This is a genomic window from Pseudomonas vanderleydeniana (genome assembly GCF_014268755.2).
Lineage (GTDB): Bacteria > Pseudomonadota > Gammaproteobacteria > Pseudomonadales > Pseudomonadaceae > Aquipseudomonas > Aquipseudomonas vanderleydeniana.
This window is the reverse complement of record NZ_CP077093.1, coordinates 2,062,433-2,177,775: the sequence shown is the minus strand read 5'-3', so window position 1 is coordinate 2,177,775 and position 115,343 is coordinate 2,062,433. Positions and strand designations below refer to the sequence as shown.

107 protein-coding genes and 2 pseudogenes (2 of these 109 running past the window's edge) are annotated in these 115,343 nt (G+C 60.9%); 49 read left to right on the top strand and 60 right to left on the bottom strand.

The window, feature by feature from the left end:
- The 3 genes and pseudogenes from HU752_RS09865 to HU752_RS09855 form a co-directional block, all read left to right on the top strand.
- Positions 1-30 carry the 3' portion of an O-antigen polymerase gene (locus HU752_RS09865; RefSeq protein WP_186677238.1) on the top strand. Its footprint begins 1,413 nt before the window's first position, so only the last 30 of its 1,443 coding nucleotides appear in the window; its start codon lies beyond the left edge, outside the window; it ends in the stop codon at positions 28-30.
- Between the two features lie 209 nt (positions 31-239).
- The gene (tnpB, locus tag HU752_RS09860; RefSeq protein ID WP_186677240.1) at positions 240-524 is read left to right on the top strand and encodes an IS66 family insertion sequence element accessory protein TnpB; all 285 of its coding nucleotides are present in this window, start codon (positions 240-242) and stop codon (positions 522-524) included.
- A 9-nt stretch (positions 525-533) separates the two neighbouring features.
- Positions 534-806 (top strand): annotated as a pseudogene (locus tag HU752_RS09855) (integrase core domain-containing protein); the annotation flags it as partial.
- A gap of 122 nt (positions 807-928) precedes the next feature.
- Here HU752_RS09855 and HU752_RS09850 read toward each other — a convergent pair.
- From HU752_RS09850 to mtnA, 24 genes and pseudogenes are all read right to left on the bottom strand, one after another.
- On the bottom strand, positions 929-2,104 hold the full coding sequence (locus HU752_RS09850) for a DegT/DnrJ/EryC1/StrS family aminotransferase (protein ID WP_186677242.1): 1,176 nt from the start codon (positions 2,102-2,104) through the stop codon (positions 929-931).
- Between the two features lie 50 nt (positions 2,105-2,154).
- Complete coding sequence (locus tag HU752_RS09845; protein ID WP_186677243.1) at positions 2,155-2,775, bottom strand: acetyltransferase; 621 nt, start codon at positions 2,773-2,775, stop codon at positions 2,155-2,157.
- The gene (locus tag HU752_RS09840; protein ID WP_186677245.1) at positions 2,772-3,368 is read right to left on the bottom strand and encodes a sugar transferase; all 597 of its coding nucleotides are present in this window, start codon (positions 3,366-3,368) and stop codon (positions 2,772-2,774) included. The genes HU752_RS09845 and HU752_RS09840 overlap by 4 nt, the downstream gene beginning before the upstream one ends.
- Complete coding sequence (locus HU752_RS09835; protein WP_186677247.1) at positions 3,368-4,582, bottom strand: glycosyltransferase family 4 protein; 1,215 nt, start codon at positions 4,580-4,582, stop codon at positions 3,368-3,370. The genes HU752_RS09840 and HU752_RS09835 overlap by 1 nt, the downstream gene beginning before the upstream one ends.
- A 2-nt stretch (positions 4,583-4,584) precedes the next feature.
- A complete protein-coding gene (locus HU752_RS09830) occupies positions 4,585-6,414 on the bottom strand; it encodes a heparinase II/III family protein (protein WP_186677249.1) in 1,830 nt (609 codons plus the stop codon).
- Positions 6,411-8,555: a bi-domain-containing oxidoreductase gene (locus tag HU752_RS09825; RefSeq protein ID WP_186677251.1), complete on the bottom strand. Its 2,145-nt coding sequence runs from the start codon at positions 8,553-8,555 to the stop codon at positions 6,411-6,413. The genes HU752_RS09830 and HU752_RS09825 overlap by 4 nt, the downstream gene beginning before the upstream one ends.
- Before the next feature lie 11 nt (positions 8,556-8,566).
- Positions 8,567-9,304: a glycosyltransferase family protein gene (locus tag HU752_RS09820; protein WP_225920114.1), complete on the bottom strand. Its 738-nt coding sequence runs from the start codon at positions 9,302-9,304 to the stop codon at positions 8,567-8,569.
- Positions 9,305-9,446: 142 nt separating this feature from the next.
- Positions 9,447-10,226, bottom strand: coding sequence for an AglZ/HisF2 family acetamidino modification protein (locus tag HU752_RS09815; protein ID WP_186677255.1), 780 nt, complete (start codon positions 10,224-10,226; stop codon positions 9,447-9,449).
- Positions 10,226-10,834, bottom strand: coding sequence for an imidazole glycerol phosphate synthase subunit HisH (gene hisH, locus HU752_RS09810; RefSeq protein WP_186677258.1), 609 nt, complete (start codon positions 10,832-10,834; stop codon positions 10,226-10,228). The genes HU752_RS09815 and hisH overlap by 1 nt, the downstream gene beginning before the upstream one ends.
- Positions 10,831-11,970, bottom strand: a complete 1,140-nt coding sequence (locus HU752_RS09805) for an N-acetyl sugar amidotransferase (RefSeq protein WP_186677264.1) — start codon at positions 11,968-11,970, stop codon at positions 10,831-10,833. The genes hisH and HU752_RS09805 overlap by 4 nt, the downstream gene beginning before the upstream one ends.
- A gap of 67 nt (positions 11,971-12,037) precedes the next feature.
- Entirely contained in the window at positions 12,038-13,309 is a 1,272-nt protein-coding gene (locus HU752_RS09800; protein ID WP_186677270.1) for an oligosaccharide flippase family protein, read from the bottom strand.
- Between the two features lie 69 nt (positions 13,310-13,378).
- Positions 13,379-14,641, bottom strand: a complete 1,263-nt coding sequence (gene wecC / locus HU752_RS09795) for a UDP-N-acetyl-D-mannosamine dehydrogenase (protein ID WP_186677272.1) — start codon at positions 14,639-14,641, stop codon at positions 13,379-13,381.
- A gap of 47 nt (positions 14,642-14,688) precedes the next feature.
- On the bottom strand, positions 14,689-15,819 hold the full coding sequence (gene wecB, locus HU752_RS09790; protein ID WP_186677274.1) for a non-hydrolyzing UDP-N-acetylglucosamine 2-epimerase: 1,131 nt from the start codon (positions 15,817-15,819) through the stop codon (positions 14,689-14,691).
- 483 nt (positions 15,820-16,302) lie between these two features.
- Entirely contained in the window at positions 16,303-17,157 is an 855-nt protein-coding gene (locus HU752_RS09785) for a Wzz/FepE/Etk N-terminal domain-containing protein (protein ID WP_186677277.1), read from the bottom strand.
- Between the two features lie 107 nt (positions 17,158-17,264).
- Positions 17,265-17,552: an integration host factor subunit beta gene (gene ihfB, locus HU752_RS09780; RefSeq protein WP_017906414.1), complete on the bottom strand. Its 288-nt coding sequence runs from the start codon at positions 17,550-17,552 to the stop codon at positions 17,265-17,267.
- Positions 17,553-17,674: 122 nt separating this feature from the next.
- Positions 17,675-17,965, bottom strand: coding sequence for a hypothetical protein (locus HU752_RS09775; RefSeq protein ID WP_186677279.1), 291 nt, complete (start codon positions 17,963-17,965; stop codon positions 17,675-17,677).
- A 193-nt stretch (positions 17,966-18,158) separates the two neighbouring features.
- On the bottom strand, positions 18,159-19,844 hold the full coding sequence (gene rpsA / locus HU752_RS09770; protein ID WP_010449734.1) for a 30S ribosomal protein S1: 1,686 nt from the start codon (positions 19,842-19,844) through the stop codon (positions 18,159-18,161).
- A gap of 119 nt (positions 19,845-19,963) precedes the next feature.
- Positions 19,964-20,653, bottom strand: coding sequence for a (d)CMP kinase (cmk, locus tag HU752_RS09765; protein WP_017906411.1), 690 nt, complete (start codon positions 20,651-20,653; stop codon positions 19,964-19,966).
- A 20-nt stretch (positions 20,654-20,673) separates the two neighbouring features.
- A pseudogene (locus HU752_RS09760) lies at positions 20,674-21,573 on the bottom strand (prephenate dehydrogenase/arogenate dehydrogenase family protein); the annotation flags it as partial.
- A gap of 28 nt (positions 21,574-21,601) precedes the next feature.
- Positions 21,602-22,714, bottom strand: coding sequence for a histidinol-phosphate transaminase (gene hisC / locus HU752_RS09755; protein ID WP_186677282.1), 1,113 nt, complete (start codon positions 22,712-22,714; stop codon positions 21,602-21,604).
- Positions 22,715-22,724: 10 nt separating this feature from the next.
- On the bottom strand, positions 22,725-23,819 hold the full coding sequence (gene pheA, locus HU752_RS09750; protein ID WP_186677285.1) for a prephenate dehydratase: 1,095 nt from the start codon (positions 23,817-23,819) through the stop codon (positions 22,725-22,727).
- Positions 23,819-24,904 carry a 3-phosphoserine/phosphohydroxythreonine transaminase gene (gene serC, locus HU752_RS09745; RefSeq protein ID WP_186677288.1) on the bottom strand — a complete coding sequence of 362 codons (1,086 nt, stop codon included), beginning with the start codon at positions 24,902-24,904 and terminating at the stop codon, positions 23,819-23,821. Before serC ends, pheA begins: the two co-directional genes overlap by 1 nt.
- A 201-nt stretch (positions 24,905-25,105) precedes the next feature.
- Entirely contained in the window at positions 25,106-27,904 is a 2,799-nt protein-coding gene (gene gyrA / locus HU752_RS09740; protein WP_186677291.1) for a DNA gyrase subunit A, read from the bottom strand.
- 325 nt (positions 27,905-28,229) lie between these two features.
- Positions 28,230-29,306 (bottom strand): S-methyl-5-thioribose-1-phosphate isomerase, encoded by a 1,077-nt coding sequence (mtnA, locus tag HU752_RS09735; protein WP_186677293.1) that lies wholly within the window; start codon positions 29,304-29,306, stop codon positions 28,230-28,232.
- Between the two features lie 114 nt (positions 29,307-29,420).
- Between mtnA and HU752_RS09730 the strand changes: the two genes are divergently transcribed.
- From HU752_RS09730 to HU752_RS09710, 5 genes are all read left to right on the top strand, one after another.
- Positions 29,421-30,752, top strand: a complete 1,332-nt coding sequence (locus HU752_RS09730; protein WP_186677295.1) for a TRZ/ATZ family hydrolase — start codon at positions 29,421-29,423, stop codon at positions 30,750-30,752.
- A gap of 64 nt (positions 30,753-30,816) precedes the next feature.
- Positions 30,817-31,515, top strand: coding sequence for a bifunctional 2-polyprenyl-6-hydroxyphenol methylase/3-demethylubiquinol 3-O-methyltransferase UbiG (ubiG, locus tag HU752_RS09725; protein ID WP_186677297.1), 699 nt, complete (start codon positions 30,817-30,819; stop codon positions 31,513-31,515).
- Between the two features lie 3 nt (positions 31,516-31,518).
- Entirely contained in the window at positions 31,519-32,190 is a 672-nt protein-coding gene (gene mupP / locus HU752_RS09720) for an N-acetylmuramic acid 6-phosphate phosphatase MupP (RefSeq protein ID WP_186677299.1), read from the top strand.
- A 124-nt stretch (positions 32,191-32,314) separates the two neighbouring features.
- Positions 32,315-33,055, top strand: a complete 741-nt coding sequence (locus HU752_RS09715) for a YciK family oxidoreductase (protein ID WP_186677301.1) — start codon at positions 32,315-32,317, stop codon at positions 33,053-33,055.
- Between the two features lie 364 nt (positions 33,056-33,419).
- Complete coding sequence (locus tag HU752_RS09710; RefSeq protein ID WP_186677303.1) at positions 33,420-34,346, top strand: GGDEF domain-containing protein; 927 nt, start codon at positions 33,420-33,422, stop codon at positions 34,344-34,346.
- A gap of 45 nt (positions 34,347-34,391) precedes the next feature.
- Here HU752_RS09710 and HU752_RS09705 read toward each other — a convergent pair whose 3' ends face one another.
- The 7 genes from HU752_RS09705 to HU752_RS09675 form a co-directional block, all read right to left on the bottom strand.
- Positions 34,392-35,147 carry an iron-containing redox enzyme family protein gene (locus HU752_RS09705; RefSeq protein ID WP_189656476.1) on the bottom strand — a complete coding sequence of 252 codons (756 nt, stop codon included), beginning with the start codon at positions 35,145-35,147 and terminating at the stop codon, positions 34,392-34,394.
- An 84-nt stretch (positions 35,148-35,231) separates the two neighbouring features.
- A complete protein-coding gene (locus HU752_RS09700; RefSeq protein ID WP_186677309.1) occupies positions 35,232-37,691 on the bottom strand; it encodes an EAL domain-containing protein in 2,460 nt (819 codons plus the stop codon).
- A gap of 211 nt (positions 37,692-37,902) precedes the next feature.
- A complete protein-coding gene (locus tag HU752_RS09695) occupies positions 37,903-39,702 on the bottom strand; it encodes an ABC transporter ATP-binding protein (protein WP_186677312.1) in 1,800 nt (599 codons plus the stop codon).
- On the bottom strand, positions 39,695-40,297 hold the full coding sequence (locus HU752_RS09690; RefSeq protein ID WP_186678054.1) for a DsbA family protein: 603 nt from the start codon (positions 40,295-40,297) through the stop codon (positions 39,695-39,697). Before HU752_RS09690 ends, HU752_RS09695 begins: the two co-directional genes overlap by 8 nt.
- Positions 40,298-40,333: 36 nt before the next feature.
- On the bottom strand, positions 40,334-41,272 hold the full coding sequence (gene trhO, locus HU752_RS09685; RefSeq protein ID WP_186677314.1) for an oxygen-dependent tRNA uridine(34) hydroxylase TrhO: 939 nt from the start codon (positions 41,270-41,272) through the stop codon (positions 40,334-40,336).
- A 101-nt stretch (positions 41,273-41,373) separates the two neighbouring features.
- A complete protein-coding gene (locus tag HU752_RS09680; RefSeq protein WP_186677316.1) occupies positions 41,374-41,670 on the bottom strand; it encodes a BolA family protein in 297 nt (98 codons plus the stop codon).
- A 12-nt stretch (positions 41,671-41,682) separates the two neighbouring features.
- Positions 41,683-42,204: a DUF2059 domain-containing protein gene (locus tag HU752_RS09675; protein WP_186677318.1), complete on the bottom strand. Its 522-nt coding sequence runs from the start codon at positions 42,202-42,204 to the stop codon at positions 41,683-41,685.
- A gap of 196 nt (positions 42,205-42,400) precedes the next feature.
- On the opposite strand from HU752_RS09675, the gene HU752_RS09670 reads away from it, so the two are divergent.
- Positions 42,401-43,795, top strand: coding sequence for a class II fumarate hydratase (locus HU752_RS09670; RefSeq protein ID WP_186677319.1), 1,395 nt, complete (start codon positions 42,401-42,403; stop codon positions 43,793-43,795).
- A gap of 194 nt (positions 43,796-43,989) precedes the next feature.
- On the opposite strand, the gene HU752_RS09665 is transcribed toward HU752_RS09670, so the two are convergent.
- Positions 43,990-44,943 (bottom strand): DMT family transporter, encoded by a 954-nt coding sequence (locus tag HU752_RS09665; RefSeq protein WP_186677321.1) that lies wholly within the window; start codon positions 44,941-44,943, stop codon positions 43,990-43,992.
- Positions 44,944-45,154: 211 nt separating this feature from the next.
- On the opposite strand from HU752_RS09665, the gene HU752_RS09660 reads away from it, so the two are divergent.
- On the top strand, positions 45,155-45,358 hold the full coding sequence (locus HU752_RS09660; protein ID WP_186677323.1) for a DUF6316 family protein: 204 nt from the start codon (positions 45,155-45,157) through the stop codon (positions 45,356-45,358).
- Positions 45,359-45,393: 35 nt separating this feature from the next.
- Here HU752_RS09660 and HU752_RS09655 read toward each other — a convergent pair whose 3' ends face one another.
- The gene (locus HU752_RS09655) at positions 45,394-46,578 is read right to left on the bottom strand and encodes a thiolase family protein (protein WP_186677326.1); all 1,185 of its coding nucleotides are present in this window, start codon (positions 46,576-46,578) and stop codon (positions 45,394-45,396) included.
- 101 nt (positions 46,579-46,679) lie between these two features.
- Positions 46,680-48,209, bottom strand: coding sequence for a polyphosphate:AMP phosphotransferase (gene pap, locus HU752_RS09650; protein ID WP_186677329.1), 1,530 nt, complete (start codon positions 48,207-48,209; stop codon positions 46,680-46,682).
- 139 nt (positions 48,210-48,348) lie between these two features.
- Here pap and mnmC point away from each other — a divergent pair, with 139 nt between their 5' ends.
- On the top strand, positions 48,349-50,343 hold the full coding sequence (mnmC, locus tag HU752_RS09645; protein WP_186677332.1) for a bifunctional tRNA (5-methylaminomethyl-2-thiouridine)(34)-methyltransferase MnmC2/FAD-dependent 5-carboxymethylaminomethyl-2-thiouridine(34) oxidoreductase MnmC1: 1,995 nt from the start codon (positions 48,349-48,351) through the stop codon (positions 50,341-50,343).
- Here the strand turns inward: mnmC and HU752_RS09640 are convergent, their stop codons facing one another.
- On the bottom strand, positions 50,344-55,188 hold the full coding sequence (locus tag HU752_RS09640; protein WP_225920113.1) for an NEL-type E3 ubiquitin ligase domain-containing protein: 4,845 nt from the start codon (positions 55,186-55,188) through the stop codon (positions 50,344-50,346).
- A 274-nt stretch (positions 55,189-55,462) separates the two neighbouring features.
- On the opposite strand from HU752_RS09640, the gene HU752_RS09635 reads away from it, so the two are divergent.
- The 4 genes from HU752_RS09635 (at position 55,463) to HU752_RS09620 (ending at position 60,639) form a co-directional block, all read left to right on the top strand.
- Positions 55,463-57,235 (top strand): N-acetylglutaminylglutamine amidotransferase, encoded by a 1,773-nt coding sequence (locus tag HU752_RS09635; RefSeq protein WP_186677335.1) that lies wholly within the window; start codon positions 55,463-55,465, stop codon positions 57,233-57,235.
- 4 nt (positions 57,236-57,239) lie between these two features.
- Positions 57,240-58,985: an N-acetylglutaminylglutamine synthetase gene (ngg, locus tag HU752_RS09630; protein WP_186677337.1), complete on the top strand. Its 1,746-nt coding sequence runs from the start codon at positions 57,240-57,242 to the stop codon at positions 58,983-58,985.
- Between the two features lie 146 nt (positions 58,986-59,131).
- The gene (locus tag HU752_RS09625; RefSeq protein WP_186677340.1) at positions 59,132-60,325 is read left to right on the top strand and encodes an osmoprotectant NAGGN system M42 family peptidase; all 1,194 of its coding nucleotides are present in this window, start codon (positions 59,132-59,134) and stop codon (positions 60,323-60,325) included.
- A gap of 86 nt (positions 60,326-60,411) precedes the next feature.
- A complete protein-coding gene (locus HU752_RS09620) occupies positions 60,412-60,639 on the top strand; it encodes a YheU family protein (protein WP_186677341.1) in 228 nt (75 codons plus the stop codon).
- 10 nt (positions 60,640-60,649) lie between these two features.
- On the opposite strand, the gene csrA is transcribed toward HU752_RS09620, so the two are convergent.
- A complete protein-coding gene (gene csrA / locus HU752_RS09615) occupies positions 60,650-60,847 on the bottom strand; it encodes a carbon storage regulator CsrA (RefSeq protein ID WP_186677343.1) in 198 nt (65 codons plus the stop codon).
- Between the two features lie 184 nt (positions 60,848-61,031).
- On the bottom strand, positions 61,032-61,847 hold the full coding sequence (locus HU752_RS09610; RefSeq protein ID WP_186677345.1) for an SDR family oxidoreductase: 816 nt from the start codon (positions 61,845-61,847) through the stop codon (positions 61,032-61,034).
- A gap of 320 nt (positions 61,848-62,167) precedes the next feature.
- On the opposite strand from HU752_RS09610, the gene HU752_RS09605 reads away from it, so the two are divergent.
- The gene (locus tag HU752_RS09605) at positions 62,168-62,320 is read left to right on the top strand and encodes a DUF3309 family protein (protein WP_186677347.1); all 153 of its coding nucleotides are present in this window, start codon (positions 62,168-62,170) and stop codon (positions 62,318-62,320) included.
- A 95-nt stretch (positions 62,321-62,415) separates the two neighbouring features.
- Here the strand turns inward: HU752_RS09605 and HU752_RS09600 are convergent, their stop codons facing one another.
- The 5 genes from HU752_RS09600 to HU752_RS09580 form a co-directional block, all read right to left on the bottom strand.
- Complete coding sequence (locus HU752_RS09600) at positions 62,416-64,497, bottom strand: LTA synthase family protein (protein WP_186677349.1); 2,082 nt, start codon at positions 64,495-64,497, stop codon at positions 62,416-62,418.
- Between the two features lie 344 nt (positions 64,498-64,841).
- A complete protein-coding gene (locus HU752_RS09595; RefSeq protein WP_186677351.1) occupies positions 64,842-65,033 on the bottom strand; it encodes a PLDc N-terminal domain-containing protein in 192 nt (63 codons plus the stop codon).
- A 74-nt stretch (positions 65,034-65,107) separates the two neighbouring features.
- Positions 65,108-65,638, bottom strand: coding sequence for a hypothetical protein (locus HU752_RS09590; protein ID WP_186677354.1), 531 nt, complete (start codon positions 65,636-65,638; stop codon positions 65,108-65,110).
- Positions 65,639-65,731: 93 nt separating this feature from the next.
- The gene (locus HU752_RS09585) at positions 65,732-66,250 is read right to left on the bottom strand and encodes an ankyrin repeat domain-containing protein (RefSeq protein WP_186677356.1); all 519 of its coding nucleotides are present in this window, start codon (positions 66,248-66,250) and stop codon (positions 65,732-65,734) included.
- A gap of 107 nt (positions 66,251-66,357) precedes the next feature.
- Entirely contained in the window at positions 66,358-68,196 is a 1,839-nt protein-coding gene (locus HU752_RS09580; protein WP_186677359.1) for a long-chain-acyl-CoA synthetase, read from the bottom strand.
- 379 nt (positions 68,197-68,575) lie between these two features.
- On the opposite strand from HU752_RS09580, the gene HU752_RS09575 reads away from it, so the two are divergent.
- Positions 68,576-68,848 carry a DUF3509 domain-containing protein gene (locus HU752_RS09575; RefSeq protein WP_186677362.1) on the top strand — a complete coding sequence of 91 codons (273 nt, stop codon included), beginning with the start codon at positions 68,576-68,578 and terminating at the stop codon, positions 68,846-68,848.
- A gap of 9 nt (positions 68,849-68,857) precedes the next feature.
- Here HU752_RS09575 and HU752_RS32095 read toward each other — a convergent pair whose 3' ends face one another.
- The 4 genes from HU752_RS32095 to aroC form a co-directional block, all read right to left on the bottom strand.
- Positions 68,858-69,208, bottom strand: a complete 351-nt coding sequence (locus tag HU752_RS32095; RefSeq protein WP_186677366.1) for a response regulator transcription factor — start codon at positions 69,206-69,208, stop codon at positions 68,858-68,860.
- Positions 69,209-69,434: 226 nt separating this feature from the next.
- Complete coding sequence (locus tag HU752_RS09565) at positions 69,435-69,977, bottom strand: acireductone dioxygenase (protein WP_186677368.1); 543 nt, start codon at positions 69,975-69,977, stop codon at positions 69,435-69,437.
- A 25-nt stretch (positions 69,978-70,002) separates the two neighbouring features.
- A complete protein-coding gene (locus HU752_RS09560) occupies positions 70,003-71,157 on the bottom strand; it encodes an MFS transporter (protein WP_186677371.1) in 1,155 nt (384 codons plus the stop codon).
- The gene (gene aroC, locus HU752_RS09555; protein WP_186677384.1) at positions 71,157-72,248 is read right to left on the bottom strand and encodes a chorismate synthase; all 1,092 of its coding nucleotides are present in this window, start codon (positions 72,246-72,248) and stop codon (positions 71,157-71,159) included. The genes HU752_RS09560 and aroC overlap by 1 nt, the downstream gene beginning before the upstream one ends.
- Before the next feature lie 127 nt (positions 72,249-72,375).
- Between aroC and HU752_RS09550 the strand changes: the two genes are divergently transcribed.
- Complete coding sequence (locus tag HU752_RS09550; RefSeq protein WP_186677386.1) at positions 72,376-73,332, top strand: alpha/beta hydrolase; 957 nt, start codon at positions 72,376-72,378, stop codon at positions 73,330-73,332.
- Between the two features lie 99 nt (positions 73,333-73,431).
- On the top strand, positions 73,432-74,223 hold the full coding sequence (locus HU752_RS09545; RefSeq protein WP_186677389.1) for a hypothetical protein: 792 nt from the start codon (positions 73,432-73,434) through the stop codon (positions 74,221-74,223).
- 237 nt (positions 74,224-74,460) lie between these two features.
- Here HU752_RS09545 and prmB read toward each other — a convergent pair whose 3' ends face one another.
- Positions 74,461-75,369, bottom strand: a complete 909-nt coding sequence (prmB, locus tag HU752_RS09540; RefSeq protein ID WP_186677392.1) for a 50S ribosomal protein L3 N(5)-glutamine methyltransferase — start codon at positions 75,367-75,369, stop codon at positions 74,461-74,463.
- 218 nt (positions 75,370-75,587) lie between these two features.
- Here prmB and HU752_RS09535 point away from each other — a divergent pair, with 218 nt between their 5' ends.
- The 5 genes from HU752_RS09535 to HU752_RS09515 all read left to right on the top strand — a co-directional run bounded on the left by HU752_RS09535 (position 75,588) and on the right by HU752_RS09515 (position 78,365).
- Complete coding sequence (locus tag HU752_RS09535) at positions 75,588-76,178, top strand: cysteine hydrolase family protein (RefSeq protein ID WP_186677395.1); 591 nt, start codon at positions 75,588-75,590, stop codon at positions 76,176-76,178.
- A gap of 132 nt (positions 76,179-76,310) precedes the next feature.
- Positions 76,311-76,634 (top strand): hypothetical protein, encoded by a 324-nt coding sequence (locus tag HU752_RS09530; RefSeq protein WP_017906360.1) that lies wholly within the window; start codon positions 76,311-76,313, stop codon positions 76,632-76,634.
- 76 nt (positions 76,635-76,710) lie between these two features.
- The gene (locus tag HU752_RS09525; protein WP_186677398.1) at positions 76,711-77,268 is read left to right on the top strand and encodes a Smr/MutS family protein; all 558 of its coding nucleotides are present in this window, start codon (positions 76,711-76,713) and stop codon (positions 77,266-77,268) included.
- Between the two features lie 78 nt (positions 77,269-77,346).
- Positions 77,347-77,892 (top strand): GTP cyclohydrolase I FolE, encoded by a 546-nt coding sequence (folE, locus tag HU752_RS09520; RefSeq protein WP_010449813.1) that lies wholly within the window; start codon positions 77,347-77,349, stop codon positions 77,890-77,892.
- A 101-nt stretch (positions 77,893-77,993) separates the two neighbouring features.
- Positions 77,994-78,365 (top strand): glutathione S-transferase N-terminal domain-containing protein, encoded by a 372-nt coding sequence (locus HU752_RS09515; protein ID WP_186677401.1) that lies wholly within the window; start codon positions 77,994-77,996, stop codon positions 78,363-78,365.
- Positions 78,366-78,413: 48 nt separating this feature from the next.
- Here HU752_RS09515 and HU752_RS09510 read toward each other — a convergent pair whose 3' ends face one another.
- Both HU752_RS09510 and HU752_RS09505 read right to left on the bottom strand, forming a co-directional pair.
- On the bottom strand, positions 78,414-79,016 hold the full coding sequence (locus tag HU752_RS09510) for a glutathione S-transferase family protein (protein WP_186677403.1): 603 nt from the start codon (positions 79,014-79,016) through the stop codon (positions 78,414-78,416).
- Between the two features lie 11 nt (positions 79,017-79,027).
- Positions 79,028-80,194 (bottom strand): aminotransferase-like domain-containing protein, encoded by a 1,167-nt coding sequence (locus tag HU752_RS09505; protein ID WP_186677405.1) that lies wholly within the window; start codon positions 80,192-80,194, stop codon positions 79,028-79,030.
- A gap of 83 nt (positions 80,195-80,277) precedes the next feature.
- On the opposite strand from HU752_RS09505, the gene HU752_RS09500 reads away from it, so the two are divergent.
- The 3 genes from HU752_RS09500 (at position 80,278) to HU752_RS09490 (ending at position 83,118) form a co-directional block, all read left to right on the top strand.
- Positions 80,278-80,718, top strand: coding sequence for a MarR family winged helix-turn-helix transcriptional regulator (locus HU752_RS09500; protein WP_186677410.1), 441 nt, complete (start codon positions 80,278-80,280; stop codon positions 80,716-80,718).
- A gap of 346 nt (positions 80,719-81,064) precedes the next feature.
- Positions 81,065-82,414 carry an NCS2 family permease gene (locus HU752_RS09495; protein WP_186677412.1) on the top strand — a complete coding sequence of 450 codons (1,350 nt, stop codon included), beginning with the start codon at positions 81,065-81,067 and terminating at the stop codon, positions 82,412-82,414.
- Positions 82,415-82,491: 77 nt separating this feature from the next.
- The gene (locus HU752_RS09490; RefSeq protein WP_186677414.1) at positions 82,492-83,118 is read left to right on the top strand and encodes a LysE family translocator; all 627 of its coding nucleotides are present in this window, start codon (positions 82,492-82,494) and stop codon (positions 83,116-83,118) included.
- 127 nt (positions 83,119-83,245) lie between these two features.
- Here the strand turns inward: HU752_RS09490 and uraH are convergent, their stop codons facing one another.
- Positions 83,246-83,599, bottom strand: coding sequence for a hydroxyisourate hydrolase (uraH, locus tag HU752_RS09485; RefSeq protein WP_186677417.1), 354 nt, complete (start codon positions 83,597-83,599; stop codon positions 83,246-83,248).
- Between the two features lie 408 nt (positions 83,600-84,007).
- Between uraH and puuE the strand changes: the two genes are divergently transcribed.
- From puuE to HU752_RS09415, 14 genes are all read left to right on the top strand, one after another.
- The gene (gene puuE, locus HU752_RS09480) at positions 84,008-84,934 is read left to right on the top strand and encodes an allantoinase PuuE (RefSeq protein ID WP_186677429.1); all 927 of its coding nucleotides are present in this window, start codon (positions 84,008-84,010) and stop codon (positions 84,932-84,934) included.
- The gene (gene uraD, locus HU752_RS09475) at positions 84,931-85,446 is read left to right on the top strand and encodes a 2-oxo-4-hydroxy-4-carboxy-5-ureidoimidazoline decarboxylase (protein WP_186677440.1); all 516 of its coding nucleotides are present in this window, start codon (positions 84,931-84,933) and stop codon (positions 85,444-85,446) included. Before puuE ends, uraD begins: the two co-directional genes overlap by 4 nt.
- A 78-nt stretch (positions 85,447-85,524) precedes the next feature.
- Entirely contained in the window at positions 85,525-86,520 is a 996-nt protein-coding gene (gene alc / locus HU752_RS09470; protein ID WP_186677445.1) for an allantoicase, read from the top strand.
- A 157-nt stretch (positions 86,521-86,677) separates the two neighbouring features.
- Complete coding sequence (locus HU752_RS09465; RefSeq protein ID WP_017906347.1) at positions 86,678-87,190, top strand: ureidoglycolate lyase; 513 nt, start codon at positions 86,678-86,680, stop codon at positions 87,188-87,190.
- A gap of 185 nt (positions 87,191-87,375) precedes the next feature.
- On the top strand, positions 87,376-88,686 hold the full coding sequence (locus HU752_RS09460; protein WP_186677448.1) for a urate hydroxylase PuuD: 1,311 nt from the start codon (positions 87,376-87,378) through the stop codon (positions 88,684-88,686).
- 231 nt (positions 88,687-88,917) lie between these two features.
- The gene (locus tag HU752_RS09455; protein ID WP_186677451.1) at positions 88,918-90,273 is read left to right on the top strand and encodes a nucleobase:cation symporter-2 family protein; all 1,356 of its coding nucleotides are present in this window, start codon (positions 88,918-88,920) and stop codon (positions 90,271-90,273) included.
- Positions 90,274-90,449: 176 nt separating this feature from the next.
- Complete coding sequence (locus HU752_RS09450) at positions 90,450-91,235, top strand: outer membrane protein OmpK (RefSeq protein ID WP_186677454.1); 786 nt, start codon at positions 90,450-90,452, stop codon at positions 91,233-91,235.
- A 158-nt stretch (positions 91,236-91,393) separates the two neighbouring features.
- Entirely contained in the window at positions 91,394-92,179 is a 786-nt protein-coding gene (locus HU752_RS09445; protein ID WP_186677457.1) for an outer membrane protein OmpK, read from the top strand.
- 273 nt (positions 92,180-92,452) lie between these two features.
- On the top strand, positions 92,453-93,706 hold the full coding sequence (locus HU752_RS09440) for an OprD family porin (protein WP_186677460.1): 1,254 nt from the start codon (positions 92,453-92,455) through the stop codon (positions 93,704-93,706).
- Between the two features lie 201 nt (positions 93,707-93,907).
- A complete protein-coding gene (locus tag HU752_RS09435) occupies positions 93,908-94,732 on the top strand; it encodes an NAD-dependent epimerase/dehydratase family protein (protein WP_186677463.1) in 825 nt (274 codons plus the stop codon).
- A 184-nt stretch (positions 94,733-94,916) separates the two neighbouring features.
- A complete protein-coding gene (locus tag HU752_RS09430) occupies positions 94,917-95,888 on the top strand; it encodes a TRAP transporter substrate-binding protein (protein ID WP_186677465.1) in 972 nt (323 codons plus the stop codon).
- A gap of 73 nt (positions 95,889-95,961) precedes the next feature.
- Positions 95,962-96,489, top strand: a complete 528-nt coding sequence (locus tag HU752_RS09425) for a TRAP transporter small permease (protein WP_186677467.1) — start codon at positions 95,962-95,964, stop codon at positions 96,487-96,489.
- Positions 96,490-97,770, top strand: a complete 1,281-nt coding sequence (locus tag HU752_RS09420; protein ID WP_186677469.1) for a TRAP transporter large permease — start codon at positions 96,490-96,492, stop codon at positions 97,768-97,770.
- A 135-nt stretch (positions 97,771-97,905) separates the two neighbouring features.
- Positions 97,906-98,514 carry a TetR/AcrR family transcriptional regulator gene (locus HU752_RS09415; RefSeq protein WP_186677471.1) on the top strand — a complete coding sequence of 203 codons (609 nt, stop codon included), beginning with the start codon at positions 97,906-97,908 and terminating at the stop codon, positions 98,512-98,514.
- A 222-nt stretch (positions 98,515-98,736) separates the two neighbouring features.
- Here the strand turns inward: HU752_RS09415 and HU752_RS09410 are convergent, their stop codons facing one another.
- Positions 98,737-99,177, bottom strand: a complete 441-nt coding sequence (locus HU752_RS09410; protein WP_186677473.1) for a GlcG/HbpS family heme-binding protein — start codon at positions 99,175-99,177, stop codon at positions 98,737-98,739.
- A gap of 263 nt (positions 99,178-99,440) precedes the next feature.
- Between HU752_RS09410 and gcl the strand changes: the two genes are divergently transcribed.
- From gcl to HU752_RS09370, 8 genes are all read left to right on the top strand, one after another.
- Positions 99,441-101,216: a glyoxylate carboligase gene (gcl, locus tag HU752_RS09405; protein WP_186677476.1), complete on the top strand. Its 1,776-nt coding sequence runs from the start codon at positions 99,441-99,443 to the stop codon at positions 101,214-101,216.
- Positions 101,217-101,402: 186 nt separating this feature from the next.
- Entirely contained in the window at positions 101,403-102,185 is a 783-nt protein-coding gene (gene hyi / locus HU752_RS09400; protein WP_186677486.1) for a hydroxypyruvate isomerase, read from the top strand.
- A gap of 42 nt (positions 102,186-102,227) precedes the next feature.
- Positions 102,228-103,118 carry a 2-hydroxy-3-oxopropionate reductase gene (locus HU752_RS09395; protein WP_186677495.1) on the top strand — a complete coding sequence of 297 codons (891 nt, stop codon included), beginning with the start codon at positions 102,228-102,230 and terminating at the stop codon, positions 103,116-103,118.
- 179 nt (positions 103,119-103,297) lie between these two features.
- On the top strand, positions 103,298-104,608 hold the full coding sequence (locus tag HU752_RS09390; RefSeq protein ID WP_186677497.1) for a glycerate kinase type-2 family protein: 1,311 nt from the start codon (positions 103,298-103,300) through the stop codon (positions 104,606-104,608).
- Entirely contained in the window at positions 104,598-106,013 is a 1,416-nt protein-coding gene (gene pyk, locus HU752_RS09385; protein WP_186677499.1) for a pyruvate kinase, read from the top strand. Before HU752_RS09390 ends, pyk begins: the two co-directional genes overlap by 11 nt.
- 132 nt (positions 106,014-106,145) lie before the next feature.
- A complete protein-coding gene (locus HU752_RS09380; RefSeq protein WP_186677501.1) occupies positions 106,146-106,997 on the top strand; it encodes an urea transporter in 852 nt (283 codons plus the stop codon).
- A 135-nt stretch (positions 106,998-107,132) separates the two neighbouring features.
- On the top strand, positions 107,133-107,957 hold the full coding sequence (locus tag HU752_RS09375; protein ID WP_186677503.1) for an ion transporter: 825 nt from the start codon (positions 107,133-107,135) through the stop codon (positions 107,955-107,957).
- 91 nt (positions 107,958-108,048) lie between these two features.
- Positions 108,049-109,044 carry a sulfate ABC transporter substrate-binding protein gene (locus tag HU752_RS09370; protein ID WP_017906327.1) on the top strand — a complete coding sequence of 332 codons (996 nt, stop codon included), beginning with the start codon at positions 108,049-108,051 and terminating at the stop codon, positions 109,042-109,044.
- A 227-nt stretch (positions 109,045-109,271) separates the two neighbouring features.
- Here HU752_RS09370 and HU752_RS09365 read toward each other — a convergent pair whose 3' ends face one another.
- The 9 genes in view from HU752_RS09365 to ccmB are tightly spaced (at most 44 nt apart) and all read right to left on the bottom strand, a layout consistent with a single transcriptional unit that may run on beyond the window.
- Entirely contained in the window at positions 109,272-109,664 is a 393-nt protein-coding gene (locus HU752_RS09365; protein ID WP_186677505.1) for a hypothetical protein, read from the bottom strand.
- Positions 109,665-109,674: 10 nt separating this feature from the next.
- Entirely contained in the window at positions 109,675-110,889 is a 1,215-nt protein-coding gene (ccmI, locus tag HU752_RS09360) for a c-type cytochrome biogenesis protein CcmI (protein ID WP_186677515.1), read from the bottom strand.
- Positions 110,886-111,356: a cytochrome c-type biogenesis protein gene (locus HU752_RS09355; RefSeq protein WP_186677517.1), complete on the bottom strand. Its 471-nt coding sequence runs from the start codon at positions 111,354-111,356 to the stop codon at positions 110,886-110,888. The genes ccmI and HU752_RS09355 overlap by 4 nt, the downstream gene beginning before the upstream one ends.
- Positions 111,353-111,889 carry a DsbE family thiol:disulfide interchange protein gene (locus HU752_RS09350; RefSeq protein WP_186677519.1) on the bottom strand — a complete coding sequence of 179 codons (537 nt, stop codon included), beginning with the start codon at positions 111,887-111,889 and terminating at the stop codon, positions 111,353-111,355. The genes HU752_RS09355 and HU752_RS09350 overlap by 4 nt, the downstream gene beginning before the upstream one ends.
- Positions 111,886-113,859, bottom strand: coding sequence for a heme lyase CcmF/NrfE family subunit (locus HU752_RS09345; RefSeq protein ID WP_186677521.1), 1,974 nt, complete (start codon positions 113,857-113,859; stop codon positions 111,886-111,888). Before HU752_RS09345 ends, HU752_RS09350 begins: the two co-directional genes overlap by 4 nt.
- A gap of 2 nt (positions 113,860-113,861) precedes the next feature.
- Entirely contained in the window at positions 113,862-114,317 is a 456-nt protein-coding gene (ccmE, locus tag HU752_RS09340; RefSeq protein ID WP_054064092.1) for a cytochrome c maturation protein CcmE, read from the bottom strand.
- Entirely contained in the window at positions 114,314-114,490 is a 177-nt protein-coding gene (gene ccmD, locus HU752_RS09335; RefSeq protein ID WP_186677524.1) for a heme exporter protein CcmD, read from the bottom strand. The genes ccmE and ccmD overlap by 4 nt, the downstream gene beginning before the upstream one ends.
- The gene (locus HU752_RS09330; RefSeq protein WP_186677526.1) at positions 114,487-115,245 is read right to left on the bottom strand and encodes a heme ABC transporter permease; all 759 of its coding nucleotides are present in this window, start codon (positions 115,243-115,245) and stop codon (positions 114,487-114,489) included. Before HU752_RS09330 ends, ccmD begins: the two co-directional genes overlap by 4 nt.
- Positions 115,246-115,289: 44 nt before the next feature.
- Positions 115,290-115,343, bottom strand: the 3' end of a protein-coding gene (gene ccmB, locus HU752_RS09325) for a heme exporter protein CcmB (RefSeq protein WP_186677528.1). Its footprint extends 615 nt past the window's final position; only the last 54 of its 669 coding nucleotides appear in the window; its start codon lies off the right edge, out of view; it ends in the stop codon at positions 115,290-115,292.

The following is a 115,343-nucleotide window of genomic DNA, read 5'->3' as shown; positions in this document are numbered from 1 at the left end:
ATCTCGAAAGATGACCGCATGAGTGACTGAGAAGAGCGGTCTGTGGATTAACCCAGACCTCATCAGCTATAAGTACGGAAAGCCAGATGTGAAATATTATAAATACAATACCAATCGCGAATGGTTTGATTAACGTAAGCGATCCACCGCCCTCACATTCAAACCAAGAATCTGAGGCGTGATGCTGGGCTCCCGAATAGTTTCCGGAGCCTTTGCCATGATGCGCCCCAACGCCGGCGTTGAAAAGTGCACCTCTCTACCCCAAGCCCGTGGACTTCCGAAAATCCATCGATGGCCTGGCTGCACTGGTCGAATTGGATATCAAAGTCGCCGTGTTCGATCCTGTGTTGTTCGTCTTCCTCAACAAGGCGCGTAACCGGATCAAGGTGTTGTATTGGGAGCGCAACGGTTTCTGCCTTTGGCTCAAGCGCCTCGAAGCCAAACGTTTCAAAACCACGCACGAACTTACCTACGACGTTATCGTGCTGACGGTTCAGGAACTCCACTGGCTACTTGACACTTAGAAGGGCGTCAGAGGCTCGCAATATCTATCGATTCCTTACAGCGAACGGCTGGGAGAAGCGGGTATTGAGCCGTCAGTTGGCAATACCGGTGACAGCTACGACAACGGACTGGCAGAGACCATCAATGGCCTTTACAAGACCGAGCTGATTCACAAACGAGGGTCATGGAAAAGTTTTGAAAGCTTGGAATGGGAAACGCTGAAATGGGTGACTTGGTTCAACCATCAGCGCCTGCTGGAGCCGATTGGAAATAGGCCGCCGGCTGAGTTTGAGGCACTATACGAACAGAGTCAGACAACAAGCCCAATGCAGCCTGACTCAAACAAAACAGCCTCCGCGATACCCGGGGTGGTTCATGGAGCGGCTACGATTAACTACGGCCTATCTTGGGCTTTTGTTCCCATCTACAGACTCGCCAACTCCATGACACTTGTTAACACTGCACAGGTTTTTTCAATTTCAGAGTCAGTCAAGGTGGGATGAACTAAAAACATCAGGCTTGTTTCGCCAAGAGTCCTTGCACATTCCATAGGTTTTTTAGGACGCCAACCTGTACCATCAAAAGCCTTCTCCAAGTACACTTCAGAGCACGAACCTGTAAAACAAGGAACCCCCCTCTCAGCAATCTCTAACAAAACCCGATCACGACTCCAGCCTTCTTTGAGTTGTTCTGGTTTCAGAAACACATAACATTTATAGGCAGCATGCAAATACTCTTGAGGTACCTTGGGGACTCGGAGCGCGGTGAGTTTGGAAGCACATCCCCATATCCTGCTCGCATGAGCGAGTCGCGTCTCAGTCCAGCCCTTCATTTTTCTTAATTGGATACGCCCGATTGCTGCCTGAATTTCCAGCATGCGCCAGTTGGTCCCGAAACTTTCATGAAGCCAACGAAAACCCGGGGGATGCTCGCGTTCATACACGGCCTCCCAGCTTTTACCATGATCTTTGAATGACCACATGCTAGACCACAAGCTACGGTCATTAGTAGTAACCATTCCACCCTCACCGCCGGTGGTCATGATCTTATCTTGACAAAAAGACCAAGCCCCAACGTGCCCGATTGAACCTACCGCACGCCCCTTATAACGTGCACCATGAGCCTGCGCACAATCTTCTATAACCTTAAGATTATGCTTGGCAGCCAAAGCCATGATCGGATCCATATCACATGGCCAACCAGCCAAGTGAACGCAAATAATTCCACGTGTTCGCGAAGAGAGCACTGCCTCAATGGTTTCAGCAGTTACATTTTGCGACTCAACATCAACATCAGCAAAAATCGGAACGGCGCCTGCATTGACAATACTGGAAACGGAAGCCAGAAAGGTGCGAGACGTTACAATAACTTCATCTCCAGTACCAATATGCAATGCCTTTAGCGCGAGATCCAAAGCAACGGTGCCATTTGCCACCGCTACGGCATAGTTCGTACCAACCCAGAGCGAAAACTCTCGCTCAAACTCTCGGCATTCTTGCCCTGTCCAATAGTTAACCTTGTTGGACAAAAGGACATTACGAATTGCATCTCCCTCTTCAATAGAAAAAGAAGGCCAGGGAGAAAACGATGAATTCAACACAAACAACACCCCGCGCTATAAGAAAAGCCATAACCACTTATAATAATATTTCATTTCAGCTTACGAGCTGGCACACCAACAAAAGTAAGATTATCAGGAATATCACTTATTACAGCAGCGCCTGCACCGACAATCACGTTAGAGCCTATATGAAGTGATTGACGTACGGCAGCTCCTACTCCCACCCAGGTAAGATCACCTACCACCACACCTCCAGCAAGCCTTGCACCTGGACTGATATGAACATATTCGCCAAGTTGACAGTCATGATCAACACTGCAGCCAGAATTAATAATTGCTCCGACTCCGATACTTGCGCCAACGTTGACAATTGCACCGGCAAAAACAACAGATCCTTTACCAAGCGTAGCATAACGACTAAAACTGCATTGTGGGTGCTTCAGGCTGATGAGCTCTGCCCCCGCAAGCTCCAGCTCAATAATTTTTTTTTGTCGAATTGAGTTATTACCAATAGCAACGAGAACACCGTCATACTTTTCAACAGAGGCAAGCAGAGCCTCACCATCACCGATAACTTCCCATGCTCCAGTCACGGTGATCTCAGGCCAGCCATCATCATAAAAATCGACCTGTGTCCAACCGCAACACTCAGCAGTGTCAGCTACTACTTTACCGTGCCCACTGGCACCAAGAACCGCCAATTTCTTCATCGCTTACTACCGGTAAACTTGGTAATGGTTACCTCGCCTGCAGCATTTATGTCATTACGGGCCAAAACCTTTCTCACTGTTTGGAGGATTATTCTGAGGTCAAGCAAAATAGACCTATTATCCACATACCAAATATCAAATTTAAATTTTTCATCCCAACTGATCGCATTCCTGCCATTTATTTGTGCCCAACCCGTCACTCCCGGACGAACGTCATGGCGTCGGCTTTGCTCAGCACTGTAAAGCGGTAAGTACTCCATCAGCAAGGGTCGTGGACCGACCAGGCTCATATCTCCCTTGAGCACGTTCCAGAGCTCTGGTAATTCGTCAAGACTACTGGAACGCAAGAACCGGCCAAACGGTGTCATGCGCTCAACATCAGGAAGCGGATTTCCCTCGGCATCGCAGGCGTCACGCATGGTGCGAAACTTGACCATCTGAAAGGGTCTTGCATGCATACCAGGACGGACCTGACGAAACAATATCGGAGAGCCCAGTTTCCGGCGAATGAGCCAAGCGACTATCAGCATGACAGGAGACAGCAGTAGCAGGGCGGACGCCGCGACAAGTATATCCATTATCCGCTTGATCATTACGCTACGCCCTCCAACCAATCGACAAACTGATCCGCAAGCTTACGGCGGTCAAACTCTCTCGCAGCTAACGCCTGTCCTTTCAGGCCTTTGGCTGCCAGCGCTGGACGATCATCAGCAGCTTGCTCAAGCGCATCAGCAAAGGCCTCCGGGCTATCCGGATCGACAACATATCCACAATCCTCTTGGACGATCATCTCTGCGAGCCATCCCGGGTAATTGTTTAGTACTGGAAGGCCAGATGCGATGTAGTCAAAAAACTTGTTCGGCGAAGTACCGAAGTAGAACGCCGGCACATTGGCCAGCACTTGGAGCCCCAGATCAGCAGAAGCCATCAAGCCGGAAAGACGCTCCTTGTCAACAGGCTCATGAAAAATCACATTGCTGATACCTTGCTCATTTGCACGCCTCTGTAAGGCGGGTTTAAGCTTGCCCTGACCAATCAGCACCAGGCGAATGTCATCACGATCACGCCGCTTCAACTCAGCAGCAGCATCCAGCACCGCGTCCAGCTGATTGGCCTGCCCGTGGGTGCCGGCAAAGATCGCCATCAAATGCTCAGGCAGCACGCCGTTCGGTCGCCAGCCGCAAACCGGCACATCAAAGATATCCAGATCGCAACCATTGGGCACCATTGCAATTCGCTCACGGGGCACGCCCCGACGGGCAATCCCCTCGACGATTCCAGGAGACAAACCTATCAGTCGGTGAGCTGAGCGATAGCTGATCCATTCAAGAATGGACATGGCACCCAATATCAGGGGATTACGGATGACTCCCATTGCCTTGGGTAGCTCAGGCCAGAGATCGCGAACCTCGAAAACAAATGGCTTGCATCTCAAGTAGCGTGCAAACACACCAGGGATACCGGCAGTCAGTGGAGTCGTGGTGGCAAATACAACATCGTATCGCTCGGTCAACGCTAGCCTGACACTTCGAAAAGCAAACTTCAGAAAACTGATAGCTCGCGTCAGAAAGCCATCGCTATTGGAGTAAGCCAGATTGAACTCTATGATATCGATACCTTCTACACGCCCTCTGCGTAGCCCATTGAGAAAAGGGGTATCGACACCGGTTTTACCTCCACCATAACTACCGCAGACCATCGTAACCTGATGCCCTCTGGCGATCAGCCGGCGAGCCATTTCATACGAACGAATACCAGTTGCACCTTTAGGGGTGGAAAAATGTTGATGAAAATAAAGAACTCGCATTTCTACCAATAGTACTCCGTGGTCAGTACACCTGCAGTATCGACTTCAACTTCCAATACTGGCACTTCGTTTTTCTCTAGATAGTGGAGCGACTGCCATCCCTGAACTAACTCAAATCGCAAAAACCTCATGCTGCCATTGACCGATAACCGCTGCTTTCCGTCCGTAATCGACTCTCCCTGGACGACCCACTCACCTGGCTGCAAGCGCCAGCGTAAAACAGCTGTTTTGATAAACCCAGAAAGCTCGTCTGTAATAGTCAGATGGTTGTCATTCACTGCAACATGACGCCGATGGGTCGCTCCTCGAGCATCGGTATAGGAAGCACCACATTCCTGCGACTGAACCTGTGATTTCAATGGTTCGACTGCAGAAGTGCGCAGCCAGTCCCCAAACAAAAACCGACTAAGCCTGGGCATCTGATCACGGCCGTCGAACTGCACGGTGTTATGACTAGCCGTCCCAGGAAAATAGCTAAGCCATCGAACAGCGGTATTGTAGCTGTATGACCCAGCATCTCCCAACAAGCACGCACCGTCACGCCACAAATCGAGATGCAACGCATCGGCCTGACTTGGGCGAAAACGAAAACGCGGATAGCGCAACAAAACGAAGCAGCGCCCTTGCTTGAGCACTGCATAGCCGCCATCGTCGAACAGCCGACTATCCGGAGTTGAAGCAACCTCTTCAGGAATGTCCACATTAAGCCAATGCAACGGCAAATCCCACTCGCCTGTTCCAGAATAAGCACGCTCACCGGAAAAGAGCACCGTGGCAAGCTGAACAGAGGGGCGGAAATCACGATAAGCCGTATCAGTCAGAGGCAATAACCTGGCACCATCATTGGCACCGATATTGGGAGCGTCACCAGTTGAACTATTAACCATTGTGGCCAGCCATCGGGAAGCTGCCTGTGCGCGATGAAGAAATGCACTGGAGAATGGAACAAGCCCGTGCTTGAGGCGCCAAACTTCAGCCATGGACAGAGTATCGAGTAAGACACGGTGGTAGTTGATCGAGTACTGACTGAAGCTACCGTCATTTTCGATTAGACGGGCTACACGGTTCTCCAGCCACTTGCGCCCCAGACGTTGCCAGCGTAGCCCCGCACGGACACCACAATTGGCTAGCCAACTCCCCCCTACAAAAAGCGCAGCAGCCTCTGAAGTACCATGGTTGTTGTCCTGCGCCATGGCATAGCCTAGCGTAGGCTCAATACGCTTCAGATGCAGCTCGACCAAATCTTGTACACCTTGCAGAGGCAACCTGGCCTGATCAAGCAAAAGAGCCGCCATGGCCAAGTGCAAGACACGAATTGAGGCCTCCTGACCACACTTCCAGTTTGGCCCCCGATACGGCGGATTTTCAGCGCACCAGTCTTGCAACCACATATTCAGGCGGCAGATCACTGAAGAATCTGTACTGCAAGCTCTTTGGGCATAGGCAAGAACCCAATCGAAACGCGACGCCTCCCAAACGCATTTGATATCCCCCACCGCAACATCGAAGTCGGGAATTCTCCACCACTCCAGCTCGGCACCTGGTAACTTGACACCATTGAGGGGGTTGATGTGCCAACTCGGAGGCTCCTCCGAGATCGGACATGGCCAACGCCCAAAATAATGGAGTTCGGTATTCCACTGCGCCGAATAAGGCAACCCCTTACGCTCCACCAGCGATTCACGAAAAAAAGGCGCCGATGCAGTGCTCGAAATTAGCCTGCGTACGGGATTCAGACCTGTCTTGACCCCGATGCGGTATGATAGGACCCGCGCCAGATTGGCAATACCCAACTGACGAGCCGTCCGTATCTTGATCAATAAAGCCTTCATTGATCGCGTAGAATCCGTGCGACTTCCATGGTAACCCGAGCCACCTCGAAAATCTCTTGCGCGGGAATAGGTGTAAGGCCACCATTTTCTACTGCCGCTAGAAACGCGGCAACGCATTCATTTTGGCCTTTGTTTTGCTTCCACAGATTTAATTTACTGAAACCCGGCCAGCCGAAGCCCTTCAACTTGCGAAAGTTATCCAACTGGAGCACTCGGCCAGCCGCAAATACCTCCACCCTTTCCTTTGGAAAGCTTGAAGCACCATTGGCAAAGTAGTGAATGGTACCAAAGGATCCATCCTCGAAGCCCAGAGTAATGGAAGCCTTGTCTTCAACAACGGCCACAGCGTCACAGTCACCCATACGTTGTGCCTGGATAGAAGTGATTTTGCTACCCGCCAGGAAGCGCATGAGATCAATGAAATGACACGCCTCGCCAATAATGCGCCCTCCTCCAGTAAGCGGGTCCTGCGTCCAGTGGTTAGCCGGTATGGCACCCGCATTCATGGTCATGATAAACGACTTCGGCTCCTTTACTGCTGACAGCAAAGTCTTCATTTTTTGAATCTGCGGCGAAAAGCGGCGGTTGAACCCCACCATTAGATGCAGCTTCAACCCATTGGAATGAGCTTTGCCATAGGCCTCCTCGACGACCCTAAGCTCAGCTGGCTGGATCGCCAACGGTTTCTCGACAAACACATGCTTACCCGCCACTAAAGCCTGCTCAACGAAGCGCGCATGACTGTCATGACGAGTAACAATCACTACCGTGTTGATTGTAGGCTCATCAAGCATCACTGCAACATCCGTTGACGCCTCGACGAAGCCAGCCTTGCTGCCATGAATGACGCCGTTTAAACCGCCTGCGGTAACGATCGTGTGAAACTGGGCACCTGCTGCTTTGAATGCAGGAATAAGAATTCGTGAAGCATAGTTTCCGGCACCAATGAAGCCAACAACCGGCTTGCTTGAACTGAAACTCAACGCACGAGAATCATCAAGCACAACACGTGTAATATGCCGCTCGGCATCATTCGATTCATATTGTAAAACGATGCCGAGAGCAGACTTGTCATCGGTCAATAATTGATAGGCATCGACAGCATCTTCAAAAGCAAAGCGGTGTGTAACCAGCGACGCTACATTCAACTGACCGCTACTCATCATGTCGAGTACGGCTTCAAAATTTCGTTGCTCGGTCCAACGTACGAAACCTATCGGGTAATCATTACCCTGGTCCTCGTAGGCTGGGTCATAACGACCAGGACCATAAGAACAAGAGACCTGAAAGCTCAATTCTTTCTCGTAAAAATCTGCACGATTGAGCTCTAACCCCGTCACACCGACCAGAATGATACGAGCACGCTTGCGTGACATCCTTGCTGCCTGAGTAACCGGGTCACTGGACTTGGTTGAGGCAGTAATAATCACCCCATCGACCCCCTGACCTCGGCTGAAAGCCATGCCAGCAGCGACTGGGTCTTCGCCTTTACCAGGATTGCAAACGCTGGCACCGAATTGACGGGCAAGCATCAGCTTCGAATCATCAAAATCAACAGCCAACACACGGCAACCATGGGCTCTGAGCAACTGCACAGCCAACAAGCCGATAAGCCCGGCTCCGATGACAACGAAAGTTTCTCCAAGCGTCGGCTGCGCAAGGCGAATACCCTGCAGGCCGATACTGGCCACAACGGTGAACGAAGCAGAAATATCATCGACATTATCAGGAATCAGCGCACAGAGATTCCTGGGAACTTTGACCACATCAGCGTGAGCACCATTAGAAACAACTCTTTCGCCTAACTTGAAGCCAGTGACGCCTGCCCCAATCTCGTTCACAACACCAACATTGCAGTAACCCAGAGGAAGAGGCTGTGCCAGCTTCGACTGAACAGCCTCGATAGTCGTGGCCAAACCATCAGTCTGGACCTTTTCCAGCACCATTCTTACCTTTTCGGGTTGTTGCCGCGCCTTCTCCAGATACGAAGCCTTACCGAAGCCCACTAACATGCGCTCGGTACCTGCAGAAATCAGGGATACTCGCGTATTAATAATGAGGTTGCCGGGAGAGGCCTCAGGTGCAGGAGCCTGCGTCACCGTAGTCTTACCCTTTGCCATATCCTGCAGAATCTGTTTCATATTATCCACCATCAAGAATGATAAGTATCAACAATATATCTAAGTGACTTCACATGCTCTCTGGCTATAAAGTCGAGCTTCTCGCGAGAAGTCGAACCATGATCAGAGTCGATAATGACAACGCTCGGCTGATATTGAACTTTTAATCCAGCAATCCGACATTGCTCCGCGACAAAATCTTCCTCCCCAAACAAAAATTGAGGATAATCAATTGAACCACCGGCAAAAAAATAACTCTTCGTAAACAAAATAAATGATCCGTGCGGAGAATAAAAAAACTCACCAGGCAATCGGGAGCCGACTGCACTTTTAACCTTAAGATCAGAAAATTTTCTATATATTTTGAAAAGCCATAATCTTTTAAAAATAAAAATATTCTTCAACAGGGAGTAGCGAGTTGGCCTAAACAAAGTCTTCGGATTCAGGTCTCCTCCACGACTTGCAGAAATTATCGCAGGAGCAATGATACCAACCTTTTCATGAACAACTTCTATTTGAAACTTCAGCATCTCAAAAAAATCAAGACGCACACTCAGATCCACATTAGATATTGCAACACAATCGTAACCTTGCAAATCACCTAGCTTCTCAGCACCTATTTTAAATCCAGGAAAATACCCCACGTTTTCAGATTTAACGTATACACTACTTAATTCAAGCTGAGCAATATCATCAAGCACCTGCTGATCAGCTGACCGAGTCGAGTTATCGACAACGACCAATGTCAACTGCACACCTGTCGACTGCATCAACGAATCCCGAAGAGACAATACAAACTTAAACAAATCGTTGTATGCATTATAACACACACACACTATTGCTACTTTCATGAAATTTCAACCACTGCGCAAGTTCTCATTTCAATCGATTCAGTAAAATAATCGAATACTATTACGATGAGAGATATTTCTCCAATAGCGCATCTCGCTCAACAAAAGTCGGATAATTTATCAAAACCGCCTTGTATACACCCTTAAATAAAAAAAGGCTGCCAGCTGCAGCCCCCACCACACCAAACCTTCTAATCAAACTACCAACATCATCAATAGTTCCGGCGCCACCCAAGACTGTCAACGGAACCGTGACATCAGGATAAATTTTCTCTATCACATCAAAATTATAACCTTTCATCACTCCATCATAGTCAATGGAGTTAACCACAATCTCTCCAACACCTTGGCGCTGAAGTTCTTTACACATATCCAGCAGGCACTTGCCCGTATTTTTCCTCCCGTTGTTTATCCAGACATCATAACGCCCACTCAGCAAGCGTTTTTTTACATCTAGAACGACTACAACACTTTGACTGCCAATTTCATCTGCAATCTGTCGTATCAAATCTGGATTTTGGACGGCGGCAGAACTTATAGCGATTTTTTCGACTCCGAGACCAATGATTTTTCTGGCCTGCTCCACGCTAGAGATCCCACCACCATAACAAAATGGCATACGACACTCCATTGCCATCTTCTTTATAAGCGCATAATCAGGCTCTCGGCCGGCAACCGAAGCATCGATATCGAGAACAACTAGTTCATCAACCTCTTTTTCATTGAAGATCTTTACCGCGTTTAGCGGATCACCGATATATTTTGAATCCTTAAATTTAACGGTTTTCACTAAGCCTTTGTCTCGAACCAACAGACACGGAATTACTCTAGGCCGTAACATTAAGACAGCTCCGAAAAATTTTTCAAAAGGTCCATACCAAAATGATGGCTTTTTTCTGGATGAAACTGAACTCCGTAGACAGCTCCAACATTAACAGCACAGGTAAATTCAGCACCATACAACGAGGTTGCCAGAGCGTGCTCAGGATGAATACACTCAAAATAATAAGAGTGAAGAAAATAATATCTTGGTAATTCTGATATATCTCTGAAAAGCCCTGATGCACGATTAGGAGTAATATCATTCCACCCCATATGAGGCAGCCTCCCAACAGTTGAGATATCAAACTTTCTGACTATTCCTGGCACCCAGCCCAACCCAGGAAGCTCACCTTCATCACTGGAATTTGCCAGCATCTGCATACCCACACATATGCCAAGTACGGGAATATTCCGAGCCATTACCAACTCATCAAGGTGCCCGCGCATTCCCGAGCGTTGAAGACTTTTCATCGCGTGATCAAAAGATCCCACACCAGGTAGGATCAGCCTACGTGATCCCGCTAACTGCTGAGCTGAGGTTGCCACACGGCATTCGATATTTAGCCGCTTATACAGATTAACAAACGACAAAATATTACCAACACCATAATCGACAATGGTAATCATCTTTTGACCGCCCTCTCCATACCCAACATCTGCATGGCTTTCGCACCAAGGTCAAATAAATAACGCTGCGACTTATAATCACGGTACGACTTGTTTGGTAGTTCCATCAACACCTTTAGCTCTTCTACCGACATATCAAGTTTATTCGCAATATATTCGAAATCTTGCTCAATAGTTTCAGGATCGTAGGATGGTTCCTGCAATTTCTCCAGAGCTTCGTTACGAGTCATTTGCCCAGTGAGGATCAAGCTAGAATATTGAACCTTACGAGTGTCATAGCCAAATTTTGTGGGCAGCCAGTAGCCTTCATAAAATTTAGTGAATCGCGACTCATCATGCTTTCGTGGATATGATTTCCAACCGTACTCCCTCGATAAGATTTCAACCGCTTCCGAGCGAATATATGGCACATAATTCAAAGGCTTAACCACTTTCACCCCCTTAAGGAAGCGCAAATAGACCTTATGAAACCAGATACTGCTTAATGGATAGTCTACCAATGGCCGCTCGCCAAATTTATTGTGGATATCCTTAAGCTGCCACATATCTGTACCATAATACATCCACTCCAATGGATTACGGACACATTCAGTCGAGTAATTTCCGCCATTAAGGATATACTTAATACCATGTTTATTGGCAAAATGATAAAGCGTTGCAATAAATGCATGATCCTGAGGAATATCAATATGAGGCACGGAAGCCTTGAAGAATGCACGCTGGAAGTCCTTCATCTCCTCCCAGTTTATAACTTCCGTATACAGATCAAGCCCCAGCTTCTCCACAATAACTTCAATATTATGAACTGCTAATTGGGAGTTCCATCCACCGTCAACATGAAACACCAACGGGCGCAAACCAAATTCCCTGACAGCGATATGCAGCAAGTACGAACTATCCAACCCGCCACTCATGCCCATTATGCAGTCAAATGGTTTCCCTTTACTCTTGGCCTTAATATCCTCGAAAACGCCAACCAGCCGCTGACGCCCCTCCGGACCAGTGTCCCAGTGCGGCTGCACATCGCGATAATAGCCATTACAATGGTCGCACACCCCATTTTCGTCGAAAACAATATTTTCATCAGTCGTATCCATTACACAATTACTACAGACTTGATAAGTTCTTTTACTCATACCGACTCCGAAACCCAAACTTTAAATATACACATATTTTAAAAATTACGAACCACTGACAACCAGCTCAGGATTTCACCGACCTACCACCCCATGACTGCAAGTATTTCTTTAAAATCAAGCAAAACAGAATTATTTCACCCATTACAAAGCTGACAACTGCGCCATAAACCTCATAATAATTCGCCAACACCACACATGCTGTGACCGTGACACAACCAGTCAGAATAAGACTACTTGCAAAATATCTTCTCGCCCCTAAATTATTTAGGCCCGCTGTTCCAAGCATAAAATTAGCGACACCAAAAAATACCCCGACAACCATAACTAAAAACATATGAGCCATAAGCTGCTTCTCTGGATATGAGGCAATAAAACTAATATCATCTTCAAAAAACCACCAAACCAACAGAAACGTCACCAACGCCAATAGAAGCGCCAACAGCTGAACCCAGGTCAGCCTCATAATCTTAAAAAAAACCACCATATCCGGTGTTTTTTTTTCACCAAGAACCTTAATAGATCTAGTATAGAAAAATTGATTAAGCGGACGAATCAACGCCTGAAACGCCTTAATAAATTTCTCAACTACCGAATAGGCACTCAGGGCTATCGGATTTATAGACAACAGATTTAAAATCAGAAGATTTGAATCCCGAAACAATACAACCGATGCATTGCCAAAAAATATTTCCTTACCATCTAACAAGCACTGCAATAGACGCCCAAAAGTAACCGCTCGATACTCTAAACCAAGAATAATCTTCAAGTAGATAGCAGACGCTATGCCACCAATCAGATAACACCCCCCGACGATCAACGGCAACATATATATCGGCATTTCCGGCTTAGATAGTAGAAAAACCCCGATAAGGCAGACCAAGCGGCTAAGCAATGTAAATACTGCCACCGGCATATTACTTTCAATTGCCTGATAAAAGTAAGTCGACTGAAAAATATAGGCTAACGGCACCAGCATCCAGGCCAACAGTGCCAAAAAAAACTGAACCTGCAAAAAAATCCCCGCAACCAAGACAACTAGCAAACATACTGACCAAATAATCATGCGTGAGAAAAACACTTCACAATATATATCAGATGCCGCAACCACACCGCCACTAGAGCATGCATTGACCACTCGAGAAATTCCATTCACCTCAAAACTATAGAGAACAACCGTCAATATAATCAGTGAAATTGCCTCCGAAACAGCAAGACTCGCGTACTTCTCGGCTCCAAACAAGTGCAACATGTAAGGAAAAATGAATATAGGCAAGACTGCATTAGACCCCTGAATACAGGCCAAAGATGCAATGTTTTTTAAATCTTTACGCAACAATCTTGCCTCTCAAATCACTTAACATGCCTATATTCATGCACAGCTTCGCTCTTTCCAACTTCTACTAACTCAACCCCATATCCCTCGCGTGTCGATCATCTTAACTTGCCCAAGACGCGCTTTATCTATTCCCTTAAAGACTTTGTGATCAACCAATAGCAGAACAATATTTGCTCGCTCCAAGGCAAAATCTATCGACTCGAGCTCAACTCGTTTATCTAGGGATTCCGGCAATTCTAATATATTAGGCTCAACAGCGATTAATCGCCCTGGACACTCACGCGCGATACGCTGCGTGATTTCTAGTGCTGGGCTTTCACGCAGATCATCGATATCAGGCTTAAACGCCAAACCAAAGGCAGCTATCGTGACCTCCTTGGCGCTCTTCTCCGGATTGGACAGAAGATAATCGGCGACAAGGAGTTTAACCTTATTGATGACCCACTCTGGTTTCGAATCGTTGACTTCCCGTGCACAGCGAATCAAACGAGCGTGCTCAGGAGTCTTGCTCACAATGAACCAGGGATCCACAGCAATACAATGACCACCAACACCTGGACCAGGCTGAAGCACGCTGACTCGCGGGTGGCGATTGGCAAGACGAATCAACTCCCAGACACTGATATCCAACTTATCGCAGATGATAGACAGCTCATTTGCGAAAGCGATGTTCACGTCCCGGAAACTATTTTCCGTCAGTTTACACATTTCTGCAGTGCGTGCATTTGTAATTATGCATTCTCCAAGTACAAACAACTTATACAACGCTGCCGCTCGCTCGGAGCACTTCGTGGTCAGACCACCAATCACACGATCATTTTGCACCAGCTCTTGCAATACATGGCCTGGCAATACACGTTCTGGACAGTATGCAATTCGGATATCGGATTTTTCACCAAGCTCCTGCGGAAAACTCAAATCAGGGCGAATTTCTGCGAGCCACTTGGCCATTTGCTCAGTAGCACCGACAGGTGAAGTTGATTCAAGAATAACCAGATCTCCCACCTTCAATACCGGAGCTATCGCTCGACAGGCAGACTCAATATAGGACAAGTCCGGCTCATACCCATCTTTGAAAGGCGTCGGCACAGCAATCAGAAATGCATCTGCAGGTTCAGGAACCAAAGTTGCGCGTAAAAAGCCTTCTGTCACAGCAGCATGAACAACAATGTCCAAATCGGGTTCTACAATGTGGATACGTCCCTGATTGATGATATCTACAGCACTACCATTCACATCCACGCCGATCACTTTGATTTTTCTTGACGCAAAAACGGCGGCAGTAGGCAGACCAATGTATCCTAACCCCACAACTGAAACTGAATTAAACATCTCGACCACCTCAAACCGAATAAACTACCAATTACACTTAGATCACTTTATTTTTTATAAGCCGCCAGCACCTCGATAATTCGCTGACTCGCACGCCCGTCACCATAGGGATTATGAGCAAAGCTCATTTTTTCATAAGCCTCTGGCTCAGTTAGTAGCAATTTCAAATTGTCGAAAATAGCTTGCCTTTCAGTTCCAACGAGCCTAACAGTGCCAGCTGCCACCGCTTCCGGGCGTTCAGTAGTTTCACGCATTACCAACACAGGTTTCCCAAGCGAAGGTGCTTCTTCCTGAATGCCACCCGAGTCAGTCAGAATAATCATTGAGCGGCTCATTAGATAAACAAATGGCAGATAGTCCAAGGGTTCAATCAGATGGATATTCTTAATACCAGAAAGCAGCCGATTGATAGGTTCCCTGACATTCGGATTAAGGTGAACGGGGTATACAATTTCTACTTCAGGAAACTCGTGAGCTGTATCAACCAAAGCCTGACAGATACGCTCAAATCCACCGCCAAAACTCTCTCGACGATGCCCGGTAACTAGAACAAGCTGCTTCGTCATGTCGATAAATGAGAATTGCTCATCTAGCTCAGCCTTCAGAGGCTGAGAAGTAGTGAGTTTTTCGACAACCTTGAGCAGAGCGTCGATCACCGTATTACCTGTAATGTGAACGCAGCGCGGATCAATGTTTTCCTTGAGCAGGTTAATTTGTGAGGTTTGCGTCGGAGCAAAATGCAGTGATGCCAAGGCACCTGTCACCTTTCGGTTACCCTCCTCCGGCCAGGGAGAGTAGATATTTCCAGTCCTGAGGCCCGCCTCAACGTGCGCCACAGGTATCTGATGGTAATAAGACGCCAGAGTTGCCACACAGGTTGTTGTGGTATCCCCGTGGACAAGTACGATATCAGGTTTAAACTCGGCAAACACAGCGCTCAACCCTTGCATGATCGAAGAGCTCAGCCCGTTGAGATCCTGCCCTGGCCGCATCACGTTCAAATCAAAGTCCGGTATCAAATCAAATAGATCCAACACCTGGTCAAGCATTTCTCTATGTTGAGCCGTCACGCACACTTTCGACTCGAAACGGCCATCCTCGGCAAGTGCCAACGCAAGTGGCGCCATCTTGATTGCTTCGGGCCTAGTTCCAAAAACAGAAAGTACTTTAAGCGACATTTTTTAACCGTTTTAAATAGGGTTCAATTGACTCGGATAATCATTAACAATACAGATTGGGACTAGCTTGCATTCCGTCTCCGCGCATCCACACATAGCAGAAAGCGGCGCTAAAAAACCACTACAAAGGCCACCATGCGCGCCTTATCATCAAAGCACCTAGAGAGCCCAGACACCAACCAGAAACCCAAGATCTTGTCAAGATAAATCGTACAATGTATTCGTAATCACAACATAACCCCAAAATTTGACATATGGATGCATTGTACCCGGAATACCCCAAACAGCACAAAACGCCTGCATGAGCTCATCTAGCCCCCAAACACATGCTTGGAATCAGCGCAAGCAAGCCCATGAAAGGATAAGGCAATGGAGCCTGCTTCCAATTTTAAAACAGCCCTATATAGCAAAGACAAGAATCAAGCAAGTAAAATCACTGAAAATTATCAAAAGCAAGGCATCGACACTATATATGGATTACGATCAACGCACTCCAGATCGCCCAGCAATAGCATGAACACCCACCGCCAGACAGCAACCAAATATCAAGCCAAAGAAAGCCCCAAAAAATAAAATTAATACTCTATTGGGCCCAACAAATCGTCCTTGAGAGGGAATTTCACCTTCTATTCTATAAACAGCTACTTTTGATCCATCAATTTTTGCATTTTTGTAGAACTGATAATATCGCTGCAACTCAATACTAGCAGCACTATTATCACCGGGTATGCGTGCGCCACCATCTGCGGAATTCTTCTCGACCACTGGCAGACTCAACAAAGCAGCCATAGCATCACGAACCTGGTCAAGCTCATGCTGAGCTCCCGCAATCATCTCTCGTCGGGCAAGATCGCCAACAAATTTCATGTATGCACTTGCATGCTCGGCCACCAAATCTGGATCTGCCCCACGAACCAAAATTGTGTAACGCCCGTCAGCATCCGCAACTGCAGGCACGTAGATGTTTATCCTATCACTCAGAACAGTACGTTTCTGAGAGTTCGCATTTGCACTCTTCATTGCATTCCAAGCAGATTGAAAATCGCGTAAAACCTCTGCAGAATGAAGCCCAACGACAAAAGCTTTATAAACTAGCCTCACTTCATAGCTTTTTAAACCACTAACACCCAGCCGACCATAATTAAGATCGGCGACATCTCGAACCGAAGGAGGCACTACACCAAACTTAACTTCATATATCTCCGGAAGCCTCTTTGCATAATATGCAGAAATAGACGAGAATAATATAAAAACCGGCAGAACCAACCACCATCTTTTAATTATAACAACCACCAAATTAGCGAACCCCATCTCCTCAAAATATCCTGCACGGCTCATCTATTTCGTCCAATAAAAGTCAAAAAACAAAAACGACGAAAGCCGCATATCACGGCTTGCACTCTTAAGATTTGTGTAATATGAAAGACTGGCTTACCGCACCTGTATCACTCATCCTCCTCATTGACCCGATCCCGCAGCTCCTTCCCCGGCTTGAAATGCGGCACAAATTTACCATCCAGGCTCACCGACTGACCGGTCTTCGGGTTACGCCCCACCCTTGGCGCACGGTAATGCAGGGAAAAGCTACCGAATCCACGAATCTCGATCCGATCTCCGGTCGCCAGGCACTGGGACATCTGCTCGAGCATGGTCTTGATGGCCAGCTCCACATCCTTGGACGAGAGCAGGCCCTGATGGGTGACAATTCGTTCGATCAACTCCGACTTCGTCATATTTTTCCCTTCTTTTTCAAGCAGCTAGGAAAAGCATTTCGAAGGTTGTAGCACGGCTGGATGGTTTTGAACAGCCCACCCATTGACTTATCTGCATACAAGATGCGTCGAGGCTCAAGGGCTTATTGTGGCTGGTTGCAGATAACCAGCATGGTTCGGGTAACGGAGCCCGCCGGGTTCCAGCCAAACAGATAATTGTCGTCATCATCCTTGGCGTCACTGGATTTGGTAACGACCTTGTAGCCCTGAGCCTTGCACTCCCGAGCCGCACGCTTGTAGCACTTTTCCCAGCCGGAACCGAGCCCTGAACAATCGATCTCGATACCACTCACCCCATGCCTGACGTGAGTCTTGGCATTGGTGGCGCACCCGGCAAGCAATGCCAAGAGGATTACAGCCATGAGCTTGCTCATTCACTTCCTTATCAAGGCAACACCCTGAGAAAAGCCTCTGACAACGAACAACGACCGCCTCAGACAGCTACATCTTTACACTTCCAAATATGACAGCTGCAAGGCCAATTTTGTTTCGCTACTGATACAGGCAAATTTCAGGCACAAAAAAGGGCGACCGAAGTCGCCCTTTCTTTCAACAGTCAGACAGAACTCAGTTCTGCTTGGCCATTGCTTGACGCAGCAGAGCAGCCATGGTGGTGTCAGCTGCTTCACCTTCCGGAGCGGCTTTCAGGCTCTGGATGGCTTCTTTCTCGTCTTCAACGTCTTTCGACTTGATCGAGAGCTGGATTACGCGGCTCTTACGATCAACGCTGATGATCTTGGCTTCTACTTCTTCGCCTTCTTTCAGGACGTTACGCGCGTCTTCAACGCGGTCACGGCTGATTTCGGAGGCTTTCAGAGTCGCTTCGATATCGTCGGCCAGAACGATGATGGCGCCTTTGGCGTCAACTTCTTTCACAGTGCCTTTGACAACAGCGCCTTTGTCGTTGACCGAGACGTACTCGGAGAACGGATCGCTTTCCAGCTGCTTGATGCCCAGGGAGATGCGCTCACGCTCTGGGTCAACCGACAGGATGACGGTGTCCAGCTCGTCGCCCTTCTTGAAGCGACGTACGGCTTCTTCGCCGACTTCGTTCCAGGAGATGTCCGACAGGTGAACCAGGCCGTCGATGCCGCCGTCCAGACCGATGAAGATACCGAAATCGGTGATCGACTTGATGGTACCGGAGATCTTGTCGCCCTTGTTGAACTGTCCAGAGAAGTCTTCCCATGGGTTCGACTTGCACTGCTTGATGCCCAGGGAGATACGACGACGCTCTTCGTCGATGTCCAGAACCATGACTTCCACTTCGTCGCCGACTTGTACAACTTTCGAAGGATGGATGTTCTTGTTGGTCCAGTCCATTTCCGAAACGTGTACCAGGCCTTCAACGCCTTCTTCCAGCTCAGCGAAGCAGCCGTAGTCGGTCAGGTTGGTAACACGCGCGGTCACGCGGGTGCTTTCTGGGTAGCGAGCCTTGATAGCAACCCATGGGTCTTCGCCCAGTTGCTTCAGGCCCAGGGAAACACGATTGCGCTCGCGATCGTACTTCAGAACCTTGACATCGATCTCGTCGCCAACGTTGACGATTTCCGATGGATGCTTGATGCGCTTCCAGGCCATGTCGGTGATGTGCAGCAGGCCATCGACGCCGCCCAGATCAACGAATGCACCGTAGTCGGTGAGGTTCTTGACGATACCCTTGACCTGCTGACCTTCCTGCAGGGATTCCAGCAGAGCTTCACGCTCGGCGGAGTTCTCGGCTTCCAGGACGCTGCGGCGGGAAACGACAACGTTGTTGCGTTTCTGGTCGAGCTTGATGACCTTGAACTCGAGCTCTTTGCCTTCCAGGTGCGTGGTGTCGCGCACTGGACGGACGTCAACCAGGGAACCTGGCAGGAACGCACGGATGCCGTTAACGTCGACAGTGAAGCCGCCCTTAACCTTACCGTTGATAACGCCCTTGACCACTTCCTCGGCTGCGAAGGCTGCTTCCAGAACGATCCAGCATTCAGCGCGCTTGGCTTTTTCACGGGACAGCTTGGTTTCACCAAAGCCATCTTCAACCGAATCCAGCGCCACGTGAACTTCGTCACCGACGTTGATGTTCAGTTCGCCAGCATCGGTGTAGAACTGTTCCAGCGGGATCAGAGCTTCAGACTTCAGACCAGCGTGGACAGTTACCCAACGAGCTTGGTAATCGATATCAACGATAACACCGGTGATGATCGAACCAGCCTGAAGATTCAGGGTCTTCAAGCTCTCTTCAAAGAGTTCCGCAAAGCTTTCGCTCATTTTAATTCCTGTTGATGAGGGCGAAGAATACGCCCATCTGCCACATCCCAGACGATGTGGGTTACGTTCATATAAAGAGGCCATGCAGGACTATGACTGGTCCCCTGCACCCCTCTTGGTCACCCGGCGATATCGCGAATGGCGATCTCGCTCATGATGCGTTCCAGCACCTGCTCGATGGACAACTCCGTGGAATCCAGCTGTATGGCGTCGGCCGCCGGCTTGAGCGGGGCCACCGCTCGCTGGGTATCGCGCTCATCGCGCGCACGGATCTCATCCAGCAGACTCGACAGACTAACATCATCGCCCTTGGCCTTCAACTGCAAGTAGCGACGGCGAGCACGCTCCTCGGAGCTGGCGGTGAGGAAGATCTTCAACGGCGCATCGGGAAACACCACGGTGCCCATGTCGCGACCGTCGGCCACCAGCCCCGGCGCCTCGCGAAACGCCCGCTGGCGCTGCAGCAGTGCATCACGCACCGCCGGCAGGGAGGCGACCTGGGAAGCACCGGCACCGATCGACTCGTTGCGGATGTCCTGGGTGACGTCATCCCCTTCCAGGATGATGCGTTCCGGCTGACCGTCGGTCGCACCGATGAACTGTACGTCGAGGTGCGCAGCCAGCAGCTTGAGCGATTCCTCGTTGGTCAGGTCGACACCATGGTTGCGCGCGGCAAAGGCCAGCAAGCGGTACAGGGCACCGGAGTCCAGCAGGCACCAACCCAGACGCTTGGCCAGCAAGCCGGCGATGGTGCCCTTGCCCGATCCGCTAGGCCCGTCGATGGCGATGACTGGAGCTTGAATATTCACGACTGAGCCTCTTTCTGATCATCGTTGACGTTCATTGTGTCCTTGCGGGCCCGTCGGGCCAAGATCCTGCCGAAATATTCGCGAGCCGACTGGGCACGCTTGAACACATCCAGCAGTTGATGCCCGTCACCGGCATCGACGGCATCGCGCAGGACATCCAGGTCGCTGCGGAAGGTGTCCAGCGCACGCAGGACCGCATCGCGGTTGGCCAGGAAGATATCGTGCCACATGACCGGGTCGCTGCCGGCGATTCGCGTGAAGTCACGGAAGCCACCCGCCGCATAACGGAAAATTTCCAGGTTCTCGTTGCGCTTGGCCAATGAATCGACCAGGCCGAAGGCCAGCAGGTGCGGCAGGTGACTGGTCGCCGCCAGCACTTCATCGTGGCGCCCGACATCCATCTGCTCGACATCCGCACCCAGCGCCCGCCACAACGCATCGACCGTCGCCACCGCATCCGCGTCGGTTCCTTCCAGCGGCGTAAGGATCACCTTGTGGCGCCGGAACAGCCTGGCGTTCGAGGCTTCGACCCCACTCTGCTCGGAACCGGCGATCGGATGCCCGGGCACGAAGCGCGCCGGCATGGCGCCAAACGCCTCGCCAGCAGCCCGCACCACATTCCCCTTGGCACTGCCGACATCGGTCAGGATCGCCTGGCCGAGGTCCAGGCCCGCCAACAGGCCGAGCATCTTTTCCATCGCCAGGATCGGCACCGCCAGCTGGATGACATCAGCCCCCTGGCAAGCCGCCGCCAGGTCTTCCTCACAGCGATCAACCACGCCCAGCTCAACCGCCAAGCGGCGCGACTGCGGATTGAGATCAACCCCTACCACTTCCTGGCACAGGCCACTTTCACGCAGCCCCTTGGCGAAGGAACCCCCAATAAGCCCAAGACCGACCACCACCAGGCGGCCGATCATAGGCGTCACAGATTGCATCGGCATGACATCAACCACGAGCCAGAACCTTGCCCAGCGCCTCGAGCAAACGGCTGTTTTCACTGGCCAGGCCGATACTGACCCGCAGGTGCCGCGGCATCCCGTAGCCACCGATCGGACGCACGATCACACCTTCGCGCAGCAGCCCCTGGTAGACCGGAGCGGCATCGCGACCGACATCGACGGCGATGAAGTTGGCCCGCGAAGGAATCCACTCCAACCCCAACTGGCGGAAGCCTGCCTCCAGCTGCTGCATGCCCGCCTCGTTCAGCTCGCGACTGCGCGCCACGTACTCGACGTCATCCAGCGCGGCACAGGCGGCCACCAGGGCCAGGCTGTTGACGTTGAACGGCTGGCGCACCCGGTTGAGGATATCCGCCACCGCCGGCGACGACAGCCCGTAGCCGACCCGCAGCGCCGCCAGGCCATAGGCCTTGGAGAAGGTCCGCGAGACCAACAGGTTCGGGTAGCTCGCCAGATAGTTCAGGCCATTCGGCAGATCATCACCCTCGGCGTACTCGATGTAGGCCTCGTCCAGCACCACCAGCACCTGCTCGGGCACCGCAGCCAGGAAAGCTTCCAGCGCCTGCGGACCAAACCAGGTCCCGGTCGGGTTGTTCGGGTTGGCGATGAACACCACCCGGGTATTCTCGTCGATCGCCGCCAGCATCGCCGGCAGGTCATGACCGAAGTCCCTGGCCGGCGCCACACGGGCGTCGGCCGCCACGGCCTGGGTCACGATCGGGTAGATCGCGAAGGCATGCTCGCTGAACACCGCATTCAGGCCTGGCGCCAGGTAGGCCCGCGCGACCAGCTCGAGAATGTCGTTGGAACCATTGCCCAGGGTCACCTGGCTGGCCTGTACGCCACATAGCTCGGACAGGCGCTGCTTCAGGTCGAAGCCATTGCCGTCCGGGTAGCGGGTCAGTTCGGCCAGCGCGTCGGCAATGGCCGACAGCGCCTTGGGGCTGGCGCCCAGCGGGTTTTCGTTGCTCGCCAGCTTGATGATGTTCGCCGGATCGATATCCAGCTCACGCGCCAATTCGTCCACGGGCTTGCCCGGAACGTAAGGCGAAAGTTTTTGCACGCCCGGCTGCGCCAGGGCGAGGAAGTCGCCACTCATGTTCACGCCCTTAGAGAACCGCTTTCGGGTAGGAGCCCAGCACCTTGAGCGCTACCGCCTCCTGACTGATCTTCTCCAGCACACCCTTGACCAGCGGGTCGCGGTGGTGGCCGACGAAGTCGATGAAGAAGACGTAGGTCCACTTGCCGCTGCGCGATGGCCGGGTTTCGATGCGCGTCAGGTCGATACCGTTGTCATGAAACGGCACCAGCAACTCATGCAGCGCACCCGGCTTGTTACTCATGGAGACAATGATCGACGTCTTGTCGTCGCCAGTCGGTGGCACTTCCTGGTTGCCGATCATCAGGAACCGCGTGGAGTTGTCCGGACGGTCCTCGATTTTCTCGGCCAGGCGGGTCAGGCCGTACAGGCCAGCCGCCATATCACCGGCGATCGCCGCCGAGTTCCACTCACCCTTGACCCGCTTGGCCGCCTCGGCGTTGCTCGACACCGCCACGCGCTCGACATTCGGGTAATGGGCGTCCAGCCACTTGCGGCACTGGGCCAGGGACTGGGCATGGGAGTAGATACGGCTGATGCTGTCGGTCTTGGTGTTCTCGCCCACCAGCAGGTGATGATGGATACGCAGCTCGACTTCGCCACAGATCACCATGTCGTGTTCGAGGAAGCTGTCGAGGGTGTGGTTGACCGCACCCTCGGTGGAGTTTTCCACCGGCACCACGCCGAAGTTCACCGCACCTGCGGCGACCTCGCGGAACACCTCGTCGATGGCCGCCATCGGCTTGCTGATCACCGCATGGCCGAAGTGCTTCATCGCCGCGGCCTGGGTGAAGGTCCCCTCGGGGCCCAGGTAGGCCACTTTCAGCGGCTGCTCCAGGGCCAGGCAGGAGGACATGATTTCACGGAACAGCCGCGCCATCTCCTCGTTACCCAGCGGGCCCTGGTTGCGGTCCATGACGCGCTTGAGCACCTGCGCCTCACGCTCGGGGCGATAGAACACCGGTACTTCGCCCTCGGCCAGCGAGCCCATCTTGACCCGTGCGACTTCCTGGGCGCAGCGGGCGCGCTCGCTGATCAGCTCGAGGATCTTCTCGTCGAGACTGTCGATGCGCAGGCGCAGCGCCTTGAGTTCCTGTTCAGCCATCAGCCGTGTTCCTTCTCGAACTCTGCCATGTAGGCGACCAGTGCGTTGACCGCATCGATACCCACGGCGTTATAGATGGAGGCACGCATGCCACCCACGGAGCGGTGCCCCTTGAGGTTCAGCAGGCCACGAGCGTCGGCACCAGCCAGGAACGGCTTGTCCAGGCGATCGTCGGCCAGGCGGAACGGCACGTTCATCCACGAGCGGTTGCTCTTGTTGACCGGGTTGCTGTAGAGGCCGCTGGCGTCGATGAAATCATACAGCGTGCGCTGCTTGAGATCGTTGAGCCTGCCGATCGCCTCGACACCGCCCTGCTCCTTGAGCCACTGGAACACCAGGCCCGACAGGTACCAGGCCAGGGTCGGCGGGGTGTTGTACATCGAACCGTTGTCGGCCGCGACCTTGTAGTCGAGCATGGTCGGGCAGATCGAGCGTGCACGCCCCAGCAGGTCTTCGCGCACGATATTGACGACGATACCGCTCGGGCCAATGTTCTTCTGCGCGCCAGCGTAGATCATGCCGAAGCGGGAAACGTCCACGGCACGCGAGAGAATGTTCGAGGACATGTCGGTGACCAGCGGCACGTCGCCAGTTTCCGGGATCCAATCGAACTCCAGGCCGCCAATGGTCTCGTTCGAGACATAGTGGACATAGGCCGCGTCTTTCGACAGCTTCCACTCGTTCTGGCCCGGGATGGCGAAGTAGTCATAGGGCTTGGCGCTGGCAGCGACGTTGACGTTACCGAAACGCGAAGCTTCCTCGATGGCCTTCTTCGACCAGATACCGGTCTCGACATAGTCGGCCTTGCCGCTTTCCGGCAGCAGGTTCAAGGCGACCTGGGCAAACTGCTGGCTGGCGCCGCCCTGCAGGAACAGCACCTTGTAGTTCGAGGGGATATCCAGCAGATCGCGCAGATCCTGCTCGGCCCGCTCGGCGATGGAGACGAACTCATCGCTGCGATGGCTCATTTCCATGACCGACAGCCCCTTGCCTTGCCAGTCCAGCAACTCCGACTGGGCACGCAACAGGACAGCTTCAGGCAGCGCAGCAGGACCTGCGCAGAAGTTATAGGCTCGTTTGCTCACATCCACTCTCGCTATGCTTGAAGATATACACGCCGCCAGGCCTGTCCGGCACCCTGCAGGATCGATCCGCCGATTCCAGCGAATCTCGATACTCCTGACACGACAAAGCGGTCCGACAACGACCGCTTCGCGTTCGATCACAGCCGATCGCATCACGATCGGCCGCCCTACAGTGCTACAACGTCAGGCGCAGGCGTTTAATTAATCCTGCCGCTCAACTTCATCGGCTGCATCATCCGCCGCCGACTCATCGGCGACACCGTCGATCGGCATTTCGCCCTCGAACTCGGCGTCCACACCCATCTCCAGCTCCTCACCCTCGACTTCCGAAGGCTCCTGGACCCGCTCAAGCCCCACCAGCGTTTCATCATTGGCCAGCTTGATCAGGGTCACGCCCTGGGTGTTACGACCCAGGCTGGAAACTTCGTCGACACGGGTACGAACCAGGGTGCCCTGGTCGGAAATCAGCATGATTTCCTCACCTTCCTGCACCTGGATCGCACCGATCAACTGGCCGTTGCGCTCCTTGGTGACCATGGCGATGACGCCCTGGCCGCCACGCCCACGACGCGGGAACTTGCTCAGTGGCGTACGCTTGCCGAAACCACGCTCGGAGGCGGTGAGGATCTGCGCGCCCGATTCCGGAATCAGCATGGAGATCAGCTTCTGCCCCTTGCCGATCCGCATGCCGCGGATACCACGGGCGCCACGGCCCATTTCGCGAACCACGCTTTCAGCAAAGCGAATCACCTTGCCCGCATCGGAGAACAGCATGACCTCCTTGGCACCGTCGGTGATCGCGGCGGCGATCAGGGTGTCGCCTTCCTTGAGCTTCAGGGCGATCAGGCCACTGGTACGCGGACGGCTGAATTGCGACAGCGGGGTTTTCTTGACCGTACCGAAAGCGGTGGCCATGAAGATATAGGCGCCGGTCGGTTCGGCCACCAGCTCAGCAGTGTCGCCGTCGACCTCTTCAGCAGCATCGCCAGCGTCATCGGCCTCGATCACTTCGCCTTCGATCACCGCATCATCGGCATCGTCCAGCTCGTCATCGGCACCGGCGCTCTGCTGCAGGGCCTCCAGGTCGATCTGCAGCATGGTGGTGATGTACTCACCCTCATCCAGCGGCAGCAGGTTGACCAGCGGACGACCGCGCGCAGCACGGGAAGCCTCGGGAATCTCGTAGGTCTTGAGCCAGTAGACCTTGCCCTTGCTGGAGAACAGCAGGAGCGTGGCATGGCTGTTGGCAACCAGCAGGTGGGAGATGTAGTCCTCATCCTTGACGCCGGTCGCCGACTTGCCCTTGCCGCCACGGCGCTGGGCCTGGTAGGCCGACAATGGCTGGGTCTTGGCGTAGCCGCTGTGGGAAATGGTCACCACGCGCTCTTCTTCCGGAATCATGTCGCCCAGGGTCAGGTCGAGGCGCGCATCGAGGATCTCGGTGCGACGCGCATCGCCGTACTCGGCACGGATCACTTCCAGTTCTTCGCGGATCACTTCCATCAGGCGCACGGAGCTGTTGAGGATACGGATCAGCTCGCCGATCTGGTTGAGGATCTCCTGGTACTCGGCCAGCAGCTTCTCGTGCTCCAGGCCGGTCAGGCGGTGCAGACGCAGCTCCAGGATGGCCTGAGCCTGCTCCGGCGACAGGAAGTACTTGCCATCACGCAGGCCATACTGCGGATCGAGGTTCTCCGGGCGGCAGGAATCAGCCCCGGCACGCTCGACCATGGTCATCACCGCGCTGGACTCCCAAGGCGTGCTGATCAGCGCCTCCTTGGCTTCCGACGGCGTCGGCGAGGCCTTGATCAGGGCGATCACCGGGTCGATGTTCGACAGTGCAACGGCCTGGCCTTCGAGGATATGGCCACGTTCACGCGCCTTGCGCAGTTCGAACACGGTACGGCGGGTCACCACTTCGCGACGGTGACGAACGAAGGCTTCCAGCAGGTCCTTGAGGTTCAGGACACGCGGACGACCGTCGATCAGCGCGACGATGTTGATACCGAAGACGCTCTGCAACTGGGTCTGGGCGTAGAGGTTGTTGAGGATCACCTCGGGCACTTCACCACGGCGCAGCTCGATTACCACGCGCATGCCGTCCTTGTCGGACTCGTCGCGCAGCTCGCTGATGCCCTCGAGTTTCTTCTCCTTGACCAGCTCGGCGATCTTCTCGATCAGGCGAGCCTTGTTCAGCTGGTAGGGCAGCTCGGTGATGACGATCTGCTGGCGGCCACCGACCTTGTCGATATCCTCGACGGTCGAGCGGGCCCGCATGTAGATGCGGCCGCGACCGGTGCGATAGGCCTCGATGATGCCGGCGCGACCGTTGATGATCCCCGCGGTCGGGAAGTCCGGGCCCGGGATGTACTGCATCAGCTCATCGACGGTGACATCGGGGTTGTCGATCAATGCCAGGCAACCGTCGATCACTTCACCGAGGTTGTGTGGCGGGATGTTGGTCGCCATGCCCACGGCGATACCGCTGGAGCCGTTGACCAGCAGGTTGGGGATGCGGGTCGGCATGACCGCCGGGATCTGCTCGGTGCCGTCATAGTTCGGCACCCAGTCCACGGTTTCCTTGTGCAGGTCGGCCAGCAGCTCGTGCGCCAGCTTGGTCATGCGCACTTCGGTGTATCGCATCGCCGCGGCGTTGTCGCCGTCGACGGAACCGAAGTTGCCCTGGCCGTCGACCAGCAGGTAGCGCAGGGAGAATGGCTGCGCCATCCGAACGATGGTGTCGTATACGGCCGTATCACCGTGCGGGTGATATTTACCGATCACGTCACCGACCACACGGGCAGATTTCTTGTACGGCTTGTTCCAGTCGTTACCCAGTTCGCTCATGGCGAACAGGACACGCCGGTGCACGGGCTTCAAGCCATCACGCGCATCGGGCAGTGCCCGTCCGACAATCACGCTCATCGCGTAGTCGAGGTAGGACTGTTTCAGCTCGTCTTCGATATTGACCGGGAGGATTTCTTTGGCCAGTTCGCCCATGAGAAGCCTGATTCCTTTTTCTGGTGAAACTTCGTCACATCCATATGGGACGAACGAAGCTTGCCGCTGCCGACCTGATGCCTGGCAGCGACTTACGACAAATCAACGAGTTATGCCATGGATCTGCGCAGTAAGGGCAGCCGGTTCGGGCAACCCTGGAAACCGCCGGATGTTATCACAATCGCCGCCACGCACCTATCCCCGGATACACAAGGAACCAGACAGGCGACCAACGAAACCCTCCGAGAGCGCATCCGGAGGGGCTTAGAAGCAAAATGCCGGGATTTGTAGCGCGAAAAAGCCAGTTGGCCGGAAAAAAACCGGATCAGTGCAGGCGCTTGCGACACATCAGCTGGGCCAGCTTGGCGGTGTCCGGTCGCTCGATGATGCCTTTTTCGGTCACGATGACATCGATCAGGTCCGCCGGAGTCACGTCGAAAATCGGGTTGAAGGTATCGATCTGGACATCGAGACGCTTCCCGCCAGCCCCCAGCAGTTCGTCCCCTTCATGCTCCTCCAGGACGATTTCATCGCCACTGGCCAGTTCCAGGTCGATAGCCGAGCTCGCCGCCACCACCATGAACCGCACGCCGTGATGCATGGCACAGACGGCCAACTGATAGGTACCGATCTTGCTCGCCACATCACCATTGGCAGCGATGCGGTCGGCACCGATGACCACCCAGGTCACGCCCCTGGCCTTCATCACATGGGCCGCGGCGGAATCGGCACTCACCGTCACCGGGATACCTTCGCTGGCCAGCGCCCAGGCGGTCAGGCGCGAGCCTTGCAGCCATGGCCGGGTTTCATCGACATAGACCCGCTCGACCATGCCCTCGACGAACGCCCCGCGGATCACCCCCAGCGCGGTGCCAAAGCCACCGCTAGCCAAGGCCCCGGTGTTGCAATGAGTGAGAATCGCCTGGGCATTGCCCTGGTGCTTGCGAATCAGCTCGACGCCCAGTTGCGCCATGGTCAGGTTGGCTTCGCGATCGCTGTCATGGATGGCGACAGCCTCGGCCTCCAGCGCCGCAAGCGGATCAGCGGCATCGCGCACCCGCGCCAGCCGCTCGCGCATCCGCCCGAGAGCCCAGGACAGGCTGGCCGCTGCCGGGCGCGCCGCCGCCAGCAAGGCGAAATCCTCCTCCAGCGCCGCCGCCCAGTCACCGCCTTCGGCAAGCCGCGCACGCGCCGCCAGCACGACGCCATAGGCCGCGCAGATACCGATGGCCGGCGCGCCACGCACGGCCATCGCACGAATCGCCTCGGCCACCGCCCCGGCACTGCCGCAGGCCAGCCAACTCTGCTCGAACGGCAGGATACGCTGGTCGAGCAGGCACAAGGTCCCCTGGCGCCAATCGATGGCCTTGACCTTTTCCGCTGCCAACAACCGATCGCGCATGACTCACTCCGCACTCAAGGAAAAAAGCCGTCGATTATAGCGATCACCCCGCCAGGGCGCTCGGGTATACTTCGCCGTCCCGAATATATGCATGAAGCCTGGAAGCCGTCCTCGATGCCACACATCGCCGCCCCGCTCGACCTGCTGTTGCTGCCCACCTGGCTGGTGCCCGTGGAACCTGCCGGCGTCGTGCTGAGGGAGCATGGCCTGGGCATCCGCGACGGACGCATCGCCTTTATCGGCCCGCGCACCGAAGCCTTGAAGCGGGTGGCCGGCGAAGTCCGCGAACTGCCGGGAACATTGCTCGCCCCAGGCTTGGTCAACGCCCACGGGCATGCCGCCATGACCCTGTTCCGCGGCCTTGCCGACGACCTGCCACTGATGACCTGGCTGGAGAAGCACATCTGGCCGGCCGAGGGCAAATGGGTCAGCGAGGACTTCGTCCGCGACGGTACCGACCTGGCCATCGCCGAACAGATCAAGGGCGGTATCAGCTGTTTTTCGGACATGTACTTCTACCCGAAAGTTGCCAGCCAATGCGTGCACGACAGCGGCATCCGCGCGCAGATCGCCATGCCCATCCTCGATTTCCCGATTCCCGGGGCCGCCAGCGCCGATGAAGCCCTGCGCCAGGCCATCGAGCTGTTCGGCGACCTCAAGCATCACCCACGCATCAGGATAGCCTTCGGCCCGCATGCGCCCTATACCGTTGGTGATGAAAACCTGGAGAAAATCCGCGTCATCGCCGAAGAACTCGACGCCGCGATCCACATGCACGTGCATGAAACCGCCTTCGAGGTGCAGCAGGCGCTCGAGCAGCACGGCGAACGCCCGCTGGCCCGCCTGGCCCGCCTCGGCCTGCTGGGACCACGCCTGCAAACCGTGCACATGACCCAAATCAGCGATGACGACCTGGCTTTGCTGGTAGAAAGCAACACCAGCGTGATTCACTGTCCAGAATCGAACCTGAAACTGGCCAGCGGTTTCTGCCCGGTGGAACGCCTATGGCAGGCCGGCGTCAATGTGGCCATAGGCACCGATGGCGCGGCGAGCAACAATGACCTGGACCTGCTCGGCGAAACCCGTACCGCCGCCCTGCTGGCCAAGGCTGTCGCCGGCTCCGCCAGCGCCCTGGATGCCCATCGCGCGCTGCGCATGGCCACCCTCAACGGCGCGCGGGCCCTGGGCCTGGATAGCGAAATCGGCAGCCTGGAACTGGGCAAGGCCGCGGACATCGTCGCCTTCGACCTCGGTGGCATGGCCCAGCAACCGGTCTACGACCCGATCTCCACGCTGATCTACGCCGCCGGACGCGATTGTGTGCAACACCTTTGGGTGGGCGGCAAGCAACTGCTCGACGACCGGCGCCTGACCCGCCTGGATGAACAGAAATTGACCGCGACGGCCCGAACCTGGGGCCAGCGCATTGGCGGACACGCCCATTGAATGATCGTCCCGGGCACCCACAACCCGGGATCACCCTGATTTTCAAGCTTTAGAGGATAGCCCCATGAGCAACGTCGACCACGCCGAAATCGCCAAGTTCGAAGCCCTGGCCCACCGCTGGTGGGACCGCGAGAGCGAGTTCAAGCCACTGCACGACATCAACCCGCTGCGGGTCAACTGGATCGACGAGCGCGTCAAGCTCGCCGGCAAGAAGGTGCTCGACGTCGGTTGCGGCGGCGGCATCCTCAGTGAAGCCATGGCCCAGCGCGGCGCCACGGTGATGGGTATCGACATGGGCGAAGCGCCGCTGGCCGTGGCCCAGCTGCACCAGCTGGAGTCGGGTGTAGACGTCGAATACCGGCAGATCACCGCCGAGGCACTGGCCGAGGAAATGCCCGAGCAGTTCGACGTGGTCACCTGCCTGGAGATGCTCGAGCACGTACCCGATCCGTCGTCGGTGATCCGCGCCTGCTTCCGCATGGTCAAGCCTGGCGGCCAGGTGTTCTTCTCCACCATCAACCGCAACCCCAAGGCCTACCTGTTCGCCATCGTCGGCGCGGAATACATCATGGGCCTGCTGCCACGCGGCACCCATGACTTCAAGAAGTTCATCCGCCCATCCGAACTGGGCGCCTGGAGCCGCGACGCGGGCCTGGCGGTCAAGGACATCATCGGCCTGACCTACAACCCGCTGACCAAGCACTACAAACTGGCAGCGGACGTAGGCGTGAACTACATGATCCAGACCCTGCGCGAGGAGTGACCGATGCGCTTGAGAGCGGTTCTTTTCGACATGGACGGCACCCTGCTCGATACCGCGCCGGACTTCATCGCCATCTGCCAGGCCATGCTGGCTGATCGTGGGCTGCCGCCGATTGCCGACAAGCTGATTCGCGACGAGATCTCCGGCGGCGCCCGGGCGATGGTCGCGGTGACCTTCATGATGGACCCCGAGTCGCCAGGCTTCGAGGAACTGCGCCAGGAATTCCTCGAGCGTTACCTCAAGGCCTGCGCGGTGCACAGCAAGCTGTTCGACGGCATGGGCGAGCTGCTGGAGGATATCGAGAAGGCCAGGCTGGTCTGGGGCGTGGTCACCAACAAGCCGGTGCGCTTCGCCGAACCGATCATGCAGCAACTCGGCTTGGCCGAGCGCTCGGCGCTGCTGATCTGCCCGGATCACGTCACCCGGAGCAAGCCGGACCCCGAGCCGCTGCTCCTCGCCTGCAAGATGCTCGACCTGGACCCGGCCAGCGTGCTGTTCGTCGGCGACGACCTGCGCGATATCGAGTCGGGCCGCGATGCCGGCACCCGTACTGCCGCGGTGCGCTACGGTTACATCCATCCGGACGACAACCCCGATCACTGGGGCGCCGACGTGGTCGTCGACCATCCACTGGAACTGCGCCGGGTGCTGGATCAAGCCCTGTGCAGTTGCTGACCTTGTGGGAGCCGGCTTGCTGGCGATCCAGGCGACGCGATCGAACAGCCACACCGCATCAATCGATCGCCAGCAAGCCGGCTCCCACGGGCAGCGCCCCTCCCCCATCCGTTGAGGTTTAGCCATGTTTGATTATTCCGCCCGCCCCGAACTGCTCAAGGACCGGGTGATTCTGGTCACCGGCGCCGGTCGCGGCATCGGCGCAGCCGCCGCCAAGAGCTACGCCGCCCACGGCGCCACTGTCCTGCTGCTTGGCAAGACCGAAGCCAACCTGACCCAGGTCTACGACGAAATCGAAGCCGCCGGTCATCCGCAGCCGGCCGTGATTCCCTTCAACCTGGAAACCGCCCTGCCCCACCAGTACGACGAACTGGCGGCGATGATCGAGAACGAATTCGGCCACCTCGACGGCCTGCTGCACAACGCCTCGATCATCGGTCCGCGCACGCCGCTGGAGCAGCTCTCGGGCGACAATTTCATGCGGGTCATGCAGGTCAACGTCAACGCGATGTTCATGCTCACCAGCACCCTGTTGCCACTGCTCAAGCTGTCCCGGGACGCCTCGGTGATCTTCACGTCCAGCAGCGTCGGCCGCAAGGGCCGCGCCTACTGGGGCGCCTATGGCGTGTCCAAGTTCGCCACCGAGGGACTGATGCAGACGCTCGCCGACGAACTGGATACCGTCGCCCCGGTACGCGCCAACAGCATCAACCCGGGCGCCACCCGCACCAGCATGCGCGCCCAGGCCTATCCCGGCGAGAACCCGCTGAACAATCCGACCCCGGAAGAAATCATGCCGGTCTATCTCTACCTGATGGGGCCGGACAGTGCCGGCATCAACGGCCAGGCCTTCAACGCCCAGTAACTTCCCTTGCTGTTGCGCCGTGCCGGATTACTGGCACGGCGCGCGTTAAATCTCAAAAAGCCATCACGGCAAGTCAAACTATTGCCGCTCCTGCGCGCTTTTCCTTTCACCAAAAATACAAGCCACTGAATTTCAAAGACTTATATTTTAGTGAACTGGTTGGCACGACTTTCGCTCTAACTTGCCTCAGACACGCTGTGTGAAAGCGATGGGGCGTTCCATCGGCCAGCCTCACCAGGCTCGGCCCAAGCGACTAGACTGATGTCAAAGGTCCTACGGGACTGAGGGATCAGTACGATGCGCAGCCCCAAGCCGCATTCGCCAGCCTGTAAGACTGCATGCTGCGCCCAGGGGGCCCGTCACCATGAAGACACCGATCCAGACCAACTCCGTTGACTTCGATAGCGCCAAGTTGCAGCGCCTGGGTTTCGGCCAAGCCCCTTCCCTGTTCCATCGCCCGACCACGCTGACCCAACTGCGCCAGCAACTGATGCTGCAACTGCAGACCAGCCTGGAGCCGGAACGCATCATGGGGCTGTTCTTCCGCGAGATTCAACGCCTGGTGCCGCTACAGTCGCTGGTCTACGTGCACCAGCCGAGCGACCTGCGCCTGGAGTTCGGCCAACGCGGACACCATTCGGTGAGCTACAGCCTCAGCCATGAAGGCGAACACATGGGTGAACTGCTGTTTCGCCGCAGCCAGCGCTTCACCGAACAGGAACTGGGCAACCTTGAATCGCTGCTGTCCTGCCTGCTCTATCCGATGCGCAACGCCCTGCTCTATCGGGCGGCGACCCAGAGCGCATTGCGCGATCCACTGACCGAAACCGGCAACCGCATTGCCATGGACCAGACCCTGCAGCGGGAAATCGACCTGGCACGCCGCCACAGCCAGCCACTGTCGCTGCTGATGCTGGATATCGATCATTTCAAGCGGATCAACGACAGCTATGGCCACACGGCCGGCGACCAGGTACTCAAGGCCGTCGCCAACTCGATCAAGGAACAGTTGCGCAACATCGACATGATCTTTCGCTACGGTGGGGAAGAGTTTCTCATCGTCCTGTCCAACACCGGCCGGGAAGCCGCGGCCATGGTGGGCGAGCGCCTACGCCATGCCGCACAGTCCCGGGACTATGCCGCGAACGAGCAGACCATCGCGCTGACGGTAAGCCTGGGCTGCGCCACCCTGCTACCCGGCGAGTCGCTGCAAAGCCTGCTGCGCCGCGCCGACGGTGCCTTGTATGTAGCCAAGCGCGAAGGTCGCAACCGACTGGCGATGGCGGGCTAGCCGACGGCCCTGGCCGCAGGAACCGCCCGCCACGTTCTGATCAACTCAACTTTCGACCAGTTCCGCCAGGCGCTCACGGGCGACCGGAGCCTTTTCCAGCTGCATGCAACGTTCCAGGAACAGGTACATGTAGTCATAGCTCTTGCAGATGGCCTGGCGCAGTTCGGCCTGCAAGGCCTTGCTCGGGTTCATCCCCGCCAGGGTGCAGACGATCTCCAGCGCTTCCCACGGATGCGCATCATCGTACTGGGCATGCATCTTGAGCCACTTCATCGCCCGCTTGCGCTCTTCCTCGGGGAAAGCCGCGGCATAGACGCCAGTCGAGCAGACCAGTGCCGACCATTCGCCGGTTGCGCCTTCGATGGCATAGTTGGTCGCGGCGACCGCCACCACCAGCGCATCCGCCGAACTGGTATGCCAGCACCAATGGCTCAGGGCGTGCAGCTCGGGCGGTACCTGCTGTGCCTGCAGGTCTTCCAGCGTCACGCCGTGGGCCCGGCTCCAGTGCACCCAGTAGTCGGCATGGTTCAGCTCCACGCGAATGTTGCGCATCAACCAGCGGCGCGCCATGTCTTCACCAGGATGACGCCCAAAGCGGGTCTTGGTGAGGTTCTGGGCCATGTACAACGCAAACTGCTCGACCACCGGCCAGCCACCGATCAGGTACTGGCGCATGGTTTTCGCACTCAGCTTGTTATCGCGCATCCGCTGGTACAGTTCGTGTTCGACCACACGGCGCTTGCTCTCGCTACAGTCCCGAATGAGCTGTTGTGCCCAGGCCGGATAGCTGGTGGCTTCCATGAGCGGGCCGGTTCTGCTGAATGCGTCGATCACTGTTTAAGCTCCTTTCCTTTTGAGTTTTGATTGTGCAGATCCGGAAGGGTTTCAGCGGAATGTGCCGGGCGCCTTGAACAGCAGCGGACGCGGCCTCGAGGGACGGCGCAGCAGGCTGTCGCAAGTGAACAACTGCGGGCGCTCGATCAGATAGCCCTGGGCATAATCGACGCCGATCTCCAGCAATGCCTGCTCGATCTGCGGCGTTTCGACAAACTCGGCAATCGTTCGCTTGCCCATCACATGCCCGATGTGGTTGATCACTTCGACCATGGCGCGGTTAATCGGGTCGTCCAGCATATCCTTTACAAAACTTCCATCGATCTTCAGGAAGTCTACAGGCAAATGTTTGAGATAAGCGAATGAAGACATACCCGCGCAGAAGTCATCCAGCGAGAAGTGACAACCCAAGCCCTTGAGCTCGTTGATAAAACGAATCGCACTCCCGAGATTGGAGATGGCGCTGGTCTCGGTGATCTCGAAGCAGATCAGCTTCGGCGAAATACCGTGCAACGCAAATTGTTCATGCAGGAACTCCAGGAAACCCTCATCGCCGATCGTGGCGCCTGACAGATTGATCGCACACATGGCCATCGGCTCCGGACGCCCCAGCGCACTGCATTCGGCGACCACCTTGAACACGTTCTGCACCACCCAGCGGTCCAACTGGCTCACCAGCCCGTAACGCTCGGCGGCCGGGATAAAGCTGTCGGGCAGGATCATGCGACCGGCCTCATCATGCAGGCGCAGCAGGATCTCGACATGCCCATGCGCCTGATCGGTCTGACCCAGCGGGGAAATTTCCTGCGAATACAGGCAAAAACGGTTCTCCTCCAACGCCATGTGCAGGCGCTGGACCCAGGCCATTTCGCCGAACCGCAGGGACAACTCGGAGTCGTCGGCGTGATACACCTGAATCCGGTTGCGCCCCTTTTCCTTGGCCATGTAGCAGGCCATATCCGCGGCCCGTAGCGAGGCCTCGAGGGTCGCGGGCATCTGGTGCAGGTGTACCAGGCCAATACTGACCGTGGTCACGAAAGGACGACCCTTCCAGACGAAGTGCAGGTTCTGCACGGTCTGACGCAGGTTTTCCGCAATTTTCTCAGCCGCGTCTGGCGGACAATTCTCAAGCAAAATTCCGAATTCATCCCCACCCAGGCGCGCCAGGGTATCGCCCTCACGCAGACCCGACTGCAGCAGCGCGCAGATATGCCGCAGCAGCTCGTCGCCTGCCGCATGCCCGCAGGTGTCGTTGACCAGCTTGAACTGGTCCAGGTCGAGGAACATCAGCACGTGCCGGGTTGGCTGGCGGGCCAGCTGGTGCAAGGCCTGCTCCAGCCGGTATTCGAACTCGCGACGGTTGGCGAGGCCGGTCAGCGCATCATGGGTGGCCTGCCAGGACAGGTTGGCGATGTACTGCCGTTCCTGGGTCATGTCATGCAGGACCAGCACCGCGCCACTGACCTTGCCGGCGTTGCGGATCGGCGCACCGACCAGGGTCACCGATACCGTGCTGCCATCCAGGCGCTGGATCAACTTGGAATGTTCACTGCCACCACCCAGGTGCCCGCTCAGGATGTGCTCGATCAGCGCGAAGCCTTCCTCCTGGGCGTTGTCGTCGAGCAGGTTGAACAGCGCCCCCAGCGGCAAGCCGTAGGCCTGCGCGGCCTTCCAGTGAGTCAACTGTTCCGCGGCAGGGTTCATGTAGACGATAGCCCCACTGACATCGGTGGTGATCACCCCATCGCCGATGGACTCCAGGGTGATCTGCGCCCGCTCCTTTTCCACCTGTAGCGCGTCGGCAAAGGCATGGCGCTGGGCCAACAGCTTGTGGGTACGCAGCAGGGCCAGGGCGATCAGCACCAGGGCGGTGGTGACGTTGGTGGCCAGCAACAGGCGCAGAATCACCCGCGAACCCTCGCCCAGGGCATCGCTGAAGGCTTTCGCGGCCGGGGTCACGCCGTCGTTGATGGCGAAGATATGGTTTTTCCAGCGCCTGATATCGGCGCCGGTGGCGGCATTGCTGGAGATCGCCTGGTGCATCTGCCGCGCGACCTCATCCAGCTGCACCAGGTAGCTGTCCCCCACCGTCCACTTCTCCACCGCCCGCTCGAGGTAGCTGAAGTGCCGGAAATTCAGGTACAGCCAGATGATGCTGGAGACATCGTCAGGATGGTTGCCGCCCTGCAGGATACCCTGGCGGGCCGCCTCCAGGTCCGGCGTTGGTGCATCCAGGGCAATACGCAATTCATGCCCGCCCTGGGGCACGGCGATAGCCTGCTGGTACTTGAGGTAGATCGCCTCGTCGCGGCTGTCGGCATAGAGGTTGAGGTAATAGATAGCGTCTTTCTGGCCCTTGGACCAAAGGCTCTCACCGGCGACGTAGCTGCGCACCGCCGACAGCACATAGAGACTGAGGCAGCCCAGCAGGGCCTGAAACAGGACCACCGCGATAAAAGGCCAGACAATGCCCAGCAGCCGTGGCGTTCCGAGAGTCTGCTTGCGCTTCATGAATACCCTTGCACCCGTGCCACTGGATGAACAGCCGAGAGATTTGAGCCCCTGAAAGCACAGCCTAGGCTAATTTCCACAACCTCGGATGGATTGTTGAGCAGCCCTGGGGCCGTGCTTTTGACCAGATACGCGACCATATCGGGAAAAACTCATTTCTTGTAATTAATTCAACCACTAAGCACAGAAAACAGAGTCAAACTCAAGCGCGTCAAATTTTTTGCAGGTGCCCGTACAACTTGGCATAGAGGCCACCGTCGGCAATCAGTTGCTGGTGGTCCCCATCCTCGGCAATCCGCCCGCCATCGAAGACCAGCACCCGATCCGCCTGTTTCACCGCCGACAGCCGATGCGCAATGATCAGCGTGGTACGGCCACTGAGAAAGCGGCCCAGGGCCTGGTGCAGATTGTATTCGGTCGCCGCGTCCAGCGCCGAGGTCGCCTCGTCGAGAATCACCACCTTGGGCTCGGCCAGCACCATCCGCGCAATGGCCAGGCGCTGGCGCTGGCCGCCGGACAGGCGTACGCCGGATCGCCCGACAATGCTGTCCAGGCCCTGCGGCAGGCTCCGGATGGTGCTTTCCAGCTGAGCGATCTCCAGCGCCCGCCAGCAGGCCTCGTCACTGCGCTCGCGCCCCATGGTGAGATTGGCGCGCACCGTGTCATTGAACAGCGCCGGATGCTGCAGAACCACGGCGACATGCTCGCGTACGGTTTCCAGGCCGATCTCGGCCTGGGTCGAGCCACCGAAACGGATAGTCCCGGACTGCGGCACGTAGAGCCCGAGAAGCAATTGCACCAGGGTGCTCTTGCCACCGCCGCTGGCACCGACGATCGCCACCTTCTCGCCGGGGGCGATAGACAGATCGAGCTGGTCGAGCACCGGTTCCTCGGCATAGGCGAAGCTCAGGCCGCTCACCTCGATACCCACCGTTTCGCGCCCCACGAAGGGGTCGACGCCGCCTGGATACGCCGGCTCATCGGCGCGTGCCAGCAACTCGTTGATGCGTGCCAGCGCGCCGCCGGCGGCGTAGTAGGCGTACTGCAGGTTCAGCAGTTGCTCCACCGGGCCGATCATGAACCACAAGTAGCTGAACACGGCGAGCATCTGGCCGATCGACAGGTCCGAGAACAGCACGGTGAGCATGGCGGCGGCGCGGAAGATATCGATGCCGAACTGGAACAACAGGCCGCTGGCACGGCCCGAGGCATCGCTTTTCCACTGTGAGGCCACCGCATAGTCGCGCACCTCTCGCGCCCGCTGCCCGAGCCGACCGAGGAAAAACCCCTGGCGGTTGCCGGCACGCACCTCCTGGATGGCATCGAGGGTTTCCGTCAGCGCCTGGGTGAACCGCGAGGTGCTGTCGTTTTCCAGCTTCTTCAGGTGTTTGACACGCTTGCCCAACTGCACCGTGAAGTAGATCACCAGCGGGTTGAACAGGAGGATCAGCAGCGCCAGCTTCCAGTGCATCCAGACCAGGATGGCGGAGGTGCCGAGCAGCGTCAGCATCGCCACGAGGAAGCGGCTGAGGGTCTCGCCGACGAACTTGTCGAGGGTGTCCAGGTCAGTGACCAGGTGCGTGGTCACCGTGCCGCTGCCGAGGCTTTCATACTCTCCGAGGGAAATACGCTTGAGGCGCTCGATCAGCCGGGTGCGGATGCGATAGACGATGTCCTTGGCCAGGCCGGCGAACAGCCGCGCCTGCAAGACGTTGAACAGCAGCGCCGCACAGCGCAGGCACAGGGTCGCCAGCAACATCAGGCCGATGTAGCCGACGGCCGTCTGCCAGGTGCCGGGCAAGAGGTGGTTCATCACCCGCAGTGCCGCATCACCATGCTTGAGCAGCACCTCGTCCACCAGCAACGGCAGGAGCAACGGGATGGGGACACTGCACAGGGTCGCCAGCACGGCGACCGAGTTGGCAATCCACAGGGCTTTGCGGTGCTGCAGCGCCAGGCGGCGAATTTCCGCCCAGCTCAGGCGGTCCCGAGGGGCCTCGGGCTCAGGCACAGGCAGCACGCTCCAGCCAGCGACCCAGCAACGGCGACAGCTCGGAGAGCGGCTGGTAGCCGTTGGTCAGCAGGGCCAATTGACCATTGCGCTCGGCCAGCAGTGTCGGGAAGCCGGCGATCCCCAGGTCCTGGACCCAGGTGAAGTCGGCGGAGGTGGCCGCATGCTGCTCGGCGGTGTCGAAGGCACCAGCGAACTCGATGCGCGGCAGGCCGGCCTTTTCCGCCAGTTCCACCAGCACAGAGGCTTGCGTGACATCACGGCCCTCGACATAAAAGGCCCGCTGGATCAGCCCCACCAGCGTCCATGCGCAGTCCGGCGCCAGGCTGCGGGCGGTGACCACCGCCCGACAGGCCGGCTCGGTGTCGTAGACGAAACCGTCCGGCAGCGCCCCCTCGAGCTTGAACGGCTGGCCAGTGGTTTCGGTGACCGCCTGCCAGTGCTCGAGGATATAGCGCCGGGTGTTGGGTTCCAGCGCGGCACCGCTGCCGGTGCGCAAGCCGCCCATCACCAGGTGCAACTCGACACCGGCCGCCTGCGCCTGCCTGACCAGCGCCTCGGCCACCGGAGCGAAGCCCCAGCACCAGGAGCACATCGGATCCATCACATAGAGCAGGCGCGCAGACATGGTTCAGGCCTCGGGAGCTTGACGATAGTTATAGCCGATAGGATGCGGTTGGTTGCGGGCCTTGGCCAGTTCGATCTGTTTCTGCCGGTCGATAGCGCTACGGCGGGTCTTCTCGCTCAAGGTATCCCAGCAATGCGGGCAACTGATACCCGGCACATAGTGCTCCGAAGCACGGTCCTCGACGCTGACCGGGGTACGACAGGCGTGGCACTGGTCGTAGTCACCCTCGCTCAGGTCGTGGCGCACGGTCACGCGGTTGTCGAACACGAAGCAGTCGCCACGCCACTGGCTTTCTGCCTGGGGCACTTCCTCGAGGTACTTGAGGATGCCGCCCTTGAGGTGATACACCTCCTCGAAGCCTTCGCCCAGCATGTAGCTCGAAGCTTTTTCGCAACGAATGCCACCGGTGCAGAACATCGCGACCTTCTTGTGCCTGGCCGGATCGAAGTTGGCCCTGATGTAGTCGGGAAACTCGCGAAAGCTGGTGGTCTTGGGATCGATGGCGCCTTCGAAGGTACCGATCGACACCTCATAGTCGTTGCGGGTATCGATCAACAGCACTTCCGGATCGGCAATCAGGGCGTTCCAGTCCTGCGGGTCGACATAGGTACCGACCTGCTTGTTCGGGTCCACGCCCTCGACGCCCAGGGTGACGATTTCCTTCTTCAGCTTGACCTTGGTCCGATAGAACGGCTGCTCGTCGCAGTAGGATTCCTTGTGGTCCAGGTCCACCATCCGTGGGTCGTTCTTCAGCCAGGCCAGCAGGCCGTCGATGCCTGCGCGGCTGCCGGAAACGGTGCCGTTGATGCCTTCTTCGGCGATCAGCAGCGTGCCCTTGATACCGTTGGCGAGCATCGCCTGCAGCAGCGGTTCGCGCAGGGCGACGTAATCTTCGAGGGTGACGAACTTGTACAGTGCCGCCACGACGACAGGTTGGGTCATGGTTGTTTCTCTCCAGGTGGCTGCCCTCGCAAAGGGCGAACCGGATGCAAAAAAAACGCGCCGACTGAGCGGCGCGTTGCGGATTCTAACAAAAGGCGAGCCTAGTGTCCTCCGCCGGCGCAAGTCGGCGATGCCGGTGCCACGCCGATTTTCACCCACTCTTCAGGGGTGTAGGTATGCAGGGCCAACGCATGGAACTGCCCCATCAGGTCGCCCAGGGTGGCATAGACCTTCTGGTGGCGTTTGACGCTGTTCAGCCCGGCAAACTGCTCGCTGACCAGCACCGCCTTGAAATGGGTCTGCAGCCCACGGCTGTGCATGTGGCTTTCATCCAGCACCTGCAGATGCTCGGGGTGCAAGGCGCCCAGGGCGGTCTCGATACGTTGTTGCATGCTCATCACGGGCCCCGCTTACTTCTTCTTGGCAGGAGCGGCAGGCTTGGCGGGTGCCAGCTCGTTGGTCATGTCTTCCAGCAGCTTGTTGACCACCGGTACCGCGCTCTCCAGCTTGGCCTGGGTCATCTGGGCCGATTGCTGGGTCAGCTGCGGCATTTTCTCCAGGACTTTCTTGCCCAGCGGCGACTGGTAGAACGCCACCAGGTCCTTGAGCTCCGACTCGCTGAAGTTGCTGGTGTACAGCTTGACCATGTCAGGCTTGAGCTTGTCCCAGCCGATCGCCTGGTCCAGGGCGGCGTTGGCCTTGGCCTGGTAGGTGTCGAGCAGCGGTTTTTTCGAGTCCGGCGCCTGGGTCTGGGCAAAGCGCTGGGCGAACATCTGCTGCACCTGCGCGTAGACCGGGGTCCCGAGCTTGTCGGCATGGGCCAGCGTCAGGAAAGCTTCGGCACTGGCGTTGTGGCTGGCGGTATCGGCGAAAACCTGGCCGCTGGCGCACACCAGAACAACCGCGGTACAGAGGGCACGAAGACGGGTCATCGAGTTTCCTTTCTAGCTGGCGAGGTTAAACCCCAAGAACGCCCATTCTGCGCCTAACAAAGTGTGTCACTCAACCCCGACACCGATTGTGACAGTTTCAAGTCACCCGGCAGCGACAAAAACCGGTAAGGGGAACCTGACCGGCAGATCAGGGCCTAAACTTTCCCAATCCGTCATTTAAGGAAGAGCGTGTCCGATGAGCCGTATCGAAACCGACAGTCTTGGCCAGGTGAATGTCCCGGAAGAAGCCTACTGGGGCGCACAGACCCAGCGTTCGCTGATCAACTTCGCCATCGGTAGCGAAAAGATGCCGCTGCCGGTGATGCACGCACTGGCCCTGATCAAGAAGGCCGCGGCGCGGGTCAACGACCGTAACGGCGACCTGCCCGCCGATATCGCCCGGCTGATCGAGCAGGCCGCCGACGAGGTGCTTGCCGGCGAGCATGACACCCAGTTCCCGCTGGCGGTCTGGCAGACCGGCAGCGGCACCCAGAGCAACATGAACGCCAACGAGGTCATCGCCGGACGTGCCAACGAACTCGCCGGCAAGGGCCGCGGTGGCAAGTCGCCGGTGCACCCGAACGACCACGTCAACCGCTCGCAGAGTTCCAACGACTGTTTCCCCACGGCCATGCACATCGCCGCCGTCCAGGCCGTGCACCAGCGACTGTTGCCGGCGATTGCCGAGCTGTCCGGCGGCCTTGCGGAACTGGCGGCGCGCCACATGAAGCTGGTCAAGACCGGACGTACCCACATGATGGATGCGACGCCGATCACCTTCGGCCAGGAAGTCTCCGCCTACATCGCCCAGCTCGATTACGCCGAGCGGGCGATTCGCGCCGCCTTGCCGGCCGTCTGCGAGCTGGCCCAGGGCGGTACGGCGGTGGGCACCGGGCTCAACGCCCCCCACGGTTTTTCCGAAGCGATCGCCGCGGAGATCGCTGCGCTGGCCGGCCTGCCCTTCGTCAGCGCGCCGAACAAGTTCGCCGCCCTCGCCGGCCACGAACCTCTGACCAGCCTGTCCGGCGCCCTGAAGACCTTGGCCGTGGCCCTGATGAAAATCGCCAACGACCTGCGCCTGCTCGGCTCCGGGCCGCGTGCCGGGTTTGCCGAGGTGAAGCTGCCGGCCAATGAGCCGGGCAGTTCGATCATGCCCGGCAAGGTCAATCCGACCCAGTGCGAAGCCCTGTCGATGCTGGCCTGCCAGGTGCTGGGCAACGACGTGACCATCGGTTTCGCAGCCAGCCAGGGCCACCTGCAGTTGAACGTCTACAAGCCGGTGATCATTCACAACCTGCTGCAGTCGATCCAATTGCTGGCCGACGGCTGCAGCAACTTCCAGGCCCACTGCATCGCCGGGCTGGAGCCGGATCCGCAGCAAATGGCCGCGCACCTGGAGCGCGGGCTGATGCTGGTCACCGCGCTGAACCCGCATATCGGCTACGACAAGGCGGCGGAAATCGCCAAGAAGGCCTATGCCGAAAATCTCACGCTGCGTGAGTCGGCGCTGGCGCTGGGCTATCTCACCGACGAGGAATTCGACGCCTGGGTCCGCCCGGAAAACATGCTGGAGTCGGGCAAGAACGGCTGATGCAAGGTCTAGCTCTGTGGTAAGTCCTGCATTGTGGCGAGCGGGCTTGCCCGCGTTCGACTGCAAGGCAGTCGCAAGACCTGCAGGCAAGGTATGCCTGGCACAACGGGCAGGCAGGTTCTGGGGCCGCCTGGCGGCCCCACGCGGGCAAGCCCGCTCACCACACCCTGCTCGCCAGACAGAGGGTGACCCGATCAGGCCAGGCGTATCCGCCGCGCCTTGAGCCCGGCGATCAACGAAGGCCCCAGGGCCACCAGCGCCGAGCCGAGCACCACCAGCACCGCCCCGCCGTAGCCCAGGCCGTTGATGTCCTCGGCATGTACATAATCCGGCCAGATCCAGGCCGCCAGGGCCACCGAGCCAAACGTGACCAACGGCGTGATCGCCAGGGTCGCACTGACCCGCGAGGCCTCCCAATGCGCCAGCGCCTCGGCAAAGGCGCCGTAGGCCACCAGCGTATTCAGGCAACAGCCCAGCAACATCCAACCCTGCAACGGGCTCAGTTGCAGTATCTCCATCGGATGCGCCCAGGGCGTCAGCAACAGGGCGCAACACAGGTAGATCACCATCATCACCTGCAATGAATTCCAGGCCGTCAGCAACTGCTTCTGGCTCAGGGCGTAGAAGGTCCAGACCGTGGACGCCAGCAACACCAGCAGTACCCCGGCGGTGTAGTTGCCCAGGGACGTCAGCAACTCCTCCAGCCGCTGGTTGAAGAACAGCCCGAAGCCGACCAGCAACACCGCCAGCCCGATCCCCTGTCCGAGACTGAAACGCTCCTTGAACACGAACACACTGGCGATCAGCAGGAAGATCGGCCCCATCTGCACCACCAGTTGTGCCGTACCGGGACTCAGAAGATCGAGCCCCATCAGGTACAGCACATAGTTGCCCACCAGCCCGAACACCGCCAGCAGCACCAGCCAGCCGCCTCGCGGGCCCAGCGCCCGCCAGCTCGGCAGGCGCCGGCGGGCGGCCAGGTAGACGAACAGGCAACCACCGGAAACCATCAGCCGGGACCAGGTCACGCTCACCGGATCCATCACCTGCAACACCTGCTTGAGCTTGATCGGCAGGATGCCCCAGAGCACGGCAGTGAGCACGGCCAGGAACAGTCCGTAGCCCCAGCGCCCGGATGAAATATGCATGGAAAGTCTCATGAAACGATGGATTCGAGCCGCCATTCTAAGCGGCTCGCCCCCTGTCCCGCAGCCGCCCTCAGCGATGAAAAGCGACATTGGGCAACGTCAAAGCGTCGCCAAGAAATTGACCCGAACCGTTGATCACCCCATCAGGCATCGCATCCTCACAAGACTTATGATGATTATCTGACACCTACCCTTATCGGAGTTTTTCTCCATGTTCGGCAAACGCGCCCAGGACAGCACCGAAGCCACGCACTTTCGCAGCGACCGCGTCAGTGCGATCAATGGCCTGTTTTTCTTCAGCACCCGGGAGAACACCCTGGAAGGGCCGTTTTTCAGCCGCATCGATGCAGAGCGCGGAAGCCAGCTCTACATCAAGCGCATGCAACTGGCGCAGGATATCCAGGATTATCTCTGATCAGCGGGAGCCACCTGGCTCCCGCCCTGGAGGGATCAGCGCACGGCTTCGAACAGCCCCGTCGCGCCCATCCCGCCGCCCACGCACATGGTCACGATGCCATAGCGCAGGTTGCGCCGCTGGAGCTCGCGTACCAGGTGCCCGACCTGGCGTGAACCGGTCATGCCGAACGGGTGACCGATGGAAATCGAACCGCCGTTGACGTTGTATTTTTCATTGTCGATTTCCAGCCGGTCTCGGCTGTAGAGGCACTGCGAGGCGAAGGCTTCGTTGAGCTCCCACAGATCGATGTCCGCCACCGTCAGCCCCTTGGCCTTGAGCAGCCTGGGTACCGAGAACACCGGGCCGATGCCCATCTCGTCCGGCTCGCAGCCGGCCACGGTGAAACCACGGAAGAACGCCTTGGGTTTGAGTCCCAGGGCCAGGGCTCGTTCCAGGCTCATGACCAGGGTCATCGAGGCGCCATCGGACAGTTGCGACGAGTTGCCCGCCGTCACCGAACCGTCCTCGGCGAACACCGGTTTCAGGCCAGCGAGGCTTTCCAGGGTGGTGTCCGGGCGGTTGCAGTCATCGCGGTCGACCACGCCCTGCACCTGCTGGATCTGCCCGCTGGCCTTGTCCTCGACCGCATAGGTCACCGCCATCGGCACGATCTCGTCGACGAACAGCCCGGCGGCCTGGGCCGCAGCAGTGCGCTGCTGGCTTTGCAGGGCATAGAGATCCTGCTGCTCGCGACTGACCTGATAACGCCGGGCAACGATTTCCGCAGTCTGTCCCATGGGGAAGTAGATACCCGGCACCTGCTCCTTGAGCAGCGGGTTGATCAGGTTGTCGGTGTTGACGCTTTTCAGCGTCAGGCTGATGGACTCGACACCACCGGCCACGATGATATCGCTGCAGCCGGAGGCGATCTGGTTGGCGGCAATGGCGATGGCCTGCAGCCCCGAGGAGCAGAAACGGTTGAGGGTCATTCCGGCCGTTCCGGTCCCCAACTGCGACAGTACCGCCACATTGCGCCCGATGTTGTAGCCCTGCGCGCCTTCGTTGGAACCGGCGCCGACGATGCAGTCCTCGACACTGGCCGGATCGATACCGTTGCGCGCCAGCAGGGCATTGACGCAATGGGCGGCCATGGCGTCGGGCCGGGTCTGGTTGAACTTGCCGCGAAACGACTTGGCCAGGCCGGTACGTACGCTATCGACGATCACCACTTCACGCATGGGACACCTCATTGTCATTTCGGTCCAGGAAAGCCTGAGCATAGGCTCGACTGATCCGGGACTGCGACAATCATTCACTGGGCGTATGCGTCGTCATCGTCCTACTTCGATTTCCTGTTCTTCCTATCCTTCTTCTCGTGCTTGTCCCGCTTGGCGAAGGCCTCCTCGATCGCCTGGTTGATCGTGCGCAGGACCTTGACCCGTGCCCAGCGCTTGTCGTTGGCCTCGACCAGGGTCCAGGGCGAAATCTCGGTGCTGGTGCGGTCGACCATGTCGCCCACCGCGGTGCGGTAGAGGTCCCACTTTTCCCGATTGCGCCAGTCATCCTCGGTGATCTTGAAGCGCTTGAAGGGGATGTCCTCGCGCTGCTGGAAACGCTCCAGCTGGGTCTGCTTGTCGATGGCCAGCCAGAACTTGACCACGATCACCCCGGCATCGCTCAACTGTTCCTCGAAGTCGTTGATCTCGCCGTAGGCCCGCATCCAGTCATCGGTACTGCAAAAGCCCTCGACCCGCTCCACCAGCACCCGGCCGTACCAGGAACGGTCGAACACGGTGAACTTGCCACGCGCCGGGATCTGCCGCCAGAAGCGCCACAGGTAGGGCTGGGCACGCTCGTCCTCGGTGGGTGCGGCAATCGGCACGATGCTGTACTGGCGCGGGTCGAGGGCGGCGGCCAGGCGCCGGATCGCCCCGCCCTTGCCCGCCGCGTCGTTGCCCTCGAAGACGGCGACCAGGGCGTGCTTGCGCATGCGCTTGTCGCGCATCAGGCCCGACAGGCGCGCCTGTTCGGTGATCAGTTGTTCCTCGTAGTCGGCCTTGTCCAGCGCCAGGCTCATGTCCAGGCTGTCGAGCAGGCTCATCTGGTCGACGGCCGACGGCAGCGGCGCAACGTGCCCCGGCGACGACTGGGAACGGGATTTCTTCAGGGCGGCCTGCAGGCCCTCGAGCAGGATCTTGCCCACGGTGAGACTACGATAGTGCGGATCGACGCCCTCGATCACATGCCACGGCGCGTAGTCGCGACTGGTTCGACGCAGTACCCGCTCGCCGAAATGCACGAAGGTGTCGTAGGTCTGCGACTGCTGCCAGTCCAGCGGACTGATCCGCCAACTGTGCAGCGGGTCGTCCTGCAAGGCCTTGAGCCGGGCCTTCATCTGCTTCTTGGAAAGGTGGAACCAGAACTTGAAGATCAGCGCGCCTTCGTCGCAGAGCATCTTCTCCAGACGCTCGGCACCGGCAATCGCCTGGTCCAGCACCGCGTCCTTGAACAGCCCGTGGACCCGCCCCTGCAGCATCTGGCTGTACCAGTTGCCAAAGAACACGCCCATCCGCCCCTTGGCCGGCAGCATGCGCCAGTAGCGCCAGGCCGGTGGATGGGCCAACTCCTCGTCGCTCTGCTGGTCGAAGGTGCGCACCTCGATCAGGCGCGGGTCCATCCATTCGTTGAGCAGCTTGACCGTCTCGCCCTTGCCGGCGCCCTCGATGCCGTTGATCAGCACGATCACCGGAAAACGCTTCTGCTGCTGCAATTCGAACTGGGCTTCGAGCAGCGCCTCACGCAGCGCGGGCACTTCGGCCTCGAAGGTGTCTTTGTCGATGGCGTGACCGATTTCAGCGGATTCGAACATGGATGGCTCCTTCCAGAATGACCCAAGGTTAACGGATCGGACCACGCCGTGGGCGATGAAGTCCCCGACATTTGTCATGGATCAATCCGACACCGGGCAATCGGCTAGAATGGCCGACTGTTTGCCGATGAGTTGCTCCATGAACCGCGTACCACCGCACGCCCAGATCGACTGGGATGACCAGGGACTGCCCCGCTCCCGGGTGTTCGATGACGTGTACTTTTCCGATGGCTCGGGCCTGGAGGAAACCCGCTATGTTTTCATCGAACAGAACCGCCTGAAGGAGCGCTTCGAGGCTCTGCCAGCCAATGGCCGGCTGGTGATCGGTGAAACCGGATTCGGCACCGGGCTGAATTTCCTCTGCGCCTGGCAGTTGTTCGAACAGCATGCGCCAAAGGACGCACGGCTGCATTTCGTCAGCGTGGAGAAATACCCGCTGAGCCACGCCGACCTGCAGCGTGCCCTGGCGCTCTGGCCGGAACTGGCGCCCTTCGCCAGCGCCCTGCTCGAACAGTACGTGGCAATCCACCCGGGTTTCCAGCGCCTGCTGCTGGATAACGGTCGGGTCAGCCTGACGCTGCTGGTCGGCGACGCACTGGAACAGTTGCCACAACTGGAGGCCCGGGTCGACGCCTGGTTCCTCGACGGTTTTGCGCCGGCGAAAAACCCTGAGATGTGGACGCCGGAACTGTTCGCCGAACTGGCCCGCCTGGCGGCCCCCAGCGCGACCATCAGCACCTTCACCAGCACCGGCTGGGTCCGCCGCTCGCTGAACGCCGCCGGCTTCAAGATGAAACGCACGCCGGGCATCGGCCACAAGTGGGAGATCCTGCGCGGTGAATTCATCGGCTGGCCGGAGGAGGTCCCGGTGCCTGCGCCAGCACGGCCCTGGTTCGCCTACCCCGGCCAGCGGGTCGAGGTACGTCGGGTCCTGGTGATCGGTGGCGGCCTGGCCGGTTGCGCCAGCGCCGCCAGCCTGGCCGCCCGTGGCTGGCAGGTGACCCTGCTGGAGCGCCATGAAGCCCTCGCCCGGGAAGCCTCGGGCAATCCCCAGGGCGTGCTGTACCTCAAGCTGTCAGCCCACGGTACGGCATTGTCGCAACTGATCCTCAGCGGATTCGGCCATACCCGACGCCTGCTCGAACGCCTGCACAGGGGCCTGGACTGGGACGGTTGTGGTGTCCTGCAACTGGCCTTCGACGAGAAGGAAGCCGCACGCCAGGCGCAATTGGCCGCCGCCTTCAGCCCCGACCTGTTGCACGTGCTGGAGCGCCCGGAAGCGGAGGCCCTGGCCGGTATCGCCCTCAAGCAGGGTGGGCTGTTCTTCCCCGAAGGTGGGTGGGTGCATCCACCAGCGCTGTGCGCCTGGCAGGCCCGCCACCCGAACATCGACGTACGCCCCCACAGCGAGGCCCTCGAACTGCGCCGGGTCGACGGCCAGTGGCAGGCCTGGGACGCCAGTACCCTGCTCGGCAGCGCCCCGGTAGCGATCCTCGCCACGGCAGCCGAAGTGAAGCGTTTTGCGGCGACCGCACAACTGCCACTCAAGCGCATTCGCGGACAGATCACCCGCCTGGCACAGACTGCAGACAGCAGCGCCCTGCACACCGTGGTCTGCGCCGAAGGCTATGTCGCTCCGGCACGTCTCGGCGAACATACCCTGGGCGCCAGCTTCGCCTTCAACAGCGAGGACCTGCTCCCGACCACGACGGAACACCTCGGCAATCTGGAACTGCTGCAGGAAATCTCACCCGACCTGGCCGAGCGCCTGCAGGTCGCAACGCAGGATCCCGAACGACTGCAGGGTCGCGCCGCCTATCGCTGCACCAGCCCGGACTACCTGCCGATCATCGGCCCGCTGGCCGACGCCGCAGCGTTCGCCCAGACCTATGCGGTACTGGCCAAGGACGCCCGCCAGATACCGCAGCAGGCCTGCCCCTGGCTGGAGGGCCTGTATGTCAACAGCGGCCATGGCTCACGGGGACTGATCACCGCGCCGCTGTCAGGTGAGCTGCTCGCCGCCTGGCTGGACAATGAGCCCCTGCCTCTGCCGCGAGCCGTCGCCGAGGCCTGCCACCCGAGCCGCTTCGCCTGGCGCGAGCTGACACGTGGCAAGTCGCGCCCCGGTTCCTGATCAGGTACCGGGCAACGGCGCGGGATGCTCGTACATTTCCTGACGGGTCAGGCTGGTGAGAAACATCTGTTCCTCGGCCCTGTGGCTGTCCATCAGGCTCGACAGGTGCCGGAAGTAGCGCTCGCTGTGCATGGTGGGTGATTCCCTGAGCAATTGCTCTTCCTGGTCGTGGAAGGGCTGGTTGAACCGGGAGAAATCCCGTGGGTATTTCCTTTTCAGGTAGTCGATCCAGAAGTCGCGCCCGGCGATGAAGGCGGTCAGGTTCGGCGTCTGCTCGGCCTGCAGGATGCGTACATGCGCGGCCTGGATCTGCTCCTCGGTGACATGGGCAATGGACCTGAACATCATTTCCCTCGGCTGCCCGGGCAGGTACATCAATCGCGCCAGGCCGACCCGGTAGGCCAGGTTCACTTCGATCTCGTCGACCGCTCTCGACGAGGGCACCTCGGGGTTTTCGGCCAGTGCCCGGACATGGTTGCGGGCGATCCCATCGATCTGCTCCAGTCGGAACAGGCCCCGCGCCAACTTCAGCAACTGGACCGGTTCATCGCCTTCTATCGCCAGTGCACGAGCCTTGGCCAGCAAGACCCGGACCTCCAGATGACTGAAGCTTTGTGCCGCACTGTCGACACAGGTCAACGGATTGGCAGCCAGGTCGAACAGTTCCCGGCGCAGCGCACCGTTCTCGCCCGCTGCCGCGAGCACCACCCAGACCCGCCGTGTCAGGTCGCTGCGGGTCTTCATGTAGTCCGCGCTCCCCCCCAGGCGTCCCAGCAGATCGAACAGCTCCTGGCTTCCCGGCTCGTGCCACAGCCCCTGCCACAGTGACTGCAGCTGGGCACGCCCTTCCCCCTCGATATCCGCCAGCCAGCGCCGACGTGAACTGTACTCGTCGAGCGCCAACTCCGCCTCGGGTATGCCGAAGGTGATACCGGTACGCAGACGATAGGCCGCCAGCGGACTCTGGTTGGCAGGCGCCAGCGGGTTGTGGCGCAGGACGATCCGCCGGGTGATCGGCGACGGTGCGTCGTAGAGCGCGGCGGGCAGTTGCTGGATCAGGTTGCCACGCAAGTCCGCTGCGGACAGACTGGTACGGGTCAACAGCCCCTCCGGCAAATGGTCGATACCCGTGCCACGCAGGAACAGTCGGCGCAGATGCGGCATCCGCCCGACATCCAGCAGGCGAACATCCGAGTTGCCGTTGAGGTTGAGCACTTCCAACTGGTGCAAGGTGGAGAGCTGGGCCACCGCCTCCCGATCGAGTACGATCCGATTCTCCTGCAGGTGCAGTTCGCGAAGCTCGTCCATTTCCGCAATCGCCGCCGGCAGGCTACGCAGCCGGTTGTTGGCCAGGTCCAGCTTGCGCAGCTTGGGAAAGAGCCTCAGGAAGTTGCCGGGAATGACGCTCAGGTCCATGCTCTTGAGCGACAGTTCGGTGACATGCTCGAAACCGATCGAGCTGGGCAGATCGGGCAGGCTGACCACCCGCAGGCCTTCCAGGCTCAGACCATGACCGATCACCACGCCATCATTGTCATAGGTCCTGGGAGTTTGCCGCCGCCAGCAGCGCTCGAGAATCTGCGAAGCCTGCATGCGGCCCTCCTGCATACCCCCGAGCCAGATGGACTGCCCTCGTTGCTCGAACGACCGGCCGTACCAACTGCTCAGTATCGAGCGCAACAACTCCAGCTCCAACTCCAGCGAGCGGATCCGGTTACGCACCAGTGCCGAATCATCGCCCAGTTGCAACAGCAAGGTGCGCGCTTCGGCCTCGCACAGATCGGGGTACAAGCGGGTCAGCCGAGTCAATCCGCGGCGTGTCGCCTCGACACCACCACGCTTGGCACGCGTACAGCCGGCCAGGTCCATGCGGCGCCACGAGGCCGGTTCGTAGTTCGGTTTCCTCGGCGCAAGACCCAGTGTCGACTCCAGCTCCCGACGAGGACGGGGCAGCGCCGTGCTGAGCAACATCTTGTGCAACTGGGCCTCCTCTCCCAGCCGGATTCCCATCGCCATGCGCTCGCCAACACTCAATGATTCAAGCAATGCCGCGCACAAGGCGTCGTGCCCTGTCGATCGTGAGCCGAGCATCCTGCCGCCCGCATCGAACGCCTGATAACCGCCCTCGGTCCTGACCATAATCCTCCGCCTGGGCAGCTTGAGGTCGCCCAGCTCGGCCAGCAGTGGGCCGCTGACGCTGTCCTGGCGCAGCTCGATACGCAGATCGGTCGGCCAGCCCAGCATCCTCCCCAGCGTGGGCAACTGCAGCCGGGCGGTATCGGGATTCCTGGCCGATTGCAGGAAGCCGTCTTCCAGGGCCCGATTGATGCGCACCTCCCGGGCAACGTCGGTCAAGTCTTCGACCAGTTGCAGTGGCAGCCCCGAATCGAGCAGTAACCGGTCCTTCACATCGACACTGGATTGCGCGACCACCTCGCGCAGTACATTGCTCGGCAACTGGGGAAAACCTTGGCGCACCTGCGCCGGCAAGCCGTCATCCAACAACCAGCGCAGCCTGTAGACCCGCTCGAACAACGCCGGGCGATGCGTACGGACATGCTGCTGCAACGCCTGCTCAAGCCGAGGCAATTCAGTGCCCGGCTTCACTGCGTCACCCAGGATGGCTTGCCTGTGCGGCGGTTCGAGCACGTCGATCAGAGCCTGCAGACCGTGTGCCTCGATATCCGTGGCCGCGACCTTGAAGGCTGTCGGTTGTGAGGTCAGGTCGGCCCCATATTCATGAGTCGGCTTGTCCGCACCATCCAGCAACTGGATCGTACGGCCCCTGGGCCAACCCGGCAGGTCCGGCAGAATTTGCAGTTTCAGGTCCAGCAGGCGTCGCGCGACCGGCGCCTGGCCGGGCTCGATCAGCCAGTCGAGCTCCCGGTCCAGCCGGAAACGCCGGAGCGAATCGAGCAGGGTCGCCGGGATTTCCTGCCTGTTCATGTGCAGGCGCCGCAGCAACGGCGCATCGAGACGGTGGATCGACACGATCCGCTGAAGATCCACCTCCTCCAGACAGGCTGCCTCGGGCCCCAGGCGGCGCAACAGATAGGTCGGAGACTGCCAGCTCAATGGCCACTCATGGACCAGGCGCCAGGCACCCGCGCCATTGTGTTCCAGCAGCGGTTCGTAGGCCGACGACCGACCAGGGTGACGCAGGCGCCAGGCATCGAGGGCTTCATCCCGATAGGCCCGGTAAGGTCGGCCGGCGATATCCAGATAACGATGTCCATCATCGAGCGTACCAGGGTAGAAGCCCTGACTATCCGGCTCCTGTGCCGCGACAAAGGCTTCGTCATGGGCATAAGGCTCCAGGCTGGCCTGCCAGAGCCGATAGTTTCCGTCGCTCGAGCGCACCGGCACCAACTCGTCGAAGAAAGCCGACTGCCGGGGAAACACTCCCTTGATCAACTGCCCTCCCACCTTCACGGCAGCCCCCAGGGCAATCATCGTCGCAAAATCCTCGGCCACCGACATCAGGTGGGCAATGGCTTCGTCATGATCGCCCCGACGCCAGTCCTGATAACCCTCGTAGACCTCCGCCAGCATTTCCCCGACTGCCACTCCCATCATCAGCAGGCCCAACCAGGGGTTGGCGAAAGCCGCCAGGTTCAGCAGGGTCATGCCCAACCCCAGTCGGGCCTGGAAACGGGCATTACGGGCGTCCTGGTCGACATCTTCGGTCGGTACGGCAACGGTCCGGGCATCCTCCTGCAAGCGCAGCAATTGCTGGCGATGAAGCAGGGAAAACAGCTCCTCGCGCGACGGCAACAGGCGCAACTGCAGATCGGCCTGCCGATTCAGCGCGTGGGCGTGTCTGTCGCCAAGCTTCGCGCCCTCCCGGGTCAGGCGACGGCGCAACGACGAAAGAAACACCGGCAGTTCGGACTGAGCGACCAGACGACAAAAAAAATCCTCGTAGAAGGGCTGCCAGAGGCGCTCGCACAACTCGCTTCGAAAGACCTCAAGCGAGGGATAGAACCTGAAGCGGCTGACCGGATCATTGGGGATATGAACCAGCAACCCACGGTCCCCGCCCGACGGCCCGTCGTGCAGGGTGAACAGGCGCACCCCCGACAGCGTCACACCGAGCATTTGCAACTCGTTGACCTCGATCCGCGCCCCGTCTTCATCAAGGCTGACGTTCGACTCGATCAACCGGCATACCCGGGCGTGGACATTCTCGTCCAGCTCCCTTTTCATCCGGGCGATGCAGGCATCGACCAGCATGTCTGCCTTGCCTTGCTGCTGCATGGCGAACGCGATCCTGGCACCTTCGCTGTCCGGCTCCCCGCCGGGCTCCTGCACCAGGTGAAAGAGCTTGCACAGATGATGCTGGTAACGTCGGCCCAGATCCAGTTCGCGCACCAGGTCGACAAAGACCTGTGGAGTCAACGCCGGCTTCGCGGAGCCGGAGAAGCGGATGTGCGACTCCGGTGGCAGCTGTTCGCCCGGCGCGAAGTTCTGCAGCGCCGCATCCAGCAGACCGTGCTGGGTGAACGTCATCGGATAGGGAACGGGGTGGGATACAGGCGACGGTATGTCGGGCCAACGATCAGCCACGGCCAGGCTGTCCTTGTGCAGGTCCAGCCCCGCACCGAATCGCTCCTGCAGCGCCTGCTCAAGCAACGGCTCGCAGAACGCCCTGACTGGTTTCAGCTCCTTGAGTGCATCGGACAGCTCGTCCTTGAATACCTGACTTCTGCGCATGTATTCGCGCAGTTCCACAATCGCCTCCGGGCTTGCCCGCAACAACCAGTCGGGGGCACGGGTGCGAAGCACCTCTTCATTTTCACTGTGCTCATTCATCACCGGTGGCACAGGTAGGGTAACGGCTGGCATTTCAATGCCTCCTCAATCATCCATGGACGGTCAAGGTACCAAGCCCAACGCTGTCGAAAGGCGGAAAAACTTGTTTTATCTCAGTCAGTTGGATCAGAAATTCAGCGCCTTCGCATACCCCGCTGCCACCCTTTCCATTCCGAGCCCTCATTCAGGACTTTGCGTCCGTGACCTTACGTGGTCATCCGCTTATAACGGATTGATATAAAACTCCCCCGTCCGCAGCGAGTCAGTTTCAGGGTCACCCTCCCCAACGGATAACCGGTAAGGACTTATGTGCGGAATAGCTGGAGAACTGCGTTTCGATCGACACCCCGCGGACCTGGCCGCCCTCGAGCGGATCACCCACCACATGGCACCCCGCGGCCCCGATGCCTGGGGTTTCCATAGCCAGGGGCCGATTGCCCTCGGTCATCGTCGACTGAAAATCATGGACCTGTCGGATGCCTCGGCGCAGCCGATGATCGACCCCGACCTGGGCCTGTCACTGGCCTTCAACGGGGCCATCTACAACTTCCCCGAACTGCGCCAGGAACTGGAACGGCTCGGCTACACCTTCTACTCCGGTGGCGACACCGAAGTCCTGCTCAAGGGCTACCACGCCTGGCGCGAAGCCCTGCTGCCCAAGCTCAACGGCATGTTCGCCCTGGCGATCTGGGAGCGCGATGCGCAACGCCTGTTCATCGCCCGCGACCGCCTCGGGGTCAAGCCGCTGTACCTGTCACGTGACGCCAAGCGCCTGCGCTTCGCCTCGAGCCTGCCGGCGTTGCTCAAGGGCGGCGACATCAACCCGCTGCTGGACCCGGTGGCCCTCAACCACTACCTGAACTTCCACGCCGTGGTGCCGGCACCTCGTACCCTGCTGGCCGGCGTCGAGAAACTGCCACCGGCGACCTGGCTGCGCATCGATGCCAATGGCCACAGCGAACAACAGACCTGGTGGTCGCTGAACTACGGCCCGCAGGCCGATGAACACGACCTGGGCCTGGAGGATTGGCGCGACCGGGTGCTCGCCAGCACCCGCGAAGCCGTGGCCATCCGCCAACGGGCGGCCGTGGATGTCGGCGTATTGCTCTCCGGCGGCGTGGACTCGAGCCTGCTGGTCGGGCTGCTGCGCGAGGTCGGGGTCGAACAACTGTCGACCTTTTCCATCGGCTTCCAGGACGCCGGTGGCGAGCGCGGCGACGAGTTCCAGTACTCGGACCTGATCGCCCGCCACTACGGCACCCGCCACCACCAGTTGCGCATCGACGAGCGGGAAATCATCGAGCAGTTGCCCGCGGCCTTCCGTGCCATGAGCGAGCCGATGGTCAGCCACGACTGCATCGCCTTCTACCTGCTGTCGCGCGAGGTCGCCAAGCACTGCAAGGTGGTGCAGAGCGGCCAGGGCGCCGACGAACTGTTCGCCGGCTACCACTGGTACCCGCAGGTGGATGGAGCCAGCGATCCGTGGGCGGCCTATCGCGAAGCGTTCTTCGATCGCAGCTACGACGACTACGCCGCCACGGTACAGCCGGCCTGGCTGGTCGCCGAGGATGCGGCAGGTGATTTCGTTCGCGAGCATTTCGCCCGCCCCGGTGCCAGCGCCGCGGTGGACAAGGCCCTGCGCCTGGACAGCACGGTGATGCTGGTGGACGACCCGGTCAAGCGGGTGGACAACATGACCATGGCCTGGGGCCTGGAAGCGCGCACACCGTTTCTCGACTACCGCCTGGTGGAACTGTCGGCACGTATCCCGGCGCGCTTCAAGCTGCCGGACGGCGGCAAGCAGGTGCTCAAGGAAGCGGCCCGCCTGGTGATCCCCAGCGAGGTCATCGACCGCAAGAAGGGCTACTTCCCCGTTCCCGGCCTCAAGCACCTGCAGGGCGACACGCTGGAATGGGTCCGCGAACTGCTGCTCGACCCGAGCCAGGACCGCGGCCTGTTCAACCCGGCGATGCTCGACCGCCTGCTGACCGACCCACAGGGTCAGCTCACTCCGTTGCGCGGCTCCAAGCTGTGGCAACTGGCGGCCCTGAACCTGTGGCTCAGCGAACAAGGGATCTGATCGGATGAAAGCTCACGCCACGACCTACAGCCAACGCCTGCTGCGCGGCCAGCCGCCCTCCTACGAACGCCTGCAGGCACGCCTGGCCGAGGACGGCAGCGAGCCGGCCGCGGCGCCGGTGGCCGTGCACTGCGGCTGGGGCCGGCTGCTGGTCGGCCACACCTTCGCCGATCCGGCCGCACTGGCCGAAGAACTGCTCAACGAACAGGCCGGCGAGCGGGATATTGCCTTGTATGTCGCCGCTCCCCAGCAGGTGCTGGCCCAGGCGCCGCAGCAGTTGTTCCTCGACCCCTCGGACACCCTGCGTCTGTGGTTCAGCGACTACCGTCCGGCCACCCGGGTGTTTCGCGGGTTCCGTATTCGCCGGGCGCAGAGCCCCGAGGACTGGCAGGCGATCAACCAGCTCTACCTCGCCCGGGGCATGCTGCCGATCGATCCGCAGCTGTTGACCCCGCGCCATGAGGGCGGACCGGTGTACTGGCTGGCGGAGGACGAGGACAGCGGGGCACTGATCGGCAGCGTCATGGGCCTCAACCATCGCAAGGCGTTCCACGATCCGGAGCATGGCTGCAGCCTCTGGTGCCTGGCAGTCGACCCGCAGTGCAGCCGGCCGGGCGTCGGCGAGGTGCTGGTACGGCACCTGGTCGAGCATTTCATGAGCCGTGGCCTGAGCCACCTCGACCTGTCGGTGCTGCATGACAATCGCCAGGCCAAGAGCCTCTACGCCAAGCTCGGCTTTCGCACCCTCAGTACCTTTGCCATCAAGCGCAAGAATGGCATCAACCAGCCGCTGTTCCTCGGCCCGGGCCCGGAAGCCGAGTTCAATCCCTACGCCCGGATACTGGTCGAGGAAGCCCACCGCCGCGGTATCGACGTGCAGGTCGACGACGCCGCCGCCGGCATGTTCACCCTCAGCCACGGCGGGCGCCGGGTGCGCTGCCGCGAGTCGCTGACCGACCTGACCAGTGCCATCAGCATGACCCTGTGCCAGGACAAGAGCCTGACCCACCGGGTCCTGCGTGACGCCGGCCTCAACGTACCGCAGCAACAGCGTGCCGCCGACGCCGAGGACAACAAGGCGTTCCTGCGAACGCACCGCCGGGTAGTGGTCAAGCCCCTGGACGGCGAACAGGGCCAGGGCGTGGCAGTCGACCTGCGCAGCGCCGCCGAAGTCGAACAGGCCATCGAGGCCGCACGCGCCTTCGACAGCCGGGTGCTGCTGGAAAGCTTCCACGAAGGTCTGGACCTGCGCATCGTGGTGATCGGTTTCCAGGTGGTCGCCGCCGCCGTGCGCCACCCGGCCCAGGTGATCGGTGACGGCCAGCACAGCATCGGGGCGCTGATCGAGGCCCAGAGCCGCCGACGCCAGGCGGCCACCGGGGGCGAGAGCCGGATTCCCCTCGATGCGGAAACCCAGCGCACCCTGCATGCCGCCGGGTATGACTACAACACGGTCCTGGCCCAGGGCGAACAACTGGCCGTGCGACGGACCGCCAACCTGCACACCGGCGGCAGCCTGGAGGACGTGACGGCCATCCTCCACCCGGAACTGGCCGAGGCCGCCGTACGGGCGGCGCGAGCACTGGATATCCCGGTGGTCGGGCTGGACCTCATGGTGCCTGCGGCGGACCGGCCGGAATACGTGTTCATCGAGGCCAACGAGCGTTGCGGGCTGGCCAACCACGAACCGCAGCCGACCGCCGAACGTTTCATCGACCTGTTGTTTCCCCATAGCCGGCCGGCGCAATGACCCATTCAATGCCTGAGCCTTGACCTGTGGAACCGGCTGGCTGGCGATGACGATCTGACAGTCGCCCCCCTGTCGACTGACGCACCGCTATCGCCAGCAAGCCGGCTCCCACAACGGTTCCCCCTCCCACCGGAACAGGAGTAGCCATGACCACCCCACTCCCCCAGCCCGACCTCGACTACCTGCAACGGGTACTGCTGGAAATGCTCGCCATTCCCAGCCCGACCGGCTTCACCGACACCATCGTGCGTTATGTCGCCGAACGCCTGGAAGAGCTCGGCATTCCCTTCGAACTGACCCGCCGCGGCACCATCCGCGCCACCCTCAAGGGTCGCCAGAGCAGCCCCGACCGCGCCGTCTCGGCCCACCTGGACACCATCGGTGCCGCCGTGCGGGCGATCAAGGACAATGGCCGGCTGAGCCTGGCCCCGGTCGGTTGCTGGTCCAGCCGTTTCGCCGAGGGCAGCCGGGTTAGCCTGTTCACCGATACCGGAGTGATTCGCGGCAGCGTGCTCCCGTTGATGGCGTCCGGGCACGCCTTCAACACCGCCGTGGACGAGTTGCCGGTCAGCTGGGATCACGTCGAACTGCGCCTGGACGCCTACTGCGCAACCCGGGCCGACTGCGACTCGCTGGGCATCGGCATCGGCGACTTCGTTGCCTTCGACCCACTGCCGGAGTTCACCGAAAGCGGCCATATCAGCGCCCGCCACCTGGACGACAAGGCCGGCGTGGCAGCCCTGCTCACCGCGCTCAAGGCCATCGTCGAAAGCGGTGTGCAACCGCTGATCGACTGCCACCCGCTGTTCACCATCACCGAGGAGATCGGCAGTGGCGCAGCGGCCGCCCTGCCTTGGGATGTCAGCGAGTTCGTCGGCATCGATATCGCCCCGGTCGCCCCCGGCCAGCACTCGAACGAACACGCGGTCAGCGTGGCCATGCAGGACTCCGGCGGCCCCTACGACTACCACCTGTCACGTCATCTGCTGAACCTGGCGACGACCCACGAGCTGCCGGTACGCCGTGACCTGTTCCGCTACTACTTCAGCGATGCCCATTCGGCAGCGACCGCCGGGCACGACAGCCGCATGGCACTGCTGGCCTTCGGCTGCGACGCCACCCACGGTTATGAACGTACCCATATCGACAGCCTCGCGGCCCTGAGCCGCCTGCTCGGCGCCTACCTGCTGAGCCCGCCGGTGTTCGCCAGCGATGCGCAACCAGCCAGCGGTTCCCTCGACCGCTTCAGCCGGCAGCTGGAACACGAGACACAGATGGAAAGCGACACCCGGGTGCCGACGGTGGACAGCCTGATCGGCCAGCGCACCCCAGCGGACTAAGGGGAAACGCGGCTGCCGACCGATTAGCGGTAGCCGCGCCCGGCAAGTCGCAGTAGCATCACGCCGATTCCCGAAGAGAACCGTTCATGCTGATTCCCCACGACCAACTCGAACCCGACACCCTGACCCGGCTGATCGAGGACTTCGTCAGCCGCGATGGCACCGACAACGGCGACGACACGCCCCAGGAGACTCGCGTGCTCAGGGTCCGGCAGGCGTTGAGCAAGGGCCAGGCGGTGATCTTCTTCGACCTGGAAAGCCAGCAGTGCCAGCTGGTGCCCAAGCATGCGGTGCCCAAGGAGTTCTTCGACTGAGGCGAAGGTTCTAGCTCTGCGCCACCGGATCGCGGACGGGGTCGACCTTCGTCAGGATCCGGCGATAGATCTCGGCACGGTGGACGTTGACGTTCTTCGGCGCTTCCACGCCAAAGCGTACGTGATTGCCATTGACCGCGAGAATCCGCACGGTGATGTTGTCGCCGATGGAAATCTTCTCGCCCACGACACGGCTCAATACAAGCATGGCACTCATCCTCAAGGGTTTATGAGTGCCCAAGACTGCCCCGCCGGATCGGCCCCTTCAATGCGGTAGCGGCAAATCAGCCGGCCCTTACCGACACGGCCGATTCGCCCTACAGAATCAGATTTCATACTGCGCCCCATAGGACTTTTCGCCGTAGCGATTCCAGCCGGGGCGCTCCGCCAGCTTATTGGCTGGACTGCCGGGCCTTGGCCCGCATTTTGTTGGCCATCACGGTCATTTCGTCATAGAGCAACTGCGGATTCTTCTGCTTGAGGGCCCAGGCCATGCGCCCCTGCTCGTGGGGCAGGATCATGAACTCGCCCTCGGCGACACGCTGGTAGATGTAGTCGGCAATATCGCTGGCGGTAATCGGCGAGCTCTCCAGCAACTTGCCGACCTGGGCCTTCATGGCGGGAGTCGGGCCGCGGAAAGAGTCCAGCAGGTTGGTCTGGAAAAACGACGGGCAAACCACGTGCACGCCAATCTCTTCTTGCGCCAGCTCGATCAGCAGGCTCTCGGACAAGGCCACCACCCCAGCCTTGGCAACGTTGTAGTTGCTCATCGCCGGCCCCTGCATCAAGGCGGCCATGGACGCGATATTGATGATCTTGCCCTTGCTCTGCTCCAGCAGCGGCAGGAAGGCCTTGCAGCCCTTGACCACACCCATCAGGTTGATCGCGATCTGCCACTCCCAGTCCTCCAGGGACAGCTCGCTGAAGAAGCCTCCGGAGGCTACGCCCGCGTTGTTGACGATCACATCGATGCCACCGAACTTGACCTCGCAGGCCTGGGCCAGGGCCGTCAACTGGCTGTAGTCACGCACATCGCAACGCTGGGTGAAACCGTCGCCACCGGCCTCGCGCACGAGGCCCAGGGTTTCCTGCAGGCCGGCCTCGCTGACATCGGACAAGGCCAGTCGCCAGCCTTCGCGCGCCCAGCGCAGGGCGATTTCGCGGCCCAGGCCAGAGCCGGCGCCAGTGATCATGATGCGATTTTGCATAGGAGGATGCCTTGTGCGTTCCGAGGAAGTTGAGCCGCAGTGTAGCGAAGGAAGATCAGCCGCCCATGCACCATCAGATTGCTGAATACTGGAGGCAAAGTCCTGGCCGAGGACGACTGTCGCGTCGCCTGCAAGTTCCACCGGCGCCCACGGGAAAGTGCACCAGCGGCAATAAATACGCGGAATAAATGCCGGGAAAAATACCTTGGTAGAAAAACTGAATTTTCCAGTCAACCGCCCAGTCGGAAAGTTAAGGCGGTTCGTTAGTTGATCAATGAATCGAACTTTGTACTGACGGGATAACCAACAAGGAAAACACCATGGGTACTATTCTGATTGTCATCCTGATTCTGTTGCTGATCGGTGGTCTGCCAGTCTTCCCGCACTCCCGGAGTTGGGGTTACGGTCCGTCGGGCGTCATCGGTACGGTACTCGTCATTCTGCTGATCCTGGTATTGCTCGGCAGGATATGATCCCGGCGCAAGCCCACTCTCCTGCCGCTCCTGCAGGCAAAAAAAACGCCCCGGATTCGGGGCGTTTTTCATGCTGCGCGGATCACCGGACGGTGTTACTTGCTCGGTGCGACACCTGCGGTGTTATCCAGCAGACTCTTGGTAGCGGTCTGGATGAACGAACCGAGTGTTTGCTTCAGCTCGGCCTCGTCCGGCGAGTTGGGCAGCACTTCGCCACCCGGGTTGGCGCCCAAGTGGTAGCTCCAGAGTCGGGCTGGCACATCCTTGGGTTGAACCAGGACCCGGTCACCGGTGACGAGTGCCACGGTCGGCTCGTTGCCCGACGGTTTGATCATGCCGATACCATGGTCACCCTCAGGCAGGTTGAGCAGGTCACGTCCCCAGCACTGCTGGCGGAACTCGCCCCCCAGGCGACCCATGATGGTCGGCACGATGTCGATCTGGGTACCGACGGTATCGCGACGTGCACCGAACTTCTCCTGGATGCCCGGGCCGATCAACAGCAGCGGTACGTTGAAACGTCCCAGGTCCATTTCGGTGATCTGTTCCTCGTTACCGAAACCATGGTCACCCACAACCACGAACAGGGTGTCCTTGAAGTAGGGCTCCTGGCGGGCCTTCTCGAAGAACTGGCCCAGTGCCCAGTCGGAGTAGCGCATCGCGGTCAGGTGTTCGTTGAGCGGACCACGATCGGTCACCGGCGCAACAGGCAGCGGCGTCGGCAACGCGTACGGCGTGTGGTTGGACAGCGTCTGCAGCAGCGCATAGAACGGTTTGCCAGTCGCTTCGCGAGCCTTGAGCTCCTCCAGGCTGCGGTTGAACATGTCCTGGTCCGACACACCCCAGGTCGGGTCGGAGAACACCGGGTTGACGAAGTCGTTACGGCCGATGAAGGTGGTCATGCCCTGGCTGCCGAAGAAGCCCGACTGGTTGTCCCAGGCGAAGTCGCCGTTGTAGACATACACGTCGTCATACTTGCGGGCGCTGAGCAGTTGCGGCAGGCCGGACAGCTTGTGGCTGCCTTCCGGCGTCTGCATCAGGTACTCGAAGCCAGGCAGGTTCGGGAAGCACGCCATGGTGGCGAACATGCCCTGGTGGGTGTGGGTACCGTTGGAGAAGAACCGCTCGAACAACAGGCCTTCCTTGGACAGCTTGTCGAAGTACGGAGTGATATTGCCGGGACGACCGAGGGCGCCGACCGAGTGACCGGCGAAGCTCTCCATCAGGATCACCACCACGTTCTTGATCGGCAGGGTGTTTTCAGCCGGTGGCGTGGTGTCGCGGCGGATCGCGGCGATATCGCTGTCGACCAGCTTGTCGTTGGCGGTCAGCAGCATGTCACGCACGGTCTGCTGGGCCAGTGGCTGTGGCAGGGTGGCCTTCCAGATGTTGTTGCGGTCATCGGACAGGCGGCTCTGCGCGGCCGCGATCAGCGTCAGCGAACCATTGAGACCCAGCTGGTTGGCGAAGTTCGAGTTGGTGGTATAGGCATCACCCCAACGCAGCGGCGGCCCCTGGCGCAGGGTGCCGCGAACGGCGACGACGCAGATCAGCAGCAGCACCACGAACAGCACGGTACGGGCATACCAGGGCGCGACGGCGCGGCTGCCCGCACTCGCGGTGTAGCCGGCACGGGGACGGGTGATCCGGTCGGCGCCACGGAACAGCAGGCTCAGCACCACGGTGCCCACGGCCCAGGCCAGCAGGTAGCGGACCACCGGGAAACCGTACCAGAGCATGCTCATCACGGTTTTCGGATCTTCCTTCACGTACTGGAACACCAGGCCGTTGAGGCGCTGGTGAAACTCGCGATAGAAGTCCATCTCCATCAGGCCGAAGAACAGCGCCAGGCTCGACGTCACCGTCAACCAGACGCGGAAGAATCCACGCGCAGCCATGGCCCGGGCACTGAGAAACGCCAGCGTCAGCGGCACGAGGAAGTAGACCACGATACGGATGTCGAAGCGCAGGCCGTTGCCGAACGCCTCGAGGAAGGTCGAGGCCGGCGTATCGAGGATCATCTCGCGGTTGTAGACCAGCAATGCCACCCGCAACAGGGTGAACATCACCATCATGATCAATGCACACAACAGGGTGTAAGCCAGATGAGACTTGACTGACGGTTGCGGCAGGCGCGTTGAGGGGCGCTGCGTGCTCAGGGCGTCCGGGTTTGCCATGTCGATTGAGGACTCGTTGGATTCAAGTTGAAAAGTCGGTTTCAGCGGCGTCCTGCCCTCGATTCACCACGAGAGAGGCGCGAAGCCGGCAAATGTTGCACGATCATCGATGGTTTACCACCCATGTATCGTGATTAGCCGTTGAAATCTGCCCTCGCCAAGGCGAAAAATCTTTGTAGAACAAAGATTTGAAGTATGACAGGGCTAAATCAGACGCAGGAATTGTCTTAGACGGAATGTGAAAATTTCGTCCGGCGCATGTTTTGATACACAAAAAAGGCAGCCTGCCAAAACGCATTGCACCGCTCTGGCAGGCCTCGTTCATGACTTTCGGAGCGTCGTGACTAGACCCGCACGTCGCCCCGCGGTCCGGCAATCGCCCAGATGATCAGGCCCAGGACCGGCAACAGCGCGATCAGCAATACCCAGAGGATTTTCATCCCGGTTTCGGCACCGCTTTTCAGTACGTTGAGAATGGCCCAGATATCCAGCGCAAGGATGATCAGGCCGATAAAGCCGTTGAAGGTGGAACCCATGGTGCTGCTCCCGAGTGAGGACTGGCCCTATCTAGGATAGCCGGCCACGGCCAGGGTTCCTTCCATTACCGGCCTCAGACGTGCAGCGCGACCCGCAGGGCTTCCAGGGACGGCGCGGCAGCGATGCCGACCTGCTCGCACAACTCCAGGACCCGCGCCAGCTCGTTGCCATAGACCAGCACGGCCTGCAGCTCGTCATCCAGCAGTTGGCTGAAATTGAGCAGCACGTAGCCGCCCATCTCCGGGTTCATGCTCGAGAGCTGGATCTGGATCCGGTTCAGCGCCGTCAGCGGCTCGACCTTGGCCAGTTGCTTGGGCTTGATATTGAACGGTACGTCCTTGCCGAACGACGCAACGATCTGCGCGAACAGGTCCATGTAGGTATCGGCCTGGAACAGGACCGTCTCCGGCAGGCTGCCGACCACGACCCACTCACCCAACGGGATCGGGAAGCTGTCGTCATAGTTGATGTCCGGGTTGGCCGCCAGAAAGCCGGCCTCGTCGGCATACGCCTGGGCAGCCTCGTCGGCAATCTGCTGGATCTCGGCTTCGCCCATGCAGCCGGAGCTGATTTTGGTGATGAGTTCGATAAGGGCGGTTTTCATGGGGGATCCTGCGACCTGGGGCTGTTCGGGGCGCGAAGGATAGCGCAAATGCCGGCGCCGCGCAGGTACCGGACCTGCACGGCGTCGGCGACTTCACGCCTGGAGCTGTTGCAGTTGCGCGGCGGTATCCACCGCGCCCATGGTCTGGGCTGCCGCCAGTGCCGTGACACCGTTGGCATCCGTTGCCTGCGGATCGGCACCCTGGCCAAGCAGGTACTCGACGATCGTGGTGCGGTTGAACATCGCCGCCATCATCAACGCCGTGCGGCCGTCCGCCGAAGCGCCCTCGACCTGTGCGCCCCCTTCGACCAGCAGCTTGACCATCGGCAGGTCGCCCTTGAAGGCGGCACCGGCGATCGGGCTCTGGCCGTTGGCATTGCGAATCTCCGGATCGGCCTTGTGCTCGAGCAACACCCGGACCGCATCGACGTGGCCGTAGTAGCTGGCGAGCATCAGCAGGGTATCGCCCTTGTGGTTGCGCAGGTTGACCGGCAGGCCGCTGCTCAACAGCGCGGCCAGCATCGCGGCGTCGCCCTTGCGGGCCACGTCGAATACCTGCTCGGCAAACTCGGCGGCTTCTTCTTCGGTCATTTGGCGGGCTTGATCGGACATTTCGGACTCCCTGTGGCTCAACGAGAAACTGGTGATCTATGGAGCCAGTTTCTCGGGCTTGAGTTTCCCTGTCATGCCTTATTTTTCAAGCGCTTCCATAGCCAGAATCAATAACGGAACTTGCCTGCATGGATTTCCTCATGTATCTGCCCGGTCACCTGCACATACGTATCGGACCCCGGCAGCCAGGCATAGATCGGATCCTCGCCGACCTTGCCGGGATCGAAGGCTTCGTCGCGGAGCCGGCCCTTCTGGTACTTGAACGTGCCGGTGGTTTCCATCTTCAGCTTCACGCGCAGGAACAGCGGGATCGCATAGGTCGGCATCTGCTGGCGAGCAAAACTCAGCAGCTCGGTAAAATCCAGGGTCGCCAACGATTCGGCCGGGGTAATCGCCGCCATTCCGGCGCGACCGTTGGTGTTGTTGATTTCCACCCCATAGGCCACCACCTCGGCGATGTGCGGATGCTGCAGCAGGATGTTTTCCACTTCGGTTGTCGAGACGTTCTCGCCCTTCCAGCGGTAGGAGTCACCCAGGCGGTCGACGAACTGGGCATGCCCGAAGCCGATGTCGCGCAGCAGGTCGCCGGTATTGAAGTAGCGGTCGCCCTTTTCGAACACGTCGCACAACACGACCTTCTGGGTCTTGGCCGATTCGGTGTAGCCATCCAGCGGCGCCTTGTCGTCGATCCGGGCCAGCAACAGGCCCTGCCCTCCCTTGGGCACCTTGCGCATGAAGCCGTTGGCATCGCGCAATGGCGTGCCGCAATCCGGGGCGTACTCCACCAGGGCCCAGGACATCAGCGAGAAGCCGATGGTGTTGTTGAAGTTGAGCGCGTTGGTGAAACCGATGTTGCCATCGCTGGCGGCGTAGAATTCGCTGATGTGATCGATGTCGAAACGCTGCTTGAACTCCCGCCAGACGCTGGGACGCAGGCCGTTGCCAATCATCTTCGTCACCTTGTTGTCCCGGTCCGCGGGGCTCGGCGGCTGGTCCAGCAGGTAGCGGCACAGCTCGCCCACATAGCCCAGGGTCGTGGCATTGAAGCGCCGCGCCTCCTCCCAGAACTGGCTGGCGCTGAACTTGCGCCGGAAAGCGAATCCCGAAGCCCCGGCGATCGCCGATCCCCAGCACACGCACAGGCCGGTGGCGTGATACAGCGGCAGGGTGCAATAAAGGACATCCTGCGGGCCCATGTCGAGAGCGATCAGGCCGAAGCTGGCGTAGGTCTTCATCCAGCGGCCATGGCGGAAAATCCCGGCCTTGGGCAGGCCAGTGGTCCCGGAGGTATAGATATAGAAGCACGGGTCATCAGCGAAGACCTGCTGGCTGGTGGCCGGGTTCGTCTGGTCCTGGCCGAGGCTGGCACCCATCAGGTTGATCCAGCCCGCGGGCGCCTCGCCCGGATCGACGTCGGTGTCCTGGTCCGCCACGAAGTAGTGCCGGGCCGGATCGATGTCGACCTGATCGCTCACGGCCGAATAGGCACCGAGCAGTTCCGCACCGACCACCATCGCCACCGGCGACACCAGGGTGATGCTATGCACCAGTGCGCCCTGGGTCTGGGAGGTGTTGAGCATCGCGCAGACACCGCCCACCTTGGCGACCGCCAGGATCGTTACCAGCAGCTCGATCCGGTTCTCGACGAGGATGCCCACCACATCGCCCTTGCCGATGCCCTGGCCGAGCAGGTAGTGGGCGATGCGGTTGGCCCACTGGTTGGCCTGCTGGTAGCTCAGGGAACGGTTGCCGTACAGCAGTGCCGCGCCCGAGGGATTGCGGGCTACCGCCTGCTCGAAACTCCAGGCGAGCCCACAGGGCTGGTCGGGGGTCTTCACCTTGGACAGCTTGAGCCCGCGAATGACACGCGGCAGCGCCTTGGCAACAGTGGGAAGTTTGCGGAGCATCATGCCCCAGGTGATCACGTCATCATGTTGAACGTTCATGGGTCACATCCTGTCTTTTATTATTATCGAGCGAACGTCGTCCGGGCCGACAACCTCGCCAACCTTCCTTGTTGCAGCCCCGGAATTCGCAGCCTCACCGGGGGCCCGTCTCGCTTCGAAAATACGGCAACCCCGGCGAAGCTGTACATGAAGGTTTTGCAAAGTTTTGTATCCTCGCGCTGATCAGGACCGCCATCGGCCACCGCTGGGCAAAATGCAGGATGCACGATAGCCAATCTTGCATTTTGCACGACGCCACGATTCCAAAATAACGCTAACCAATTGATTTATATGGATTTTTAAAATCAAGGATGCTGGCACAATCACTGCAACCATGACTCCATGCCTAGCCACTAACTCGCTGACGGAGTCGATCGACATGGACCTGATCCAGGAAAAATTCTCTTCTGTATTCTCCAACTACGAAGTCACCACCCAGCCACGTCCCGATGGCGGTGTGCTGCTGACATTGCGCGACCGCGACGGCAAGCAGATGAAACGCTGCATCTCCTATGCCCAACTGCACACTGCCGAGCAACTGACCTGGGTGATCAGCGCGATTCGTCGCGACCTTGCCGAGCAGCCAAGCGAACTGCCAGCCATTTCCCTGCTGCAGAGCCAGAACCGCTTCGCCCTGCCGTCCTACCACTGAAACGGGCCACTAGACGAGGCCGCGGTTGACGGCCTCGCCCACCGCGTGAGCCCGGTTGCTCACACCCAGCTTGTGATAGATGTTGCGCAGGTGAAACTTCACCGTGGCTTCGGACACGTTGCGGATCATGCTGATTTCCCACACCGTCTTGCCCGCTCGCGCCCACCGGAGAACTTCCAGTTCCTTCTCGCTGAGTGTCTGGGCCTTGGAAAGACGGTTTCTGCAGTTCTTCTTCAAGACCGGCAGCAACGCCACTTGAACAACATCCTGTTTAAGCGCTGTTCTCGACTCCTCGATATCTGCCGGCCGGTGCACAGCCGTGGGCGCAGCACCGGCCGCCAGTATCCTGGAAATGCTCATGTCTGTTTCTCCCTGTGATTTTCAACAGTTCGCACAGCTGTTGGCCAGACAACCGTCAAAAATAGAGAGTTACACAGAAGCGGGAATTAACAACCAACCACAAACATAAACAGGGATGGCCGACATTTCATTAGGCAGCATCCTACAATTTGAAACATTCACTTCCGACTCAAGTTTTAATCACTCCAGCCGTGTGGCGATTGTTTAATGTCGGCCCCCCGGGCCTTCAGTCGTCAAGGCCGGGGAAACGGCCCGCCAGGTCATCTTCGACCAGGCTGAGCGCCCGCTCGGTCTTGTCGAACAGGCGAAGCACCACGCAGCGAGGCTCTTCGCCCAGGTCGAACCAATGGGCGGTACCGGCCGGGACCACCACCAGGTCATTCCTCTCGCACTGCACGGCATAAACATAATCGCCGAGATGCAGGCTGAGTTGCCCGCGACCACCGAGGAAGCACCACACCTGCCCGGCATCCTGGCGCTGTTCGCGCAGCAGTGCCGCACAGCGCTCGGCCTTCTGCGGATGGTTGTTGTCGAGGCTGATGACCTCGACCGCGACGCAGCCATGCTGAGTCATCAATTGATCGAGTTGCGCCCGGGCGGCGTCGAGCACGTCCTCTTCGGCGGTGCCAGGACGAACCGCTGTCGCCACGCAGAAGCGCTCGAAACGAACGCCCAGTTCCGTCAGGGTCGAGGCCATGTCGTCGACATGGGTCAGGACCTTGTTCGGAAGGTCCGGGCTGCTAACGGGGTAAACGAACAGACTGCTCATGGGCTTCTATTTCCTCGGGGCGGGCTCAGGGCCGGGCCTCTTGCATGCGTGTGGCAATGATAATCGCGGCGGCCAGGACCGCCAGGCTGGCGATACTGAAAGTCAGGGTCGGCCCCAGGGCATTCCAGCTGTAGCCGGCGTACAACGCGCCCAGGGCACCACCGGTCCCGGACAGCGCGGCATAGAGCGCCTGCCCCTGCCCCTGCTGGCGCGCGCCGAAACTGCGCTGGACGAAATGAATGGCCGAAGCGTGGAAGCTGCCGAACGTTGCCGCGTGCAACAGCTGGGCAAACAGCAGCACCCACAGGTGCTCGGCCAGGGAACCCAGCAGCAGCCAGCGCAAGGCCGCCAGCAGGAAACTCGCCAGCAGCACCCGGCGCACGGAAAACCGCGCGAGGATCCGGCTCATGCCCAGGAACATCAGCACCTCGGCGACCACGCCCAGCGCCCAGAGCATGCCGATCAACCCGCGGCTGTAGCCGAGGCTTTCCAGGTGCAGGGTCAGGAAGGTGTAGTAGGGACCGTGGCTCAGTTGCATCAGCGCGACGCACACGTAGAACGCCAGCACGCCGGGGCTGCGCAGTTGGCCGAGGAAGCCCTCGCCGGCTGGCCGTTCGCCCCCGGCCGCCGGTTGAGCGTTGGGCACCCAGGCCGTGCTCAGCGCAATGCCGGCCATGATCACCACGACCGTCATCGGGTAGATGTCCAGGCTCAGCCACTCGAACAGGCGACCGATCAGCACCACGGCAAGGATGAAGCCGATCGAGCCCCACAGGCGGATCTGGCTGTAGCGCCCGGGCTGGCCTTGCAGGTGCGCCAGGGTGATGACCTCGAACTGCGGCAATACGGCGTGCCAGAAGAACGCATGCAGCGCCATGACCAGCGCCAGCCAGGCATAGCTCTTGTCGAGAAAGATCAGCGAGAACGCCAGCAGCGTGCAGGCCGCGCCGCAACGCACGATCAGCAGGCGCCGCCCGGTGTAGTCACCCAGCCAGCCCCAGATGTTCGGCGCCACGCAGCGCATCAGCATCGGAATCGCCACCAGTTCGCCGATCCGCGCCGGGACGAACCCCAGGTGATGGAAATACAGCGCCAGGTACGGCGCCGTGGCGCCGAGCAGGGCGAAGTAGAACAGGTAGAAACCGGAAAGCCGCCAGTAAGGGAGCGGCGCCCCCGACATTACAGTTGGCCCAGCACCGGTGTGCTGACACGCACATCCGCATTCTGCGCACGATGGCGCAGCAGGTGGTCCATCAGCACGATGGCCATCATCGCCTCGGCGATCGGCGTGGCACGGATGCCGACGCACGGGTCATGGCGGCCCTTGGTGATCACGTCCACCGGGTTGCCATGAATGTCGATGGAACGGCCCGGCGTGGTGATGCTGGAGGTTGGCTTGAGCGCCAGGTGCGCGACGATCGGCTGGCCGGACGAGATGCCACCGAGAATGCCGCCGGCGTTGTTGCTGAGGAAACCTTCCGGCGTCAGCTCGTCGCGGTGCTCGGTACCACGCTGGGACACACAGGCGAAACCGGCGCCGATTTCCACGCCCTTGACTGCGTTGATGCTCATCAGCGCATGGGCCAGTTCGGCATCCAGGCGGTCGAAGATCGGCTCGCCAAGGCCGGGCATCACCCCCTCGGCAACCACGGTGATCTTCGCGCCGACCGAGTCCTGGTCACGGCGCAGCTGGTCCATGTAGGCCTCCAGCTCCGGCACCTTGTCCGGATCAGGGCTGAAGAAGGCATTCTGCTCGACCGACTCCCAGGTCTTGAAGGGAATCTCGATCGGACCCAGCTGGCTCATGTAGCCACGAATGACGATGCCCTGGCTGGCGAGGAATTTCTTGGCGATGGCGCCGGCAGCCACGCGCATGGCGGTTTCGCGCGCCGAACTGCGGCCACCACCACGGTAGTCGCGCTCACCGTACTTGTGGTGGTAGGTGTAGTCGGCGTGGGCCGGGCGGAACAGGTCCTTGATCGCCGAGTAGTCCTTGGACTTCTGGTCGGTGTTGCGAATCAGCAGGCCGATCGCGCAGCCGGTGGTGCGTCCTTCGAAGACCCCGGAGAGGATCTCCACCTCGTCCGGCTCCTGGCGCTGGGTGGTGTGCCGGTTGGTGCCGGGCTTGCGCCGGTCGAGATCGCGCTGCAGATCCTCCAGCGACAGCTCCAGGCCTGGCGGGCAGCCATCGACAATGGCGACCAACGCCGGGCCATGGCTTTCGCCGGCGGTGGTGACAGTGAACAGCTTGCCGTAGGTATTGCCGGACATGCAGGACGCTCCGCGAATCAGATCTAGATAACCGAGCGCCCCAGTATACGCAGGCTGTCCAACTAGTTCATCCTCGAACCTTATCGGCGGTTGCGAGTCCAACCGCCACCGTGTCCATGATGGCGTGATGATGCTGCGACTTTTACTCCTGACCCTTACCCTGTTCAGCGGCCTGGCAAAGGCCGGCGTCGTCCTGCAACGACCGATCGAACTCGATACCGGCAATGGCAAGCTGTTCGGTTCACTGCTGCTGCCCCAGTCCGACAAACCGGTTCCGGTGGTGCTGATCGTCGCCGGCTCCGGCCCCACCGACCGCGATGGCAACAATCCCGATGGGGGGCGCAACGACAGCCTCAAGCGACTGGCCTGGATGCTGGCCAAGCACGATATCGCCAGCGTGCGCTACGACAAGCGTGGCGTGGCGGCGAGCCTGGCGGCCACGCCCAACGAGCGCAACCTGAGCGTCGAGGCCTACGTCGCCGATACCGTGGCCTGGGGCAGGAAGCTCAAGGCCGACCCGCGCCTGGGCCCCCTGTTCCTGCTCGGCCACAGCGAGGGCGCGCTGATCGCCACCCTCGCCGCGCCGCAACTGGATGCCGCCGGGGTCATTTCCGTGTCGGGCAGTGGTCGTCCGGTCGACCAGGTACTGCGCCAACAGTTGGCCAAGCGACTGCCGCCGGCCTTGATGCTGCGCAGCAACGAACTGCTCGACAGCCTCAAGGCCGGGCATCTGGACGCCGCGATCCCGGAACCGTTGGAGCCGATCTTCCGCCCCAGCGTCCAACCCTACCTGATCAGCCTGTTCCGCCAAGACCCGGCTGCGGCCTTCGGCCAGTTGAAGGTCCCCGCGCTGATCGTCCAGGGACGCAACGATATCCAGGTCAGCGTCGACGACGCCAGGGCGCTGCAGGCGGCCAAGCCGGATGCGCAACTGGCAGTCATCGACGGCATGAATCACATCCTGCGTATCGTGCCCGAGAACATCCAGCAGCAGTTGGCCTCCTACAACGACCCGCAACTGCCGCTCGCCGCCGGCCTGGAACAGCCGATTGTGCGCTTTATCGACGGACTTGCTCGCCATTGAGTTGATTTTGCCCTCCAGTCCTGCCGGAAACGGCCGATAAGGCCATTGCCGGTATCGCGATTGTTACCGGCAAGCTGGACACGGACAGGATCTCGCCGAATGACAGAAACTCAAGCGACACCCGAAAGCAACGCCGAAGCCGTCGAACCCGCGCCGGTGGAACTGCCGTGGGCCGATGTGCAACCCGAGCACTTCAAGATGCTGCGCCTGGCCCCGTTGGCCACTGATCGCAACACCGGCGGGCGACCCCTGCGCTTTGTCCAGTTCGGCTACGCCGAGCGCAACAGCAAGGAGCGCAGCCTGCTGCGCATGACCATCCAGTTGCCGGCGCAGAAGGTGCGCAAGGAACAGAACCAGCTCGACATGTGGGTCGACCACACCACCAAACGCGTGCACTTCGGGCCCGAGAGCGGCCTGCAGGTGGAGCCCTGGAACCGGGGGATCGGGCGTTTCCTGGTAGCCCAGGCGGCGAGCTGGGCACAGAAGAAATGGTCGCACTACCGGATCGACGGCGCCGCCCTGCAGAACAAGGACGCCCTGAACGAAGACACCCGCCTGCGCCGCGACCATTTCCTGCGGGTACAGGGTTTCGACGTGGTCTATGCCGACCCGCAGCACCTCAAGGGCAGCTTCAAGGACATGCAGGTTGGCGAGCTGCTGGCCCAGTGGAACACCGAGAAAGTGCAGTTCGTGGAGATTCTCGAAGCTTCGCAGATGCTTCAGCAGGCCGAGCAGAACCTGCAGGAACAGGAAGTGAAACTGCGCCAGCAGGAAGAGCGGGTCAGCAAGTTCAAGCGTGAAGACAGCGGGCTACGCTTCACCATCACCTGCCTGGTGGCCTTCGCGGTGTTCCAGGCCGGGTTGCTGATCTGGATCGCCACGCACCGCTAGACCGATGGGCACCACCCATTCAGTTGGATGACCGCCTTCAGCTGTTCGCGGATGAATCCGGCTCCCACGGTTTGGCGGCGTACGCCAGCCAGGTGATCACTGCCGTACTTCCGGGGAGCCTGTTGTGCCGCTCATCAGTTGCGGGTTAAAGACAGTTGGCTCCCACGGTTTGCCGGGCACAGAATGCATGTTCAGCACGATCTCTGTGGGAGCAGGATTTATCCGCGAACGGGTAACCTAGATCCTCGAGGCAAACAGCGCCTGGTGCTCGCGGCACTGCTGCGCCGTCAGCATGAACACCCCATGCCCGCCCCGCTCGAAGTCCAGCCAGGCAAAGTCCACTTCCGGGTACAACGCCTCGACGTGCACCTGGCTGTTACCCACCTCGACGATCAGCAGGCCCTTCTCGGTCAGGTGATCCGCCGCCTCGGCCAGCATCCGCCGCACCAGGTTCAGGCCATCGTCGCCACATGCCAGGCCCAGCTCCGGCTCATGCTGGTATTCCGCAGGCATGTCGGCAAAGTCCTCGGCATCGACATACGGCGGGTTGGAGACGATCAGGTCGAAACGCTGCCCCGGCAAACCGTCGAAACCGTCGCCCTGGACCGTGAACACGCGCTCATCGACACCATGGCGCTCGATGTTGCGGTTCGCCACCTCCAGGGCCTCGAAGGACAGGTCTGCCAGCACCACCTCCGCCTCTTCGAACTCATAGGCACAGGCAATGCCGATGCAGCCCGAGCCGGTGCACAGGTCGAGAATGCGCGCCGGCTCCGCACCCAGCCAGGGGGCAAAGCGGCTTTCGATCAGCTCGCCGATCGGTGAACGCGGGATCAGCACGCGCTCGTCGACAATGAACGGCAGCCCGCAGAACCAGGCCTCGCCCAGCAGGTAGGCGGTCGGCACGCGGTCTTGGATGCGACGCTTGAGCAGGTGCTGCAGGTGGGTCAGCTCGTCGTCTTCCAGCCGGCAGTCAAGGTAGCTGTCGGCAATTTCCCAAGGCAGGTTCAAGGCGCCCAGCACCAGTTGCCGAGCCTCGTCCCAGGCGTTGTCGGTACCATGGCCGAAAAACAGCTCCGCACCGTGAAAACGGCTGACAGCCCAACGGATGTGGTCGCGCAGGGTGCGCAGGCGGGAAGTGATCACGGGTAGACTCCTGAAAAAACGACGGGCGATTCTAACAGCCAAACGGACGCCGGGTGGAAACAAGGCAAAAAGACATCATCGCCCACTTTCCGCCCTCTGGCAGTCTTCTATTGACATGGCTGCAAGCCAGTAACCACGGCGCCTGCGTCGGTAGCGATTCACATAAACGCTCAGCCGGAGGACAATAGGCAAAAGCCCCACGCACAGGAGCCCCCCGAATGTCCGTTCCAAAGACGATGTTTCAACTCAGTGGCCGAGGTTACGCAGCAGCCAATCTGAACCACGCCACCCTGTTGATCATCGACGCCCAGAAAGAATATCTCAGCGGCCCGCTCGCGTTGTCCGGCATGCAGGAAGCCGTCGACAACATCAAGCAGCTGCTCGCTGCCGCCCGCGCAGCCGGCCGGCCGATCGTGCACGTCCGCCACCTGGGTACCGTTGGCGGCCTGTTCGATCCACAGGGCGAACGCGGCCAGTTCATTCCAGGCCTCGAGCCCCAGGGTGACGAAACACTGATCGGCAAACTGCTGCCCAGCGCCTTCCATGGCACCGGCCTGGAAAAACAGCTGCAGGACCTCGGCCCGCTGGACCTGATCGTCTGCGGTTTCATGAGCCACTCCAGCGTCAGCACCACCGTACGCGCCGCCAAGAACCTGGGTTTCCGCTGCACCCTGGTGGAAGATGCCTGCGCCACCCGCGACCTGCCCCACAAGGGCGAGATCATCAGTGCCGCCCAGGTTCAGCGTACCGAGATGGCAATCATGGCCGACAATTTCGCCACCCTGGCACTGACCAGAGACCTGATCTGAGCCAACCGGAATGGGCGATCCGGACGACCGCCCATCCGTTAGCGCCCCACTCATTCTCCGATTTCCCCACCGCCTCCGGAACAAGCCGACCATCTCCCGGTCGAACGGCCGATAATCAAAGAGGAAATCGGAATGAAGATATCCGATGATGGATTCGACGCCCGCCGACTGCGCCCCAAGGGCGAGAGCAATTGGCGTTCGCGTCTGGGCGCCGGTTTCGCGGCGCTGCTGGCGACTTTCGGCGTACTGATGACGATGGCCGGTATCGCCAGCCTGCTGGGGCACGCCCCGGCCATGGGGGAGCTGAACACCAACCCGGGCGCCTCGACGGTGATCCTGGTGCTGGGGTTGCTGGTGCTGTACGTCGGTGTGTGGCTGTGGCGCCGCTGCCGTCGGCGGATGCGTCGCGGCCAGTCGTTGAACATGGCCCCGCACCTGATGAAAAAGCACGACTGACCCGGGGTCTTCCAGGAATCGCCTGTGACGTGAAGCCCACCACTTGGGTAAACTGGCGGTTCCTGCGGAGACTGACATGCAAGACGACGATTTTTCCCTGTTTCAAAGCGAAATCCGCGGTGTAAAGCCGATCAAGCACGATCGTGCCGATACCGGCAAGCCCAAGTCCGACCGCGCCCAACTGGCCAAGCTGCGCCAGGCGGCCACCGTGCGCAGTGAAGTCACCACGGTGGACGGCCTGTCCGACCAGTTCGTGATCGATGTCGGCCCCGAGGACGAGCTGTACTGGTCCCGTGACGGTGTGCAGGAAAGCCAGATGCGCAAGCTCAAGGCCGGCCAGATCCCGTTCGAAGGCAGCCTCGACCTGCATGGCATGACCGTGGAAAAGGCCCGGGAAACCCTTTGGGCGTTTCTGGCCGAAGCGACGAAGTTCGAAATCCGTTGCGTGCGCGTCACCCACGGCAAGGCCGTGCGCCTGGACGGCAAGCGCCCGATGATCAAGAGCCACGTCAACACCTGGCTGCGCCAGCACGCCCAGGTACTCGGTTTCACGTCCTGCCAGGCCCGCCACGGCGGGGCTGGAGCGGTGTATGTGATGCTCAAGCGGACGATGATGGAAGGCCGCGACGAGTAACCGGACCGTCATCGAATTTGCAGGCGGCTGCCAGCCGCCGTATCCTTGGCCTTTGCGTAAACTCCCACAGGTAGATTCATGTCCCTGGAACAGAATTACACGGCGATCCTCGGTCAACTCGGCGAGGACGTTTCCCGCGAGGGTTTGCTCGACACGCCAAAGCGTGCCGCCAAAGCCATGCAGTACCTTTGCCGCGGTTATCAACAGACCCTGGAAGAAGTCACCAACGGTGCCTTGTTCAGCTCCGATAACAGCGAAATGGTTCTGGTCAAGGACATCGAGCTCTACTCGCTGTGCGAACACCACCTGCTGCCCTTCATCGGCAAGGCCCACGTGGCCTACATCCCGAGCGGCAAGGTGCTGGGCCTGTCGAAGGTCGCGCGGATCGTCGACATGTACGCCCGCCGCCTGCAGATCCAGGAAAACCTCAGCCGCCAGATCGCCGACGCGGTCCAGCAGGTGACCGGTGCCCTGGGCGTGGCCGTGGTGATCGAGGCCAAGCACATGTGCATGATGATGCGTGGTGTCGAGAAGCAGAACTCGTCGATGATCACCTCGGTGATGCTCGGTGAATTCCGTGAGAACGCGGCAACTCGCAGCGAATTCCTCGCCCTGATCAAGTAACACCGGGCGAATTGAAGAAACCGGCGTTCATCGCCGGTTTTTTTTGCCTGGGGAAAATCAGGTAAGCTGCCCGCCTTCTCCACCGCCCACGAGGCTATCCCGTGTTAGTCAAAGCCCTTCGAGTCGGCCTGGGCCAGCTCATCATCCTCATCGACCTCATCACCCGCCCACGCAAGCAGAAACGCAGTGCACAGGACCAGGCCAAGGTGGACGCCGCCGCCAAGGGCCTGACCCTGTACCAGTTCCACGCCTGCCCATTCTGCGTCAAGACCCGCCGCACCCTGCATCGCCTGAACGTGCCGGTGGCCCTGCGTGATGCGAAGAACAACGAACAGGATCGCCAGACCCTGCTCGAGCAGGGTGGCAGGATCAAGGTGCCGTGCCTGCGTATCGAGGAAAACGGCCAGACCACCTGGATGTACGAATCCAAGGTGATCATCGACTACCTGGACAAGCGCTTCGCCGCCGCCTGAAACGACGCCCCGGGAGCCTGGCACCTGCCGGGTGCCCGGGGCGATCGATCAGCCCTCCATCGTCACGTGCCGGGGATGGCTCGCCACTCGCTGCAGCCACGCCTGGATGGCCGGATAGGCACTCAGGTCGAAACCGCCCTGATGGGCAACATGGGTGTAGGCATACAAGGCGATGTCGGCGATCGAGTAATGCTCGCCGACCAGGTACGGCGTCTGCTGCAACTGCTTTTCCATCACCTTCAGGGCCTTGTGCCCGCGCTTCTGCAGCTTGAGGTACTCCTCGCGCCGCTCTTCGGGCAGTCCCAGGTAGAACTCGATGAAACGCGCCACCGCGATGTAGGGTTCATGGCTGTACTGCTCGAAGAACTGCCATTGCAGCACTTGGGTGCGCAGGCGCGGCTCGGTCGGCAGGAACTCGCTGCCATCGGCCAGGAAGTTGAGGATGGCATTGGACTCCCACAGGCAGGTGCCATCTTCCAGCTCAAGCACCGGGACCTTGCCGTTGGGGTTCTTCGCCAGAAACTCCGGCGTCTCGGTGTCACCCTTGAGGATATCTACCGGATGCCAGCGGTACTCCTGGCCCAACAGGTGCAGCATCAGCTTGATCTTGTAGCAGTTGCCCGACTGGTAATCCCCATAAACCTTATGCATGGCCCTCCCCCTTAAGCCGCTTGCGCGGCCTGTGCGTGACGTATGACAGCGGCCAGTCGCCCCAGACCTTCGTCCAGGCGCTCCGGCGCGATATGACTGAAATTCAGACGCAGATTACCCGGATTACGCTCCGGTTCGGCAAAAAACGGCTCGCCGGGCATGAAGGCGACATCGCGGGCCAGGGCGGCGTCGAGCAAGGTCCGGGTATCGAGCGGTTGCTTGAGGGTCAGCCAGAAAAACAGCCCGCCCTGCGGCACCTGCCATTCGGCCAGGTCGGAGAAATGCCGCTCCAGTGCCGCGGCAAACGCATCCCGGCGGATCCGGTAGAAATCACGCAGTTCCAGCAGGTGCTGGCGGTACTTTTCCGTGCCGATCCACTGCAATGCCTGCCACTGGCCGACACGGTTGGTATGCAGGTCTGCCGACTGCTTGAGCTTGAGCAGGTGCGGGAACAGGTCGGGACTGGCAATCAGGTAGCCGACCCGCAGCCCGGGCGCCAGGGTCTTGGACACCGTGCCGGTATAGATCCAGCTGGCCTTCTCCAGGCGGGCAACGATCGGTACCGCATCGACACCATCGTAGCTGAGCTCACGATAGGGTTCGTCCTCGATCAGGGTCACGCCGAACTCATCCAGCAACGCCGCGACGCCAGCACGCTTGGCCTCGCTGTAGCAGACGCCCGAAGGGTTCTGGAAGGTCGGGATCAGATAGATGAACGCCGGCCGGTGTTGTTCCAGGCGCGCACGCAACTGCTGCAGGTCGGGCCCGTCCCGCTCCCGGGGAATACTCAGGCAATCGGCCCCGAACAACTGGAAGATCTGCAGGGCCGCGAGGTAGGTCGGCGCCTCCAGCAGGATCTCGGTGCCCTTGTCGATGTGCAGCTTGGCGGCCAGATCGAGGGCCTGCTGCGAACCACCGAGCACCAGCACCTGGCTGGCCTGGCAGTCGACCCCCAGGGCTCGCGCCTGGGCCGCCAACGCTTCGCGCAAGGCCGGCTCGCCTTCGCTCATGCCGTATTGCCCCATCGTCCTCGGCATGCCCTCCCACTCCAGTGTCGGCAACATGGCCTCGGCCGGCAGGCCGCCAGCAAACGACATCACCTCGGGACGCTGGGCAGCAGCGAGGATTTCACGAATCAGCGAGCTTTTGAGACGCGTAACACGTTCGGAGAAGGCCATGACAGGTCACCGGTAGCGGAGTGAAAGGAAAATACGTCAAACTACTTGACCGAAATTACGACGCCACGGACCAATACGTCAATATGCTTGACCTTAAAAACTCCAACACCCAGCAGGACGCCATGGAGGCGTTTTTCTTCGGCTACCAGGCGTTCACCGCCAAGGCCGATGAAATGCTCGAACGTCGTGGCCTGAGCCGGGTACACCAGCGGATCGTGTTTTTCATCGGGCGCTATCCGGATCTCAGCGTCAAGGAACTGCTGGATCGGCTGGGCGTGAGCAAGCAGGCGTTGAACATGCCGTTGCGCCAACTGACTGAAATGGGCCTGGTGCAAAGCGTTGCCTCGCCCACGGACAAGCGCAAACGCCTGCTGTGCCTAACCAACGATGGCACCAGCCTGGAAGAATCGCTGCGCCGCGAGCAGGTCAAGTTGCTGCAGAGGGCCTTTTCCCAGGCCGGCGAAGCAGCGGTGGATGGCTGGATGGCGGTCAATCGGGCATTGGGTGACAGCCGGTTGGCCTGACAAGCTCCTGAAAGCTTCGCGGATGAATCCGGCTCCCACGGCGATCGCGTTGGACACGGAAACTGTGGGCCACCACAAAACGGTGGGAGCCGGCGGTCCGGCGCCCCGGTTCATCCGCGAAGCACTTGACGCTCTCAAGACTCCCTGCCCCATATAGCCCGCCCCCTCGAAACATCGCACACACTATCAAAAACATTATTTGCTTTATTTGTATACAAAAGCATAATCCGCTTCGTGTGCGATCCTGACCTTTCGGTCAAAAATCCGCACTCCCTCACAGGGCCGCAATCACGACGTCGTCGTCCGCCCCTGGAAATAACAATAAAACGCTTGAGGAGTACTCGCTGTGGAAAGCCGCAAATCCGAAGCACCCACGCTGGATCTCTCGCCGCCTTCGAGCAGCGGCCTGCTGGACCGCCTGTTCAGGCTCAGACAGCATGGCACCACGGTCAGGACCGAACTGATCGCCGGGGTGACCACCTTCATCACCATGGCCTACATCATCTTCGTCAATCCGAACATCATGGCCGACGCCGGCATCGATCATGGCGCCGCCTTCGTCGCCACCTGCATCGCCGCCGCCCTGGGCTGCCTGCTGATGGGGCTCTATGCCAACTGGCCGGTGGGCCTGGCCCCCGGCATGGGACTCAATGCCTTCTTCACCTACACCGTGGTCGGCACCCTGGGCTACCACTGGGAAACCGCCCTCGGCGCGGTGTTCATTTCCGGCGTGCTGTTCATGGCCCTGACCCTGTCGCGGGTCCGCGAGTGGCTGCTCAACAGCATTCCGGTAAGCCTGCGCCATGCCATGGGCGCAGGCGTCGGCCTGTTCCTCGGACTCATCGGCCTGAAGACCGCCGGCATCGTCGTCGCCAGCCCGGCCACGCTGATCCGCCTCGGCGCCCTGCATGAGCCCGGCCCGCTGCTGGCCGCGGTGTGCTTCCTGATGATCGCGATCCTCAGCTATCACCGGGTCTTCGGCGCCATCCTGATCAGCATCATCAGCGTCACCCTGATCGGCTGGGGCCTGGGCCTGGTCGAGTACCACGGAGTCTTCTCCGCACCGCCGAGCCTGGCACCGACCTGGATGGCCATGGACCTGGCGGGCGTGTTCAACGTCAGCATGATCAGCGTGGTGCTGGCGTTCCTCTTCGTGCACATGTTCGACACCGCCGGGACCCTGATGGGGGTCGCCCAGCGCGCCGGCCTGGTCAACGCCGAGGGCCGTATCGAGAACCTGTCGCGGGCCATGAAGGCCGACAGCGTGTCCAGCGTCTTCGGCGCAGTGGTCGGCGTTCCTCCGGTCACCAGTTACGTGGAAAGTGCCGCTGGCGTCGCAACAGGTGGTCGGACTGGTCTGACCGCTGTTACTGTAGGCATACTGTTCGTGGCGGCGATGTTCTTCGCCCCGCTGGCTGGCATGATCCCTGCCTACGCGACCGCAGGTGCATTGATTTACGTGGCGATGCTGATGATGGGCAGCATGGCGCATATCGAGTGGGAAGACGCGACGGACAGCATTCCGGCAATCGTCACCGCGATCATGATGCCGCTGACCTTCTCGGTCGCCGACGGGATCGCCCTGGGCTTCATCACCTACGTGGCGCTGAAGGCGGGCACCGGCAAGTTCAGGGACATTTCCGTCAGCCTGTGGGTGCTGTGCGTCATTTTCGTCGCCAAGTTCATCTTCCTCTAGGAAAGGACTGGCCGTAACAGGCGACTAAACAACCGGCCCCATTCCACTGGGGCCTTTGCGCGTAAGGGAGAAACCTGATGAGTCTGGAAACCTGGTTGTTGTTCAGCGGCGCCGCCCTGGTGGTGATCCTCATTCCCGGGCCGCTGTCGCTGCTGATGATCAGCAACAGCCTGAACTATGGCCTGCGTCGTTCATACCCGGCCTTCCTCGGCGGAGTGAGCGCCTCGATCTGCCTGCTCAGCGCCTCGGCCCTGGGCCTGGGCACCCTGCTGCTGGCTTCGGAGCAACTGTTCAGCACGCTGAAGATCGTCGGCGCGCTGTACCTGTTCTACCTCGCCTGGCAGAGCTGGCAGCAGTCGCGTCAGCCGGCACAGGCGGCGAACGTGCCCGAAGCGGTGCCAGTGCCGCGTTTTCGTGCCCTGTTTGGGCGCGCTTTCGTGCTGGGTGCGAGCAATCCCAAGGACATCCTGTTCTTTGCCGCCTTCCTGCCGCAATTCCTCAAGGCCGACCAGCCGTTCCTCGGCCAGTTGCTGGTGATGATCGCCACCTGGACCGTGCTCGACCTGCTCTGCAAGCTGGCCTACGGCCTGGGTGCCCACGGCGCGGCGAAATACCTGCGCAGCGGCAAGGGCCAGAGCTGGTTCAATCGGGTCAGTGCCGGGTTGTTCAGTGGTGCGGGGGCGGCTTCTCTGTTGAGTCGGTAGATCGCCGCCAGACGTGACGACCCACTCGCGGGCAAGTCGGATCAGCCAGAAGATCCGGACAAAAAAAAGCCCGCAGTGTGGGCGGGCAAGAGGACCGAAGAAGTAGTTGCGCAATGCTTGGGGGGATCTAACTTCCTCTATAGGTCGAATAGCTGTACGGCGAGATCAGCAACGGAACGTGGTAGTGCTCCTGCTCGGCACTGATGCCGAAACGCAGCACCACCACATCGAGAAAAGCCGGCTCCGGCAGCGTCACGCCACGGGCCCGATAGTAGTCACCGGCATGAAACTGCAACTGATAGACCCCGGAACGGTAGTCATCGCCCTGCAGCAGCGGCGTATCGCAGCGCCCGTCGCTATTGGTCTCGGCCTTGGCGACCAGCTCGAGCGCGGCACCCTCGACCCGATACAGCTCGACCTGGATCGAGCTGCCCGGGCAGCCATGCGCGGCATCCAAAACATGCGTAGTCAAACGTCCCATTGCTTCTGCGTACCCGCCCGCCCTGCGGCAGACCGGGTTTCGCGCCTCCCGGAGTCAGTGGATGAAGGAGAGCCGGATGGCCGGGAAATGCCCCGGCGATCTGGCGATGGAATGATTAAGACACTTTTAAAAGAAATTGTACACAATAAATTTTGCGCTTTTCCGCACAACCATCCGTCGCTATCAACCTTGACAGAAGCCCCGTAAATAGCCGACCTTGAATCCATTAACTGACCGATCAGACAGGTTTAAAGTGACGAACAGAACAGGTAGGATCGGCAGCAGGTTGAAAAAAACCGACTTACAAACCGGCGATAAAGTTGTATACAATCACTTTATCGCCGTGACGCCATCCAACCCGAACGGGGCGCCACGCAACTGTCACCACGAACAAGAAGGAAGACTGCAGTGAGCGCTGACTACCCACGCGACCTGATCGGTTACGGCAGTAACCCTCCTCACCCCCGCTGGCCGGGCAATGCCCGTATCGCCTTGTCCTTCGTGCTCAACTACGAGGAAGGCGGCGAGCGCAACATCCTCCACGGCGACAAGGAGTCCGAAGCGTTCCTGTCGGAAATGGTGGCGGCGCAGCCACTGCAGGGCCAGCGCAACATGAGCATGGAATCGCTCTACGAGTATGGCAGCCGTGCCGGCGTGTGGCGGATCCTCAAGCTGTTCAAGCAGCTCGATATCCCGCTGACCATCTTCGCCGTGGCCATGGCCGCCCAGCGCCACCCGGAAGTCATCCGCGCCATGGTCGAGGCCGGTCATGAGATCTGCAGCCACGGCTACCGCTGGATCGACTACCAGTACATGGACGAGGCGCAGGAGCGCGAGCACATGCTCGAAGCCATCCGCATCCTCACCGAAATCACCGGCGAACGCCCACTGGGCTGGTACACCGGTCGTACCGGACCGAACACCCGCAGACTGGTCATGGAGGAAGGCGGCTTCCTCTACGACTCGGATACCTATGACGACGACCTGCCCTACTGGGAACCGAACAACCCCACCGGCAAGCCGCACCTGGTGATCCCCTACACCCTCGACACCAACGACATGCGCTTCACCCAGGTGCAGGGCTTCAACCAGGGCGACGACTTCTACCAGTACCTCAAGGACGCCTTCGACGTGCTCTACGCCGAGGGTGCCGAGTCGCCGAAGATGCTTTCCATCGGCCTGCACTGCCGGCTGATCGGGCGCCCGGCGCGCCTGGCCTCGCTGCAGCGTTTCCTGGAGTACGTGAAGGGCTTCGACCAGGTCTGGTTCACCCGCCGCGTCGACATCGCCCGCCACTGGCACAGCACCCACCCTTACCAGGAGCCGGCGCAATGAGCGCGTTCCAGACCCTCAAGCCGTCGACCCTGGACCGCGCGGCCTTCGTCGCGGCCTTCGCCGACATCTACGAACACTCGCCATGGGTGGCCGAAAAGGCCTTCGACCTGGGCCAGGACGCAACGATCGACCAGATCGAGACCCTGCACCAGCGCATGAGCGACATCCTGTTGAGCGCCGATCACGCCAGCCAGCTGGCGCTGATCAACGCCCACCCGGACCTGGCCGGCAAGGCCGCGATCCAGGGCCAACTGACCGAAGCCAGCACCCACGAACAGGCTGGCGCCGGTATCCACCAATGCACGGCCGAAGAGTTCCAGCGCTTCACCGAGCTGAACGACGCCTACAAGGCCAAGTTCAAGTTTCCCTTCATCATGGCGGTAAAAGGCAGCAACCGGCATCAGATCCTGGCCGCGTTCGAAACGCGCATCCATAACCCGGTCGACACCGAGTTCCAGTGCGCATTGGCGCAGATCAACAAGATCGCCCTGTTCCGATTACTGACGCTATAGCGTGCCGGGCCCCGGTGCCGTAGGTGTCCAGGGCCAGGCAGACATCCCCAGCCACTTGTTCAAAGGCAGACAAGAAAAATGAAAGCTTACGCCGCACCTTTCGAAAAATTCGTCAACCTGGCCGACGCCCGCCTGGGCACCCGGATCATTTCCGTCACCGACGACTGGTTCGCCGACGCCAACCGCCTGTTCCAACCCACCCCGGCCGTGTGGAAGGAAGGTGTGTTCGATGATAACGGCAAGTGGATGGATGGCTGGGAGTCGCGCCGCAAGCGCTTCGAAGGCTACGACAGCGCCGTGATCCGCCTGGGCGTACCCGGCTCGATCAAGGGCGTGGACATCGACACCTCGTTCTTCACCGGCAACTACCCGCCTTCGGCATCGCTGGAAGCCTGCTTCCTGAGCGAAGGCGAGCCGGACGAAAACACCCAGTGGGTCGAAGTACTGCCAGCTGTCGAGCTGCAGGGCAACAGCCACCACTACCATGAGATCAACAACGAGCAGCACTTCAGCCACCTGCGCTTCAACATCTACCCGGACGGCGGCGTGGCCCGCCTGCGCGTGCATGGCATTCCATACCGCGACTGGTCGGCCGTGGGCGACAACGAACAGGTCGACCTCGCTGCCGCGCTGAACGGCGGCCGCGCCCTGGCCTGCTCCGACGAACACTTCGGCCGCATGAGCAACATCCTCAACCCGGGCCGTGGCATCAACATGGGCGACGGCTGGGAAACCGCCCGCCGCCGTACCCCGGGCAATGACTGGGTGATTGTCGCCCTCGGCCATCCGGGCGAGATCGAGAAAATCGTCGTCGACACCCTGCACTTCAAGGGCAACTACCCAGACAGCTGCTCGATCCAGGCAGCCTACGTCAAGGGCGGTACCGACAGCCAGATCGAGACGCAGAGCCTGTTCTGGCGTGAGCTGCTGCCGAGCCAGAAGCTGGAGATGCACGCCGAGCACACCTTCGTCGAGCAGATCAAGGCACTGGGCCCGATCACCCACATCCGCCTGAACGTGTTCCCGGATGGTGGCGTGAGCCGCCTGCGGCTGTTGGGCAAGGTCGCCAAGTAACACGGGCTCCTTGTTGAAGCCGGCTTGCTGGCGATAGCGATCGGACAGTCGATATCTTCGTCGACTGACACCAGCATCGCCAGCAAGCCGGCTCCCACAGAAAAGCGGTAGAGCAAGCACACTCACGAACCAACGAATTCGAGAACAGAAGAACAGCATGCGCACACTGACGATTGAACCGCTGACCAAAGAAGCCTTCGCCCCTTTCGGTGACGTGATCGAAACCGACGGCAGCGATCACTTCATGATCAACAACGGTTCGACCCAGCGCTTCCATCGCCTGGCCACGGTAGAAACCGCGACGCCCGACGACAAGGCGATCATCAGCATCTTCCGCGCCGACGCACTGGACATGCCGCTGACCATCCGCATGCTCGAACGCCATCCGCTGGGCAGCCAGGCTTTTGTCCCGCTGCTCGGCAACCCCTTTCTGATCGTGGTCGCGCCACTTGGCGATGCACCTGTATCGGGTCTCGTCCGTGCCTTCATCACCAATGGCAGGCAGGGCATAAATTACCATCGCGGCGTCTGGCACCATCCGGTCCTGACGATCGAAAAGCGGGATGACTTCCTGGTGGTTGATCGCAGTGGCAGCGGTAACAACTGCGACGAGCATTTTTTCACAGAGGATGAGCGGTTGATCCTCGCCCCCCACCAGCGGACGGAGTGAAGACTTTTGTGCCAGGCAAGGCTGCGCTGAACACCGCCCCGGAATACCCGGTGACTGCGGTCGCCCGGGACTCCGCGACGGCTTTCATCCCAACCTGCCATCGCTCGCTACGTTTTCACACCGTCTCCAAATAAGAAAAGGCCCGATCGCTCTGCAAAAAGTGCGACGGGAGAGAGGTAAAGACTGTGGAAGCACATCTGTTGGAATGGCTGAACCTGAGCGTGCGCTGGGTTCACATGATCACCGGCGTCGCCTGGATCGGCGCTTCGTTCTATTTCGTCTGGCTGGAAAACAACCTCAACCGGGTCAACCCCAGGGACGGCCTGGCCGGCGACCTCTGGGCCATCCACGGCGGCGGTATCTACCACCTGGAAAAGTACAAGCTGGCGCCACCGAGCATGCCGGAGAACCTGCACTGGTTCAAATGGGAAGCCTACTTCACCTGGATGTCGGGCATCGTGCTGCTGTGCGTGGTGTTCTACTCCAACCCCCTGCTCTACCTGGTCGCCCCCGGTAGCGGCCTGAGTGGCGGCGAAGGCATTGCCATCGGCATCGGCGCGCTGGTCGCCGGCTGGTTCGTCTATGACTTCCTGTGCGACTCGCCGCTGGGCAAGCGCCCGGCCCTGCTCGGTCTGATCCTGTTCCTCCTGCTGATTGCCGCCGCCTTCGGCCTGAGCAAGGTGTTCAGCGGGCGCGGGGCCTACCTGCACGTCGGCGCGATCATCGGCACCATCATGGTCGGCAACGTGTTCCGCATCATCATGCCGGCCCAGCGGGCCCTGGTGGCGGCCATCGCCGAGAACCGCACGCCGGACCCGGCCCTGCCGGCCAAGGGCCTGCTGCGTTCACGCCACAACAACTACTTCACCCTGCCGGTGCTGTTCATCATGATCAGCAACCACTTCCCGAGCACCTACGGCAGCTCGTACAACTGGCTGATCCTGGCCGGGATCGCGGTACTGGCGGTATTGGTGCGGCACTACTTCAACACCCGCCACGACAGCCAGAAGTTCGCCTGGACCCTGCCGGTCGCGGCACTGGGCATGATCTGCCTGACCTATGTCACCGGCCCCGCGTCGAACCCGGGCGCCCCCGAAGTGGCCAAGGCACCGGCTAAGATCGAGTACCAGCCACTGCCGGAAACCGCCCTCGGCGGCGGCCTCAAACCGGCCCCGGCGGCTGAACCGGGCACTGCGCCGGCACCGACTCCGGCTGCCGCGCCAGCGGCCGACGCAGTGGCCTTCGACAAGGTGCACAACGTGATCCAGGAACGTTGCGCGGTCTGTCACTCGGCCAAGCCCACCAGCCCGCTGTTCAGCAGCGCGCCAGCCGGGATCATGTTCGACACCCCGCAACAGATCCAGCAACTGGCCCCGCGTATCCAGGCCCAGGCCGTCGCGACCCAGATCATGCCCCTGGGCAACATCACCCAGATGACCCAGCAGGAACGCGACCTGATTGGCGCCTGGATCAACCAGGGGGCACGTACCAACTAGTCGTAGAGACTGAAAGTTTCATGAAATGAGACCTTGTGGCGAGCAGGCTTGCCTGCGTGGGGCGCGAAGCGCCCCTGAAACCGATGAACGCGATACTGCTGATGGAACGCGGACACCGGTTTGCGGCTGCCTTGCAACCGAGAGCGGCGGTGCGGCGTTCCGACAAGCCCGCTCGCCACAAGCAACCCCACAGCGCCAAACCACAAGAATAAAAAACCTCCGAGGTGTTGCATGTCCGAGCTATCCGAACCGCGCATACCCGAAGCACCCGCCATCCAGCGCCTGCCCCTGTTGCAGCTGCTCCTGGTGGGACTGCAACACGTCCTGCTGATGTATGGCGGGGCCGTTGCCGTACCGCTGATCATCGGGCAGGCCGCCGGCCTAAGCCGTGAAGAAATCGCCTTTCTGATCAACGCCGACCTGCTGGTGGCCGGCATCGCCACCCTGGTGCAATCCTTCGGCATCGGCCCGCTGGGCATCCGCATGCCGGTGATGATGGGTGCCAGTTTCGCCGCCGTCGGCAGCATGGTGGCCATGGCCGGCATGCCCGGCATCGGCATGACCGGAATCTTCGGCGCAACCATCGCTGCCGGTTTCTTCGGCATGCTGATCGCCCCGTTCATGTCCAAGGTGGTGCGCTTCTTCCCACCGCTGGTCACCGGCACGGTCATCACCGCCATCGGTCTCTCGCTGTTCCCCGTGGCGGTGAACTGGGCCGGCGGCGGCAGCACCGTGGTGCAGTTCGGTTCGCCGATCTACCTGACCGTGGCCGGCCTGGTGCTGGCGACCATCCTGCTGATCAACCGTTTCATGCGCGGCTTCTGGGTGAACATCTCGGTGCTGATCGGCATGGCCCTGGGCTATGTGTTGTCCGGCGCCATCGGCATGGTCGACCTCAGCGGCCTGGCCCAGGCGCCCTGGGTCAAGGTGGTCACGCCGCTGCATTTCGGCATGCCGCAGTTCCACCTCGCCCCGATCCTGTCCATGTGCCTGGTGGTGGTGATCATCTTCGTCGAGTCCACCGGCATGTTCCTCGCCCTGGGCAAGATCACCGGCCAGGAAGTCACCCCGCGCATGCTCCGCCGCGGCCTATTGTGCGATGCCGGCGCCTCGTTCCTCGCCGGCTTCTTCAATACCTTCACCCACTCCTCGTTCGCCCAGAACATCGGCCTGGTGCAGATGACCGGCGTGCGCTGCCGCTCGGTGACCATGGTCGCCGGTGGCTTCCTGATCGTCCTCAGCCTGCTGCCCAAGGCGGCGTTCCTGGTCGCCTCGATTCCTCCGGCGGTACTCGGCGGTGCGGCTATCGCGATGTTCGGCATGGTCGCCGCCACCGGGATCAAGATTCTCCAGGAAGCCGACATCTCCGACCGCCGCAACCAGTTACTGGTGGCGGTCAGCATCGGCATGGGTCTGATTCCCGTGGTCCGTCCGGAGTTCTTCGCCCACCTGCCACAGTGGATGGGACCGATCACCCACAGCGGGATCGCCATGGCAACGCTCAGCGCCGTGGCCCTGAACCTGCTGTTCAACGTACTCGGTGGCGCCGAACGGGCCGCCCTCAGCGGGCACGTGCACCCGCACTGAGTGACCGGGGCGGCACGCGACCTGCCGCCCCGCCAGAGGAACAAGGCCCGCCTCCAGGCCGGTAATACGACACGCGACAGGCTGACCCGGTGCCACACCCGGTCACGGTCGGCGGCTGCCTGCGTTTGGTGGCCTCTGGTGAAAAACAACAATAAAAACAGACAGGGAACGACATCATGCGACCTACCCACGCAAGCCTCACGCTGACCGGCGGGCTGCTGGCCGCCACCCAGGCACTGGCCGGCGACCTGCTGCAATGGCAGACCAACAGCCTCACCTACCTGTACGGCAAGAACTTCGCCATCAACCCGTCGATCCAGCAGACGCTGACCTTCGAGCATGCCGACAAATGGAAGTACGGCGACACCTTCCTGTTCGTCGACAAGATCTTCTACAACGGCAAGCCCGACCCCAACAAGGGCCCGCACACCTACTACGGCGAATTCAGCCCACGCCTGTCCTTCGGCAAGATCCTCGACCGCGACCTGTCCTTGGGCCCGGTCAAGGACGTGCTGCTGGCGATGACCTACGAGTACGGTGAAGGCGAAAGCGAGGCCTACCTGATAGGCCCCGGACTGGACCTGAATGTCCCCGGTTTCAACTACTTCAGCCTGAACGTCTATCGTCGCCATACCGAGGGACCGCGCCCGGGTACCGGCACCTGGCAGATCACGCCGTCGTGGTCCTACACCGTCCCGGTCGGCGCCTCGAACATCCTGATCGATGGCTACCTGGACTGGGTGGTGGACAACGACCGCAACTCACGCGGGCGCTACCACGCCAACCTGCACCTCAACCCGCAGATCAAGTACGACCTGGGCAAGACCCTGGGCTGGGGTGAAAAACGTGTCTACGCCGGGATCGAGTACAGCTACTGGAAGAACAAATACGGCATCGACAGCAGCCCGGCCCTGGATACCCACCAGAACACCGCCAGCCTGCTGCTCAAGGTGCACTTCTGAAATCCATCGGCCGGGCCAGCGACGCTCTGTCGCGCGGACTTGAGGGCACGGGCGTGCCTCTGTATCCTGCGCGCCCTCTCGTTACAGCCGAAAAAAGGCGCCACGCCAGAGCGCCGGACGACTTCGACGTCGAACCTCTTAACTTTGGGAGCAACCAAATGAAACGCATGTGCACGGGCCTGATGCTCGCGGGGACTCTGCTGGCTACCGGAACGGCCGCCGCCGACGATCTGCTGCAGTGGCAGAACAACAGCCTGACCTACCTGTGGGGCAAGAGCTTCACCATCAACCCGCAGATCCAGCAGACCGTGACCTTCGAACACGCCGACGCCTGGAAATACGGTGACAACTTCTTCTTCCTCGACCGGATCTTCTACAACGGCAAGGCGGACGGCAACCTCGGCCCGAACACCTACTACGGCGAGTTCACGCCACGGCTGTCGGCGGGCAAGATCTTCGATCGCAAGTTCGAGTTCGGCCCGATCAAGGACGTGCTGCTGGCCATGACCTACGAGTATGGCGAAGGCGACACCAACTCCTACCTGTTCGGCCCGGGCTTTGACCTGGCGATTCCGGGCTTCGACTACTTCCAGTTGAACTTCTATCAGCGCCACACCGACAGCAACCGTCCGGGCAGCAATATCTGGCAGATCACTCCGGTCTGGTCCTACACCATCCCGGTGGGCTCCTCCAACGTGCTGATCGACGGCTACATGGACTGGGTAGTCGACAACGACAAGAACTCCCATGGCACCTACCACGCCAACCTGCACTTCAACCCCCAGATCAAGTACGACCTGGGCAAGGCCATGCACTGGGGCGAGAAGCACCTGTACGTCGGTATCGAGTACGACTACTGGAAAGACAAGTACGGCGTCGAGGACACCTCGTCGTTCAAGACCAACCAGGACACCGCGAGCCTGCTGGTCAAGTATCACTTCTGATGAAGAACGGGAGCCCGGCGGGCTCCCTGTTTGCAGCACCCGACACGACGTCATCACACAACCGCCCGAAAAACCTCTCCCCCTGCGCGCCAGCGCCCGACCGCTCTAGCTCAAGCCTCCAACCCCGCCCCATTCGACTTTCCAGGATTTCCCTCACGATCAAGCTGGCAAAGGCCCGTTGACAAAGCTTTTTTCAGCTGTTGATAATCCGCGAAATGTTGTACGACAACGTATAACGAAAATAACAATAAAAACCGCAGGAGCTTCACCGTCATGATGATTCGTCCCTCCCGTTCGCTGTGGCTGTCCGGTACCGCAAGCCTCGTCCTGACCCTCCCCTCCCTGGCCTGTGCCGAGGGTTTCGTCGACGATGCCAGCGCCAACCTGAACCTGCGCAACGCCTACTTCAACCGCAACTTCACCAACCCGGCCTACCCACAGGGCAAGGCCGAGGAATGGACGCAGAACTTCATCCTCGACGCCAGGTCCGGTTTCACCCAGGGCACCGTCGGCTTTGGCGTCGATGTGCTCGGCACCTTTTCCCAGAAACTCGATGGCGGCAAGGGCACCGGCGGCACGCAACTGCTGCCGCTGGACCATGACGGGCGCCCGGCCGACAACTTCGGCCGCCTGGACGTGGCGTTCAAGGCCCGCATCTCCAAGACCGAGCTGAAGGTCGGCGAATGGATGCCGGTGCTGCCGATCCTGCGTTCCGATGACGGCCGCTCGCTGCCGCAGACCTTCCGCGGTGGCCAGGTCACCTCGAAGGAAATCGACGGCCTGACCCTGTACGGCGGCCAGTTCCAGAAGAACAGCCCGCGCAACGACTCAAGCATGACCGACATGTTCATGAACGGCAGGGCCGGCATCACTTCCGACCGTTTCAACTTCGCCGGCGGCGAGTACACCTTCAACGACAAACGCACCCTGATTGGCCTCTGGAACGCGCAACTGAAGGACATCTACCGCCAGCAGTACGTCAACCTGGTGCACAGCCAGCCACTGGGTGACTGGACCCTGGGCGCCAACCTCGGGTTCTTCTACGGCAAGGAAGACGGCAGCGCCCTGGCCGGCGACCTGGAGAACAGGACCTGGTCGGGGATGTTCTCGGCCAAGTATGGCGGCAACACCTTCTATGTCGGCCTGCAGAAACTCACCGGCGACAGCGCCTGGATGCGGGTCAACGGCACCAGCGGCGGCACCCTGGCCAACGACAGCTACAACAGTAGCTATGACAATGCCCAGGAAAAATCCTGGCAGTTGCGCCATGACTACAACTTCGCCGCGCTGGGGATTCCGGGGCTGACCCTGATGAACCGCTACATCAGCGGTGACAACGTGCACATGGGGACGATCACCGACGGCAAGGAATGGGGTCGCGAATCGGAACTGGCCTACACGGTGCAAAGCGGGACATTCAAGAACCTGAACGTGCGGTGGCGCAACTCGAGCATCCGCAAGAACTTCAGCACCAACGAGTTCGACGAGAATCGCCTGTTCATCAGTTATCCGATTTCGTTGCTATAAATGCCGTTTATAGGGAGCCAGCCTGCTGGCTCCCTCGCCTAACAACACCGAAATATCTTGCAAAATCTACACCGCAGAATCGCCACGAATCACTGGCCACCCCGCATTGACAAAGCCATTTCGTGCTGACGATAATCCAGAAAAATGTCGTACGACAACGGACGACAAAAACAACAATAAACCTCCGACCAGAGCCATGCCATGACCTCAGCCACCCCGATTCCGCAGCCCTTCAACCGTCTCCTGCTCACCGGTGCTGCCGGTGGCCTGGGCAAGGTGTTGCGCGAAAGCCTGCGGCCGTACGCCCGGGTCCTGCGCCTTTCCGATATCGCCGACATGGCACCGGCCATCGACGACCGCGAGGAGGTTCATCCGTGTGACCTCTCCGACAAGCAGGCGGTCCATCAACTGGTGGAAGGCGTGGATGCCATCCTGCATTTCGGCGGCGTCTCGGTGGAGCGCTCCTTCGAAGAGATCCTCGGCGCCAACATCTGCGGTGTCTTCCACATCTACGAGGCTGCCCGCCGTCACGGCGTCAAACGCGTGATCTTCGCCAGCTCCAACCATGTAATCGGCTTCTACAGGCAGAGCGAAACCATCGACGCCCACGCCCCACGCCGCCCGGACAGCTACTACGGGCTGTCCAAGTCGTACGGCGAGGACATGGCCAGTTTCTACTTCGATCGCTACGGCATCGAGACCGTCAGCATCCGTATCGGCTCGTCCTTCACCCACCCGCAGAACCGCCGCATGCTCAGCAGCTGGCTGAGCTTCGACGACCTGACCCAATTGATCGAGCGTGCCCTGTATGCACCGAACGTGGGACACACGGTGGTCTATGGCGTCTCCGACAACCGCTACATCTGGTGGGACAACCACCTCGCCGCCCACCTCGGCTACCAGCCCCGGGACAGCTCCGAGCCGTTTCGTGCCGAGGTCGAGGCCCAGCCGGCACCACCGGCGGACGACCCGACGCTGGTCTACCAGGGCGGCGCCTTCGTCGTGGCCGGCCCCTTCGGCGACTGAGCCCACGCCAGCGCCCTCATTCGGATCATCGGACCGCCAACGGACCCATGGCCTGTTCAGACGGTTCCCGGGCAATCCGGGACCTGGAGAAACCCGTTCCAACGCCTGACCGAAGGCGTTCACCCCGAGCATCCCCGCAAGACCGAAGCAGCCAGAAAATAACAACAAAACGGAGAATCGCCCCATGGACTTCAAACGCAAGCTTCTTGTCGCCGCACTCCCCCTCGCCCTCGGTTTCAGCCACCTGGCCCAGGCCCTCGAAATCAAGTTCGCCGACGTGCACCCCGCCGGCTATCCCACCGTGGTCGCCGAAGAAAACATGGGCAAGGCCCTGACCCGGCAGAGCAACGGCCAACTGACCTTCAAGATGTTCTCGGGCGGGGTACTCGGCTCGGAAAAGGAAGTGGTCGAGCAGACCCAGATCGGGGCGATCCAGATGGCCCGGGTCAGCCTCGGTATCGTCGGGCCGGTGGTGCCGGACGTGAACGTATTCAACATGCCCTTCGTGTTCCGCGATCAGGCGCACATGCGCAAGGTCATCGACGGCGAGATCGGCCAGGAGATCCTCGACAAGATCACCCAGTCCGAATTCAACCTGGTCGCCCTGGCCTGGATGGACGGCGGCACTCGCAACCTCTACACCAAGAAGCCGGTACGCAGCCTGGCCGACCTCAAGGGCATGAAGATCCGCGTGCAGGGCAACCCGCTGTTCATCGAAACCATCAATGCCATGGGCGGCAACGGCATCGCCATGGACACCGGTGAAATCTTCAGCGCCCTGCAGACCGGCGTGATCGACGGCGCGGAAAACAACCCGCCGACCCTGCTCGAACACAACCACTACCAGAACGCCAAGTACTACGCCCTGACCGGCCACCTGATCCTGCCGGAGCCGGTGGTGATGGCCAAGAGCACCTGGGAGAAGCTCACCCCCGAACAACAGGCCCTGGTGCGCCAGCTCGCCCGCCAGGCGCAGTTGGAACAGCGCGCGTTGTGGGACGCCAAGTCCGCCAGTAGCGAAGAGAAGCTCAAGGCCGCCGGCGTCGAGTTCGTCGAAGTCGACAAGAAGCCCTTCTACGAGGCCACCGCCTCGATCCGGCAGAAGTACGGCGCGCCCTACGCCGAGCTGATGACCCGCATCGAAGCCGTCGAGTAACACCCCACCCACATGGAAGGACCGACCGGCGTGCGCCCCTCGGGCGCGGGCCGGCGGGTAACGGTGAAATCCGATGAAGAATCTCGTGCTACAGATCAACGACCGGCTGTACATGACCTGTGTCTGGGTCGCGGGCCTGGCGATCCTCGCCATCAGCCTGATCATCCCCTGGGGCATCTTCGCCCGCTATATCCTCGGCACCGGCTCCAGCTGGCCGGAACCCACCGCCATCCTGCTGATGATGGTGTTCACCTTCATCGGCGCCGCCTCCAGCTATCGCGCTGGCGCGCACATGGCGGTCGCCATGTTGACCGATCGCCTGAACCCGCCCCTGCGCTCGGCCGCCGCGTGGCTCGCGCAGGTACTGATGGCGACCATCTGCCTGTTCATGACGATCTGGGGTGCCAAGCTCTGCGCCTCGACCTGGAACCAGTTCATGAGCGCGCTGCCGACGCTGCGGGTCGGCATCACCTATATGCCGATCCCCGTGGGTGGTTTCCTGACCCTGGTGTTCGTGCTGGAAAAACTCCTGCTCGGCGACCAGAGCCAACGCCGCGTGGTGCGTTTCGACCTGGTCGAAGAAAACGAAGGAGCCGCCTGAATGGACGCCTTTATCCTGTTGGGCAGCTTCATCGTCCTGATCCTGATCGGCATGCCGGTGGCCTATGCCCTCGGGCTGTCCGCGCTGATCGGTGCCTGGTGGATCGACATCCCGTTCCAGGCCCTGATGATCCAGGTCGCCGGTGGGGTGAACAAGTTCTCGCTGATGGCGATTCCGTTCTTCGTCCTGGCCGGCGCGATCATGGCCGAGGGCGGCATGTCCCGGCGCCTGGTGGCGTTTGCCGGGGTGCTGGTGGGCTTCGTTCGCGGCGGCCTGTCGCTGGTCAATATCATGGCCTCGACCTTCTTCGGTGCGATCTCCGGCTCGTCGGTGGCCGACACCGCCTCGGTCGGCTCGGTGCTGATTCCGGAGATGGAGCGCCGCGGCTACCCGCGCGACTTCTCCACCGCCGTCACGGTCAGCGGCTCGGTCCAGGCCCTGCTGACCCCGCCCAGCCACAACTCGGTGCTCTACTCGCTGGCCGCCGGCGGCACGGTGTCCATCGCCTCGCTGTTCATGGCCGGCGTGGTCCCCGGACTGCTGATGAGCGCCTGCCTGATGGTGCTGTGCCTGATCTTCGCGAAGAAGCGCAACTACCCCAAGGGCGAGATCATTCCCCTGCGCCAGGCCCTGAAGATCTGTGCCGATGCCCTCTGGGGCCTGATGGCCATGGTGATCATCCTCGGCGGGATTCTCTCGGGAGTGTTCACCGCGACCGAGTCGGCGGCAATCGCGGTCCTCTGGTCGTTCTTCGTGACCATGTTCATCTACCGCGACTACAAGTGGCATGAGCTACCCAAGCTGATGCATCGCACCGTGCGAACCATCTCCATCGTGATGATCCTGATCGGCTTCGCGGCCAGTTTCGGCTACATCATGACCCTGATGCAGATCCCGGCGAAGATCACCACGCTGTTCCTGACCCTGTCGGACAACCGCTACGTGATCCTGATGTGCATCAACGCCATGCTGCTGTTGCTCGGCACGGTGATGGACATGGCCCCGCTGATCCTGATCCTCACGCCGATCCTGATGCCGGTGATTCTCGGCATCGGCGTCGACCCGGTGCACTTCGGCATGATCATGCTGGTGAACCTGGGCATCGGCCTGATCACCCCGCCGGTGGGGGCGGTGCTGTTCGTCGGCTCCGCGGTGGGCAAGGTCAGCATCGAGCGAACCGTGACGGCACTGCTGCCCTTCTACGGCGTGCTGTTCGTGGTGCTGTTGGCCGTGACCTACATTCCGGCGCTGTCACTCTGGTTGCCGCGCCTGGTGCTGTAGCACGACACTCGCCGAGATTGCCGGTGCCGCCCGGACGGGCACCGGCCACCGGGGCGGCGGGCGGCAATCTTGGCCTGTCGCAGACCCGGTGCTACCATGCCCAACCGCCCGGACAGGCAAGGAATCACCTGGTTTATGAGCACCATCCGCGAACGCAACAAAGAACTGATCCTGCGTGCAGCCAGTGAAGAGTTCGCCGACAAGGGGTTCGCTGCCACCAAGACCAGCGACATCGCCGCCAGGGCCGGGCTGCCCAAGCCCAATGTCTATTACTACTTCAAGTCCAAGGACAACCTCTACCGCGAAGTCCTGGAAAGCATCATCGAACCGATCCTGCAGGCCTCGACGCCGTTCAACCCCGACGGCGTGCCCGGCGAGGTGCTGGCCGGCTACATCCGCTCGAAGATCCGTATCTCGCGCGACCTGCCGGCGGCGTCCAAGGTATTCGCCAGTGAAATCATGCACGGCGCCCCCCACCTGAGCCCCGACCTGGTCGAACAGCTCAACGCCCAGGCCCGGCACAACATCGAGTGCATCCAGAGCTGGATCGACCGCGGCCAGATCGCCCCGGTCGAGCCCAACCACCTGATGTTCACCATCTGGGCCGCGACCCAGACCTACGCCGATTTCGACTGGCAGATCTCGTCGATCACCGGCAAGGCCAAGCTCGATGACGCCGACTATGACGCGGCGGCGCAAACCATCGTCCGCCTGGTGCTCAAGGGCTGCGAGCCCGACCGGTAACCGTTTAGCCCCCGTGGCGAGCAGGCTTGCCTGCGCTGGGGCGCGAAGCGGTCCTGAAACCACCAACACGGCGCATCAGCCAAAATGGGAAACCCAGGTTCACGGCCGCTACGCAGCCGAGCGTGGCGGTGCGGCGTTCCGACAAGCCCGCTCGCCACACAAGCTTGCTACCACTGCAACAACATGGCACTCCCATGCAGCTCGCCTCTCCAACGGTTACCGTCAGGCTGACACTCCGGCATCCGCCGTCAACCCCAGCGCCTCGATCGCACTGATCGCACACTGCTCGTCGATATCCGACGTATCGCCACTGATGCCGATCGCCCCCAACACCTGCCCGGCCTGATCGCGAATCAGCACCCCGCCCGGCGCCGGCACCACACAGCCCTGCCCCAGCCCATTCAAGGCGGCGATGAACGCCGGTCGCTGCTGCGCGTCCAGCGCCAGCAGGCGCGAGCCCTTGCCCAGGGCGATCGCTCCCCAGGCCTTGCCGATGGCGATCTGCGGACGGAGCAGGCTGGCCCCGTCCTCACGCTGCAAGGTCACCAGGTGTCCACCGCCATCGAGTACCGCGATGGTCAGCGGTGCCGCCGAAATCGTCCGTCCCGCAGTGATCGCCTGGCCGGCCAGGCTGACTGCGACGTTCAAGGTTAAAGCGCTCATGGGTGCCGCCCTCATTGTTTTTGGAAAGTCTTTGGCGCTCCGGTCAGGAGCGATTCCGCACAACAAATAGAACACAATAGATGATATTTTTGTATACAATAAAATCAACACACGGACAAAATGTCGCAGAAGCGGCGGTTTTTAGTGATCCGGACGAATGCCACGTCGATTCAAGAAAATGGATTGACCTGCGCCATTGGCCATGAATACACTCGATGCAGAGCCACTTGTATACAATTACAAAACCTAAGAGGCACAAAACAATGAGCAAAATGAGAGCAATCGAAGCCGCCGTGCTGGTGATGCGTCGCGAAGGGATCGACACCGCCTTCGGCATTCCCGGCGCCGCGATCAACCCGCTGTACTCGGCGTTGCAGAAAGTCGGCGGCATCGATCACGTCCTCGCGCGCCACGTTGAAGGTGCCTCGCACATGGCCGAGGGCTACACCCGGACCCGTGCAGGCAACATCGGCGTGTGCATCGGCACCTCGGGGCCGGCCGGCACCGACATGGTCACCGGCCTGTACAGCGCCAGCGCCGACTCGATCCCGATCCTCTGCATCACCGGCCAGGCGCCCCGTGCCCGCCTGCACAAGGAAGACTTCCAGGCCGTGGACATCACCAGCATCGTCAAGCCGGTGACCAAGTGGGCGACCACCGTGCTGGAGCCGGGCCAGGTGCCCTACGCCTTCCAGAAAGCCTTCTACGAAATGCGCTCGGGTCGCCCTGGGCCGGTACTGATCGACCTGCCGTTCGACGTGCAGATGGCCGAGATCGAATTCGACATCGACGCCTACCAGCCACTGCCGCTGCTCAAGCCCAGCGCTACGCGGATCCAGGCCGAGAAAGCCTTGGCCCTGCTCGACCAGGCCGAACGGCCACTGCTGGTCGCCGGTGGCGGGATCATCAATGCCGACGCCAGCGAGCTACTGGTGGAATTCGCCGAACTGACCGGCATCCCGGTGATCCCGACCCTGATGGGCTGGGGCAGCCTGCCCGACGACCACCCGCTGATGGTCGGCATGGTCGGCCTGCAGACTTCGCACCGCTACGGTAATGCCACCCTGCTCAAGTCCGATCTGGTACTGGGCATCGGCAACCGCTGGGCCAACCGCCACACCGGCTCGGTGGAGGTCTACACCGAAGGCCGCAGGTTCATCCATGTCGATATCGAGCCGACCCAGATCGGCCGGGTGTTCACCCCTGACCTGGGCATCGTCTCCGACGCGGCCTCGGCCCTGACCGTCTTCATCGAGGTGGCCCGCGAATGGCAGGCCGCCGGCAAGCTGAAGAACCGCAGCGCGTGGCTCAAGGATTGCCAGCAGCGCAAGGCCACCCTGCAACGCAAGACCCACTTCGACAACGTGCCGGTCAAGCCGCAGCGCGTCTACGAGGAAATGAACCAGGCGTTCGGCAAGGACACCTGCTACGTCAGCACCATCGGCCTGTCGCAGATTGCCGGCGCGCAGTTCCTCCACGTCTACAAGCCACGCCACTGGATCAACTGCGGCCAGGCTGGCCCGCTGGGCTGGACCATTCCGGCGGCGCTCGGGGTGGTCAAGGCCGACCCGCAACGCAAGGTGGTGGCACTGTCGGGCGACTACGACTTCCAGTTCATGATCGAGGAACTGGCGGTGGGCGCGCAGTTCAAGCTGCCGTACATCCACGTGGTGGTGAACAACTCCTACCTGGGGCTGATCCGCCAGGCCCAGCGCGGTTTCGACATGGACTATTGCGTGCAACTGTCCTTCGACAACCTCAACGCACCGCAGCTCAACGGCTACGGTGTCGACCACGTGGCCGTGGCCGAGGGCCTGGGCTGCAAGGCCCTGCGCGTCTTCGAACCGGGCCAGATCCAGCCGGCGCTGCGCCAGGCCCAGGAACTGGTCGAGGCGTTCAAGGTGCCGGTGGTGGTCGAGATCATTCTCGAGCGCGTCACCAACATTTCCATGGGCACCGAGATCAACGCCATCAACGAATTCGAGGACCTGGCGCTGGTCGGCAACGACGCGCCGACCGCCATCTCGCTGCTCGACTGAGTACCGGCAGATTCTGGGGAGGCAGAGTGTTGTGGGAGCCGGATTTGTGGGAGCCGGATTTATCCGCGAAAGGCATCACACCGCTTCGCGGATAAATCCGGCTCCCACAGAACCAGACTCCTCCACAAAAGCAGATACCCCAGATCCCAGCCCAAGCAACCCGCCGCACTTCCACCGGAGACCGCCATGCCACGTTTTGCCGCCAACCTGTCCATGCTGTTCACCGAACAGGACTTCCTCGCCCGCTTCAAGGCCGCCGCCGATGCCGGTTTCAGCGGCGTGGAATACCTGTTCCCCTACGACTTCAGCTCCGCCGAGATCAAGGCACAACTCGATGCCCACGGCCTGACCCAGGTGCTCTTCAACCTGCCCGCCGGCGATTGGGCCAAGGGTGAGCGTGGCATCGCCTGCCACCCGGATCGCGTCGAGGAATTCCGCGGCGGGGTCGACCTGGCCATCGCCTACGCCCAGGTCCTGGGCAATACCCAGATCAACTGCCTGGCCGGGATTCGTCCGCAGGGCTTCGACGACGCCTTCCTGGAGAAGACGCTGGTCGAGAACCTCAAGTACGCCGCCGCCAAGCTCCAGGCCGTCGGTATCCGGCTGGTGATGGAAGCGATCAACACCCGCGACATTCCCGGCTTCTACCTCAATACCACGACCCAGGCCCTGTCGATTCGCGAACAGGTCGGCAGCGCCAACCTGTTCCTGCAATACGACATCTACCACATGCAGGTCATGGAGGGAGACCTGGCCCGGACCCTGAGCAATCACCTGGGCGAAATCAATCATGTGCAACTGGCCGACAACCCGGGCCGCAACGAGCCCGGCACCGGCGAGATCAACTATCGCTTCCTGTTCGAACACCTGGATCGCATCGGCTACCAGGGCTGGGTCGGCTGCGAGTACAAGCCGCTGACCACCACCGAGGCCGGCCTCGGCTGGCTGAAAAGCCACAACGCGATCTGAACGCTTCCCCTCCTTTGGCACAGGTAACAAGAGGATTTTCTCATGGCTAAAATCGGTTTCATCGGCACCGGCATCATGGGCCACCCCATGGCTTCGAACCTGCAGAAGGCAGGCCACAGCCTGTTCCTTTCCGAGCACCACGCCAGCGCTCCGGCCGACCTGGTCGCCGCCGGTGCGCTGGCCCTGGCCAACCCCCGGGAAGTGGCCCAGGAGGCCGAGTTCATCATCGTCATGGTGCCCGACACCCCGCAGGTGGAAGACGTGCTGTTTCGTACCGACGGGATTGCCGCCGGCGTCGGCCCGGGCAAGATCGTCATCGACATGAGCTCGATCTCGCCCAGCGCCACCAAGGCCTTCGCCGCGAAGATCAACGAAAAAGGCGCGCAGTACCTCGACGCACCGGTGTCCGGCGGTGAGGTCGGGGCCAAGGCCGCGACCCTGAGCATCATGGTCGGCGGCGACAGCCAGGCCTTTGCCCGCGCCCTGCCGCTGTTCCAGAACATGGGCAAGAACATCACCCTGGTCGGGGCCAACGGCGACGGCCAGACCGCCAAGGTGGCGAACCAGATCATCGTCGCCCTGAACATCCAGGCGGTCGCCGAGGCGTTGCTGTTCGCGGCGAAGAACGGTGCCGATCCGGCCAAGGTGCGTGAAGCGCTGATGGGCGGCTTCGCCTCCTCGAAGATCCTCGAGGTGCATGGCGAACGCATGATCAAGGGCACGTTCAACCCGGGCTTCCGTATCAACCTGCACCAGAAGGACCTCAACCTCGCCCTGGCCGGCGCCCGTGAGCTGGGTATCAACCTGCCCAACACCGCCAACGCCCAACAGGTCTTCAGCACCTGTGCGGCCATCGGTGGCAGCGAATGGGACCACTCGGCGCTGATCAAGGGACTGGAACACATGGCCAACTTCTCGATCCGCGACGAGTAACGCCACCGCCTTGTAGGAGCCGGCTTGCTGGCGATTGCGATTCGATAGCCGACGTCTTCCAGGCTGACACACCGCTATCGCCAGCGAGCCGGCTCCTACCGGGGCAGGTGAACACCTCGACAGGGTCGATCAACCAGGTTGTGCCCGCTACTCCATAACAATAACTCCGGGAGCCCGCCATGTCGGTCGATCCGCAAGAATTCCTGCGTCAGCTGTTTGCCACGGCCATCGACGCAGCCCACCCACAGCACGTGCTCGAACCGTTCCTACCGAAAGACCGTAGCGGCCGGGTCATCGTCATCGGCGCCGGCAAGGCTGCCGCAGCCATGGCCGAAGTCGTCGAGCGCTGCTGGCAAGGCGAAGTCCGCGGCCTGGTCGTCACCCGCTACGGTCACGGCGCCCGCTGTGAAAGGATCGAGGTGGTCGAAGCCGCCCACCCGGTGCCCGATGCCGCCGGCCTCGCCGTGGCCAGGCGCGTGCTGGCGCTGGTCAGCGACCTGGAGGAGCACGACCGGGTGATCTTCCTGCTCTCCGGCGGCGGCTCGGCGCTGCTCGCCCTGCCGGCACCGGGTATCAGCCTGGGGGACAAGCAGGCGATCAACAAGGCCCTGCTCAAGTCCGGCGCGACCATCGGCGAGATGAACTGCGTGCGCAAGCACCTCTCGGCGATCAAGGGCGGTCGCCTGGCCAAGGCCTGCTGGCCGGCCAGCGTCTACACCTACGCGATTTCCGATGTGCCGGGCGACCAGGCCACGGTGATCGCCTCCGGTCCCACCGTCGGCGACCCGACCACCTCGGCCGATGCCCTGGCGATTCTCGCCCGCTACGCCATCGAAGTGCCGACAGCGGTACGCGACTGGCTGCACAGCGCCGAATCGGAAACCGTCAAACCCGGTGACGAGTGCCTGTCACGCAGCCATTTCCAGTTGATCGCCCGCCCCCAGCAGTCCCTCGAGGCGGCGGCGGTGAAAGCCCGCCAGGCCGGCTTCAGCCCGCTGATCCTCGGAGACCTGGAGGGCGAATCCCGCGAGGTGGCCAAGGTGCATGCCGGCATCGCCCGGCAGATCGTCCAGCATGGCCAGCCGCTGCCGGCGCCCTGCGTGATTCTCTCCGGCGGTGAAACCACCGTGACCGTGCGCGGCAACGGCCGTGGCGGACGCAATGCCGAATTCCTGCTGAGCCTGACCGACAGCCTCAAGGGCTTGCCTGGCGTCTACGCCCTGGCCGGCGACACCGACGGCATCGACGGCTCGGAGGACAACGCCGGCGCACTGATGACGCCCGACAGCTACCGCCGCGCCCAGTCCCTGGGTCTGAACGCCAGCGACGAACTGGATGACAACAACGGCTATGGCTACTTCGCCGCGCTGGACGCGCTGGTCGTCACCGAGCCAACCCGCACCAATGTCAACGACCTGCGCGCCATCCTCATTCTCGACAGCGCCTCCTTGCAAAGCGCCCAACCAGAGTGCTCCGAACATGACGCCTGACAAGAAAGTCAAAATCCTCGCCACCCTCGGCCCCGCCACCCGCGGTCTCGACGACGTCCGCGCCCTGGTGGAGGCCGGCGTGAACATCTTCCGCCTCAATTTCAGCCATGGCGAACACGCCGACCACGCCCGCCGCTTCGAGTGGATCCGCGAGGTCGAACGCCAGCTCAACTACCCGCTGGGCATCCTGATGGACCTGCAGGGGCCGAAACTGCGCATCGGTCGCTTCGCCGAGGGCAAGGTGCAACTGGTCTGCGGCCAGGCACTGCGGCTGGATCTGGACAGTACGCCTGGCGACCAGGATCGGGTCAACCTGCCCCACCCGGAGATCATCGCCGCGCTGGAACCGGGCATGGACCTGCTGCTCGACGATGGCAAGCTGCGCCTGCGGGTGACCGCCAAATCCGCGGAGGCGGTCGACACTATTGTGCTCAACGGCGGCGAACTGTCGGATCGCAAGGGCGTCAACGTGCCGCAGGCCCTGCTCGAGCTGAGCCCGCTGACCCGCAAGGATCGCCAGGACCTCAGCTTCGGCCTGGAGCTGGGCGTGGACTGGGTGGCGCTGTCATTCGTGCAGCGCCCCGAGGACATCCGCGAGGCCCGCGAACTGATCGGCGGCCAGGCGTTCCTGATGGCCAAGATCGAAAAACCCTCGGCGGTCACCCACCTGCGGGAGATCGCCGAGCTGAGCGACGCGATCATGGTTGCCCGCGGCGACTTGGGCGTCGAGGTACCGGCCGAGAGCGTGCCGCAGATCCAGAAGGACATCATCGGTACCTGCCGCCAGCTGGGCCGCCCGGTGGTGGTGGCGACCCAGATGCTCGAGTCCATGCGGTTCTCCCCGGCCCCGACCCGCGCGGAGGTCACCGATGTCGCCAATGCCGTCGCCGAAGGCACCGATGCGGTGATGCTCTCGGCCGAAACGGCCTCCGGCGACTACCCGCTGGAAGCCGTGCAGATGATGAGCAAGATCATCCGCCAGGTGGAAAGCGGGCCGGACTACCAGACCCAACTGGACGTCGGCCGGCCACAGGCGCAAGCCACGGTTTCGGACGCCATCAGTTGTGCGATCCGGCGGATCAGCCGGATCCTGCCGGTGGCGGCACTGGTCAACTACAGCGAGTCCGGTGCCTCCAGCCTGCGGGCGGCGCGGGAACGGCCGGCAGCGCCGATCCTCAACCTCACGCCGAACGTGCGCACGGCACGCCGCCTGAGCGTGGCCTGGGGCGTGCACTCGGTGGTCAACGACCGGCTGCGACAGGTCGACGAAGTCTGCTCGACGGCCCTGGAGATCGCCCAGGCCCAGGGCATGGCGCAGCGTGGCGACACTCTGCTGATCACCGCCGGTGTGCCTTTTGGCCAGCCCGGATCGACCAACTCGCTGCGCATCGAAACCCTGATCTGAAATTCGCGCCAGCCTCCTCGCGGGGCAAGCCACGCTCCCGCAAGGCCACGCAAAGCCTGTAGGTGCGTGGCTTGCCCGCGAAGAGGCCAACGACAACATAAAGCCACACACCACACATTCTCCCGACCTGCCATGCAATCGAACCACTTCAACCAACACTGCCCCGACTGGGCCACCGCCCTGTTCAACGGCTTCAGCCAGATCTTCCTCCAGCGTCATCCGCTGTGCGGCCTGCTCTGCCTGCTGGCGATCCTCTACGGCGCCCCGGGCCTGCTCGGCGGCGCCCTGCTCGGCGGTCTCGCCGGCCTGCTCACGGCACAGCGTCGCGGCTACCCCAAGGCCGAGCGCCAGGCCGGGCTGTACAGCTACAACGGCGTATTGCTGGGCCTGCTGATCAGCCTGAACATGACCTGGTCGCCGATCCTGCCGCTGCTGATCATCGCCGCCGGTGGCCTGAGCGCGATCATGGTCCGCCACTGGCCCAGGAGCCTGCCGGCCTACACCGCGCCCTTCGTCCTGCTCGGCTGGGCGCTGCTGGCATTCGGTACGAGCCAGCCTGCAGCACTCGAAGCGGACTTGTCCGGCCTGTCGCCAGCGATCATCAAGGGATTCGGCCAGGTCATGTTCCTCGACGAACCATTGGCCGGTGCCCTGATCCTGGTCGGGTTGCTACTGGCCAACCGGCGCGCTGTGCTGTGGGCCGTGCTCGGCAGTTGCATGGGCCTGGCATTCGGCCTGTGCAACGATCCGACGCAGGCCCTGAACGGGCTGGGCGGCTACAACGCCACCCTTGCCGCATTGGCGCTTAGCCCATTGCAACGCCGTCCCTGGCTGGTACTGGGCGGCATGGCCCTGGCAATCCTGCTGACAGAGGTTTTCATCACCCTGGCTCTGCCGCCGCTGACCGCCCCCTTCATCCTTGCCTGCTGGCTGAGCCGTGCTGCTGCGCGGATGCTACGCCCGCCCCTGTACGCACAGCCCTGAAAACGACAGCACCCGAAACCGCAGGAGTGGACTGGGGTTGCCGAATTGCGCGGTAACGCACAAGTACCTGCTGCGGCTTGCGGATTGATCGCCCTTGCCCCACGCTTGCGGCGTCAATCATTTGGGCAACACTTCATGAACAGCAACAACGACTGGCGCCAACGGCTCTACGTCATGGTTTTTCAAACCGATACCGTCGCTGGCCGACGCTTCGACAAGATCCTCCTGCTGATCATCCTCGCCAGCCTGGTGACGGTGGTCTTGGACAGCATCGAGGACGTCCACCAGAACTTCGCCGGCCTGCTGGCCGGCATCGAGTGGGGCTTCACGCTGATCTTCGCGGTCGAGTACCTGGTGCGCCTCTACTGTTCGCCACGACCCTTGCGCTATGCCTTCAGCTTCTACGGGCTGGTGGACCTGCTGGCGATCGTGCCGGGGATCCTCGCGCTGTATTACAGCGATGCCCAGTACCTGTTGATCATCCGCATCATCCGTATGCTGCGGATCTTCCGCGTGCTCAAGCTGGCCCCCTATCTCAAGCAGGCGCATTACCTGCTCGACGCGCTGCGCGGCAGCAAGCAGAAAATCCTGGTGTTCCTGTTCGGCGTCTGCACCCTGGTCACCGTGTTCGGCACCCTGATGTACGTGATCGAGGGCCCCGAACACGGCTTCACCAGCATCCCCAAGGGCATCTACTGGGCGATCGTCACGCTGACCACGGTCGGCTATGGCGATATCGTGCCCAGGACCGTGCTGGGGCAGGTCATCTCGTCGCTGGTGATGATCACCGGCTATTCGATCATCGCCGTGCCCACCGGGATCTTCACCGCCGAACTGGCTACCGCCCTGCGCGGCGAACAGCTCAAGCATGCGTGCCCGGTGTGCAGCAAGAACAGCCATGAGCCGGAGGCCTCCTTCTGCTCGCGTTGTGGCAATGCGCTGTTCAAGAAACGGGAATAAGCAAAGTACTTTTTAATCTTTAAGCGCCTATGCGCTCACCGTTATAGTCGCTGGCAAATTGCCCTCTCTCTACTCGAACAAGGAATGCGCAGTGAAAAAACTCTTTGGCGCCTCGCTCCTGGCCGCTGGCCTGGCCTTCGGCGGCATCGCCCAGGCTGCCCCGACCCTGCTGAACGTGTCCTACGATGTCATGCGCGACTTCTACAAGGACTACAACAGCGCCTTCCAGAAACACTGGCAGGCCGAGCACAACGAAAACGTCACCGTGCAGATGTCCTTCGGCGGCTCCAGCAAGCAGGCGCGCGCCGTGATCGATGGCCTGCCGGCGGATGTGATCACCATGAACATGGCGACCGACATCAATGCCCTGGCGGACAACGGCAAGCTGGTACCGGAGAACTGGGTCACCCGTCTGCCGAACAACAGCGCCCCCTTCACCTCGGCCACCGTGTTCATCGTGCGCAAGGGCAACCCGAAAGCCCTGAAGGACTGGCCGGACCTGCTCAAGGAAGGCGTGCAGGTAGTCGTGCCGAACCCGAAGACCTCGGGTAACGGCCGCTACACCTACCTGTCGGCATGGGGTTATGTACTGAAGAACGGTGGCGACGAGAACAAGGCCAAGGACTTCGTCGGCAAGCTGTTCAAGCAGGTGCCGGTGCTGGACACCGGTGGCCGCGCCGCGACCACCACCTTCATGACCAACCAGATCGGCGACGTGCTGGTGACCTTCGAGAACGAAGCGGAAATGATTGCCCGCGAGTTCGGTCGCGACCAGTTCGAAGTGATCTACCCGAGCGTGTCCGCCGAGGCCGAGCCGCCGGTGAGCGTGGTCGACAAGGTCGTGGACAAGAAAGGCAGCCGTGCGGCGGCCGAGGAGTACCTCAAATACCTGTGGTCGCCGGAAGGCCAGGAAATCGCGGCGGCGAACTACCTGCGTCCGCGTGATCCGAAGGTGCTGGCGAAGTTCACCGATCGTTTCCCGAAAGTCGACTTCCTCTCGGTCGAGAAGACCTTCGGTGACTGGCGGACGGTGCAGAAGACCCACTTCAACGACGGTGGCGTGTTCGACCAGATCTACGGCAAGTAGTACCCCGCCCCAGCCGATCGTTCCCACGCTCCGCGTGGGAATGCCGACTCGGACGCTCAGCGTCCGCTCCTGTGACGCAGAGCGTCACGGGCTGCGTTACCACATAGAGCGTGGGAACGATCGAATCAGACACTCCGCACTGACAGGGCTTGTCCGCGAAGGCGTACTGGCTGCTGCCACCGGGCGGTGAATGGCCGCCTTTGGCGGTTCGCCGGCAAGCCGCGCTCCTACTCGAACTGCTTGCCCAGTCCCGGCGGCACGCCGTGGATGTCGGTTTCTTCCCAAGGCCCATTCGGGCTGATCGAACGGCTCCAGCCATTGTCCCAGCGGTAGTAGGTGCGCTGGCGATAGAAGGTGTTGGGCTGGTTGTCGAGCACATACACGCCCATCTGCCCATCCCAGTGACTGCGCCCGCCAGGCGGTGGAGCGAAAGTCGCCGAAGTACTCGGACGCGGCTTGGTCGCCGGGATCGGCTTGCCCGGCGTGGCGGGCGGATAGGGCTGGGTCGTCGGGCCTGACGGTGGAATCGTCGGGCCCGTCGGAGCCGAGGGGCGATGGACCGTACAGGCGCTCAACCCCAGGACCAGCGTTAACAGGGTGAGGCGAGCGATGGAGGTCATGGCGGGTTCTCTATTTGTCCGGGCTGTCGATGGTCAGGTTCTGTTGCGCGGCGGTACTGCTGGCCAGCGGCTGGCTGCGTCCGATCCACTCACCGGCCATCGGCTGGCCGGCGCGGGAGATCCGTGCAACCAGTTGGACTTCGGGAAAGTTCGACAGTTTCAATTGCGGCATCATTGCATCGGCATCACCCAGCTCGACCGTGGCCGGCAGGTCGGCCACCGTCAGGCGCTTGGCGGCCAGCGGTGCCGGTGGTCCCTGGGTGGCACGGGCGAAAACGAAGACGCTGTCACCCGGCTGGACCTTGGCCTTGAGGTCCGCAGCCAGGTCGACCCGCACCTTGAGTTGGGCGCCCTGCCCAACCGCTGCCTTGTCGACCGGCGCCATCGCCACCTTGCCACCGCCCTGTACCAGCTTCTCGCTGGCACGGTCGATCCCACCCTGCAACGCGGCACGGGACTGATCCTCCGCCGGCAGTTGCGCCAGCAGGCGCTTCCAGTAGTCGATCGCCTCCTGGTAGCGCTCGCCTTCAAACGCGGCGATCCCCAGCAGGCCGAGGCTGGTGACTTCGTTGGGGTCGGCCTTGAGCGCTTCGTCGGTCAACGCCTGGACCTGCGGTGACCAGCGCTTGCCATCGGCGAAGTAACGCGCCTGCGCCCATTGCCCCAGCAGTTCGGGCTGACGCCCGGCCAGCTGGACGGTGCGTTCGAAGACCTTCGCCGCATCCGCCGGCCGCTCCTGGGCCATGTAGGCACGACCCAGGAAATACAGGCCTTCGGCCGAGTCCGGCTGGGCGGCGACCGCACGCTCCAGGCGGCGCGTCATGTCCTCCATCGACTGCGGCGCCTGGGCGAACTCACGCGTCAGCTCGACCTTGTCGCTGGCGCCGAAATGCAGGTACAGGACCATCCCGAGCACTGGCACCAGTAGCGCAGCCAGCAATGGCAGCGGCTTGCCCAGCCGCGAAACCGGCGCAGGCGCCACTGCGTCGGTATCGGCCAGCAGCTCGCGAGCCGCTTCGGCACGAGCACTGTCCATCTGCTCGGCCGTCAGCACACCGTCGTCACGCTGGGCCTGCAGCTCCGCCACGCGTTCCTGGTACAACGCCACGTTGAGCGCGGTGCGATCCTCTTCCTGGCGGACACGGCGATCACGCAGGATCGGGATCAGCAGGAAACTCAGGGCAATCAGTAACAACAGACCGGTAGCAAGCCAGAAATCAATCATTCGCGGTTTTTATCCAGCAGGTGGTCGAGGCGCTCGCGCTCCTCGGCGGAAAGCGCGTCCGGGGTTTCGCTGCGCTGGGCGCGGCGACGGCGGACGATCACGGCGATCACGACCAGGCCGCCCAGCAGCAACCCGGCAGGGCCGAACCAGAGCAGCGCGGTCTTGCCGGTCAGGGCCGGCTTGTAGCGGACGAAATCCCCATAACGATCGACCATGAAGTCGATGATCTGCTGATTGTCCTTGCCCTCGCCGAGCATGCGGAAGATCTCCCGACGCAGGTCGGCGGCGATCGGTGCATTGGAGTCGGCGATGTCCTGGTTCTGGCACTTGGGACACCGCAGTTCCTTGGTCAGGTCGCGGAAACGCTCGCGCTCGGCCTCGTTGGCGAACTCGTAGGTGTCGATGGCGGCGTGAGCCACACCGGTCAGGGTCAGGCCCAGGGCAACGGCGGCCAACCAGCGCTTCATGGCCGGGCCTCGTCGACCAGTGCCTGGTAGACCGGCGCCAGTTGCTCGCGCCAGACCACTTCGTCGATCACTCCGACATACTTGTGACGGATCACGCCCTTGGCGTCGATGAAAAAGGTCTCCGGAGCGCCGTATACACCCAGGTTCAGGCCCAGGCTGCCCTGCTCGTCACGGATATCCAACTGGTATGGGTTGTGGAAATCCTTCAGCCACTTCAAGGCCTCGGCGTTGTCGTCCTTGTAGTTCACGCCGTAAATCCGCACGCCCTGCTGCGCCAGCTTGTTCAGCACCGGGTGCTCGACCCGGCAGGAGATGCACCAGGTGCCCCAGACGTTGACCAGCGCCGGCTGGCCGTGCAGGTCGAGTTGGGTCAGGGTCTTCTCGCCCTGCACGTCGGGCAGGGAGAACGCCGGGAACGGCTTGCCGATCATCGCCGACGGCAACTCGGCCGGGTCCAGGTACAACCCGCGATACAGGAACACCGCCACCACCAGGAACACGGCCAGTGGCAGTACCATCATCCAACGCTTCATGCAGTCGCTCCACTCATGCCCAATGCCTGTTTCACACGGCTCGTGACCTTCACCCGATAACGCCGGTCCAGCGCCGCCAGTGCACCGCCGAGGGCGGTCAGCAGGCCACCGAACCAGATCCAGCGCACGAACGGCTTGACGTGCACCCGCACCGCCCAGGCGCCATCGCCCAGTGGCTCGCCGAGGGCGACGTAGAGGTCACGGGTGAAGCCGGCATCGATTCCGGCTTCGGTCATCATCGATTGCTGCACGGTATAGAGACGTTTTTCCGGATGCAGCACGGCCACTTCGCGGCCGTTGTCGATGACGCGGATGGTGCCCTTGTCCGAGGTGAAGTTCGGCCCTTCGAAGTGCTTGGCGCCTTCGAAGACGAAGTGGTAGCCGGCCAGCTCGGTGGACTCGCCCGGTGCCAGGCGCAGGTCGCGCTCGGCGCTCTCCTGGCTCGACAGCACCACGCCCAGGGCGCAGACCGCGATACCCAGGTGCGCCAGATGCATGCCCCAGTAGCTGCGGGTCAGGCTCGGCAGGCCCTTGAGCAGGCCCTTGTGGCGGGTCTTGTCGAGAATGTCGCGCACGCCGCCCAGCACCACCCAGGCCGCCAGCAGGAACGTCGCCAGCACCGCCCAGTTGAAATCGCCGTAGACCAGCCCGGCCACCACCGCCAGCGCCACGCTGCCCAGCAATACCGGAGTGAGCATGCCGAACAGCCATTTCACCGGCGTGTCCTTCCAGCGCACCAGCACGCCAACCGCCAGCACCACCATCAACACCGCCATCAACGGAATGAACAGCGCATTGAAGTACGGCGGGCCGACCGACAGCTTGGCGCCGCTCAGGGCATCGAGCACCAGCGGATACAGGGTACCCAGCAGGATCATCGAGGCGGCCACCACCAGCACCAGGTTGTTGGCCAGCAGCAGGGTTTCACGCGACCACAGGTTGAAGCCGACCTGGCTCTTGACCACCGGCGCGCGCAGGGCGAACAGCGTCAGCGAACCGCCGACCACGAACAGCAGGAAAATCAGGATGAACACACCGCGGGCCGGGTCGGAAGCGAACGCATGGACCGAAGTCAGCACGCCCGAACGGACCAGGAAAGTACCCAGCAGGCTGAGCGAGAACGCGGCGATGGCGAGCAGCACCGTCCAGCTCTTGAACACACCGCGTTTTTCCGTGACCGCCAGCGAGTGGATCAGCGCCGTGCCCACCAGCCAGGGCATGAACGAGGCGTTTTCCACCGGGTCCCAGAACCACCAGCCACCCCAGCCAAGCTCGTAGTAGGCCCACCAGGAACCGAGGGTGATCCCCAGGCCGAGGAAGGCCCAGGCAACGATGGTCCACGGCCGCGACCAGCGGGCCCAGGCCGCATCGAGGCGACCGCCGAGCAAGGCGGCGATGGCGAAGGCGAAAGCCACGGAGAAACCGACATAGCCCATGTACAGCATCGGCGGATGAACGATCAGGCCGATGTCCTGCAGCAACGGGTTGAGGTCGCGACCGTCCGCTGGAATCTGCGGCAGGATGCGCGAGAAGGGGTTGGAAGTGAGGATCAGGAACGACAGGAAGCCGGAGCTGATCATGCCCATCACCGCCAGCACCCGCGCCAGCATGACCTGCGGCAGTTGCCGCGAGAACACCGACACGGCGAAGGTCCAGCCACCGAGGATCAGCGCCCAGAGCAGCAGCGAGCCTTCGTGGGCACCCCACACGGCACTGAACTTGTAGTACCAGGGCAAGGCGCTGTTGGAGTTGTTGGCCACATAGGTGACGGAAAAATCGTCGGTCATGAACGCGTAGGTCAGCACGCCGAAGGCGAAGGCCAGGAAGGCGAACTGCCCCCAGGCCGCCGGCTGCGCCAGGCTCATCCACAGGCGATCGCCACGCCAGGCGCCGAGCAGCGGGACGCAGGCCTGCACGAGGGCAAAGCACAGCGCCAGGATCATGGCCAGGTGGCCAAGCTCGGGAATCATGGTCAACCCTCCTTCGCAGGTGTCGGGGCGGCCTGGCCGCTGTCCTTGAGTGCCTTGGTCACTTCCGGCGGCATGTACTTCTCGTCATGCTTGGCCAGTACCTCGTCGGCCACCACCACGCCCTGGGCGTTGAGCTTGCCGAGGGCGACGATGCCCTGCCCTTCGCGGAACAGGTCGGGAAGAATGCCGCGGTAGCTGATGGTCACGGACTTGTTGAAATCGGTGACCACGAACTTCACGTCCAGCGAGTCGCTGGAGCGCACCAGCGAGCCTTTCTCGACCATGCCGCCAGCACGGATACGGGTATCCAGCGGTGCCTCGCCATTGGCGATCTGGGTCGGGGTGTAGAACAGGTTGATGTTTTCCTGAAGGGCACTCAGGGCCAGGCCGACGGCAGCGCCGACCCCGACCAGGATCGCCAGGATGATGATCAGGCGTTTCTTGCGCAGCGGGTTCACTGGCTATTCTCCCGGCGCAGGCGACGCGCCTCCTGTTGCAGGTAGCGCCGGCGAGCCAACAGCGGCGAGGCGACATTGATGAGCAGTACCGCCAGGCAGATGCCATAGGCCGACCAGACGTACAGGCCGTGATGGCCCATGGCGAGGAAATCGCCGAATGAAGCAAAACTCATCGAACCGCCTCCAGTTCGTTCAGGACTTCGGCCTTGACCCAGCTGGCCCGGGCCTCGCGCTTGAGCACTTCAAGGCGCATGCGCAGCAATACCACGGCACCGAAGAAGCAGTAGAAACCGAGCACCGTCAGCAGCAGCGGCAGCCACATTTCCACCGGCATCGCCGGCTTCTCGGTCAGGGTGAAGGTCGCCCCCTGGTGCAGGGTGTTCCACCACTCCACCGAGTACTTGATGATCGGGATGTTGACCACGCCGACGATCGCCAGCACCGCGCAGGCCTTGGCCGCGCTGTCACGGTTGGTGATGGCGTTGCCCAGGGCGATCACGCCGAAATAGAGGAACAGCAGGATCAGCATCGAGGTCAGGCGCGCGTCCCAGACCCACCAGGCGCCCCAGGTCGGCTTGCCCCAGATCGCACCGGTGACCAGCGCCACGGCGGTCATCCAGGCCCCGATGGGGGCTGCGCACTGCAGGGCGACGTCGGCCAGCTTCATCTTCCACACCAGCCCCACCACGCCGCAGACCGCCAGCATCACATAGCAGGACTGGGCGAGCATGGCCGTCGGCACATGGATATAGATGATGCGAAAGCTGTTGCCCTGCTGGTAGTCCGGCGGCGCGAAGGCCAGCCCCCAGACCACGCCGCTGCCGATCAGCAGCACGGCGGCGATGCTCAGCCAGGGCAGCAGGCGCCCGCTGATGCCATAAAACCATTTGGGCGAGCCCAGCTTATGAAACCAAGTCCAGTTCATCACGGTACATCCAGGGTCTTTGCTGGCCGGAAACCGGCCAGACCTCATTATTCGCCGACGCTGATCTTCAGGCCAGCCGCTATTGCAAAAGGTGCCAGGGT

What these genes read in the sequence shown, in the direction of transcription:
- HU752_RS09845 (WP_186677243.1), bottom strand. Translation starts at nt 2,775, where the DNA reads ATGAAGAAATTGGCGGTTCTTGGTGCCAGTGGGCACGGTAAAGTAGTA.
- HU752_RS09840 (WP_186677245.1), bottom strand. Translation starts at nt 3,368, where the DNA reads ATGATCAAGCGGATAATGGATATACTTGTCGCGGCGTCCGCCCTGCTA.
- HU752_RS09835 (WP_186677247.1), bottom strand. Translation starts at nt 4,582, where the DNA reads ATGCGAGTTCTTTATTTTCATCAACATTTTTCCACCCCTAAAGGTGCA.
- HU752_RS09830 (WP_186677249.1), bottom strand. Translation starts at nt 6,414, where the DNA reads ATGAAGGCTTTATTGATCAAGATACGGACGGCTCGTCAGTTGGGTATT.
- HU752_RS09825 (WP_186677251.1), bottom strand. Translation starts at nt 8,555, where the DNA reads ATGAAACAGATTCTGCAGGATATGGCAAAGGGTAAGACTACGGTGACG.
- HU752_RS09820 (WP_225920114.1), bottom strand. Translation starts at nt 9,304, where the DNA reads ATGCAGTCGACAGGTGTGCAGTTGACATTGGTCGTTGTCGATAACTCG.
- HU752_RS09815 (WP_186677255.1), bottom strand. Translation starts at nt 10,226, where the DNA reads ATGTTACGGCCTAGAGTAATTCCGTGTCTGTTGGTTCGAGACAAAGGC.
- hisH (WP_186677258.1), bottom strand. Translation starts at nt 10,834, where the DNA reads ATGATTACCATTGTCGATTATGGTGTTGGTAATATTTTGTCGTTTGTT.
- HU752_RS09805 (WP_186677264.1), bottom strand. Translation starts at nt 11,970, where the DNA reads ATGAGTAAAAGAACTTATCAAGTCTGTAGTAATTGTGTAATGGATACG.
- wecC (WP_186677272.1), bottom strand. Translation starts at nt 14,641, where the DNA reads ATGTTTAATTCAGTTTCAGTTGTGGGGTTAGGATACATTGGTCTGCCT.
- wecB (WP_186677274.1), bottom strand. Translation starts at nt 15,819, where the DNA reads ATGTCGCTTAAAGTACTTTCTGTTTTTGGAACTAGGCCCGAAGCAATC.
- HU752_RS09785 (WP_186677277.1), bottom strand. Translation starts at nt 17,157, where the DNA reads ATGAGCCGTGCAGGATATTTTGAGGAGATGGGGTTCGCTAATTTGGTG.
- ihfB (WP_017906414.1), bottom strand. Translation starts at nt 17,552, where the DNA reads ATGACGAAGTCGGAGTTGATCGAACGAATTGTCACCCATCAGGGCCTG.
- HU752_RS09775 (WP_186677279.1), bottom strand. Translation starts at nt 17,965, where the DNA reads ATGAGCAAGCTCATGGCTGTAATCCTCTTGGCATTGCTTGCCGGGTGC.
- rpsA (WP_010449734.1), bottom strand. Translation starts at nt 19,844, where the DNA reads ATGAGCGAAAGCTTTGCGGAACTCTTTGAAGAGAGCTTGAAGACCCTG.
- hisC (WP_186677282.1), bottom strand. Translation starts at nt 22,714, where the DNA reads ATGAGTGGCGACTTCCTCGCCCTGGCGCAGCCGGGCGTGCAAAAACTT.
- pheA (WP_186677285.1), bottom strand. Translation starts at nt 23,819, where the DNA reads ATGGCTGAACAGGAACTCAAGGCGCTGCGCCTGCGCATCGACAGTCTC.
- gyrA (WP_186677291.1), bottom strand. Translation starts at nt 27,904, where the DNA reads ATGGGCGAACTGGCCAAAGAAATCCTCCCGGTCAATATCGAAGACGAG.
- mtnA (WP_186677293.1), bottom strand. Translation starts at nt 29,306, where the DNA reads ATGCGCGATCGGTTGTTGGCAGCGGAAAAGGTCAAGGCCATCGATTGG.
- HU752_RS09730 (WP_186677295.1), top strand. Translation starts at nt 29,421, where the DNA reads ATGCCACACATCGCCGCCCCGCTCGACCTGCTGTTGCTGCCCACCTGG.
- ubiG (WP_186677297.1), top strand. Translation starts at nt 30,817, where the DNA reads ATGAGCAACGTCGACCACGCCGAAATCGCCAAGTTCGAAGCCCTGGCC.
- mupP (WP_186677299.1), top strand. Translation starts at nt 31,519, where the DNA reads ATGCGCTTGAGAGCGGTTCTTTTCGACATGGACGGCACCCTGCTCGAT.
- HU752_RS09715 (WP_186677301.1), top strand. Translation starts at nt 32,315, where the DNA reads ATGTTTGATTATTCCGCCCGCCCCGAACTGCTCAAGGACCGGGTGATT.
- HU752_RS09710 (WP_186677303.1), top strand. Translation starts at nt 33,420, where the DNA reads ATGAAGACACCGATCCAGACCAACTCCGTTGACTTCGATAGCGCCAAG.
- HU752_RS09705 (WP_189656476.1), bottom strand. Translation starts at nt 35,147, where the DNA reads ATGGAAGCCACCAGCTATCCGGCCTGGGCACAACAGCTCATTCGGGAC.
- HU752_RS09700 (WP_186677309.1), bottom strand. Translation starts at nt 37,691, where the DNA reads ATGAAGCGCAAGCAGACTCTCGGAACGCCACGGCTGCTGGGCATTGTC.
- HU752_RS09690 (WP_186678054.1), bottom strand. Translation starts at nt 40,297, where the DNA reads ATGTGCTCCTGGTGCTGGGGCTTCGCTCCGGTGGCCGAGGCGCTGGTC.
- trhO (WP_186677314.1), bottom strand. Translation starts at nt 41,272, where the DNA reads ATGACCCAACCTGTCGTCGTGGCGGCACTGTACAAGTTCGTCACCCTC.
- HU752_RS09680 (WP_186677316.1), bottom strand. Translation starts at nt 41,670, where the DNA reads ATGAGCATGCAACAACGTATCGAGACCGCCCTGGGCGCCTTGCACCCC.
- HU752_RS09675 (WP_186677318.1), bottom strand. Translation starts at nt 42,204, where the DNA reads ATGACCCGTCTTCGTGCCCTCTGTACCGCGGTTGTTCTGGTGTGCGCC.
- HU752_RS09670 (WP_186677319.1), top strand. Translation starts at nt 42,401, where the DNA reads ATGAGCCGTATCGAAACCGACAGTCTTGGCCAGGTGAATGTCCCGGAA.
- HU752_RS09665 (WP_186677321.1), bottom strand. Translation starts at nt 44,943, where the DNA reads ATGCATATTTCATCCGGGCGCTGGGGCTACGGACTGTTCCTGGCCGTG.
- HU752_RS09660 (WP_186677323.1), top strand. Translation starts at nt 45,155, where the DNA reads ATGTTCGGCAAACGCGCCCAGGACAGCACCGAAGCCACGCACTTTCGC.
- HU752_RS09655 (WP_186677326.1), bottom strand. Translation starts at nt 46,578, where the DNA reads ATGCGTGAAGTGGTGATCGTCGATAGCGTACGTACCGGCCTGGCCAAG.
- pap (WP_186677329.1), bottom strand. Translation starts at nt 48,209, where the DNA reads ATGTTCGAATCCGCTGAAATCGGTCACGCCATCGACAAAGACACCTTC.
- mnmC (WP_186677332.1), top strand. Translation starts at nt 48,349, where the DNA reads ATGAACCGCGTACCACCGCACGCCCAGATCGACTGGGATGACCAGGGA.
- HU752_RS09640 (WP_225920113.1), bottom strand. Translation starts at nt 55,188, where the DNA reads ATGCCAGCCGTTACCCTACCTGTGCCACCGGTGATGAATGAGCACAGT.
- HU752_RS09635 (WP_186677335.1), top strand. Translation starts at nt 55,463, where the DNA reads ATGTGCGGAATAGCTGGAGAACTGCGTTTCGATCGACACCCCGCGGAC.
- ngg (WP_186677337.1), top strand. Translation starts at nt 57,240, where the DNA reads ATGAAAGCTCACGCCACGACCTACAGCCAACGCCTGCTGCGCGGCCAG.
- HU752_RS09625 (WP_186677340.1), top strand. Translation starts at nt 59,132, where the DNA reads ATGACCACCCCACTCCCCCAGCCCGACCTCGACTACCTGCAACGGGTA.
- HU752_RS09620 (WP_186677341.1), top strand. Translation starts at nt 60,412, where the DNA reads ATGCTGATTCCCCACGACCAACTCGAACCCGACACCCTGACCCGGCTG.
- csrA (WP_186677343.1), bottom strand. Translation starts at nt 60,847, where the DNA reads ATGCTTGTATTGAGCCGTGTCGTGGGCGAGAAGATTTCCATCGGCGAC.
- HU752_RS09610 (WP_186677345.1), bottom strand. Translation starts at nt 61,847, where the DNA reads ATGCAAAATCGCATCATGATCACTGGCGCCGGCTCTGGCCTGGGCCGC.
- HU752_RS09605 (WP_186677347.1), top strand. Translation starts at nt 62,168, where the DNA reads ATGGGTACTATTCTGATTGTCATCCTGATTCTGTTGCTGATCGGTGGT.
- HU752_RS09600 (WP_186677349.1), bottom strand. Translation starts at nt 64,497, where the DNA reads ATGGCAAACCCGGACGCCCTGAGCACGCAGCGCCCCTCAACGCGCCTG.
- HU752_RS09595 (WP_186677351.1), bottom strand. Translation starts at nt 65,033, where the DNA reads ATGGGTTCCACCTTCAACGGCTTTATCGGCCTGATCATCCTTGCGCTG.
- HU752_RS09590 (WP_186677354.1), bottom strand. Translation starts at nt 65,638, where the DNA reads ATGAAAACCGCCCTTATCGAACTCATCACCAAAATCAGCTCCGGCTGC.
- HU752_RS09585 (WP_186677356.1), bottom strand. Translation starts at nt 66,250, where the DNA reads ATGTCCGATCAAGCCCGCCAAATGACCGAAGAAGAAGCCGCCGAGTTT.
- HU752_RS09580 (WP_186677359.1), bottom strand. Translation starts at nt 68,196, where the DNA reads ATGAACGTTCAACATGATGACGTGATCACCTGGGGCATGATGCTCCGC.
- HU752_RS09575 (WP_186677362.1), top strand. Translation starts at nt 68,576, where the DNA reads ATGGACCTGATCCAGGAAAAATTCTCTTCTGTATTCTCCAACTACGAA.
- HU752_RS32095 (WP_186677366.1), bottom strand. Translation starts at nt 69,208, where the DNA reads ATGAGCATTTCCAGGATACTGGCGGCCGGTGCTGCGCCCACGGCTGTG.
- HU752_RS09565 (WP_186677368.1), bottom strand. Translation starts at nt 69,977, where the DNA reads ATGAGCAGTCTGTTCGTTTACCCCGTTAGCAGCCCGGACCTTCCGAAC.
- HU752_RS09560 (WP_186677371.1), bottom strand. Translation starts at nt 71,157, where the DNA reads ATGTCGGGGGCGCCGCTCCCTTACTGGCGGCTTTCCGGTTTCTACCTG.
- aroC (WP_186677384.1), bottom strand. Translation starts at nt 72,248, where the DNA reads ATGTCCGGCAATACCTACGGCAAGCTGTTCACTGTCACCACCGCCGGC.
- HU752_RS09550 (WP_186677386.1), top strand. Translation starts at nt 72,376, where the DNA reads ATGATGCTGCGACTTTTACTCCTGACCCTTACCCTGTTCAGCGGCCTG.
- HU752_RS09545 (WP_186677389.1), top strand. Translation starts at nt 73,432, where the DNA reads ATGACAGAAACTCAAGCGACACCCGAAAGCAACGCCGAAGCCGTCGAA.
- HU752_RS09535 (WP_186677395.1), top strand. Translation starts at nt 75,588, where the DNA reads ATGTCCGTTCCAAAGACGATGTTTCAACTCAGTGGCCGAGGTTACGCA.
- HU752_RS09530 (WP_017906360.1), top strand. Translation starts at nt 76,311, where the DNA reads ATGAAGATATCCGATGATGGATTCGACGCCCGCCGACTGCGCCCCAAG.
- HU752_RS09525 (WP_186677398.1), top strand. Translation starts at nt 76,711, where the DNA reads ATGCAAGACGACGATTTTTCCCTGTTTCAAAGCGAAATCCGCGGTGTA.
- folE (WP_010449813.1), top strand. Translation starts at nt 77,347, where the DNA reads ATGTCCCTGGAACAGAATTACACGGCGATCCTCGGTCAACTCGGCGAG.
- HU752_RS09510 (WP_186677403.1), bottom strand. Translation starts at nt 79,016, where the DNA reads ATGCATAAGGTTTATGGGGATTACCAGTCGGGCAACTGCTACAAGATC.
- HU752_RS09505 (WP_186677405.1), bottom strand. Translation starts at nt 80,194, where the DNA reads ATGGCCTTCTCCGAACGTGTTACGCGTCTCAAAAGCTCGCTGATTCGT.
- HU752_RS09500 (WP_186677410.1), top strand. Translation starts at nt 80,278, where the DNA reads ATGCTTGACCTTAAAAACTCCAACACCCAGCAGGACGCCATGGAGGCG.
- HU752_RS09490 (WP_186677414.1), top strand. Translation starts at nt 82,492, where the DNA reads ATGAGTCTGGAAACCTGGTTGTTGTTCAGCGGCGCCGCCCTGGTGGTG.
- uraH (WP_186677417.1), bottom strand. Translation starts at nt 83,599, where the DNA reads ATGGGACGTTTGACTACGCATGTTTTGGATGCCGCGCATGGCTGCCCG.
- uraD (WP_186677440.1), top strand. Translation starts at nt 84,931, where the DNA reads ATGAGCGCGTTCCAGACCCTCAAGCCGTCGACCCTGGACCGCGCGGCC.
- alc (WP_186677445.1), top strand. Translation starts at nt 85,525, where the DNA reads ATGAAAGCTTACGCCGCACCTTTCGAAAAATTCGTCAACCTGGCCGAC.
- HU752_RS09465 (WP_017906347.1), top strand. Translation starts at nt 86,678, where the DNA reads ATGCGCACACTGACGATTGAACCGCTGACCAAAGAAGCCTTCGCCCCT.
- HU752_RS09455 (WP_186677451.1), top strand. Translation starts at nt 88,918, where the DNA reads ATGTCCGAGCTATCCGAACCGCGCATACCCGAAGCACCCGCCATCCAG.
- HU752_RS09450 (WP_186677454.1), top strand. Translation starts at nt 90,450, where the DNA reads ATGCGACCTACCCACGCAAGCCTCACGCTGACCGGCGGGCTGCTGGCC.
- HU752_RS09445 (WP_186677457.1), top strand. Translation starts at nt 91,394, where the DNA reads ATGAAACGCATGTGCACGGGCCTGATGCTCGCGGGGACTCTGCTGGCT.
- HU752_RS09440 (WP_186677460.1), top strand. Translation starts at nt 92,453, where the DNA reads ATGATGATTCGTCCCTCCCGTTCGCTGTGGCTGTCCGGTACCGCAAGC.
- HU752_RS09435 (WP_186677463.1), top strand. Translation starts at nt 93,908, where the DNA reads ATGACCTCAGCCACCCCGATTCCGCAGCCCTTCAACCGTCTCCTGCTC.
- HU752_RS09430 (WP_186677465.1), top strand. Translation starts at nt 94,917, where the DNA reads ATGGACTTCAAACGCAAGCTTCTTGTCGCCGCACTCCCCCTCGCCCTC.
- HU752_RS09425 (WP_186677467.1), top strand. Translation starts at nt 95,962, where the DNA reads ATGAAGAATCTCGTGCTACAGATCAACGACCGGCTGTACATGACCTGT.
- HU752_RS09420 (WP_186677469.1), top strand. Translation starts at nt 96,490, where the DNA reads ATGGACGCCTTTATCCTGTTGGGCAGCTTCATCGTCCTGATCCTGATC.
- HU752_RS09415 (WP_186677471.1), top strand. Translation starts at nt 97,906, where the DNA reads ATGAGCACCATCCGCGAACGCAACAAAGAACTGATCCTGCGTGCAGCC.
- HU752_RS09410 (WP_186677473.1), bottom strand. Translation starts at nt 99,177, where the DNA reads ATGAGCGCTTTAACCTTGAACGTCGCAGTCAGCCTGGCCGGCCAGGCG.
- gcl (WP_186677476.1), top strand. Translation starts at nt 99,441, where the DNA reads ATGAGCAAAATGAGAGCAATCGAAGCCGCCGTGCTGGTGATGCGTCGC.
- hyi (WP_186677486.1), top strand. Translation starts at nt 101,403, where the DNA reads ATGCCACGTTTTGCCGCCAACCTGTCCATGCTGTTCACCGAACAGGAC.
- HU752_RS09395 (WP_186677495.1), top strand. Translation starts at nt 102,228, where the DNA reads ATGGCTAAAATCGGTTTCATCGGCACCGGCATCATGGGCCACCCCATG.
- HU752_RS09390 (WP_186677497.1), top strand. Translation starts at nt 103,298, where the DNA reads ATGTCGGTCGATCCGCAAGAATTCCTGCGTCAGCTGTTTGCCACGGCC.
- pyk (WP_186677499.1), top strand. Translation starts at nt 104,598, where the DNA reads ATGACGCCTGACAAGAAAGTCAAAATCCTCGCCACCCTCGGCCCCGCC.
- HU752_RS09380 (WP_186677501.1), top strand. Translation starts at nt 106,146, where the DNA reads ATGCAATCGAACCACTTCAACCAACACTGCCCCGACTGGGCCACCGCC.
- HU752_RS09375 (WP_186677503.1), top strand. Translation starts at nt 107,133, where the DNA reads ATGAACAGCAACAACGACTGGCGCCAACGGCTCTACGTCATGGTTTTT.
- HU752_RS09365 (WP_186677505.1), bottom strand. Translation starts at nt 109,664, where the DNA reads ATGACCTCCATCGCTCGCCTCACCCTGTTAACGCTGGTCCTGGGGTTG.
- ccmI (WP_186677515.1), bottom strand. Translation starts at nt 110,889, where the DNA reads ATGATTGATTTCTGGCTTGCTACCGGTCTGTTGTTACTGATTGCCCTG.
- HU752_RS09355 (WP_186677517.1), bottom strand. Translation starts at nt 111,356, where the DNA reads ATGAAGCGCTGGTTGGCCGCCGTTGCCCTGGGCCTGACCCTGACCGGT.
- HU752_RS09350 (WP_186677519.1), bottom strand. Translation starts at nt 111,889, where the DNA reads ATGAAGCGTTGGATGATGGTACTGCCACTGGCCGTGTTCCTGGTGGTG.
- HU752_RS09345 (WP_186677521.1), bottom strand. Translation starts at nt 113,859, where the DNA reads ATGATTCCCGAGCTTGGCCACCTGGCCATGATCCTGGCGCTGTGCTTT.
- ccmD (WP_186677524.1), bottom strand. Translation starts at nt 114,490, where the DNA reads ATGAGTTTTGCTTCATTCGGCGATTTCCTCGCCATGGGCCATCACGGC.